Origin of the sequence: Tolypothrix sp. FACHB-123 (assembly GCF_014697075.1) — a bacterium.
Taxonomy (GTDB): domain Bacteria; phylum Cyanobacteriota; class Cyanobacteriia; order Cyanobacteriales; family Nostocaceae; genus Aulosira.
The window spans coordinates 115,344-230,686 of the sequence record NZ_JACJRE010000003.1 but is presented as its reverse complement, the minus strand read 5'-3'; the positions used below and the strand labels follow the sequence as shown (position 1 = coordinate 230,686).

The window sequence follows — 115,343 nt, the reverse complement described above, 5'->3', positions numbered from 1 at the left end:
AAGATAGTTTCGTTTTCAGGGACTTGTAAAGTATGACTCTCGCCTTGATGGATAACTTCAACGGTGTATGTTTTGGACATATACAAAAGGAATGTAACTTAACTTACAAAGGAAATATTTTATCTGATGAATAGACACACAACCAAGTCGAGAAATGCTAATTCAGAAATTATTTTCAAATAGCATTTATTGGCAAAAGTAGCTATACAGTGATAATTATAAGTCCTGGCCAGACCAAAAACTTCAAGTAGGGAGACTTATTAGCAGTTGATACTGTCGATAAAGACTTGTAAGCTTGAAATCTCCTGAAATATAGGCAGTGATTATAAACACTAAAACCATCTGTGGCGAATATTTGGAGTGTAAAATGTTGGAATCATATCGTCAACACGTTGTTGAAAGAGCAGAATTAGGAATTCCCCCTTTACCGCTAGATGCAAAACAAACCTCAGAATTGTGCGAATTACTGAAGAATCCGCCTCAAGGGGAAGAAGATACATTATTGCATTTATTGCGCGATCGCGTACCCCCTGGAGTTGATGCAGCTGCTTATGTGAAAGCTGGGTTTTTGACTGCGATCGCTAAAGGTGAAACTAAAAGCCCTTTAATTTCGGGTATCCAAGCGGTAGAATTACTGGGAACAATGGTAGGTGGCTACAATGTGCAATCTTTAATTGAATTGCTGCAAACTCCCACCGTGTCTGTCTCAGAATCTTCCGAAACCCCCTTGGTGATGGGGGGACAAGGAAAGGAACCCATCGCCGCCTATGCCGCTAATGCTTTAAGTAAAATTTTGTTGGTGTATGATGCTTTCCATGATGTTTTGGAACTATCAAAAACCAATCCCTTTGCTAAGCGCGTAATTGATTCATGGGCGGAAGCTGAGTGGTTTACTGTTCGTCCCCAACTCCCCAAAGCAATTACCGTGACAGTCTTCAAAGTTCCAGGGGAAACCAACACCGATGATTTATCCCCCGCCCAAAGTGCTACCACTCGCCCGGATATTCCCTTACACGCCTTAGTGATGTTAGAGTCACGGCAACCGGGAAGCTTAAAAACCATTGCCGAGTTAAAGCAAAAAGGACATCCTGTAGCTTATGTTGGGGATGTAGTTGGTACAGGTTCATCGCGGAAATCTGCTATTAACTCTGTATTGTGGCACATGGGAAATGATATTCCCTTTGTTCCCAACAAGCGCGCTGGGGGATATATTTTAGGAAGTGCGATCGCGCCTATCTTCTTTAATACAGCTGAAGATGCTGGTGCTTTGCCAATTCAGTGTGATGTCACTAAGTTAGAAACCGGTGATGTGATTACCATCCATCCCTACAAAGGCGAAATCACCAACGAAGCCGGCGAAGTTATTTCCACCTTCACCCTCAAACCCGATACAATTCTCGATGAAGTTCGTGCAGGTGGACGCATTCCGCTGTTAATTGGGCGTACCCTCACCGACAAAACTCGCCTTGCACTTGGTTTAGAACCTAGCACCTTATTCATCCGTCCCCAAGCACCAGAAGATACAGGTAAAGGCTACACCCTCGCCCAGAAAATGGTAGGGAAAGCCTGCGGATTACCCGGTGTACGCCCCGGTACATCTTGCGAACCGATCATGACTACCGTTGGTTCCCAAGATACCACAGGCCCCATGACCCGCGACGAGTTAAAAGAACTAGCTTGTCTCGGTTTCAGTGCTGATTTAGTGATGCAGAGTTTCTGTCACACCGCAGCTTATCCCAAACCAGTGGATATCAAAACCCATCACGACTTACCAGACTTTTTCGCCCAACGTGCTGGGGTTGCTTTACGTCCTGGTGATGGTATCATTCACTCTTGGTTAAACCGGATGCTATTACCCGACACCGTCGGTACAGGTGGCGACTCTCACACCCGCTTCCCCTTAGGTATTTCCTTCCCCGCAGGTTCTGGGTTAGTAGCCTTTGCTGCGGCTTTGGGTGTCATGCCTTTGGATATGCCAGAGTCAGTTTTGGTAAGATTCAAAGGAGAATTACAACCAGGAATTACCCTCAGAGATATTGTTAACGCTATTCCCTACGTCGCTATTCAAAAAGGATTGTTAACAGTAGAGAAAGAGAACAAGAAAAACGTCTTCTCTGGGCGAATTTTAGAAATGGAAGGCTTACCCGATTTAAAAGTTGAACAAGCCTTTGAATTAACAGATGCATCCGCAGAACGTTCCTGTGCAGGTTGCACAATTAAATTGAGTACAGAAACAATTTCCGAATATCTGCGTTCTAACATTGCGCTGTTAAAGAACATGGTAGCCAGAGGCTATCACGATGAGCGTACTATCATGCGTCGTGTCGCCAAAATGGAAGAATGGTTAGCCAATCCTGTATTGCTTGAAGCCGATGCAGATGCAGAATATGCCGAAATCATTGAAATTGATTTGAACGAAATCAAAGAACCAATTGTTGCCGCTCCCAATGACCCCGATAATGTGAAATTATTATCGGAAGTTGCTAACGATCCAGTACAAGAAGTATTCGTTGGTTCTTGTATGACAAATATCGGTCATTATCGGGCAACAGCGAAAGTTTTAGAAGGCGCAGGTGAAGTAAAAACACGTCTGTGGATAGCACCACCAACCCGCATGGACGAAAATCAATTAAAAGAAGAAGGTGTATATAGCATTTTTGGTGCTGCGGGTGCGAGAACAGAAATGCCAGGATGCAGTTTATGCATGGGTAATCAAGCGCGAGTTGCTGATGGCACAACTGTATTTTCTACCTCTACCCGCAACTTTAATAATCGCATGGGTAAAGGTGCCAGAGTGTATTTAGGTTCCGCAGAATTAGCCGCAGTTTGTGCATTGTTAGGACGCATTCCCACAGTACAAGAATACTTGGATATTGTGGCGAAAAAGATTAATCCTTTTGCTGATAATTTGTATCGTTATTTGAACTTCGATCAAATCGTCGGCTTTGAGGATGAAGGGCGAGTGATTACTAAGGAGCAGCAAGCTTTATTGGTATAGTGTAATTAGGGTGGGCTTCTTAGCTCACCTTTGCTGTAATTAAAAGGTTAAATTATGTGCAGTATCAAATAGAATTTAAACCCAAAGCGATTAAAGATTTGGCTAAACTTTCTACCGATAGTAGAGAACGGATAATTTCTAAAATCGAAGCAATGCAAGATAATTTGCAAGGCGATGTCAAACACTTAACTAACTTTACTCCAGAATACCGATTACGAGTTGGTGATTATCGAGTTTTGTTTGAAATTGAAGAACAAACTATAATGATTTATAGGGTTAAACATCATAGTAAGGCTTATGAGTAAGAGGATAGGCTAAAAATGATTGAATTACATCCTGAATTTATCTCAAAAAATGGGCAAAAGGAATTTGCTGTTCTGCCCTACGAAGAATTCTTGCAAATTCAAGAATTGTTAGAAGATTTAGAAGATTTAAGAGATTTACGAGAAGCAAAACAGGAAGAAAAAGACAGCCATTCTGTGTCTTTAGATGAAGTAAAAAAGATGTTAATCTCTTGAGGATGAAGGGCAAGTCATTTTTTGGAAGAAATACCCTGTATTGAAAAGATTTTAGGTACGCCTACAGCTATGAGCTAGTAATAATTGCTTTAACCTAATTATGAGCTTATAAGAAGAGGGATATATATGGGTGCAGGAGAAATGTCTCCTGCTTATGTTTTGAGGATTTTTCGGCAATTTGGTTTTAGTGATGAGGAAATTGAGTACTTATTAAAGTAAATAAAATAATTATCTGATGAGCGATCGCACTCTCACATCACAAAATGCGATCGCAAAATCAGTATTTCCCGATAAATTGCTATATTCGTTTGGCAATGCTTCGCAATCTAACTAACTTCCTGTTTCGCGTCACAGCAGGGTTAGCCAAGAAGACAAGTCAGGCGATCGCAACCTTACAAGTACATACTTTCATGGTGAATGATCCTAGTCCAGCAACCAGAACCTAGAGATCTTTTGTCTAAAAATAAAGATCATAACTTGTATATATTGACGTTTATCACTATTCATGCATATAGAGTTTGATATGCATTAAATAAAATTTGTCAAGCTTTTTATTAAAACCTATAAAAAGTTAGCAATAGTTCAATTAAAGACTTGATAAAAACAACTCTTATTTATTTCACTATAGCAAGATACGAACATTTATATATTTACCCTTTTAATCTCCGTTGACATACTGATAACAATAGTTCAAGTTATTAGGGTACAGAAAAAAATTACCGAATTTAGTCTGATAAATAATCAATTAGTATCTAGAGTTTTCCAAAAAAAAGCAGTCCATATAACTATTAGTAGACTCGTTTCTACATCAATATATTCCTGAAGAATTTCCGGCTGCTTTTGAAGCGTACTGCGAGCAATATGCCTCTCTCAAATTGAATAGTTTCCGACAAACTTTCAGATACTTCTTAGTAGTCAGATTCAGCTCTTTTTAGGTTGCTGCAATGTCTATTCAAGAAAGCTATAACAACCATAATTTTTTTTGAGCAAGCATCTCCAGTCTCAAAATTCACCTTTTGTAAATGATTAATTCTATGGCAACCTTCAATACTCTGACAAAGTTTTCCCTTGCGATTACTGCCACCACCGCATTAGGATTTTTGGCTCCATCAGCTAATGCTTTATCCCTAACAGCCTCTTCTTCTGGTACCTGGAGTAATCCAGTTGGTGGAACTAACGTCAAATATCAGGACGTTACAACAGAGATAATACAAACAACAACTAGACAATTAATAGAAGAAGCTAAAAAGGATCAAAGATTCAAAACTCAAAAAACTATTGAAATAGTTGAGGAAATTACAAAAATTGAAACAAATGCAAAAGATGTAAACACAGGTAAGACATATACAACATATACAACAAGTAAACAGACTATAGTTCCAGAGACCCTTATTGGAAAATCAACAAGGATCAATAATAGCGACAATAAAAAAAATAAAGAAGATCTACCAAGAACCATACTCAATGAATTTCCAGTCAATTCAACACTTATTTCCAAAGATACAGAGAACCAAGTACGTTGGGGAGAGGGAAAAAATGGTCAGAGTGGATTAGGATTTGAAGGAGTTAGTGGACTAAATTTAGATCTGAATGAAGTATTTGAAATTGGGACTCTGACACACTATAACAACGTGATCAATGCGGGAACAGCTGCCTCAAAAGTAAATCTTGGACTTAATTTAAACTTTACCGATATTGCATCACAGACTTTCAACTTTAGCTTTAATATTGACGAAACGCTCAACTCCAGCCCATCATGCGCTTATGGGAAAAACAGTCATGGCTGCTCTGATAAAATTACCTTCTCTACTCCAAAGAACGTAAACACCTTCAGTATTGCCGATGTAGAGTATACCTTGCAGATAGTAGGATTTAGTCAATCTCCCAATGGCACCCCTGTAAAAGATTTCATCTCCGAAGAAGGTAAAAGTAACTCAGCTTCCCTTTACGCTAGAATTACCACTGCTCCACCTAAGAGAGTACCTGAGTCTAGTTCTGGGTTAGGTTTAGTTGCTTTTGGTGCTTTAGCTGCTGGTTCTATGCTCAATCAAAGACAAAGATTAAAAGCCACAGCAAAGGTATAGCTTAATACATTTTACTTATTGCCAACCTCTGATGATTACTGCTGTTTTTTCCTTGGGAAGAGACAGCAATTTTTTATTTTGAGCTTCGGAGCTAATACCAATTTAATATGAAGCTGCATAGAAAAGAGCTTCTAAAATAAAGTTATAAGAGGAGATAGACATTACCTGCTTAAATGTTAATTGCTCGAACAATTGTTGTATGCGATCGCGTAAATCTTGCAAAGAAGGAAAAAGCTCATTATGAAGTGATTTTTTGAGAAACTGCCAAAGCCTTTCAATTGGATTAAGTTCAGGAGAATGAGGTGCTTGCAATAGGGGAATAATATTTTCAGGCCAATTGATTGCACAACTTACATGAGCAGGAGCTTGGTCAATTTGTAAAATTGCATAGTCTGAACCTAATTGCTGTGATAGGCAGTCTAAAAATTGTTGAAAATAGTTACCGTTGAGTTTGGGGTAAACTTGAGTGGAAATGTTGTCCTGTTAATGGTTCAATTGCACCATAAATCCAAAAATTTTCCCTCTGCCATTTCACGGATACAGTTGGCTTGACTCCAGAAGCCGTAATTACTTTTCCTGTGAGAGTTTTTAATCCTACCCTCGTTTCATCCTGACACAGGTAATGAACGTTTTTTCCTGACGCTAGATGTTCCTCTAAGCAATTGAGAATAATTCCGAGTTTTTTTTTAAACTCAGATACCAACTTTTCATCCTGCTTATGGCTTTGAGGACGTGGTACTTTTAGTTTTGCCCCTAATCGATATCGAACCCATGCATAAACTGTTGCATACTCGATATCAAGACCTTGCTCAAGCTTTAGCCACTCGACTATTGCACCATAGCTACTAAAACCTTTTCCTGTTTTTAACTCCTCCTCAAGTGCTGCGATCGCTGCTGAGTGAATTTTCCGTTTTGCTCCTGGCGCTTTTTTGATTGACAATAATTCATCTAGCCCACCCGATCTATACTTTTGCAACCACCTTGTCACAGTTGAGGTATCTTTCGCCAAGCGTTCTCCAATTTCTTGCTGCTCCTTAACCTGCTCGCTTTTTATCCACCACAACATTTGTAGTTTTTCTTTCTGACTCCCTAAGTTAGCTGTTTGTAGACGTTTTTTAAGTTCTTCTTCGCTTTCTGCGATTTCAATCTTAAAAGGGCGGCTCATGGTTATTTTAATTTATCGAGTTTGTTTCCTCTATTATATGCAGCTTCATATTAAATTGGTATAAGTTTTCTTAAAACTTAGAAGATTGCGCGCAATTTTCAACCAGTTTACATCCGTATAGATTAGTATAAAATATACTATTTGCTCTGTACCTGAAGTGACTATGAAAGATCTCGCAGGAGGATTAAAATTTGTCGAACAATTAGTTTATGTCAAGACAGGAAAGTCTCTAACGGATATTCAAACCGCTGTCTTGCAAGAATCTTGGGATGGTCAAAGAAAGACTTATAATCAAATTGCTGAAGAATTCCAATATTCTGCAAGTTATATTAAACAAACTGTAGCCCCGCAATTATGGAGACTACTCTCAGACGTTCTAGGGGAAAAAGTCAATAAAACTAATCTTCGAGCCGTTGTAGAAAGGCGGCAAGCAAATCAAAGCTCTACTAGATGTCAAAAACTAATTGCAAGATTGAGAAAGCGACTTGAGCCTTATTATGGCGGGCAGATGCAGTTGATCGCTACGCAAAAGATTGTAGATGCTTCATTAACACAATTAAAAACAGCAACTCATCAAAAAATAGTCGATTTAGAAATACCAAAAGGTTATGTACCTTTAAATTCTACCTTTTATATTGAGCGAGTTCCTAATGAACAGCGATGTTATCAAGAGATAATCAATCCAGGCTCTCTGATTCAGATTAAAGCACCCAAACAGATGGGCAAAACCTCTTTTATGGTTCGGATTCTTGCTCATGCATCTATAGTAGGCTACCAAACTGTCAGCTTAAATTTTTTACAAGCAGATAAAAAAATTTTGACTGATATCAATAAATTATTGCGCTGGATGTGTGCCAATATTACTCACAAACTTAAACTTAAAAACAGGTTAGATGATTACTGGGATGAGGATTTAGGTAGTAAAGCCAACTGTACAATTTATTTACAAGAGTATTTACTATTACAAATCGAAAATCCTCTAGTATTGGCTTTAGATGAAGTCAACCAAATTTTTGATTATCCAGAAATTGCTCAAGACTTCTTATCTCTATTGCGTTCTTGGCATGAGGAAGCTAAAGATAGTGATATATGGAAAAAACTCCGAATATTAGTTAGTAACTCTACAGAAGTTTATATTCCATTAACTATTCATCAATCCCCGTTTCAGGTAGGCTTGTCAGTGCAATTATCCTCATTTAGCTGGGAGCAAGTCCAAGATTTAGCCCAGCGTCATCAACTCAATATCTCAATAGGCGATTTAGCCGAACTCATGTGGCTGGTAGGCGGTCATCCTTATTTACTACGTGTGGCTTTTTACCATCTAGCACACCAAGATTTAACTTGGGAACAACTGATACAAACCGCAGCTTCTGATACAGGAATTTATAGTGAATATCTCCATCAACACTTATGGTATTTACAACAGCATTCAGAACTAGCCACAGCTTTTAAGCAAGTACTAAAAGCAAAAGCACCAATAGAGCTAGAGCAAGTACAGGCTTTTAAGTTACATAGTATGGGGCTGGTGAATATGCGAAATAATCAAGTGATGATAAGTTGTAATTTATATCAGCAATATTTTGGTAGATAGCTATTTTATCAGAATAGATTTTTTTAATTAAAAGGATTAGGCATAACATTTTTTGTCCCTAAATTAAAATTATGCGATACATGAAGTTTTTCAAGGCGACCCAGGCAAGAAAGTAAGAACTTTAAATGCTCAAAGAGAGCGATATAAATATAAAAAAATCTATGCGTTTCAGAAGAAATTCAACCGAGACGCACAGATTAATTTTGTGATTTATGAATTACCAACAAATTTAAAATATTAAAAAATGTAGGTAATTAGCTAAACTGCACCGCTGTTTTTATTAAATAAAATCAATATAGTTTTGATAATAAGCTTCAGATCGTACAGTAGACTCCAATTCTTTTGATACTGCAAATCCAAGCTAATTACATCTTCAAAACTACGTACTTTTGACCTGCCATTTACTTGCCATTCACCTGTCATCCCAGGTTTAACATCTAAACGTTGCCATTCTGGTACTTCATAGCGTTCTACTTCATCAGGTGTAGGGGGTCGAGTACCAACTAAACTCATATCACCTTGAAGAACGTTCCAAAATTGTGGCAATTCGTCGAGACTAGTTCGCCGTAAAAATCGTCCTACTTTTGTCACTCTAGGATCGCTTTCATTTTTAAAAAAAGCACCTTGTACTTGATTTTGTACTTGGGATTTTTTAGCTTCTGCATCCACACACATGGAGCGGAATTTCCAAATTTCAAAACGCTTTCCCATCCAACCACAACGGGTTTGGCTAAAGAAAATGGGGCCGGGATCGTCGATTGTAATAGCAACCGCAATGGGAATCAGCAAAATTCCTGTAATTACTAAACCTACCAATGCTCCCAAAATATCGATCAACCGTTTCATCCAAGATGCTACAGAAGGATGAGTAGTGGGTAACTGTTCAACCTTACGCGTAGAAGATACCTGAGCATTTGGATGATTATGTTGTTCTGTTTGCGGTAAAATATCCGAGGATTCAATAGAAAAAACTCGATCCAATCCTGTGAGGTTGAGGACTGCCATTACCGGAGGAGTTACATTACATAGTATAAATAATACTTGTTTTTCCTTGGCGGTTTTGAAATTACTGACCAGGGCACCTAAACCACTACTATCCATAAAAGTAGTTTGGTGAAAGTCAATAGTGATTTGCTTGATTTGTGCATTTTCCTGGATTAACTCTTGGCAAGTTTGCTTGAATTCTACGCCTTCAAGCACAGTCAATCTGGTAGGTACCTGCACTATTGCTATTTCATTTAAATAAGTAACGAGAAAATCGACCTCTTTAGGTTGGCTAGTCATGAAGCTCTGCACTTTAGTTGTCGTGTAAATGTAAGCTGCCAAACATTAATGTTTTCCTCATGTAATTACCTATCCTCATCTGCAATTAGTAGGAATCAGGACTAATTGTGAGTGAATTGGTAGAGACTGTAGATTGCCTGCGAAGATTCACAATAGAACAAGAGACTTAAAAACACTTGCTGTTGTGAATACACGGCACGATCGCCTTGCTATCATCCCATGACTTCTAAAACTACGGTTAATCCTACTGCACGTCTGATAGAGGTCTTTTCTGCTATTCAAGGGGAAGGACTCAATGTCGGGACAAGGCAGATTTTTATTCGCTTTGCTTTTTGTGATTTACGCTGTCACTTTTGCGATAGCGCCCATACTTGGAATGCACCAGACACATGTAAGATAGAGCAAACCCCAGGCTTACGGGATTTTGAAGTGCATTCTAATCCTGTTTCCCTACCCACTTTATTAAAATGGGTTGAACGGCAAAATCTTCCTTCTCTACACGATAGCATTAGCTTAACTGGGGGCGAACCCCTGCTACATGCTCCTTTTTTGGCTTCATTTCTACCCCAAGTGCGATCGCTCACTAATCTGCCCATATATCTGGAGACCGGAGGTCATCGCCCAGAACAGTTAGCCACGATCCTGCCCTACTTAGATTCCATAGGCATGGATTTTAAGCTACCTAGTGTTAGTGGTGAAAGCTATTGGCAAGAACACGCTCAATGCCTTAAATTAAGTTATGACTCACATTTAAATGTTTTTGTCAAGATAATTGTTTCCCAAAACACAGAGCCAAACGAATTAGAGCGTTCAGCTTTATTAGTGGCAGATGTGAGTCCTGAGATCCCGGTTTTTTTACAACCTGTCACACCTTTAGCTGACTTTGAAAAATTGGCAAAAAAACCTATACTAGCCCCTTATCCTGAACAGGTTTTGAAGTGGCAAGCTCTAATGAAAAAGTTTGTGCAGCACGTCCGTGTTGTGCCGCAAACTCATAAATTGTTGAATCAATTGTAAAAGGGCATGGGGCATTGGGCATTTGTCACCCTCATTCCCCTTTCCTGCTCCCTAGTTGTTTGTGTAACTAAGGAGCGGGTGAAACCACAGATTAAAATCCACCTTCATCTACAGGTCTAGATTTAGTTTTTGCTTTATTAGCACTGCGTTTGAGGGCAGAAAGTCGTGCTTCATATTTTGAGCGCTGGCGCTTGCTAGCGGTGCTGTCAATCAAGGTTTTTAAAGCACTACCCAAACTTTTGTAAGCATTAGGGAGACTGTAACCAAAGCGCGTTGCCAGTGCGATCGCTTTTTCATCAGCATCAACCAATTCTTTTAGTTGCTTTTCACCGTTATTTTTTTGGTATAAACGCCAACCGGAAACACCGCAAAGTGCTAATGCTAAAACTAGTAACAATCCATCCTGTACCCACAACTCACCAACAGCACCACCTAAACCGATAGCTAATGCTGCCATTTCCCAACCATCTTTGGGAATTGTGTCATTTTGAATGCGGGCGACTTCGTGCCAAAACAGCAGATTACGCTGATCCATAGCCAGACTATCCCATTTCACCAAGTCAATTTGAATTTCTACTTGGTCTTTACCAATTTCTTCGCTACGGATCAGGGGTGGATTGACCTCAGTTGTGCCTTCAACAGTGACCCAGCTCTGCAATTCTGGCGGTAGTAAGCCTTTTAAACGCCGAAGTTCACTCATTTCTGCTTTGGCAGAGGAGGTTGCATAGGATGTCATAAAATCCAGCCCTAGAAAATTCAGTATATAGTGAGGGTATCACTTTGGAGTATAGCTATTTCAGTGATAATCCGCCTCACTCGCTGGGAAAACTTCCCCGCTTTTTCCTGGCTTCCATTGCTTTTTCGAGGATTTCTAGCAATCCTGGAGCCTCTTCTTGAATACTCAGTAAAAGTCTTTCACCAAGTTCTATATTGCCTGGGTCTTGACCTGTTTCCATGACCTCTTTCAGCCGTGGCATGGCAATGCTATCAACAATTTGAATTAATCCGCTTAAACAACGGTTAAATTGTTTCTCTGTGAGGATTGAGTCTTCTAGGGGAAACTCGATAATCGCACGGATTTCGCCATCAGATGGGTCATACTCCCATTGCAGCATTTTGGTTTCCCAAGAAATCGCCAACATGGTTTGTAGAATAGCTCCCTTATGAGGATGCTCTTGAACTCCTGCCAGAACTTGAGGCGCAAACACCCGAAAAAACTTGCCTTCCTCATCCAATTGCACAACTATCAGGAAGTCTTCTAGGTTATCAGCTTCCACACCTGTGATAATCCGATCTTCTTCGTCATCAACACGATAGTCCCAACCAAGGTTGTCTAAGTATTTAGCAATCTGTTTCAGATGAGCTCCCATAATAGCCTCATAAGGAACGGTGGAGCAGCTGTTACCAAACCTAGTTTAACCTGCTAGTGACAGATTCCTAAGTTAGTACAGTTACTTTTGCTTTCCTAAAAGTATGCAATCCACCTTTTATTTATTAGCTAATTGATGCTGAGTAGAAGTACAACTTTATAGCTTTTTAGACATAGTTAAATAATTATTTTTTTTATATCAAAAGCCACTTAATACTGCTTTTGATGAGTTTAAATTTTAGATTTTTTATCAAAAAATATTTTTGTATTAGCTAAATTTTTAATACAGGATACCAAAAAGTTTTATATTACAAACATCTACTTGGTTTAACCAAAAAATTGTAGTAGTAAACACATTTTATCATGTAAATGTCCACAAATTTTATGGGTAAATCGACTTTAATTTTAGCGATCGCACCTCTCATCTTTGCCATCAGTGCTTGTGGTGGCGGCTCAGAAAATCCAAAAGACACAACTAGTAGCCAAACAGCACCAACAGTTAAAAATCGCTGGGATACGGTAAAAAACCGTGGTCAGTTAATTTGTGGTGTTAGTGGCGAAGTTCCGGGGTTTAGTTTTGTCGGAACTGATGGAAAATACAGCGGAATTGACGTTGATGTCTGTCGCGCTGTAGCAGCAGCTTTATTTGACAACCCAGATGCAGTGGAATTTCGCAATCTCAGCGCTAAAGAACGGTTTACAGCTTTACAAACTGGGGAAGTAGATATTCTCAGCCGCAACACCACATGGACGCTGAGTCGCACAACCTCAGTTGGTTTGGAATTTGCACCTGTGGTTTTTTATGATGGTCAAGCGATTATGGTACGCAAAAGTAGCGGTGTAAAATCCTTGGCTGAATTGAAAGATAAGGCTATCTGCGTGCAAACTGGAACGACTACTGAACAAAACTTAGCCGACCAAATGCGCAAACGGGGTATTACTTACAAACCTGTGGTGTTTGAGGATGTAAACATTACCTTTGCGACCTATGCACAAGGACGTTGTGACGGAATTACAGCCGATCGCTCTGCGTTAGTGGCGCGGCGATCGCTTCTACCCAAACCAGAAGACAATGTAATTCTAGATGAAGCCATTTCTTCCGAACCATTAGCACCAGCAGTCGCAAAAGGTGATACTAAATGGGCGGATACTGTCAAGTGGGTAGTTTATTCCTTAGTTAAAGCCGAAGAATTAGGGATTAATTCTCAAAATCTGGGACAATTTGCCACTACTAGCGATCCAGATATCAAAAGATTTTTAGGAACAGAAGGTAACCTCGGTGAGAGTCTTGGGTTAACCAACGACTTTGCAGCCAGAATCATCAAGCATGTTGGTAACTATAGCGAAGTTTACGATCGCAATCTCGGTTCCAAGACCAAACTCAATCTAGCCCGTGGTCAAAATCAACTGTGGTCAAAAGGCGGATTACTCTATTCTCCACCCTTCCGTTGATGAGATAAGAGCATAGATGAAGCATAAAAGACAACTGACCACTGATAACTGACCACTAACCAATGACAAATTTCAAATTATTGTGGCGCGATCGCCGCTTTTGGCGGATTTCAGGACAGTTTATCACTGTATTTTTAACAGCAGTTCTAGTCACAATACTGTGGAGCAACCTGAACCGCAATTTACAGCAACTAGGTATTCAGTTTGGTTTTAATTTTCTTAAACAGCAAGCATCTTTTGATATTGGTGAAACTCTAATTACCTATAAACCAACTGACACCTATAGTCGCGCCTTGTGGGTAGGATTGATTAACTCATTACGAATAGCAATTATCGGTATTTTTCTCACAACAATTGTAGGAGTCAGTGCAGGAATTGCTCGACTCTCTGATAACTGGCTAGTCAGGAATATTAGCCTAGTTTACGTAGAAATTTTCCGCAATACTCCTTTACTACTGCAATTACTATTTTGGTACTTTGCGGTTTTCCTTGGTTTTCCCAAAGTGGAAAATAAAATTTCTCTCTGGGGATTAATTTATCTGAGTCAAAATGGTGCAGAATTTCCTTGGTTTACTTTATCTCCAGAGTTTTCTGCTTTACTACTGGGTTTAACTTTCTATACAGGTGCATTTATTGCCGAAATTGTCCGTGCGGGAATTCAATCAGTATCTAAAGGACAATGGGAAGCTGCGCGATCGCTTGGTTTAAAACCAGGGTTAGTCATGCGGTTGGTGGTTTTTCCCCAAGCCTTGCGGGTAATCATCCCACCCCTAAGCAGCCAATATCTTAACTTAACCAAAAATTCCAGTTTAGCGATCGCCATTGGCTACCCCGATATTTATTTTGTCGCCTCCACCACCTTTAACCAAACCGGGCGGGCGGTAGAAGTTATGTTACTGATTATGCTTACCTATCTCACCCTCAGTTTGAGTATTTCCGTAGTTATGAATTTATTCAACCGCATGGTACAAATTCAAGAGAGATAACTGACAAATGACAAATTACCAATGACAAATTACCAATGACAAATTCTCAATTATTGTGGCTGCGTAAAAATCTTTTTAATACTTGGTACAACAGCTTACTAACTATTATCTGTATAACCTTCCTAATTTGGTTAGCCAAAAGCATTATTATTTGGACAACTACCCAAGCACAATGGGCAGTAGTTCAAGTTAATTTACGTTTATTTTTAGTAGGTAGATTTCCCCAATCTTTATATTGGCGAATTTGGATTGTGTTGACGATCACCTCGACTTTAACTGCAATAACATGGGGTGTTTTTTCTAGTAAATATAATTTGACCAAGCTGAAAATTGCAGTTTCTACTTTCATTATTACTGGGATTTTAATGGTTTTGCCAGGGTATTTGATATCCCGACTTTGGTTGCTATTAATTGCTATTTTTTTAGCTGTCGGATTCGGAGTAGGCAGAAAATTTCCTAAAATAATATCACCTTGGCTTTCCTTAACATGGTTATTATCTTTTAGTCTAATTCTCTGGTTAATTGGTGGTGGATTAGGCTGGCAATCTGTATCTACAAATTCGTGGAATGGTTTGCTACTTACTTTGTTAATGGCAGCAGTTAGTATTGTTCTTTCCTTCCCTATTGGAGTTTTATTAGCTTTAGGACGTACTAGCAATTTACCAATCATTCGTTGGTTTTCTATTCTCTATATTGAAATAATTAGAGGATTACCCTTGATTGGAATTTTGTTCCTAGCCCAGGTAATGGTGCCATTATTTTTACCAGTTGATTTACGTTTAGATCGAGTAGTGCGCGCAATTACTGGACTCGTTTTATTTAGCGCTGCTTATATGGCAGAAAACGTGCGTGGTGGATTACAGGCTGTCTCCCGCGGACAAGTAGAAGCAGCAAAAGCACTAGGATTTAATTCTCTATTAGTAATTATATTAATTGTATTACCACAAGCTTTACGTGCTGTAATCCCAGCAATAGTTGGTCAATTTATCGGGTTATTTAAGGATACATCCCTTTTATCTTTAGTAGGATTAGTAGAACTTACGGGAATTTCTCGTTCAATTTTGGCACAACCTCAGTTTATTGGCAGATATGCAGAAGTGTATCTCTTTATTGGCTCGATTTATTGGGTATTTTGTTACTCGATGTCTCTAGCTTCTCGGAGGTTAGAAAAAAAACTAAGTCAATAGTCAGTGATAATTAATTATTGAAAGCGAATGATTATGGCAGAATTAAATCCAATTATTGTTGCAGAAGATGTTCATAAATGGTATGGACAATTTCACGTTTTACAAGGTGTGAGCTTGACAGTAAATCGTGGAGAAGTCGTTGTATTAATGGGGCCTTCTGGTTCAGGGAAATCTACTTTTATCCGCACATTTAATGCTTTAGAAGAATATCAAAAAGGCAGAATTACTATAGATGGTATTATCCTCAGCAATGATTTGCGCAATATCGACGCAATTCGCAAAGAAGTGGGAATGGTATTTCAACAATTTAATTTATTTCCCCATTTAACAGTACTGGACAATATTACTTTAGCTCCCATTTGGGTGCGTCGGTGGACGAAGGCGAAAGCACAGGAGTTGGCGATGCAGCTGCTAGAAAGAGTGGGAATTTTAGAACAAGCACATAAATATCCGGGACAGTTATCTGGCGGACAGCAACAGCGGGTAGCGATCGCCCGTGCTTTAGCTATGCAACCTAAAATTATGCTATTTGATGAACCTACCTCAGCTTTAGATCCCGAAATGGTGAGAGAAGTTTTAGATGTCATGCGCAGTCTGGCTCGTGACGGTATGACAATGGTTGTAGTAACTCATGAAGTCGGATTTGCCCGTGAAGTTGCTGATAGGGTAATCCTTATGGATAGTGGTTCCCTCATTGAGTCAGGGACACCAGACTCATTTTTCAACAAACCTCAACAAGAGCGAACTCGCAAGTTTTTATCCCAAATTCTCTAATTCTCGATATTTAATATGAGAAACTTACTCTTTTGTCATGTAAATTTCAAGAAAAGAAAAATATTCTACTTAAGTAATATCACCTTCAATTAAGCATAATTATCGATTCGATTAATTACCGTTTGATTAACTTCTACTTAAGTAGGTTTTGTTTAAATTTACTTAATCTTCAAGAAAAAATCAATGACAGACAAACAGACTAAAGGGAGAATGAATTAGGGTGTGTCAGAAGTTCAAAAAATCTTGGGAATAAATATTGTTTTTCAATAAAAAACCAGATAACTCTGACTAATTTGTTATGCGGATTTTGATTTACTCCTACAACTACTATCCAGAACCTATTGGTATTGCCCCGCTAATGACGGAATTGGCAGAGGGACTGGTGAAACGGGGACATCAGGTGCGTGTTGTTACAGCTATGCCCAACTACCCTGAACGTCAAATCTACTTAAAATATCGGGGTAAGCTGTATCTTACAGAATACAAAAATGGAGTGGAAATTCAGCGCAGTTTTGTTTGGATTCGTCCAGAGCCAAACCTGCTCGATCGGATATTGTTAGATGCTAGTTTTGTCGTCACCAGTTTTGTACCTGCGCTGTTGGGCTGGCGACCAGATGTAATTATTTCCACGTCACCATCATTACCTGTTTGCTTACCTGCTTCTCTTTTAGGGTGGTTATATAACTGTCCTGTGATTTTAAATCTGCAAGATATTTTACCAGAAGCAGCTATTCACTTAGGCATACTCAAAAACAAATTATTAATCAAGCTGTTTACGCATTTAGAGAAGTTTGCTTATCACAGCGCTACTAAAATTAGCGTGATTGCTGATGGATTTGTCGAAAATTTACTCCATAAAGGTGTACCATCTCACAAAATTGTCCAAATTCCTAACTGGGTTGATGTGAATTTTATTCGTCCTTTACCCAAAGAAAATAATCAATTCCGCGCTACACATAATCTTCAAGACAAATTTGTCGTTCTCTATTCGGGAAATATTGCTCTCACCCAAGGCTTAGAAACAGTTGTGAAAGCTGCTGCTATGTTACGACATATTCCTGAGATTGTTTTTGCGATCGCTGGGGAAGCTAAAGGATTACACAGACTGCAACAAGAATGTCTCAATTATGGTGCAGATAATGTTTTACTACTGCCTTTTCAGCCGCGAGAAAAGTTACCACAGATGTTAGCCGCTGCGGATGTTGGTTTAGTGGTGCAAAAGAAAAATGTTATATCTTTCAATATGCCTTCAAAAATTCAAGTACTACTTGCTAGTGGGCGGGCATTAATTGCCTCTGTACCTGAAAATGGTACGGCCGCTAGAGCTATTAAGCAAAGTGGTGGTGGCTTTGTAGTTCCTCCAGAAAATCATCAAGCTTTGGCAAATGCAATTTTGGATTTGTACAACAATCCAGAAAAAGTTAAAAATTTTGGTTATAAAAGTCGTCAATATGCTGTTGAACAATATGCATTTGAGCAAGCTTTAAATAACTATGAATCCTTATGTGAATCTCTCCAGGTAGACGATCCAGTAATTAACTCATCAAAAATATCGAACCAAGAAGTTTAAGGTTGCAATATTAGCATGTAGCGGTAGTAATTATCAGGGCAAAAACTGGTTATCTGGTGATATCTACATTGAGGTTGTCAATAGTCCATAGTCAATTGACTATGGACTATTGACAACTTTTACTTTTATTGATTTTGCCCGTTCCTTTGTACTTAGTATAATTTCCTTACGCTGTATTCTTCTGAGAAAAGAACTTGGAGCAGCTATGTAGTTTTTGATGTAACACAAATTGTATTATATAATTTAATTTACAACTAATTACTTGTAGCATTAGCTCGCTTAGCAACTAACCATCTTGAGTCTGAGCAAAATTATCACAAGGTATATAGCCCATGTATTTGTTGCCTGGCTTGGTTTATAGACCTTTAGCTAACTCAGCAAAACATGGCTGCTGATTGATTTTCAAATCCAAACATACCTTTTTTTTGTTAGTATGCAAAAAAACAATTTAAACAACTACAAGTTTATTGGTTGTGGAAAATTGTAAAAAAATGTAACAAAAGGCATAAAGCACCTGAGGTTTAATGTCTGAATTTTTCCAAGGAGACTTCCCTATACAATCCGTATCTTTGAAAAAGAGTGCGATCGCTAGCCCACAGTCCGAAACCGACGAAGCGAGAAAATTAGCAATAGCCGTGGCCGAAGCTGGATCAGACCGCAAAGCTGGGGAAATTTTATTGCTAAGAGTAGGAGATGTATCATACTTAGCAGATTATTTTGTGGTGATGACGGGCTATTCTCGAGTCCAAGTGAGAGCGATCGCTGAAGCTATAGAAGACAAAGTAGGAACTGACTTGCAACGACACCCTTTGCGGACTGCGGGTAAAGCTGAAGGGAGTTGGGTATTGCACGATTATGGCGAAGTGATTGTCCACATCATGATGCCCAAGGAGCGGGAGTTTTATAATTTAGAAGCATTCTGGTCTCATGCTGAACGTTTAGAACTTCCAATAGCCGATGACGGTGGAGGTAAGCCAACATGATAAGATCCTCGGTTTCTAATTGCCCAGTTCCGACTGAACAACAACCACTCAATGAGTACGAACAATTAAGAACATCTTGGCTATTTCGTGATTGTGCCCTAAATTGGCGGGAACATATCACGAAAATGCTCATGCTTTGGAGTTTATCCTGGATACTAGCGGGCCCGGTAGCCGCAGCCAGTTTTCCACCACATAAGCAGATTGGCCAATTTATTCTTTGTGGTGCAGCAGGTGCAAGTATTGGCATAATTCTCCTCCTAGTACGTTTGTACTTAGGATGGTATTATGTGAGCGATCGCCTAATGAGCCGCACAGTATTTTATGAAGAGTCTGGATGGTATGACGGTCAAACTTGGATCAAACCAGAGGAAATATTAAACCGCGATCGCTTAATTGCCACCTACGAAATTAAACCCATTCTCCGTCGCTTGCAACTGACTTTTGCTGGCTTGGCAGGAATGTTTGTTGTTGGTAGTATAGTTTGGCATTTGTTATAACTCGTCACTAGTCAACAGTCAATAGTCAATAGTCAGCAGTCACAAGACAACTGACAACTGACAATTGACAAACTGACAACTGACAAATAACAAACAAATCATAAAAAATAACAATAAGAGATAAATTTTAGCCCATGACAATGGGAAAACGAACTCAAGCCGCAGCCTTGGAAGTCAGGTTGCTCCGGGAAGGAATTATTGAATCGAGGCATATAGTCCAAGCTGTTGTCTGCGACGAACGGGGACGGGTTTTATCTGTTGCGGGGAATGCGGAAACTGCTGCATTTGTCCGTTCGGCACTTAAACCATTTCAAGCCCTTGCAGTCACATCTACAGGTACCCTAGAACGTTACGACCTCAGCGATCGCGACTTAGCGATTATCACTAGTTCCCACAAAGCTAGCATAGAGCAAGTCAGACAGGTATTTAATATCCTATGGCGGGCAGATCTTGACCCCAGTAGCCTCCAATGTCCGATTCCCGAAGGCAAGCGGAGTCCTCTAGAATACAATTGCTCAGGGAAACATGCGGGAATGTTAGCCGTCTGTCAGCAACGTCACTGGCCTTTGAATAATTACTTAGAACGCAAACACCCAGTTCAACAGCTAATTCTTAGTAAAGTAGCAGAATTGCTGCGAATGCCATCTGAGGAATTTATCGGGGTTCATGATGACTGTGGCGCACCCACTTACTTGATGCAACTCGGACAGATGGGTTCGCTTTATGCCTTGCTAGCCTCCGGGAAAACTTTAGATATGGAGCGGATTGTCCGGGCGATGACCCATCACCCAACAATGGTAGCGGGAGACGGGGAATTTGATACGGAACTCATGCGCTTAACTCCTGGGGAATTGGTAAGTAAAGCTGGTGCAGAAGGTGTACAGTGCATTGGGCGATTGGGGGAAGGCATGGGATTGGCAATTAAAGTTATGGATGGAGCCAAGCGGGCAAAATACGCAGTTGCTATTCACTTGCTTCAGCAGATGGGCTGGATTACTCCCAGCGTTGCTGAAAGCCTAGCTGAGAAGTTCATGATTTTAGGAAAATACAAGCGTTTAGAAGTTGTTGGAGAATTATCGCTTTTATAGTTGCCAAAATCTAAACTTTAGGTTTATACTAAAGAGGTGAAGAAGCGACGCGGGATAGAGCAGCCTGGTAGCTCGTCGGGCTCATAACCCGAAGGTCAGTGGTTCAAATCCACTTCCCGCCACCAAATAAAAAAGAAATGAATCCCTGCAAGCAGCAAGTTTGCAGGGATTTGTTTTATTCTGGAGTAGAAGCCGCCAATTAATTTTGGATTTTAGATTGCGGATTTGGGATTGACCCCGACAACACTTCAACAAGCTCACTTACCCATAACTACTTAGCTTAGGTATTTTAATTTTTAATTTTGGAGCTTTTCGCCGCAGGGTTAGGCCATAAACCGGAATAATTTTTAATCTAAAATCTAAAATCTAAAATCTAAAATTGGCATAGTCAAAAAAGTGCGGAGAGTAACGGTTGTGAAGTTACAACGACCAATTTTAGTGGGAGGATTGGGACTGTCCTTTTCTCTGTGGATGTTAGATAGTTGGCACGATTCTATAGTGCAAGTTAGCGAGTTTGGTTTATTGAGTGCTTTAGCAATTGGTGGGGGATTGTGGTTATTCCAAAAAAATCGCCCGCAAGCTAGCGTGGAGCAATTTGATATTAAGCTTGTAGAAAGAGCCGATGTAGAAAATGCGATCGCTCAAGCTGAAGTCGTAATTAACCAACTGGTACATGAATCAGAAAATCATCCAGCTATAGGGTACCTACGAGAACAAGTTAACCAATTACTCTTAGATTTAGATCGCCAAGAAATTAAACTAGCTGTTACTGGTGGTAAATCGGTGGGTAAAACCACCTTGATAGAAGTTTTAAAGTCTAACTGGCAAGCAACAATCAAGCAGAAATTTAGCTTCTATGAGACAGCACCATTATTTATCAAAGCTAGCGATAATTCAGAAACCGATGTTGTCACAGAAGTAGAGACATCTGATTTTGTTCTGTTTCTCACCAACGGTGACTTAACAGATTCGGAATTTCAGACTTTACAGCAGCTAAAAGCAGCCAATCAACCTGTAATGTTGGTTTTCAACAAGCAAGACCAATATTTACCAGATGAACGTGCTAGTATCTTGCTGTCATTACAACAACGGATACAAGGAAATTTAGTTGCAACAGCTGCGTCTCCCCTGGCTATCAAAGTCAGGAAGCATGAGACTGACGGTTCTGTACAAGAGTGGTTAGAACAACCAGCAGCAGATATCCAGCAGTTAACACAGCAACTCAGCGAAATTGTGACTCAGCAAGCTCAGAAGTTAGTTTGGGCGACAACATGGAGAAAAGCTAAGTTACTCAAAGCTGAGGCGAAAAACTGGGTAAATGGAGTCAGACGCGATCGCGCTACCCCAACTATAGAACAATATCAGTGGATAGCTGCGGCTGCGGCTTTTGCTAACCCAGTCCCCGCACTTGATGTTTTAGCCACTGCGGCGATTAATGCCCAAATGGTAATGGATTTGGGTAATATTTATCAGCAGAAATTCTCTTTGGAACAGGCGCAAACTGTAGCTGGAACAATGGGAAGTTTGATGCTGAAACTGGGTTTAGTCGAACTTTCCACAAAAGCTGTGAGTACTGTACTCAAAAGTAACGCCGTCACCTTTGTTGCTGGTGGTGTAGTACAGGGAGTCAGCGCAGCTTATCTCACCAGAGTAGCTGGGTTAAGTTTAGTAGAGTATTTCCAACAACAAGAAATAGCTTTAGATTCGGGTAATAACTTGAATTTAGAGAAATTGCGGCAAACTTTACAAAATGTCTTCCAGCAAAATCAGCAGATGGCTTTTCTGCAAGGTTTTGTTAAGCAAGGTGTTAAGCGTTTGTTACCGGAAGTTGCTGTTGAGAAGGCTGTCGGATAATTTCACGCAAAGGCGCAAAGTTATTCTGAGCGTCTTTGCGTGCAAACTATGTTTACTAATTATTAAATATTTGCGGCATTGTATAGCGATCGCTTTTTGGCACAGGTAAACATTTATCTGTGTCTATTTACATTTAAACTAAATATCAATGCATTAGCAAAAATTAGCTATGAAATGAGTCTTAAACCTTGCATATTCTCTTTCTTTGCTGGTTCAGGTTTCCTCGATTTAGGTTTTGAAACTAGCAGTTTTAATATTGTTTATGTCAATGAAATATTTCTCCCATTCATGGCAGCATATCGCTATTCACGGCAAATTCTCAACTTACCGTTGCCTGAATATGGATATTATCAGGGAGAAGACGCAGATGTAAGTAAACTTTTAGAAGAACTACCAGCTAAACGACTGAGAGAATTAGTCCAAGATTGTCGTAAATCTTATAATATTATTGGCTTTATTGGCGGCCCTCCTTGTCCAGATTTTTCAATTGGCGGTAAAAATAAAGGTCATTTGGGAGATAATGGTAAACTTTCTGCTGCTTATATTGAATTAATTTGTCGTCATTTACCAGATTTCTTTTTATTTGAGAATGTTAAAGGTTTATGGCGCACAAAAAAACATCGTTTATTTTTTGAATCTTTAAAGCTACAATTACAAAATGCAGGTTATATATTAACGGAACGCCTAATTAATGCTATTGAATACGGTGTACCACAGGATAGAGAAAGAATTATCCTGGTTGGCTTCAGAAATAGCTTAATTCAGGAAATATTTAATGATAATGTACTACTTACAGATGTATTTCCTTGGGAGAATTACATTTTATATCCGCAAGAGAAAGTTTTTGCTTATCCTTGGCGAAAATGTGAACCATTTCAAGAAAATTCTCTAATTAATTGTCCGGAAAATATTCCTCAAGAACTTACCGTTGAATACTGGTTCATAAAAAATAATGTATTGCAACACCCCAACGCTAGACATTATTTTCAACCAAGAGGAGGAATAACAAAATTTGCTTCAGTTGCTGAGGGAGATGATTCTAAAAAATCTTTTAAACGTCTGCACAGATGGCGCTACTCACCCACGGCTTGTTATGGCAATAATGAAGTACATTTACATCCCTACAAAGTGAGAAGAATTTCTGTAGCTGAAGCTTTAGCGATTCAATCTTTACCTGCAAATTTCGCCCTTCCAGAGGATATGTCACTCACAAATATGTTTAAAACTATTGGTAATGGTGTGCCATATTTAGCATCAAAAGCCTTAGCGCAAACTATTCTTGATTTTTTAACAGCTAGTAGTTCATCGTCAAGTTTTGATCGCTAAAGTCCTGACTACGACTTATAACCATTAATCTCTTCTCTAATCCCTCGCCCCTAGGGCGTGTTTTCAAACTACAAAAGTAGGTTGCTTGAGGTGAAAGCAACACAACGAAGCGAGGTAAATGTTGGGTTTCGTTCCTCAACCCAACCTACATTGAAGTCTAATTTAGGGTTTGAAAACAGTCCCTAGCCCCAAGCTAAAATGCTATAACTACGTAGGTAATTTCAGGCTACTTGTAAAGCCCTCATCTAAAACCTATACAGTAGCCTGTTTTTCGGGATAAACTCGTAATAAATGTGGTTTAATATATATATAAGAAATGTTTTAATTTTTTATAAAGATTAATAATCAATAATTGGCAAAAGGCACGATGGCAGCAGACTATCCAGACATTGATATTGCGCCATTTATCGATCATGCCCTGTTAACGCCAACGGCTACTCCAGAGCAGGTTGAGCAATGGTGTGAAGAAGCAGATAGATTTCATTTTGCGGCGGTTTGCTTGCACCCTACCTATGTTAAGCAAGCCGCAGAACTCCTTCATGGTAAAAATCCCAAAGTCTGTACAGTCATCGGCTTTCCGACTGGGGCGACTACTTCAGTTGTTAAGCTTTATGAAGCCCAAGAAGCAGTGGAAAATGGAGCCACTGAACTTGATGTAGTCATCAACTTGGGTTGGTTAAAAGCTGGTAAAACTGAAGACGTTCACCGAGAAATTGCGGAGATTTGTGAAGAAACTGGGCAAACAGTGAAGGTAATTTTAGAAACCAATCTGTTAACAGATGCGGAAAAAAAAATAGCAGCAGAAATAGTTATGGAAGCAGGGGCTGCATTCTTAAAAACCAGTACAGGCTGGAATGGGGGTGCAACTGTTTCCGATGTACGTCTGTTGAAGGAGATTGCCCGCGAAAGGGTAGGAATTAAGGCCTCAGGCGGTATTCGCACCGTTAATCAAGCCATAGAATTAATCTTGGCAGGTGCTACTAGATTGGGTACCTCTCGTGGTGTTGATTTAATCCGCCAGCGCGATAACCTGGAAAAGGTCGAATAGTCATTTGTTGTTTTGTCGTTAGTCTTTTGTACTCAACTAATGACTAATGACTATGGCTGATGACTAAATGACTATGGCTAATGACTAATGACTAGAACTTATCAAGTAACGGGAATTAATCTAAAAACCCAGGCGCTAGGCGAATCAGATAAAATAGTAACAATTTTGACACCTGAGTTCGGTTTAATCCGAGCTGTTGCCCCTGGGGCACGCAAGCACAATTCTAGCCTGGGTGGTAGGAGTGGGATGTTTGTCGTCAATGAACTACTGATTGCCAAAGGGCGATCGCTTGATAAAATTACACAAGCACAAACAGTAAAAACCTATCCAGGGTTGACAAAAGATTTAGGTAAATTAGCTGCTAGTCAATATCTAGCAGAAATTGTCCTCTGTCAAGCTTTGAGCGAACAACCCCAAGCAGAACTTTATGAGTTGCTCAACGAACATCTCAATCGTTTGGAAACTTTGTCTCAGAACGAAGCAGGTGTTCTCGCACATCTAGCTCATGGAGTATTTCACCTTTTAGCTTTGGCAGGGTTGACACCACAGGTGCAAGTTTGTGCTTTGACGCAACGTCAGCTAGTACCAAATTTTACAGACCCCCACTGGCAAGTTGGATTTAGTATTGCTGCTGGGGGAATAGTTGGTTTGGCGACTTGGGAAGAGTTGCGAAAAGAAAAACAACGGGAGAGACAAATTAATTCTTCAGGGAAACCTCCCACAACTCCAACCTCCAGTTCTACCTACCAAACAGTTGTACATCAGCAAGAGCTACCAGTAATTTCTCAGCGTTTAAATGCCAGAGAACTTTATCTACTCCAGCAGCTGTCACAACCAGAGATAATGCATATAAATGCCGCTAAAGATGACGGCTGGTTATCTGTTGAGCAAATCCTGCGCCAGTATGCTCAGTATCATTTAGGTCGTCAAATTCGCTCCGCCACTTTAATCGATTCTTACTTTGCTGCCAACCATGATGCAACCGTCTGATTTGGATACAAAAATCCTACCTTTGTCACCGAGTTACGCCAAAAAACAGAATAGAGCATCAGATTCTACAGCACCCAGCCACTTGAGTGCTGTTCCCAAGCCTCGGCCGAGTCAAATCCACAACCAGGATATCTCCCCGCAGGAAATTTCCCAAAACAATAAAAATTGGCTGTCAGAAAAATCAACACCTGATGTCATTAGTGAAGAAGATACATCAGCCAAAACTGAGGTGAATGGACAAGCACCAATCACCCCTGCACAAGAGCCGCCTGATGTCAATGGTAATGATTCAGGTAAAGATGAAACATCAGATAATCTTCCCCAAAAGGGGTTTTTACCCGTATTAAAAAACCCGAATTTCCTAGCACTTTGGGGCGGTCAAGTTTTTTGCCAGCTAGCAGATAAAGTTTATCTGGTACTGATGATTGCCTTGATCAATACCCAGTTTCAAGCGAGTCATCAAAGCATTAGTGGTTGGGTATCCGCTTTAATGATGGCGTTTACCATTCCCGCCGTGCTATTTGGTTCCTTAGCTGGTGTATTTGTAGATCGTTGGTCAAAAAAGACGGTGCTAGTAGCCACGAATGTTTGGCGAGGGATTTTGGTGTTAGTGATTCCCTTGCTTTTATGGTTTACCCATGAGTGGAAGCCAGTGGGAGTTTTACCAGTCGGATTTTTGATCATCTTAGGTGTGACTTTTTTAGTTTCCACCCTGACACAGTTTTTTGCCCCAGCCGAACAAACAGCTATTCCCTTAGTAGTGGAAGAACAGCATTTACTTTCGGCTAATTCCCTCTACACCACAACCATGATGGCCTCGGTGATTGTGGGTTTTGCTGTTGGAGAACCACTATTAGCGATCGCGGATCAGCTTTGGTTACAAATAGGTGGTAATGGTGGATTAGGTAAGGAAATTTTAGTTGGTGGAAGTTATGCGATCGCCGGCATAATTTTGAGTTTCTTGGTAACTAAAGAAAAACCCCACGACGCTGAAACTGAATTTCCCCATGTTTTTGCTGACTTACGCGATGGATTGCGTTATCTCAAAGACAATCATCGTGTGCGTAGCGCTTTAGTGCAATTAATCATATTATTTTCTATCTTTGCTGCCTTAACTGTTTTAGCTGTACGGATGGCAGAAATAATTCCTAACATGAAAGCCTCGCAATTTGGCTTTTTATTAGCAGCTGGTGGCGTCGGGATTGCTGGAGGAGCGACAATACTCGGTCAGTTTGGTCAACGCTTCTCTTATACTGCCTTAAGTCTTTGTGGTTGTTTGGGTATGGCAGCAGCACTGATTGGTTTATCTATATTTACAACCAATCTCTGGATTGTACTTTTGTTAGTAGCAATGTTGGGTGTTTTTGGCGCACTTGTTGGCATTCCTATGCAAACCACAATCCAAACCGAAACCCCACCAGAAATGCGGGGTAAAGTTTTTGGTCTGCAAAATAATGTCATTAATATTGCCCTTTCATTACCTTTAGCATTAGCTGGGGTTGCAGAAACCTTTATCGGCTTACAAGCTGTATTTTTAGCATTAGCTGTAATCGTCTTTTTTGGAGGTATCTTTACCTGGTATAACGCTCATCGGTAGCTATTAATCATTAATTTGAGAACCTTAATCATTTACTGTTAGCTGAAGTTTTTGTGATAGACTGAACTCAGCCATAAATTACCATAGGCATAACTAGGGAGCATTGTGAATCCTGGCTCAAAAGGTTTCATTAACTCATATCTATTAACAAATTCTCCATAGCATAACTAAAGCGATAAATAGACATTGTTGCTGTTGGGAAGTGCAAACATCAAAGCTAAAGATTTAGACCTTTGTTGAGTTTGAATGTTATCTTTATTCCATTCCGAATTTACAAATTGAATCAAGCTGAAAATTTGCCTATTTGAACCGGAGAAAATTATGAGGTTTGATGACTGCTAACCAGTCAGTGATAACAACAAGATAAAAGCGAAAGCATAAAGGAAAAATAACTAAATACTAAACCCGCTCTTCCTATAACTAAATAAAGAATGCGTATAGCCTGGATTGGAAAAAAATCACCATTTTGTGGCAATGTCACTTATAGTCGAGAAATTACAAATGCCTTGCTAGATCGAGGGCATGAAGTTAGCTTTCTCCACTTTGCCCAAGAAGAATCTGAACCTGATAACTGGCCGAAATTTCAAGAAGTTTCCTTACCCTTCCTTTACAAGTCTCAGGTTTACACAATTCCCACGTTTAAGGCAACCAAAGTATTAACTGAGTCGTTGCGGGAAATTAAACCAGATATCGTCCACGCTTCCTTGACTTTATCTCCCCTGGACTTTATTCTTCCAGAAATTTGCGAGCAATTGAATTTGCCCCTCATCGCTACTTTCCACACACCATTTGCAGGTAAAGGGGCAAAACTGATCTCCGGAACTCAACTTTTGGCCTATCAGCTATACGCACCTTTTTTGGTGAACTACGATCGCGTGATTGTATTTTCCCAAATTCAGCGAGATTTATTAGGGCGGATGGGCGTGCGGGAAGAAAAAGTTGCTGTGATTCCCAACGGAGTTGATACCAGTAAATATGCTCCCGGAAGTTCTCAAGTCAAAGCAGAATTTCAAGCCGAACGCTTATTTGTCTATCAAGGAAGGATAGCACCAGAGAAAAACGTCGAACCCCTGCTGCGTGCTTGGAAGCAGTCGGAAATGGAACCAGATAGCAAGCTGCTAATTGTTGGTGATGGCCCTTTGAAATCTTCTTTACAGCCGTTTTATGGTGCAGAAGAAGGGATTATTTGGCTAGGATTTATTGCTGATGAACACCGCCGCATCGAGATTTTACAGGGAGCGGATGTATTTATTTTGCCTTCGCTGGTAGAGGGGCTATCTTTATCACTGTTAGAAGCAATGGCTTGTGGTTTGGCTTGTTTAGCTACAGATGTGGGTGCTGATGGGGAAGTATTGGAAAAAGGCGCGGGTGTAGTTTTAAATACTAAGACAGTGCGATCGCAATTAAAAACCTTGTTGCCACTATTCCAAGATCATCCTGAGTTAACAACTGTATTGGGACAGAAAGCCAGAAAGCGTGTATTGGAACGCTATACCCTCACTGATAATATTACTCAGTTGGAACAATTGTATCGCGAAGTTCTACTACAGCGACCTTTACCTCTAACTCATAGATTGTAAGTAAGGGTGCTGATATAAATTTTGGTTAGCTGCACTGCATCTGAGATTATGGAAAAGTGCAGCTATACTAATTTTTAGATTGCTTAATTTAAACCCAACTTTCTAAAGAAAACTCTCTTACTTGTCGCATTCGCTCAAAATCACTGTCACAAGAAACAATAATTAGTGAATGGCGTATAGCTGTTGCCGCTATCCAAAGGTCATTTTCGCTCATACCAATGGTATGTAGTTTAGTTGTTTTACGTTTATTTTTTTCTTTTGCACCGTATTGCTTAATAATTTCTGATTTAAAATCACCGTATATTTCTGTTGTTTCTTTGTCGATTCCATATAGGTTAATACGTCGCAGAAATAAATTTATTTTGATTAGATTAGCAGCTTTTTCTTGGGAATTTTGCGCCATAAAACGCAACTCCCCAGCTACAATAACACTCGTTGCTAATTGTACTTGACCAAGGGAACGCAAGTGATTTGCAACGCTAGGTAAACCTTCCATGAGGAAGGAACAGTGATTAGTGTCAAGTAGATACACAATTAAAATTCCAGAGGCATACGATTTTCATGAACTAGTTGCAGACATTCTCTGATGTCTGAACCTTCCCAACTTCCCACAAATTCTAATAAATCTTCGGCAGTAGAACCTGTTAAAGTATGCTCTGGTACAAGTGTTTGAATGGGTTGATTATCTGAAGATATGCTAACTTCTTGGCGTTTGGCTTGCAAAAATTGAATAAAGTCTAAAATTTCCTGCAATAAAGGTTCAGGTAATTTATCTAATTCTTGGGTAATCTGTTCTTTAATGGTCATTTTCCATATTGGCGCGGATAATTTACTATTTTATCGTCAGGGTATCGTACTTATAGCCGCCTGAGAAAGGGGTTGTTTTCAATTTTGTTTTCTTACACACTACAGGATCTAGAAACAGCAAAGCTGGAAGATGAATTGATGGAGGTAATTTGTAATGCCGAAGAAGAAATCACTGATTCTTGAAGCCGTTCATGAAACAGCTACGGGGCTGCATAAGGCTGGATTGATGGATCAGACTACATTGCGTGAATTTGACAGCCTGTGCTTGTCTCCAATTGAACCGCTAGAACCTGAGCAAATTAAGCAAATACGCGAATCCTCTCATGTCAGTCAAGCAGTATTTCCAGCAATTTTAAATATTAGTCCATCAACAGTTCAAAAGTGGGAAATTGGTCAGAAGCGTCCTAGTGGAACTGCTCTGAAGCTGCTGCACCTAGTTAAGAAACGGGGATTATTGTTTCAAAAGTGCTTAATGGTCAGCAAGAAATGAGTAAAGCTCAAGCTCAAGCTTTAGGCGAATTCTTTAGGGTTGATTGTGGTTTGTTTATTTGATTTATAAAGTACTGTAAAAGTGCGATCGCGCTAACTTAAAAATTTATCAAAAAGAGTCGAAAAACACCAACAAAGGAATTAGATATAGCGTTAAAACGCAAGGGAAATTTGGACGTATAATTAATTGTGCTAAATTGGCACAGTGAACTCTACTACTTAACTGAAAAGGTACGAATACTTGCTTCAAAGATTGGTAATCGTTTTTCAAATTCATCTGCCCCAGTTGAAAAAATGACACTCCAAATAGTCCTGCCATCTTTAATGAAATAATATATTTGTTTTCCGCTTATACCGAATGATGTTTCTGTGATTATCCGTCCTACTTGATAATCTTCAACCAAGCCAGTTTTCATATCCAATATACGAATTTGAGCAGGAAGTTGCTTGCTCTCCTCTTGTAAGTAAGTTTCTAAATTAGTCGCAAAATTTACTTGTTCTTTGGAGACAATTACATTAGTTACTAAGCCTGAGTCACTATTGTTCGAGTCAAAAGCCCAAATTGGAAAAGCTAAGGGATTTTGTTGCATTTGTTGAACAAATTGCTGAACTTCTGGATTGTGACTACCTAACTTGTTAATTGATTTATATAAATCTTTATCTTCCCAACTTGGAGGCAACCATAATTCTGCCCCGCCACCTTGAGACTTCTTCCAACCAGATGGAACACTTGGGGGTATATTTTCCTCGGGAATAGAAGGCTGTTGACTAGTAGAATCAGTATTTGCTGGCTCAGAATTATTTGTCGATTCCGCAGAATTGCTTGCTTGTATTTCAGTTTGTTTTGAAGTCACAACTGGCTGACTCGGATGAGAATCAAATAACTTATAAATTTCTCTACCACCAAATTTAACTAAAAAAAGTATAGCGAAAGCAATTACTCCACCTATGAATTGGGCAGTCTTACTAGAGAATATCTTCGTTTCAGTTTTTGAAGATTGAATTTCAGTAGTTACTGACGTTTGAACTTGCCTACTTTGTTTAGGCTTTTCTATTTCGGTAGGTGGTAATTGTGATGCTGGTAAAGAAGGGGAATATGGCTGTACAGTTGAACTAATTTCTGATAGACACCTCAAAATCATCTGAGCATTCTGAGGACGCTTTCCAGGAAATGCTTCCATCAGATAATCAATCAAACCAGCTACCTGTTTAGATATTTGTGAGGCGCTATCTCGCCACATTAACTTACCAGTTCGTGGATTTTCAGAAAATTGATCTGGAGATTTACCAGTAAGTAAATAAACAAATGTGCGACCAAGAGCGAAGAAGTCTGATTGTGGTACGGCTTTACCATTAGCTTGTTCTAGTGGTGTATAGCCTGGTGAAATAATTCCTGTTATATTCTGCCCTGCTGCTTTTTGATAATAGGTTTGTGTAACTTCTCTTGCTGTACCAAAGTCAATTAAAGCCAGATTTCCATCTGCTTTTAGCATAATATTTGGTGGCTTAATATCTCTATGAAAAAAGTTATGCTGATGCACTTCATATAAAATATTTGTTAACTGAGTGAGCCATAAAAGTGCTAAATTTTCATCAATGGGACGATTATTTCGTTGTTCCATGTATTGGTGCAAATCCAACCCCTCAATTTTCTCCATTACCAAGCAATGCAGTGGCGCTTGGCTATTTTTAGGAAAGAAGGTAAAGTACCCATCTCCCTTCGGAATTCCTGGGTGATTCAAATGGCTTAATACTTGTGCCTCTTGCTGAAACAGCGATACTGCTTTGGCATCATCCATCAGCATCAGAACTTTTAAAACTTTGAGGGTGTTGCTGTCGTTGACTTCAAATGTCTTGGCAAAACCACCAGCGCCTAATTGACGAGTCACTCGATACCTTCCTTCCAAGAGCAATTCTGAGCCACAAGCTTGACAAAACAGTATATTTTCAGAATTTTGGGGTTTTGGGCATTGAGTATTGATGCAGAGAGTCATAGTGTTTTTTAAAACACAGTTTGCTCTGATAGTCTAGCCTTCCGGAGATATTCACGTCACCAGTAAAAATTAGTAGGAATCACTGTGTCGAAATGGGAAAACTGTATTCTAAAAAATTTAATAACCTCGACCGAGCAATAACAGTGAACAACACTGGCTAAAGTAAGCCTTGCTCAATATAGCTTTGGAGTGAGTTGCAAAATTTTACATATTACGTTTTTCTTACCTGTTAAAACTTAAGCGACTATGAAGACCATCCCAAACTAGTTGGCTGTTCATAAACCCGTTTCAAGGTATTCACATCTCTAGCAGAAATCGGCGGTGGTTGGCGAACTTGAGAAAAGTATAAAGCATCAGTTTGTAACGGACTATGACCCCAAATTCCCAAGGCGTGGCCGAGTTCGTGACGCGCTGCGGCTAGGACATAATTACCAGTCTGGCTAGGGCTTAATAATATAGTGAAGCGATGCAATAAAATTTTGTTGTTGGTATATAACTCGTAAGTAGTTAATGCTGAACGCGCACGGGGAATTTTATCGGTAGGAGAAATTTGCAGAGGTGGCGCTTTTCGCAAAATTTTAATATCTGCAACCTCTGGTTTTTCTACTATTAATAAAGGTAAATAAGCATTCCACTCTTGCACAGCCTGTAAGATGCTGTTAACCCAAGCTTGCGCTTGCTGGCTGTTAATTGTTGTTGGCGTTTCTATGTAAACTTTAATAGGAAACTGCGACCAAACTAGATAACCAACTTGAGTGGGTGTAATTTCTCCAAAATAATTGCCACTGTTGGTTTTATCTTGCCATTGGGCTAAGGTTGGCGGTAAAGGATGGGGTTTTAGTGAAGGAAATGAGGCGGTAGCAGGAAGATGAGTAAAAATAACTAGCAGCCCCGTACCTATGGCTAAGGTAAGAACTGCTAGTAACTGTTGTAGAAATAAATTTTTCCGGGGGTTGGGTGTTGGGTATTGGATTTTTTGCCCCATGTCCCTATTCCCTATGGTTACTTAGGTAGCCAGCCGGCGCTTAAAACTACTGTTAAACCGAGAAAAATTACTGTTAATGCCCAAGTAATTCGGTTTAAGGTGTTTTCTGCACTTTTGGTGCTGCTAAATAGTTGAGCTTGTCCGCCAATGGCTCCAATACCATCTCCTTTGGGACTATGCAGCAACACTAAGACGATTAAACCAACGGCGGAAAGTGCCCAAATTCCTTGAACAATATTAGAAACTGTCATGGTAGCAATCTTAATAGATAGTCAATTTCAAAACAAAAGTGTCAGGGTGAAGCTAACAGTTAAATGTTAACTGTTATCTTGTTTACAAACCTACTTGGGCAGGAGTACGACTGCGTTGCACATCATATCCGGCTGGGACTACTAGCGATCGCCCTGTCATTTCTGATGGCTGAGGTAGTTGTAAAATCTCGAGAATAGTTGGTGCAATGTCGGCTAGCTTGCCATCGCTTCGCAGTTCGACGTTTGTACCATGTCCAGGGATTTTGACTTTTTCTCCTTCCAACAGAATTAAAGGTACAGGGTTGGTGGTGTGGGCTGTCCAAGGATTACCCGCATCATCTAGCATGTACTCAGCATTACCGTGATCGGCAGTAATAATTGTGGTTCCCCCGATTTTAGTAATGCTAGCAAGTAGGCGACCCAAACAGCGATCAACTTTTTCAATTGCTTCTATCGTAGCTTCTATCTGACCCGTGTGCCCGACCATGTCTGGGTTGGCATAGTTAATGACAACTAACGAGTAGATACATTTTTCAATCGCGGCGATCGCTACATCTGTAACTGCTTCTGCTGACATCGCTGGGGCTTTGTCGTAAGTTGCTACCATTGGACTGCTTACGAGTTCCCGATCTTCGCCTGCAAAAGGTTCTTCTAGACCGCCATTGAAAAAGTAGGTAACGTGGGCGTATTTTTCTGTTTCTGCGGTGCGGAACTGCTTTAAACCCTGATTAGCAATAACTTCTCCCAAAATATTGGTGAGATTTTGCGGCTCAAAGGCGATCGCTACTTTTAAATCTGGATCGTACTGAGTAAAAGTAGCAAAGGCTAGGGGTTGAATCAGCTGTCTTTCAAAGCCTGTAAATTCTGGGCTAACAAAAGCTTGAGTGAGTTGTCTAGCGCGATCGGGGCGGAAGTTGAAGAAAATGACTCCATCCCCGGCTGCAATTGCGCCAGAAGCAATGCGTGTGGGGTTGATGAACTCGTCTGTGACTCCGGCGGCGTAGGATGCTTTTAAGATTTCTACAGCTTGGCGATTGTCAGTCACCTCATCTTGGGTCATTACGTCATAAGCACGTTTAACCCGATCCCAACGATGATCGCGATCCATCGCGTAGTAGCGACCGCTCAGGGTGACTATCTGCCCAATACCTATGCGGTCTATATATTCTTGCAATTGCCCAATTGCTTTGATACCTTCGGTCGGTGTGGTGTCACGACCATCGGTAATGGCGTGGATACAAACTTGGGAAACTTGCCGATCCTTAGCTAACTCTAGTAGACCTGCTACGTGGGTGAGATGGGAATGTACGCCACCCTCGGAACACAGACCGACTATATGCAGCTTGCCATTGCGATCGCGCACTTCCTGGCAAATTTTGACAAGTGCTGGGTTGAGCTTGATAGAACCGTCTTCCACCGCATCGGAGATGCGTACCAATTCTTGCGGTACTACCCGTCCAGCGCCAATGTTCAAATGACCAACTTCCGAGTTGCCCATTTGTCCATCTGGCAACCCTACGGCTTTTCCTGAGGTGCGGATGAGGGTGTGTGGATAAGCTGCCCATAAGCTATCCATGACTGGAGTTTTCGCATTAACAATCGCGTTTCCACGCTTCTCCTCGCAGTAGCCCCATCCGTCTAAAATGACTAGCACCACAGGAGCAACAGGTGCTTTGGTCATAGTAAAATTGCCCTTTACTTTTTGTAATACCCGAATGATACCACTGCTAATCACCACTGCAAGAGGATTTCTGCTTATTAACTTCTTTTATGAAAAGTTTCAGTATTTTTTAGATTTTTTTTAACTTTAGTAACTTTTGCGTATTATTTGTGATAATTGTGTGGGGCTAATTATCCCAAAAAAGCTTTTGTGTACCGTCAGTAGTTAATCTCTAACTTGGGTTTTACCACAGATGTTGCAGCTTGAGTGGTATTTCTGCAAATGTGTATTAATTCCTGGTTAATAAATCTTTAAATCGTAGTAGTGCGTAATGCTTAAATTTAGGTATTAATCCTTGTCAACCAAGGAATTTTAGCATCACGCACCCGATTTAAATTTTACGGCGACGACCTGCTTATTTACGCTTTGTTGAAGCTTTAGCGGCTTTAGCGGCTTTCTTAGCAGCCTTTTCAGCTGCGATCGCCTCTAACTTGGCTTGTTCTTTTTCTTCAGCAATTTTATCCAGATAGTAATGATAATCGCCTAAGTAGACGCGGAATTCACCATCGCGAATTTCCACAATTTTATTCGCTACTTGGGAGATAAAATAACGGTCGTGAGAGACAACAATCGCCGTACCATCGTAATTTTGCAGTGCTTCTTCCAACATTTCTTTTGCTGGAATATCTAAATGGTTTGTCGGCTCATCTAATATGAGTAAGTTCGCCGGACGTAAGAGCATTTTTGCTAAAGCTAGACGCGCTTTTTCGCCGCCACTTAATGCACCAACTTGTTTAAATACTGTGTCTCCAGTAAATAAGAAACGTCCTAAAAGTGTACGCACTTCTTCATTTTTCCAGTCAGGAACTTCATCGTGAATTGTTTCCATGACTGTTTTTTGTAAATCCAAAGCTTCTGCTTGATTTTGCTCAAAGTAACCAGGAATTACATTGTGATCGCCTAATTTTACAGTACCTTCTGTGGGTGGCTCCATACCCATAATTACCCGCAATAGGGTAGATTTACCTGCACCATTGGGGCCTAAGAAAGCAATGCGATCGCCTTTTTCAATAAAGAGATTCGCACCCAAAAACAAGATTTTATCATCATAGATATGAGTCAAATCTTTAATATTCACCACTTCTCTACCGCTACGAGGTGCATCGGGGAAGCGGAAATGCAGAGTTCTTACCCCTGCTGTTGGTGCTTCAATGCGCTCAATTTTTTCTAGTTGTTTTTCGCGGCTTTTAGCTTGGGTACTGCGGGTAGCACTAGCGCGGAATCTATCAACAAATGTTTGTTGTTTTTCGATTTCTTTCTGCTGGCGTTCGTAAGCACTTAATTGTGCTGATTCATTTTCCGCTTTTTGTAGCAAGTATGCAGAATAATTACCCAGGTAACTAGTAGAAACACCGCGTTCAGTTTCGACAATTTGATTACAGAGACGGTCAAGAAACTCTCGGTCATGGGAAACTATGACCATTGGCGTTGTCAGACTTCTGAGGTAATTTTCTAACCATTCAATAGTTTCTAAGTCTAAATGGTTAGTCGGTTCGTCCAGTAGCAATAAATCGGGTTTTTGCAACAGAATTTTACCCAAACTCATCCGCATCTGCCAACCACCAGAGAAGGCGCTAACGAGGCGATCGCCATCTTCTTGTTCAAATCCCATTTCTGGTAAGATTTTCCCGATGCGTGATTCTAAACCGTAGCCGTCTAAGGCTTCAAATTGACGCTGTAATTTGTCTAATTTGTGGATTAATTTATCCAGTTCCTCTGGAGTCGCAGTTTCCATCTCTCTTGTCACTTCAGCGATGGAAAGCTGTACTTGATTCGCTTCTTTAAATACAGTCCAAAATTCTTCTCTGACAGTCCGACTGGGGTCAACTTCAAATTCTTGGTTCAGGTAAGCTATATGTAAACTCGCCGGACGAATAATTTCGCCTGATGTGGGTTCCATTTCCCCAGATATAATTTTTAGCTGGGTAGATTTACCTGCACCATTGACACCGACTAAGCCGATGCGATCGCCTGGTTTGACTTCCCAGTTGATGTCCTTAAGAACTTCACCTGTAGGGTAAATTTTACTAATATGTTCTAGTCGCAGCATCAAGTTTCTCTCAGGTAGGGGATGGGTAGTTGGGGGATGAAGAGCTATTGCCGTGTCAATCTTAACAAAATTTAATTAATATTTCGTCAGGGAAATTTTCCGCAATGATAAAAAAAGAGTCTGAGATTGTCACGCTCACATCTAATTAAGTTATATATACCTAATTACAGCCACCAATTTCGACATTTGCCTACCCTATTATTCAAATTCTGCTGCTATTCTTCGCTACTTGTGGAATTAGAAGCCTGTTGTTGTACTATCTGGCTGACTTCCTCTACACTCAATTCCAAAGCTTGAGCTATTTGCTCTACAGTCAACCCAGCAGACAACATCGGTATTATTGCTTTTAACTTACCAGTCCGTTCACCTTCTTCCTTGCCTTCCTGAAAAGCTTCTTGATAAAATCTAGTTTGTTTTAACTCGCTCAAGCTAAACATTGCTTCAATTTCCTCCCGACTCATATTGGGGAATTTATAAACCAAAATAGTCTCTATTAATTGTAATAATTGTTGCTGTAATTGAGAGTTTGTCTCTTGTCTAGTTCTGGCGATCAACTCCCTTGCTTGGTTAATAGCTATATCTTTGTCTTCAATTACTAATTTAACAGTAGCTATGCCAATTGGTAATGTTGCATTATCACCTAATTCATCGAGATAAATTCTTCTCACCCTTTGACTATCAAAAAATTCCCGATAGTGTTTTATATCTCCTGTATCCACATTCCTGTTCGGATATAAAACTACAGCATTCCAATCATGTTGGGGTTTATTCTGACGCAGGTATAAACATATTTCTGCTATCAGTCTTGAGTAAATTTCGTCATCTTGTTGAAATTGCACTTCAACGAAGTAAATCGGTTTATCAATGGTTTCTACAGGTAAAAATACACCATCAATCCGAAATGAAGTTTGTTTAATTTCAACGGATGCAAACTGATAATTGTTGGCTTCGTCAGGATGATTGCTAATCAGTTCAAAGAAAATACTCGGTATTTCTTGAAATAGCCGATAAAATATAATGTCAGTTTTCACAATATTCTACCACTATGATATATATAGGACTTACGCATAAATCCTCTCAAACTTTTATTCCTCTGTGTACTCTGCGTCCTCTGCGGTTTAATTTTCCTTAACTTGTGCCTAAGTCCTAATAAAAAATACTTTGATTTATTCTTTTGAACCATCCCGCACTTCTAGTAACTGTTCTTTTGTAATACCTAGTATCCTGGAAAGTGGTGCTAATAAATTATCTTCAATAGCTTCACCAGCATAAATATTATTGAGTTCATCTGGTGAAAGTTTAAATGTATCGCAGAATTTAGCAAACTCCTGACTACTCAAATCCAGCGCCTTTTGTCTTTCAGTTAATAAAAGCGCGATCGCTCTCGTTCCGTACTTGGGACGCTTACTCATTTTGATATATTTTTTGATCAAATTGCTTACTTCTTTGCTATCACCATTAGTTTCTTTAACTAAATCAATACAAGCCAATTTCAGTGCTTTTTTTAAAACTTCGTCCTCATTTAAAAACTTAATCATCTCATGAGCATATTCTTTTTTGAAAAACCCAGCTAAATCACCTTTATAATACACTGGTACAAAAGCATCGTTTGATTCTACTTGCCAAGCTGAAGGTTCATTAGGTAGTGACATAAATACACCTCAAAAAAATAAAATTTTTTCACATTATCTCAATTAATTCCAGAGGTTTCCACACCCAATGCTTGCTTACTTTTCTCTCCACCAGTGCTATCTTATGCACAACAAATAAAAAGCAAGACTTTGATAAAATTTGTATTTATTATTATTTATTTGTAATAAAAATTAATATTTGCGTATATTCATGTCAATAAAATTACAAGTTTACTTGTAAACAGAAGCGCGATCGCTCAAAAACATTCAACTAACTATTCAACTAGCTTTAACTTCATCTACCGCAGCTTCCGCAGCTGCTGCTAATCTATCCATTACTACTCTCCCAATAATGGCGACTTCGCTTAACGGCATAGATTTGATGTACTTGACAATCTGATTTACATCGGATGATTCTGACACTGGCTTAACACCAAGGTAGTTAAGCAATTCCTCCATCGTATAGCCTGCTCTCGCTGCAATGTTGGCTAAATTTTGTGTATCTGGAATCGACTCGCCTTTTTCCCACAATTGCACCGCAGTAGCCGAAACGCCCAGAAGTTTACCAAAAGCTCTTTGACTCATCGAGCCACGAGCCATTTTCACGACTTCAATCAGTTTCTTTCTAGCTTCTAAATCCACTGCTGTAGTATTTTTCCCCGGAATTGACTAGTTTACTTTCTCGCCGATAAATAAATATTTAATTTAGGCATTTAGGCATTTAGGCATTTACAAGTTTACTTGCCAATGGTAAATTAAATGTAGGCTTTACAATTACAAGTTTAAATATAAGTCTATCTAGATTAAGGATACTCATCCATTTTATCGCGGAAATTCGTTACAGACAGCAAGCTGTCAAATTAGGGGAAAAAGGTGCATCATGTTTCGCAAGCCGCGCAAAATTAACTCCTATCGCCGCAAAGGTCAAAGCCTGATTAGGGCTAATAAAATTAAACCAGAACAATGGTTTATTTCTCATCCTGAGGCGAAAGCAGCTTTAAACGCCAAAGGCTACAAAGTGAAGCAAATCAAGAAAATCCATTCCCTGAAGCATCAAGTTTGTATTTCCTATTGGGATGAAAAAGGTAATATTTGCAGCAGCTTTTTCATCTACCGAATTTTTCAGCGTTGGCAACAGGAAGTAGAAAAATTAATTGATACCTGTCAAACACTGAGTGATTGGAAAATATTAAATCATATTCTGAAGCATGAATTTCTTTACTATCAATATTTTCAGGAAATGGTAAAGGCAATTTCTACTGCATTAGAAAACCGCTTATCGGTGTTAAAAGTAACATTACAACAAGCGGTTGAAGATAAATTATTGAACGAACAATTAGCTTGTAGCACCAGAAGCCGCTAACTCTGCCAAACGTTCCTGCTGGTCTTGAGAGATACAAGATTGTATAACTGACTCTAAATCGCCTTCCAATACAGGGTTAAGAGAATAGTTTTGTCCCAGACGGTGATCGGTAACGCGGTTGTCTTTATAATTGTAGGTGCGAATTTTTTCCGATCGCGATCCTGTACCAACTTGCGATCGCCGCATGGAAGTTACAGCTTCTTGTTGTTCCCGTAACTTCATTTCGTACAGTTTCGCCCGCAAAATTTGCATCGCCCGTTCTTTGTTTTGCAACTGGCTGCGTTCTTCTGTACAGAAAATCCGAATTCCAGTAGGTTTGTGCATCAAGTCAACAGCAGTTTCCACTTTGTTGACGTTTTGTCCACCAGCACCACCAGAACGAGCCGTAGTCATTTCAATATCCTTGGGGTCAATGTGGATTTCCACATCATCCACTTCTGGCATGATGGCAATTGTAGCTGTGGAAGTATGAACTCTTCCCCCGGCTTCCGTTGCAGGTACACGCTGGACGCGATGTACTCCCGCTTCAAACTTCAGCTTGCTGTAAACACTCTCACCCTGAATTTCCAGGATCACTTCTTTAAAACCGCCCATTTCCCCTAGTGACTCGCTCACTAGTTTCACTCTCCAACCCTGTCCGTCAGCGTAGCGAGAGTACATCCGCAGCAAATCACCTGCCCAAATACTTGCTTCATCGCCGCCCGTACCAGCCCGAATTTCCAACATGATGTTTTTATCATCGTTGGGATCGCGGGGTAGCAACAAGATTTTTAAGCGGTTTTCTAAATATTCTATTTTTTGTTCTAGTTCGTCTACTTCCAAAGCCGCCATTTCTTGCAGCTCTGGGTCACTCGCCGATTCTTTGTAAACCTGACGCGCTCCGATCAAATCTTCTTGAGCTACTTTCCAAGTGTCATAGGTATTAACTACCTCTTCTAAAGAAGAACGAGATTTAGCAATTTGTTGAAACTCGTCAGGATTTCTCGCGGTATCGGGATCACCAAGACGACGAGTTAATTCATTAAAAGTTTGTTCAACAGATTTTAGTTTGTCCAGCAGGTATGATTCAGCCATGATGAGTGCGATCGCTCCTTAAAATAACAAATTGGCTCAAGCATTAAATGACAATCGACCCAGCTGATTGCAGGGTCGTCGTTAACCGCAGAGCCAACCCGCTACTTTTTGTCTGTGTCGCCTGAGGTTTGAGTGCTGCTCATACCGTACTTGCGCAGGAAGCGTTCTACTCGACCCTCAGTATCGATAATCTTCTGAGTGCCGGTGTAAAAAGGATGGTTTCCAGACCAAACATCTACGTGCAGTTCTGGCTTAGTAGAGCCAACAGTCATCACTACTTGACCGTTGCAGTAAACTTTCGCATCTGGATACCACTTGGGATGAATATCAGGTTTAGCCATTTTTCCTTTTGTGGTCAATCTATATAAATTATAACTTTCAGATGATGGCAGGGACTAGAGACTAGGGGCTATAGGCTAGATAATTAAAAATGCCCAATGCCCAATGCCCAATGCCCTAACGTTTTGAGTACTGAGGTGCTTTGCGAGCTTTGTGTAAACCGTATTTCTTCCGTTCTTTAGCTCTAGGATCGCGGGTTAGGTAACCTTCTGTTTTTAAAGGCGAACGGTTGTCTGGATCTAGTTGGCATAAAGCACGAGCTACACCCAAACGAATAGAATCAGCTTGTCCGGTCAAACCACCACCTTCAGCTTTCACCAAAATGTCATATTCACTCTCTAGTCCCAAGGTTTCTAGAGGGCCTTTGATGACACCTAAGTAGTTGGCGTTGAACTGGAAGTACAAGTTACCATCTTTACCGTTAACAATCAGTTGACCGCTACCGGGAACGAGGCGGACTCTTGCTACTGCTGACTTACGGCGGCCAGTACCCCAGTATACGGCACGACCGCTAGTAGTTTCTGCTACTGCTACCATTAACTTTCTGCTCCAGGAATTGTATTAACTTTGAGTTCTTTGGGTTGTTGTGCTGCATGGGGGTGAGTGGGGCCAGCATAAACTTTCAGCTTGGTGAACAGCTGCTTACCCAGGCTATTTTTAGGTAACATCCCTTTCACAGCGTGTTCGACAATTCTTTCTGGTAAACGCTGTTGCAGCTTGGCAAAGGTTTCTGTCTTCATCCCACCAGGACGACCGGAATGACGACGGTAGAGTTTTTGGGTACGTTTTTTACCTGTAACTGCTACCTTATCGGCATTGATCACGATCACAAAATCACCTGTATCTAGGTGGGGAGTATATTCAGCTTTCTTTTTGCCTCTCAAAACCATAGCGATTTCAGTAGCGAGGCGGCCGAGGCGTTGGTCTGTAGCATCTACTACGTACCACTCACGCTCAAGAGAATCTTGAGAAGGAAGGTATGTTTTAGTCATTTGTAATTTGTCCCTTGTCATTTTTAGTTGTCAGTTGTCAGTTGTCAGTTGTCAGTTGTCATGAAGCTAGTGCTTATTGACTCTTGACTTTTAACTATTGACTCTTGACTAAAAACAAATTTTGGCAGATTGTCATACCAAACATCATATGAAAAAGGGAAATCTGGATAGCCGACTCGCAACAAGCACAAACCTTGGGGAGGTGCGGCATATTTCACTTCTTCTCGTCGTTCAGCTTTCCACAATTCAGTAAAGTTAGCTAGGGTGCGCTGTCCAGTACCTACTTGTACCAGCATCCCTACTAAAAGCCGAACCATGCCATACAAAAATCCATCTGCCTGGATTTCAATATGGATTAATGACCCGTTACGATGACATTCTGCTGCTTGTACTTCTACCCAAGAATGCGATCGCTTTGAGCCTGCACGATGAAAAGCAGCTAGATGATGCTTTCCCAGCAGGGGTTTCAGGGCAGCTTTGATTAAGGTTTCATCTAGGGGTGCATAATAATAATGCCAACTGAAGGGTCGCACAAACAAGTTCGGCTGATCTTCAGTGTATATCGTGTAGCGATACCGTCGATAGGCTGCACTAAAACGAGCGTGCCAACGGTGACCTACACCTGCTGAAGCCCTGATTAATATATCATTGGGCAAATAGCTATTAAGGACTGCTGCCCACTTATGGGGTGGAATTAAACCCGTAGCTTCAAAATGGGCGACTTGGGCGGCGGCGTGAACTCCCGCATCGGTTCTGCCTGCACCATGTAGTGTTACATGATACCCAAGAATTTTCGCGATCGCTGTTTCGATCTCTTCTTGAACTGTGCGCTGTTGCTTTTGCCGTTGCCAGCCATGAAAATGAGTGCCCAAGTATTGGATTACTAGGGCTACTCGATGAGTTTCTCTTGGCTGGTGGCTTTCTAACATACAGATTTGTTTTGTCAATTGTCAGTTGTCAGTTGTTAGTTGCAAATAACCAATGACTAATGACCAATGACTTAAACTAGTTCAACAATAGCCATCTCAGCATTATCGCCCCGACGAGGTATTGTATGCAGGATGCGGGTGTAACCGCCTTGACGATTGGCATACCGAGTGGAAGCTTGCTCAAATAGAGCATGAACTAGTTGTTTATCGTAGATGTAGCCCAAAGCTTGCCGACGAGCTGCTAAGGAGCCATCTTTAGCTAAGGTAATCATTTTATCTACTTCAGCTCGTAGCACTTTAGCTCGAACTAAAGTAGTGGTAATTCGTCCATGACGGACTAGTTCAGTGGTCAGCGCCCGTAACAAAGCACGACGCTGGTCTGCTGGTTTACCAAGTTTCTTGACCCGACAACGGTGACGCATAATAATGCAATATCAATTACTAACGTACTAACGGTTTTGATTTAGCTGTGTTTAGAGCTTCTTTCTTGGGGTAGGGTAATGCCTAAGCGTCGCTGTAAGGCTTCAACTACTTCTTCCGCTGACTTCTGACCAAAGTTTTTAATTTCTAACAGGTCTTCTTGGGTATAATCCAGCAAGTCGGCTACAGAGTTAACTTGTGCGCGCTTGAGACAGTTGTATGCCCTGACAGAAAGCTGTAATTCTTCGATGGGAATTTGGGCGGTAGGATCGTCGGGAATATCTGAACCTGTATCGGTGGGTTCTAGTGAAATATCTTTTAGTGGGTTAAATAAATCTACCAGAATGCCCGCAGCCGATGATAGTGCTTCTTGGGGAGAGATACTACCATTAGTCCAAACTTCCAATAGCAATCGGTCTTTGGTAATTGAGCCGTCCCCACGGGCTTCTTCGACGCTATAGTTGACTTTGCGTACTGGCATAAACACCGAGTCGATTTGCAAGAAGTCCAAAGATGTGGCTTCTTCCCGTCCTCGTTCTACGGTGCGATAACCTTTACCTCTCTCGATCCGAAATTCCATTTCTAGTTTGCCGCCTTCAGCTAAGGTGGCTACATATTGGGTGGGATCGATGATTTCTACTTCACTTGGCAAATCAAAATGTGCCGCCGTAACGGTTGCAGGTCCATTAACGAGTAACCGCCCTATTTGCGGTTGAGAGGAATAACTTTTGAGAATGACTTCCTTCATTTTCATGAGGATTTCCAGCACATCTTCCCGCACACCTGGAACTGTGGCGAACTCGTGTGAAACACCTGCAATCCTTACTGCTGTAACTGCTGTCCCCTCTAGATTGGACAGTAAAACCCGCCTTAAGGCGTTACCTACTGTCGTTCCTTGACCGCGTTCTAGAGGTTCCAAGACAAATTTACTGTAATGGCTTCGACTTTCCTCAGTTGTAGACTCTACACATTCAATTTGAAACTGCGCCACGGAGTTGCCTCCCTCTGTTTAAGGTGCTGCTAGTAGGCAAATCGCTTGCCTCCCGAATTTAGTTCTTGCCCTGAAGCTTACTCTAGGTATGCCAATCTGCCAACTGCAAATGTCGCTAATTGCACTCCTAATTCAGCTTTTGGGCGATAATATTTAGTTTTTGGGTGTTCCGAAATTTATCAAGCTGCCTTTTTCTAGGATTCGCTTGTTTTTTGGTTACCCAAGCCGTCTGAAGTCCAAAGCCACAATCTTGCCACAGCAGTTTGCTTTTGTTTGGTTCAAGCAGGCATTACAGGTGACTTTTCCGTGCTCGAACTTCTTGCTTTCACCGCCCTACAGGTTGGTTTTAAACTCGGCGGCGCTTGGGTGGACGGCAACCGTTATGAGGAATCGGAGTGATATCCCGAATCAATGTAATTTCCAGTCCTGCACCTTGGAGTGCGCGAATAGCAGTTTCTCTACCTGCGCCAGGGCCACTTACCATGACCTCAATTTGACGCATTCCTTGATCAATGGCTCGACGTGCAGCACTTTCAGCAGCGGTTTGTGCAGCAAAGGGAGTTCCTTTTTTTGCACCTTTAAAACCGCTAGAACCAGCACTTGCCCAAGAAATTACATCGCCGTTTTGATCGGTAATGGTGACAATGCTATTGTTGAAAGTAGACTGGATGTAAGCCATACCATTGGGTACGTTGCGTTTCTGCTTCTTGCTCCCAGATTTTTTTGTTGGTTGTCGCGCCATAGTTGTGTAGTGGATGTAAGGTAAACCTTGCTCGGATGAGCAAGCATGAACATATTATTTATTTGCCTGGTGCTTTCTTCTTCCCAGCCACTGTCTGCCTTCTACCGCGACGGGTTCTAGCATTGGTGCGAGTTCTTTGTCCTCTAACTGGTAAGCCCATGCGATGACGACGGCCTCTGTAAGCACCAATGTCAATTAGGCGCTTAATGTTCATCGCTTCCCAGCGGCGCAAGTCACCTTCGACTTGGTAATTGCTTTCAATTTCGCCTCGTAGGGCAGCAATATCAGCATCACTGAGTTCTTTGACGCGGGTGTCTGGGTTAACACCTGTAGTCGCTAAAATTTCTTGCGACCGAGATAAACCAATTCCGTAAATATAGGTGAGACCAATTTCGACACGCTTGTCGCGTGGAAGGTCTACTCCGGCAATACGTGCCACAATGAATTTCTCCCTCTTGTTCAGGCAATTGCTGTAATAAAAATGCGATTAAGCGCATTTTGGGCTTTGTCTGGCGTTTTTGTGTCGCATTTAGTTCTGATTCAGAATCAGAACACTAGCCTTGACGTTGCTTATGCTTGGGGTTAACACAAATCACCATAACGCGACCACGGCGTTTGATCACGTTACACTTTTCGCAAATCTTCTTGACTGAGGCTCGGACTTTCATGCCTTTTGTAATTAACTCCAAATAGTGAATTATAGCATTTTTACAGAAATTAGTCAGTTAAATGACTAGGGAACACCCAAAAAAGGGATTATATGGTAATATTCTCTACATAACCTTACTTCTTGCGCAGTCGATAGGTAATTCTACCCTTTGTCAAGTCGTAGGGAGTTAACTCCACTTTGACGCGATCGCCAGGTAAAATCTTGATATAATTCCGGCGGATTTTGCCGGAAATATGTGCCAGGACATTAAAACCATTATCCAAGTCAACGCGAAACATCGCATTGGGTAATGACTCGGTAACCGTCCCTTCCATTTCAATCAAATCTTGTTTAGACAACTTGTTTTTTCCTCAACTCAACATTCTCCTGTTCTATTGCTTGAGCTTCATTTGCAAGAGAACATACTTTACGAAATATATCAACAGTTTCTTAATATATCTTATCTAAAGTTGCTATCTGCCTTGCACAGCTAGACAGCAAAGAATTTTATGTGGGCGCTTAATTGGGGATATGGGAGAAATTTCACATTGGGATTTCTCCCTGCTACCCCTTATATATTTTGCTTGCTTAAGACGCTATTACCTTTTGCAGAGCGGTGGTGACTTCTTCTGGGGACTGATTACCATTGACGGTGAGTAGCTTTTGGCGATCGCCGTAATAATCAATCAAAGGTGCAGTTTCTGAGCGATATACTTCTAGACGACGCCGAATAACTTCTTCGCTGTCATCCTTTCTTCCCCTGGCGAGTAACCTAGCAACCACTACATCATCGGGGACATCAAGGTTAACAACCTTTTCACCACCCTGATTGGTTGTTTCCAGCAGTTCTGCTAAAAAAGCTGCTTGTGTTACTTTACGGGGAAAGCCATCGAGAATCCAACCAGATTCAGCATCAGATTGCTCTAGGCGCTCCTGTACCAATTCCTGTACTAGCTGATCGGGAACTAACTCGCCGCTATCAACATAACTTTGAGCTTTAACTCCCAATGGGGTTTGGTCTTTCATCGCTTGTCTTAAGATATCACCCGTAGAAATATGGGGAATCTGCAAGTGTTCAGCCAATTTTTGAGATTGTGTTCCTTTACCAGCTCCAGGTGGCCCCAAGAAGATTAATCGCGTCACTATTGTTTCACCATTCCTTCATAGCGCTGAGATATTACGTAAGTTTGGACTTGCTTTGCTGTGTCAATTGCCACACCAACCAGGATTAATAAAGATGTAGCTCCTAATCCCTTAAAGGTTGGTACTCCTAAAGCACTTTCCACTGCTGTAGGGATAATCGCTACAAAGCCCAAAAAGATTGCACCTAAAAAAGTCAGTCGATTAATTACCCGCTCGATGTACTCACTAGTTGCTTTACCAGGGCGAATTCCGGGAATACTTGAACCCATTTTCTTCAAGTTCTGGGCTACATCTACCGGATTGACAATCAACGAAGAATAGAAATAGCTGAAGAACACAATAGAAATTAAGTAAACCAAAGCATAAGCCCAAGCCTGAGATCCACCGGGACTGAGGTAAGTGTTAACAATCCTCGCTAAATCTGGATTTTTAGTAAAATTCGCGATTAGCAGTGGCAAACTCAGGATAGCTGCGGCAAAAATAATTGGCATCACGCCACCAGAGTTGAGTCGCAGAGGTAGGTAGCTCCGTTGTTCAGCCAAAACTCGCCGCCCCACTTGACGCCGTGCGGAAATAATCGGGATGCGCCGAATGCCTTCCTGCACAAATACAATACCAACAATTGTCGCTAGGAAGACCAACACCAACACAATTACCCGACCGACAATTTCCCGACCGCCAACTTGTACCAAGTCGATGGTATCACCCAAAGATTTTGGTAGGGACGCCACAATATTGACAAAAATCAACAATGATGCTCCATTACCAATACCTCTTTCAGTAATCAGTTCCGATGCCCACATTACGAACATTGAACCAGCAGTCAGAGCGATCGCAGTTTCTGCTACAAATAAGGGGCCTGGCTGTAAGGCAAACTGTTGCAGGAAAAAAGCTGAAAAAGCCGTACTTTGAATAATCGCCCAACCTAAAGACACATAGCGTGTAATTTGCGAAATCTTCCGTCGCCCAGCTTCACCTTCATCTTTCTGTAACTTTTCTAAAGATGGGATAGCAGCCGTGAGTAATTGGATAATAATGGACGCATTAATGAAGGGTAAAATCCCTAAAGCAAAAACGCCCAATGTCGAAAATCCTCGCCCAGAAAATATATCCAATAAACCGAATATGGCATTATTGTTCTGGAGTTGTCTGGCAAACTCAACTCTATTAATACCTGGTACAGGCAGAAAGATGCCCAGGCGAACCAAAATTAAAATACCGACAGTTACAAGCAGCCTACCTCTCAGTCCAGCTGCTTGAGCCATCTGCATAAAAGTTTCTTGAGCCGTTGGGGCTTTGTCTCGACTGATCATAGAGTGCTACCTTTATCGTGAACCAGGCGCTGGAAGCGAGTTGGCTAGCATTTTAAGTGCGCTATTGGGCTTCACTCTGTAACTTCGCAACTTCCTCCAGCTGCCTCAATTTTGCTACGAGCTTGGCCCGTGAAAGCCGCTGCTTTGACTGTGAGCGGAACGCTCAGTTCGCCATTACCCAAAATTTTCAATGGGCCTTTGACAGCAGTCAGGATACCTGCTGCTTTTAAGGATTCCAAAGTTACTTCTGTATTGGCAGGCAGAGAAGCTAGCTTATCTACATTAATCGTAGTGTAAATTTTCCGATTAACTTGGGGAAAACCTTTCAACTTGGGTAAGCGGCGGTACAATGGCTGCTGACCACCTTCAAAACCTGGGCGAGTACCGCTACCAGAACGGGATTTTTGACCCCGCATCCCTAAACCAGCACTGGCACCTTGTCCGGCAGAAATACCTCTACCTACACGCTTACGGCGTTTTTTTGAGCCTTTTTGAGGCTTAACATCGTTGAGTCTCATGATGTAAATAGTAATTTTTTACACAAATACTCTGAAAAATTCGCTCTACTAAACAATGTAGAGATTTTCAATAGGAACACCCCGGTCTTCAGCGACTTCATTTAAGGTACGCAGTGTAGATAAGGCGTTGACTGCGGCTCTGGCATTGTTGAGTGGATTGTTAGAGCCGAGTTGCTTAGCTAAGACGTTACGCACTCCGGCTAATTCCAATACAGTCCGCACAGCACCACCAGCAATTACCCCAGTACCGGGTGCGGCTGGGCGCATAATTACCTTAGCTCCACCACCCACACCATCAATGGGATGGGGAATAGAATTAGATTTGGTAATGGGGATGTCAATGAGATGCTTTTTACCGTCGGCTACGCCTTTTTTCACCGCGCCAATTACATCTGAGGCTTTGCCTACACCAACACCAACTTGACCGCGTTCGTTACCGACGACGACGATCGCGCGGAAGCTGAGTTTTTTACCACCTTTGACGACTTTACTCACCCGGCGGATTTGAATGACTCGCTCTTGCCAGTTGGTTTCTTCTTTTTTTGCGCGGTTTGCTTTACGACGACCAGTTGCCATAATTAAATGCTCTCTGTTAGTCAATTGTCAGTTGTCAGTTGTCAGTTGTCAGTTGTCAGTTGTTGTTGAACAAATGACTAATGACTGCGACAAATGACTTTAGAAATCTAAACCAGCTTCACGAGCTGCATCAGCCAGGGCTTGGATGCGACCGTGGTAGAGGTTACCACCGCGATCGAAGACGACTTTGGTGATGCCTTTTTCTAGCGATCGCGCTGCTATAAGTTTGCCAACTTGGACTGATGCATCGCGGTTAGCACCTGAGGCTAAACTCGATTTCAAGCCTGGTTCTACAGTTGAAGCTGAAACCAAAGTATGATGCTGAGTATCATCAATTACTTGAGCGTAAATGTGCTCGTTGGAGCGAAACACAGCTAGGCGTGGACGTTCTGGAGAGCCTTGAACTTTACCACGAATACGTCTATGGCGACGTGTTTTTGATTCTCTACGAGTAAGTTTCATGTTTACTTCTTACCACTCTTACCAGTCTTACCAGCTTTACGTCTGACCACTTCACCGGCGTAGCGAATACCCTTACCTTTATAAGGTTCTGGTTTACGAACGGCACGAATTTTCGCTGCTGTGTTGCCTACGATTTCTTTGTCATAGCCACTGACTATGACGTTAGTTGTACCTTCCACAGCAAATTGAATACCATCGGGTGGTTCAATTTGTACCTGATGGCTGTAACCCATGTTTAAAACTAGGTTACGACCTTGGACTTGGGCCCGGTAACCCACACCTTGGATTTCTAAACGGCGCTGAAAACCAACAGACACGCCCTCAACCATGTTGGCTACTAAGGTACGGCTCAAACCGTGCATTTGTCTGGCGGTACGAGAATCATCCCGACGGTTCACCAGTAATGTTTCGCCTTCTTGAGAGACTGTCACTTGAGTGGGTAACTCACGAGAAAGTTCTCCTTTGGGCCCTTTGACGACAACTTTTGTGCCATCAATCGCCACTTGCACTTTGGCGGGAATAGTAATTGGACGTTTACCAATACGAGACATGACTTTATTTGTCCTTTGTCAGTTGTCAGTTGTCAGTTGTCAGTTGTCAGTTGTCAATGAAGATTGACCATTAACTATTGACTGTTGACTATTGACTATTAATTACCAGACATAGCACAGTACTTCGCCACCCAGGTTCTGACGCCGCGCTTCGCGGTCAGTCATAATTCCACTGGATGTTGAAATAATGGCAATGCCGATACCACCGAGTACTCTGGGTAAATCTTTGCGATTAGAGTAAACGCGCAAACCAGGCTTACTTACGCGCTTGAGGGCAGTAATTAGTGGTTGACGATTTTTACCCTTATATTTCAGGGAAATCACCAAGTTACGTTTTACGCCTTCGCCTGATTCTTCAAATTCAGCAATAAAGCCTTCATCTCGTAGTACTTTCGCAATACTACGGGTGAGTTTTGTCGCAGGCACTAGTGTAGTTTGATGCCTCGCCAAATTGGCATTGCGGATGCGCGTCAGCATATCTGCAATTGTGTCGTTAGCCGCCATCGTTCCCTCTTTAGATGAACTTATTGATCGCGAAAAGGCATACCCAATTCTTTCAGTAGGGCGCGACCTTCTTCGTCGTTTTTCGCTGTGGTAATGATGGAAATATCTAGACCACGGATTTGATCGATGCTGTCGTACTCGACTTCTGGAAAAATTAGCTGTTCTCTAACACCTAAAGTGTAGTTACCACGGCCATCAAAGCTTTTGGGGCTAACGCCGCGAAAATCTCTAATTCTAGGTAGGGACAGACTAATCAGTCGGTCAAGGAAGGCATACATTCTCTCGCCTCTCAAGGTGACCATGATACCAACAGGCATACCTTGACGAATTTTGAAGCCCGCGATCGCTTTTTTCGCTCTGGTTACTACTGGTTTTTGACCAGTAATCACTGCAATTTCATTGAGAGACGCTTCTAATGCTTTTGCATTCTGAGCCGCTTCCCCTAAACCTCGGTTTACAGTAACTTTCACCAACTTTGGTACTTGATGAACGTTAGTATACTGAAACTGATTGGTCAGTTTGGGAACGATTGTCTCTTGGTATAAGGTTTTAAGTCTTGTTGTCGCCATAGTTTTTTTCCTGTTTATCCCTGGGCTTGGTCAGGGAACCTCGAAGTTTAGATTTTAGTTTTTACCCTAAAATCGTCCCTTGGCGGATGATTATTTATCTAAAATCTCGCCAGTTTTCTTGAGCTTCCGCACTTTTTTACCTTCAGCAGTGAAGGTGTAGCACACGCGACTGGCGACATTTTGCTTAGTCGAGTAAAGCATCACATTGGAGCTGTGAATCGGGAATTCTTGGGTAACTATTCTTCCTGATTCGCCCTCTTGCTGAGGCTTTACGTGCTTAGTTTTAATATTGACGCCTTTGACAATAACTTTACTCAGTTGAGGCAGTGCTTTGATCACTTCACCAACTTTTCCTTTGTCCTTACCGGCAATCACTTGTACAGTATCACCAGTTTTGACGTGCATTTTATGAAACACCTTGGGTTGTGGCTGTTTTACCATTACAGCACCTCCGGAGCCAATGAAACGATTTTGGTGAAGTTTTTATCGCGCAGTTCCCGTGCTACCGGGCCAAATACCCGTGTGCCTCTGGGGTTACCATCTTTGTTGATGATCACTGCGGCATTATCATCAAAGCGAATGCTCATACCGCTATCTCTGTTTATACTTTTGCGAGTGCGGACAATTACTGCCTCGACCACATCTGACTTTTTCACAGCCATGTTGGGTTGAGCATCTTTGACAACGGCAATAATTTTATCACCCACGCCACCATAACGACGGTTGCCAGCGCCTAATACGCGGATGCACATTAGCTTCCGGGCACCACTATTATCTGCGACATTCAGGTAAGTCTGGGGTTGAATCACAATTTGTCTCCCTTGTTAAGTTGTTAATTTGATAACAACTATTAAGTTGTAGCTTTGGCGTTGAGAATTTCTGTGACTTGCCAGCGCTTGGTTTTACTCAGGGGTCTAGTTTCCTGAATGCGAACGCGATCGCCCACTTTGCACTGATTGTCCTCATCATGAGCTTTATAGCGCCGGGTTTGAACTACAATTTTGCCGTACTTGGGGTGAGGAGCGCGGTTTTCTACGGCTACTACTACCGTTTTTTGCATTTTATCGCTCACTACCAAGCCAACTCGTTCTTTGACTGCCATAATCTCCTACTTTTGTTCTTGAGACTGTTGACTTGCTGCCCGTTTGCGTTCTCCTTCAACCGTTAGCAGTTGTGCTAGGCGATGTCGGGCATGTTTAAACTGATGGGGCTTGTCTAATTGTCTGGTCGCTTTTTGCAAGCGCAATTGAAATAGTTGTCTTTTAACAGCAACAATTTCCTCAGCCAGTTTCTCGTCAGTTAATTCTCTAGCTTCTGAAATCTTGGGAAGAGGCATAACCTACTCCTGCTCCTCTATTTGGGGGCGGACAATAAATTTGGTTTTAATTGGCAGCTTGTATGCAGCCAAGCGCATGGCTTCGCGGGCGATTTCTTCAGAAACACCAGCGATTTCAAACAAAATCCGCCCTGGCTTAACTACAGCTACCCAAAATTCTGGGTTACCTTTACCAGAACCCATCCGGGTTTCCGCAGGACGCATGGTTACAGGTTTATCAGGGAAAATCCGAATCCAAATTTGTCCACCCCGACGAATGTAACGGGTCATGGCTCGACGGGAAGCCTCGATTTGCCTTGAGGTAATCCAAGCTGGTTCTTGAGCTTGGAGTGCAAAATCGCCAAAGTTCAGGGTACTACCACGGTGGGCTAGACCCTCCATCCGTCCGCGTTGTTGTTTGCGGAATTTAGTTCTTCTAGGACTTAACATGGTTTGTTAGTTGTCAGTTGTGAGTCAGTGCGGTCTTGGGGGTGTCCCCCATGAGCAACTGACGAACCTGAAAGGTCAGTTGTCAGTTGTCAGTTGCCAGTGTCAGGTGTCAGCTGTTTCTCACTACTGACTATTGACTACTGACCATTGACTATCCTTCATTTGAGCGGTCTTCAAATTGTTGGCGACGGCGTTGTTGTTGACGGCGACGAGGTTCGCGTTCACGTTCACGAGTTGTGGGTGTGGGCTGTGTTTCTTCTTGTCCAGGGATGATTTCGCCCTTAAAGACCCACACTTTAATGCCCAGAATCCCATAAACGGTTTTGGCTGTGCAGTAAGAGTAATCAATGTCAGCCCTTAAGGTATGTAAGGGTACTCTACCTTCACGAGTCCATTCTGTACGGGCAATTTCTGCACCGTTTAGCCGACCGCTAACTTGGACTTTAATACCTTGCACGCCAGCACGTTGGGCACGTTGAATAGCTTGGCGGACTACGCGACGGAAAGATACGCGGCGTTCCAATTGTTGAGCGATATATTCGGCAATCAAGTAAGCATCAGCATCGACTCTTTGAACTTCGACTACGTTGATGCGAATTTGGCGATTGCTACCCAACAGTTCTTGGAGTCCGGTACGTAAGGATTCGATACCTTGACCACCACGACCGACAACTACACCAGGTCTAGCTGTGCGGACTTCTAAGTCGATTTGGTCGGCTTTGCGCTCAATCCGGACTTCTGAGATGCCAGCGTTGTTTTGCGCCAGTCTACCCAGCTTTTGTTCTATATATTGACGGAGTTTGTGGTCTTCTTGGAGCAGTTCTGGATATTTGTCAGGAACGGCAAACCAGCGAGATTGGTGTTCTTGTGTAATACCCAGCCGAAAACCAACTGGATGAATCTTTTGTCCCACAAATGCTTCCTCTAAAATTTCTTACTTTACGCAATTTTTCGTGTCTATTAGACCCCGCCCTTAAGGGTGGGGTCTTAATCAGCAGCAGCGCCAGCGCCTACAGCTACAGTGATATGACACGTTGGCTTGCGAATTTGGTAAGCTCGACCCTGCGCTCTGGGTTGGAATCGTTTGAGTACTGGGCCTTGGTCGGCGTATGCCTGGGTGATTATTAGCTGAGCGCGATCTAAACCAGCATTATGCTCGGCATTAGCGGCAGCACTTCTGAGAACCTTTAAAATAGGATCGCAGGCGCGATAGGGCATAAATTCCAGGATAATCAGCGCTTCTCGGTACGATTTGCCCCGAATTTGATCGAGCACACGACGCACTTTAAAGGGAGAAATGCGGATGAAACGAGCGATCGCTTTGACTTCAGTAGTATCAGTAGCCATATTTTTTTCCTTTTGTCAAGAGTCAAGTTTGATTACTTGGGACTCTTAACTATCTCCCTGATTTTTTGTCACTTTTGCCATGACCCCTGTAGGTACGTGTAGGGGCAAATTCTCCCAACTTGTGTCCCACCATTTGCTCATTGACAAACACAGGAACATGTTGGCGTCCGTTATGGACGGCTATGGTATGACCTACCATCAGGGGTAAAATTGTCGATGCTCTCGACCAAGTTTTAATAACTTGTTTTTCGTTTTTGGCGTTCAGCTTTTCAATTTTGCTGAGCAAGTGATCGGCTACGAAAGGACCTTTTTTTAGAGAACGACCCATAGTGCTATTTTGGTTTTAGGATTTCGGATTTTGGATGCGTGAATCTCGGATTTTGGATGACTAGGTATCTTAAATCAAGCTTTGAAAGTTTTGAATGCTCATTAGTTAAACCCAATCGAAAATCCAAAATCTAAAATCTAAAATTCTAGGATTCACGCCCACCGCGTCCGCGTTTAGAAGATTTACGGCGACGGCGCACAATGAATTTACTGCTAGCTTTCTTGGGTTTGCGTGTTTTTGCACCCAAAGTAGGTTTACCCCAAGGAGTAACAGGCCCAGATCTCCCAATCGGCGCTCTACCTTCACCACCACCGTGGGGATGGTCTACTGGGTTCATGACGCTACCTCTAACTTTGGGACGGCGTCCTTTCCAGCGATTGCGTCCAGCTTTACCTGCACTTAAGTTTCTGGCGTCGGTGTTACCTACTTGTCCAATAGTGGCGTAGCATTCGCGGCGAATTAAGCGAACTTCTCCAGAAGGTAGCTTGAGGGTAACGTAATTGCCTTCTTTGGCGACAACTTGGGCTGTAGCACCAGCCGCACGCACAATTTGACCACCTTTACCAGGTGTCATTTCGACATTATGTACGCTGGTACCCAAGGGAATATTCGCTAGGGGTAAAGCGTTCCCATCTTCAATAGGAGATTCGGGTCCAGCAATAATTTTAGTGCCAACTTTTAAGCCGTTGGGCTGAAGAATGTACCGCTTTTCCCCATCTTCATATTGCACCAAGGCAATCCGCGCGTTGCGGTTGGGATCGTATTCAATTGCTGTAACTGTAGCAGCAATATTTCGTTTATCTCTTTTAAAGTCGATAATCCGATAAAGCCTTTTATGTCCGCCACCCCGACGACGGCTGGTAATCCGGCCTAGGTTGTTCCGTCCTTTAGCACGATGCACGTACTTAGTCAGGGATTTTTCTGGCTCGGTTTTGGTGATTTCCGCAAAGTCAGAGATTGTAACTTGGCGAGTACTAGGGGTATAGGGGCGATAAGAACGAGTACCCATCTTTGTTTTAGACCTCTGGGAATAGAACTTGTCTAACCTTCTCTACATCCCCAGATGCGATAGTAACAACCGCTTTTTTATATTGGGGCTTGTAACCAATAAATTTACCCACGCGCTTCTTTTTTCTGGGTGGGTTAGAAGTATTGACTTTGACAACCTTGACCTGAAATAAGTCTTCGATCGCAGCTTTAATTTCTGGTTTGGTAGCCTTGGGAGTGACTTCAAATGTATATTTGTTTAACTCCATCAGGATTGTCGCCTTTTCTGTAACAATGGGGCGACGAATTAAGTCAGCTAGGTTGCGGGGGTCGAAGTTAGGCACTGTAGACCTCCTGAATTTTTGCAAGGGCTGATGCTGTAACGACAATTTTGTCAGCGTGCAGTAAATCGAAAACGTTTAACTGATCTGCTGCAATTAGCTTTAAATTTTCGACGTTGCGGGCGGATAAATTCACGTTTTCCGCAATGTCAGACAAAATTAATAGTGTCTTATCTTCTGGTGCAGCTCCCCAACGCGCTAGTGCTGCTACTAATTCTTTCGTTTTGGGGCGGGATAGCTGTTCGCTAAATTCTTCTACTACAATCAAATCGTCCACACGGCTCACAAATGCTGTGCGCAGTGCTAGACGCCGCTCTTTGCGGTTCATTTTTAATTCATAATCTCTGGGTTTGGGGCCAAAGATTACACCACCGCCACGCCACAGGGGTGAACGAATTGACCCGGCACGGGCACGACCTGTACCTTTTTGCCGCCAAGGTTTGCGGCCACCACCTCTAACTTCAGAGCGGGTTTTTGTACTAGCGGTTCCTTGCCGAGCATTGGTCTGTTGTCTTACCAAGGCTCTGTGGACAATATGGGCCGCTGTTTCTTCTTTGGCAACCCGCAAATCAAACGAAGTCTCTCCGACTTGTTCTCCTTGCCAATTTTTTACTTTAGTCTCAACCATGTTTGTCACTTGTCCTCTCTTACAAAGTTCTGATCGCCGGAAACCGGCGCTCCGACTTTGCGCCTTGTCATTTGTCTTTTGTCATTTGTCTTTGCTCACTTGTCTTTAGCCAATGACTAATGACTAATGACTAACAACTAAATGACTCTTGACTACTTACCAACTTTCTTGGCAGGTACGATACTTACCAGCGCACCTGGTTTACCGGGAATAGCTCCCTTGATTAGCAGTAAATTGCGCTCTACATCGACTCGTACTACAGTCAATTTGCGGATTGTGACGCGGCTACCACCTAAACGTCCTGCCATCCGTTTTCCGGGATAAACACGACCTGGGGTGGTACCAGCACCAATGGAACCGGGTGCTCTATGGTTTTTGGAACCATGTGACATGGGCCCGCGACCAAAGTTGTTGCGCTTTTGGTTGCCTGCAAAACCGCGACCGATACTTGTACCGATTACATCTACAATTTGACCTGCACTAAAAATATCTGCTTTAATTTCTTGACCTAAAGCATAATCGCTGGCAGTATCTGTGTGATACTCGTTCAAATGACGCAAAGCTGGGGCAGATGATTTTGCTAAGTGCCCTAACAGCGGTTTGTTCAGCGCCTTGGGTTTAACTTCACCAAAACCAACTTGAATGGCAGCATAACCATCAGTTTGTTTTGTTTTTACTTGGGTAACAGTGCATGGGCCCGCTTGGACGACAGTAACAGGAATTGCTACTCCTGCTTCGTCAAATATTTGGGTCATGCCCAGCTTGGTGCCGAGAATACCTACAGACACAGTAACTGGTTCTCCTTATCTACTTGCTAACCTTGGCATCGGACTCTAAAAGACAGGCTTTTTGTCCACCGATAAATTTAGAGCCGTGTTGAAGGCTCCAATTTTTCCGGGACACAAAAAACTATGTCCTTACTGTTTGGTGAATCCGTTTACTTTCACTCACCAGTTCACCAGAACAGCCATAAGCGCCTTCTTAAAAAGAAGGGTTAACTTCTGGAATCAAGGCAAGGCTTGAGGGCTTTGCACTTTGTGCAGCAATGCTTTCATCCAAGCAATTGCTTAGGCACTTTCTGGAGGCAGGCGCTAAAACCGGGCTTGCCGACATTTAGCGACAGCCGTGCTGTAGTTGGACTTAAGCAGCTTCTTGCCACCCAGTATCCGTTAACTAAGGCTGATGTAATGCGACCAAACCAACACTACTGCTTAGTTTCTACTCCGACTAAAATACCTTAAACTATTGTTCAAGGTTTTGCCTACTTTTTCAGGACTACAGGAGTGAATGTAGTCTGGAACTTAGGGTTGGCTTGAATCTTCCAGCCATAAGTTCTATATTTGACCCGAAAGCTTTTTTAGTTTACCAGTCTCCGATCGCTCTACGCTAGCTTTTTCCAAATTTGGAATCAAGTCATTAACCCTTGATGCTCACACTAGCTTAGAATGCCAATAAGAGGGCAGCCTAATTTGCGTATTTGGTCACAATCTAACAATATAAATGATTTATTTAGATTTGTCTATAAAATTTTTGGGCACTGGGCATTGGGCATGGGGAAGACGAGAATAGGAATAATGATCTTTTCTCTTTTTTCTTTTGCTGGTGCTGTCTAGAGGGAGCAAATTGGTGATGAAGCGATATTGCCGGATGGATTGACAGCAAGCAAACCTAATCTAGATCATAAATTAATTGTTGAACCTAATTGAGCGGTTCACGATAAATAATAGAGATATCTAAAGTGAGATAGAACGAAATATCTATGGCACTACTTACCACTGGCAACGCTTTTATTCGCGAACTAGAAAAAGTTGGTTCTCTTGGTGTTTATGTACCTCCAGAAGGGGGTTATGAAGGTCGGTATCGCCGCCGACTGCGAGCAACCGGCTACGAAACGCTCCATATTACTGCTAAGGGGCTAGGGGATTTGGCTGCCTATCTCACCGGAGTTCATGGAGTCAGACCACCTCATTTGGGTAAAAAAAGTACTGGTAGTGGTGCGGCAGTAGGGAATGTATACTATTTGCCACCTCTGATTGGTTCCCATCTAGAACAGTTACCACCAAAGTCTAAAGGGCTGGTGTTGTGGATTATTGAGGGGCATATTCTTTCCAATCAGGAACTTGATTACCTCACTGCTTTACCACGCTTAGAACCAAAAGTCAAGGTGGTAATTGAAAGAGGAGGCGATCGCGCTTTTCGTTGGACACCTCTGGAAAAAACGCTTTTGGCTGGTTAGTAATGGGCATTGGGCATTGGGCATTGGGCATTGGGTATTGGTCAAGGTTAATTACTCTGGAAGTTAACTATTGACTGTGGACTTTGGACTATTGCCTATGCCTGATTAACAACTGACGACTGACAACTGACAACTGACTATTGATTCAATTCCATCAGCATTTCTATAATGCTGATGCGAAAACCACAAGATGCAAATAATTTGCGTGCAGCTTCGTTGATGGCTGCGGTGTCTAATCTGATTTGCTTCACCCCCATTTGCTCGAAGCTTTCCACAGCTTGCATCACCATTTGTTTTGCTACTCCTTTTTGGCGATATTCTGGCTCAACCCAAATATCATGAATAAAGGCATATTCTTGTAACCGATAAATTGGGATTTCGCGTTCAACTGTCGCTACTAAAAACGCTACCAAATTCTCTTCATCTTCAGTTACTAGAAAGACGCTGGTATCACTATTTGCTAAACGCCCCAACCAGTTTTGATAACGCTGTTCTGGATTGGGCAGAAATCCATATTTCGCAGAGTCCCAAGCATCATGCAAAGCACAAATCTTTGCAACCATAGGTAAAACGTTAGGGACATCGGTTGGTGTCGCACTGCGGATTTGCATCAGCTTCTGGGTTGGGATGGATGATGATGTTTGAATTGTAGCGAATGGATACGCAAGATTAATTTGTATAAAGTTCTTAGCCGATTTCCTCCCTTGAAGAATCGAATTTGTAACAAAAACTGTAACAACGCCATTATTTACCCATTTCACCGTCTAGATTGAGGAAAAATCTGCGAGTAATCCCGGAGTAAACGGGTAATGGTGTTAAATGATATCCGAGATTATCAAATTCTGTTTTTGTCGTTGTTCCTAGTTTTGGGAATCGGTACAAGAGACTGGACGCTGCGTCCGGAGTTGATTGGAGTAGCGATCGCCACTTGTCTATTAACCCAATGGATTTTTTCGTCGGTAATTAGCCAAGAACACAAGCTGAATCTTCGTAGCGCCCTAATTACTTCATTAGGACTCAGCTTACTGTTGCGGGCGGATCATTGGACAACAATGGCTTTAGCCGCAGCAAGTGCGATCGCAAGTAAGTTTCTCTTTCAAGTCGGAAATAAACATTTCTTCAATCCGGCGAACTTTGGCATTATTACCGCCTTATTACTCACCTCTGACGCTTGGGTTTCTCCCGGACAGTGGGGTGAGGACTGGTGGTATGGGCTGTTATTTGTGGGGACTGGGGGGATGATTTTGCAGCGCGTTGGTCGTTGGGACACTACAGCCGCCTTTTTGGGTTCCTACGCCATGCTAGAGGCGATTCGTAATTTCTGGCTGGGGTGGACTTGGGATGTTTATTTGCATCGGTTGATGAGTGGATCTTTGCTGTTATTTGCCCTATTTATGGTCACCGATCCTCGGTCAATTCCTAATGCCAGAATCGGACGTATATTGTGGGCAGTCTGCATTGCTATCTTCACTTTTATACTGCGGAATTACTTCTTTATTTCCAGCGCAGTTTTCTGGGCACTTTTTATTCTAGCCCCATTAACAATTCTATTCGATGCCTTTTTCTCCGCTCCAGAATATTCCTGGCTAAGTAAAGAAAATAACATCACCCTTGAAAGTTCTGCCGATTCTAGCCCCCAGCCTCTAGTCCCTAGTCCCTAGCCCCTAATTCCTTGAACAAAATCGAGAAATAAAATGAAACCTTTAAAATTCTTCATCCCCATAGTGATGGCGTTGGTAGCTGTGCTGTGCTTTGCGCCTACAGCATGGGCATTTTGCGGATTTTATGTGTCTAAAGCTGATGCCAAATTATATAACAAAGCTTCTCAAGTAGTAATTGCGCGAGATGGCGATCGCACTGTGCTGACAATGGCTAACGATTTTCAAGGCGAAGTCAAAGATTTTGCGATCGTTGTCCCTGTACCAACTGTCTTGCAAAAAGAGCAAGTTCGCGTTGCTGAACCCAAGATTATTGAACGTCTTGATGCTTTTAGCGCACCGCGTTTGGTAGAGTATTTCGACTCAGATCCCTGCGCCCAACTTTATGAGTATGACAAACCTCAAGCGGTACCTGCACCAGCAGCCAGAAGTCAAGAAGCTGGTAGGAGAGGGGGTACTGACAATTTGGGGGTCACTGTCGAGGCGCGTTTCAATGTTGGCGAATATGACATTGTAATTCTCAGCGCTAAAGAATCGGGCGGATTGGAAACCTGGCTGCATCAAAATGGTTACAAAATTCCTAAAGGTGCGAAAGATTTACTCAAGCCTTATATCCGTTCGGCGATGAAATTCTTTGTTGCTAAAGTCAACCTCGATAAATTTGAAGATTCTGGCTATCAGTTTCTGCGCCCGCTACAAATTTCTTATAAATCGCCAAGATTCATGTTACCCATCCGCTTAGGTATGGTTAACGCTGTTAGTGAGCAGGATGTAATAGTGTATATCCTATCGCCCAAAGGACAAACAGAAACTACCAATTACCGCACAGTAAAAATCCCTTCTGATGCTAATATTCCCCTGTATGTCAAAGAGGAATTTGGCGAATTTTATAAGTCCATGTTCCAAACAGCTTATAACAAAGAAGACCGCAAAGTTGCTTTCTTAGAATACGCCTGGGATATGAGCAGTTGCGATCCTTGTTCTGCTGAACCTTTATCGCGAGAAGAACTCAAGCAAGCTGGTGTATTTTGGTTAGATGGCGATTCTGGTAATGGAGTTCCCGCACCTCGTCGTGGTGTCCGTCCTCCTGTTTTTAACAGTAATGTTTTCATCAGTCGCTTGCATATTCGCTATACCCGCAATAAGTTTCCTGAAGATCCGATGTTTCAAGAAACTTCCAATCGCGAATCTTTCCAGGGACGTTACATTTTACAACATCCGTTTTTAGGTGAGATCAAATGTCCCGCAGGAAGAGAATATAGACAGTCTTTACCTAAACGCTTTGAACAAGAAGCCCAAACTTTAGCCAAGCTAACCAACTGGAATATTCAAGACATTCGTCGCAAGATGAAGTTGACTGTTGGCGACATTACAAATTCTTGGTGGGAACAATTCTTTTCTTGGTTGGGTTTATAGATATATAACAGTCAACTAATTTAACAGAGTCCACATAATTTCAACGCTTTTGCAAGACGTGGGGAAAGTTTATCTAACAAACTCTCTACGTCTTTCCTCTAAGTATTTATTAAAATCCTCATTTCCCTTATGAACCATCAAAATTAATATCACGACAAAGGGTAATTCTTTAGTACATTGTTATACGCCATACTGTGCTATTCTTGCTTTTTAAACCCAGATTGGTATGCTTGAATTTGATGAACAGCTACGCGAATTAGTTGCCCAAGCCTGTAAAAATCCACCCGGAAGCCTACAGCGTCAGAAGTTGCTCACCCAAATCATTCGCCTGACTGCAAACAAACTCTGGAAGGAAACTACTTCCTATTATCAAGACGCACTCCAACAAACTTGGTTATATTTTTGTCGTAACATTTGTGAAGCTAACACAGGACAAGCTTACGATCCTACTTATGGAAGTGTTGTAACTTGGTTAAACGCATATTTAAAACGCCGATTACAAGACTTTTATCTCAACCACAAACGAGAACAAATCATTAAGCTTCCCTTAAGAGTACTCCAGTCTGGTTCTGGCGATCGCAGTGAGATAATTGATCCTGTAGAAAACCTAGCTGCTACCCCTGAAGCACCGCCAATTTTAGAAAATGTCAGGATGTGGGTAGACGCAGATACTACTGGAGAACTGCGGGATACTTATGTGAAAGGTCGTCCTGATGTCAATTGTCAGATATTAATTTTGAAACGCCTACCTCCTGAAGCTAGTTGGAAGGAATTATCTGAGGAATTTGGGTTACCTATCCCGACTTTAAGCAGCTTTTATCAACGTCAATGTTTACCTAAATTACGTAAATTTGCTGAGTTTGAAGGTTATTTATAAGTTAATTAAAGGTAGGCAATCGCTGATTTTTATTTCTCTATGAAATACCTAATTTTGTGCCATTACCAAAAGACAATACTTTGCTGCTAACTGTATCAAAATATGTCTCTATTTGAGCAATAAATCTACCTCTAAGGACTTCTATAATCTGCGTTTAATTTTGCTAGCGTGGTGATATAGGTTGCTCATTCTCAGCAATTAGTTAGCTAGGCGAAAAGGATTTTAATATGGCGAATTTAAAACTTCGTCGCCCGGAAAATGTTAACGGCGATTTTTATGTAGATAATACTTGTATAGATTGTGATACTTGTCGCTGGATGGCTCCTGAGGTATTTCGTAGTATTCACGAACAGTCAGCAGTTTATCAGCAACCAAAAAATTCCACTGAAAGATTAGCCGCACTACAAGCACTTTTATCTTGTCCGACTAATTCTATTGGTACAGTTGAAAAACCGGAAGATATCAAAATTGCACAAGAAAATCTGCCAATATCAGTAGCAGAAAATGTTTATCATTGTGGCTATCATTCAGAAAAATCTTACGCTGCTGCTAGCTATTTTATTCAACATCCAGAAGGTAATATTTTAGTTGATTCTCCCAGGTTTACAGCGCCTTTAGTCCAGCGTTTAGAGGAGATGGGGGGAATTGCTTATATGTATTTAACCCACAGAGATGATATTGCAGATCATCAAAAGTTTGCTGAACATTTTCAGTGTCAACGTATTCTTCATCTTGATGATATTGCTGCGGGTACTCGCAATGTAGAAATACAACTGACTGGTTTGGAACAATTTGCTTTGACTACGGATGTATTAATTATCCCAGTTCCCGGTCATTCCCCAGGTCATACTGTTCTGCTTTATAAAAATAAGTTTCTCTTTACTGGCGACCATCTTGCTTGGTCAAAAGACTTACAACAATTGGTTGCGTTTCGCAATTTCTGTTGGTATTCCTGGACAGAACAGATTAAATCAATGACTAAGTTAGCTAATTACTCATTTGAGTGGGTACTACCAGGTCATGGACGGAGATTTCATGCTGATGCTGATACCATGCACCAACAGATGGAAAAGTGTATTGAATGGATGAAAGCTGTTTGAATATCTTGCCTTCAATTACTAGGGTGGTGTTATCGAGTCTACAATTAATGATTGATGAGATATATAAAGCCGTCCTGGCTTTACCTTACCGATGTAGTTAGAACAAAGCTTGCTTGAAGAGAGAGGGCTAAAGTTCTGACTATAAAAATATTAATCTCTGGATAAAAATTGAAAAAGGAGAGCCACTTGGGCAGCTCTCCAGATCATCAGGGTGCATCTATATATCAGATTATAGCACATTTGCAGTGAGGGGCAAGACCCCTTAATCAGAAAATATGAAAAAAATGATTAATCTTATTTTGCGGTTGTATTGCAAATAAAAAAGAGAGCTACTCAGGCAGCTCTCCAAATCATCAGGGTGCATCTACTTAGCAGATCATATCATTTTACGCATGAGGGTCAATACCCATCATTCCGTGATGTTTGTGCAAAGATATGATGAAGTTTTATGAAAGCTTTAAAAAAGAGAGAGCTACTTGGGCAGCTCTCCAGATCATCAGGGTGCATCTATGTATCAGATTATAGCATGTTTGCCCTGAGGGGCAAGACCCCCTATTAAAAAATTCGGGATATTTTTGTCTAAGTTGCTGGAGTTAAGAAAAAGAAGAGCTATTGAAAAAGCTTTCCAGACCATCATGGTGTATTCAATTAACAGAGTATAGCACTTTGGGATTGAGGGGTATAACCCATCTTTGCACTTGATTTTGGTAAATTATCTATAAAGTAAAAATCCCCTAGTGGTTAACCAAGGGATGAGTGAAAAATCATGGATGAAATCGGGGTTAAGAATTGAGTTTCTTTTCTACCAATTCATTTGTCAGCTTGGGATCGGCGCGTTTTTCGGTTTTTTTCAGGACTTGTCCAACAAAGAAGCCTTTGAGGTTGGTGTTACCGTTGCGATATTTTTCGAGTTCTTTGGGATTGGCGGCGATGACTTCATCGACGATTGGTTCTAAAATAGCAGGATCGCTGATGAGTTCTTGTCCGGCGAAAGCTTTTTCAGGAGACACGCCTTTGAGCAAATCTGGTAACTTTTGCTTGGCTTGGGCGTTACTGATTTTACCTTGTTCAATGCGTACAATCACATCAGCTAAATTTTGGGGAGTTAAACCGATTTCGCTGATGGTGAGTTTTTGCTTGTTGAGGTAAGCTGCAATATCTTGGGTAATCCAGTTAGCAGCTGCTTTGGGACTTGCGCCAGCTGCGATCGCGGCTTCAAAATAGTTAGCAACAGGCTTATCTTCTGTCAAAACTCCAGTATCGTAGGCAGAAAGCCCTAATTCACTTTCGTAACGATGGCGTTTTTGTGCGGGGAGTTCGGGAAGTTCGCTGCGCCAATTTTCTAATTGTTCTGTTGAAACTTCTATAGGTGCTAAATCAGGTTCGGGGAAATAGCGGTAATCGCTAGAACCTTCTTTTGTCCGCATACTAATTGTACGTTGCGAACCTTCTTCCCAGAGTCGAGTTTCTTGGATAATGCGATCGCCTGCTTCTGTGGCTGCGATTTGGCGTTCAATCTCATATTCAATCGCCTTTTGGATGGCGTTGAATGAGTTCATGTTTTTAATTTCTACTTTTGTGCCAAATTCTTTTTGTCCTACGGGACGAATGGAGATGTTGACATCGCAACGTAAAGATCCTTCTTGCATGTTGCCATCGCTAACACCAAGATAGCGTAAAACGCGGCGTAATTCTTGGGCATAAGCAGCAGCTTCTTGTCCAGAACGCAGATCTGGTTCGGAAACTATTTCAACTAATGGTACACCTGCGCGATTGTAATCTACCAGAGAATAACTAGAGCCGGAAAGCCTTTCGCTACCTGCGTGTACTAATTTACCTGCATCTTCTTCCATGTGCAATCGGGTAATTCCAATGCGTTTGCGTGTAGGATTGCCATCAGCATCTACCAATTCAATTTCTAACCAACCATGTTCGGCGATTGGTAAGTCATATTGTGATATTTGGTAATTTTTAGGTAAATCTGGATAAAAATACTGTTTACGGTCAAATTTGCTATATTTAGCGATTTGACAATTGAGTGCCAAACCTGCTTTTACGGCATACTCGAGTACTTTTTCGTTGAGAACTGGTAATACTCCAGGTAAACCCATACATACTGGATCGATGTTAGTATTGGGGTCACCACCGAATGCTGTCGAACTGGTAGAAAAAATCTTGGTATTTGTACTCAGCTGACAATGGGTTTCCAGACCAATAATCGCTTCGTATTCAGTTTTTACAGTTGTAGCAGAAGTCATAAAATCAAAAATCGGGCATAATCCTTCCTTAAGGGTACTATTGTAGCTGCCCTAGAAGTTGCGTTGCAGTTTTAATTAGTGTTGATTGCTGAGTTTGTGAGATAGGGATTGCCGACTAGATGGATATGCGATCGCGGTTATGGGGCGCGTCAAAATCAATCAACGGCCCTTTTGGTACAATCCTTGTGGGGTTTACCTTAGGATGACTGCGATAATAATGCCGTTTGATATGGTCTAAATTACAAGTTTCTTTGACACCCGGCACTTGGTAAAGTTCTTTGAGATAATTCCACAGATTAGGATACTCAACAATTCGCCGGATATTGCATTTGAAATGGACGTAATAAACAGGATCGAAGCGAAACAAGGTAGTAAACATACACCAATCTGCTTCAGTAATTTGATTACCGCAGAGATAGCGTTGTTGATCTAAAACTTGTTCCCAATGATCTAGTGCAGCAAATAATTCTGTGACAGCTTCATCATAAGCCGATTGACTCGTAGCAAATCCTGCTCGATAAACACCGTTATTAATGGGTTTGTAAATTGCGTCAATTGTTTCGTCAACTACTTGTTGTAATTCGGTGGGATAGAAATTAACATCTGCTTTCGCAAAATCATTAAATTCTGTATCCAACATCCGAATAATTTCGCGGGATTCATTATTCACAATTGTCTGTTGTTGAATATCCCATAAAACGGGGACGGTCACCCGTCCACTGTAGTGAGAATCAGCTTTGAGATAAATTTGCCAAAGATATTGAGTACCGTTAACTTTATCGGGAATTGCGCCCGGTTCATCGCTAAATTCCCAACTATTTTGGTCAATTTCTGCCCCAACTACTGATAATCCAATAACATCTGTCAGCCCTTTTAACTGACGCATAATTGCAGTCCGACAAGCCCAAGGACAAGCCCAGGAAATATACAGATGATAGCGTCCAGGTTCAGCTTTAAATCCACTAGAGCCATCAGCTGTAATCTTATGGCGAAAGGTGGTCGAGGGACGAATAAATCTCCCTTGAGAATCTTCTTGATCCCGTTCTGATATCCACTTTCCATCTTTGAGGATTCCCAAACCCATAATTATCTCCTTGGTTAGTTGTCAGTTTTCAGTTGTCATTGATTAATCTGTAGGGTAATTAATTTTGAATTTTGAATTTTGCATTCCCCAAAGGGGCAGACTATTAACTATTCAGCATTGAGAATTTTTGGCACTTTGAAAAACTCTCCTTCCTGTTCCGGCGCACCTTGGAGGATGGCTTCACGGTCAGGATAGGGTTGTAATTCATCTTTGCGGGTGACATTGCTGACATCTATCGCCCTGGTTGTGGGCTGAACATCACTTACATCTAGTTCATTTAATTGCTCAATGTAATCGAGAATACTTCCTAGTTGAGTGGTGAATTGTTCTTCTTCTTCTGGTTGTAATTCTAAACGAGCAAGCAGGGCTACTTTATGGACTAGTTCGCGGTCAATCATTGTTTGTTAGTAGTTAGTGGTCAGTAGTCAATGGTCAGTAATCAATTTACAACTAACAACACTTCGGCAGAGCTTCAGTGCATCGCTGACAACTGACCACTGACTAATTAGCTAAAAGAATACGTCAATTTGCATTCTGCCAGTGGTTTTTAACCAGTTTTGGGCTTCAATATAGTTATTGGGAGCCATGCGAATTGCTCTGACCCAGTAATCGGCGGCTTGGTCAAACATAGCTTCACCACCGTCATGATCCCCGGCTTCTTTGAGTTTTTCGCCTTTGTAGTGATAAATCACGGCGATGTTGTTTAAAGCTTGGGGTAAACGGGGGTTTAATTCAATTGCCTGGTGGTACAGTTCTAAAGCTTTGTCATGGTCGCCATTACTGGCATAGATTAATCCCATATTGTAGAGGATATAGCCGCGATCGTTAGGATCTTCCTCTAGTGTCAGGGCTTCTTGGTAATATTCTAAGGCTTCAGCGTATTCGCCTTCTGCCTGGGCTGACATGCCATCGCGGTAATAAACAAACGCTTCTTTAGCTTTTTTGTTGGTTGGCAGGATCTTGAGAATGATATCTGCCATGACTGTAAAAGATTTGTCAATAAAGTTATCGTTTTTCTGGGTTCTTGGCATATTTGCCTCTGTGGGGTTGCAGCTATTGGCTTAAAAGATGCCCAAAGGGGAGTTTGTTTAACCGTGGTTATTTTGTGGGCGTAGGCGGAACTTCCTTATTGTCCCTCTTTAGTCAAACGGATGAAAGGGGAGAGCCGCAAATTATATGGATTTGGTAAATTAGCGATCGCTATATCGCTATAGTTAATACTTAATTCTACTGATTTATCAGGCATTGTTGTCGCTGATTGGCAGAATGCACTCTGGGGTATTATGCTGAGGTTTGTTTACCAAAGTGCTAACTGGATAGCTCGTCATGGCTGCTGCTGGATAAGCACGCAACAGCGGCTGTAAAACTTCCGGCTTTTGCTGTTGGGGATCTAACCACAGATTGTAATCCTCCTGCGCCAAAATCACTGGCATCCGGTCGTGAATTGGTTGCAGCACTTCATTGGCAGCTGTGGTCAAAATTGTACAAGAGGTTATTTCCTCTCCTGAAGGAGATTGCCATTTCTCCCACAATCCAGCAAAGGCAAATGGCTGACCATTTTCAAATCGAAAATAAAATGGTTGCTTTTTGCCCTGTTTTTGATGCCATTCATAAAAGCCATCAGCCAAAACTAAGCAGCGTCTATGCTTAAAAGCTGAACGGAAAGAAGGTTTTTCTGCCGCAGTTTCTGCTCTAGCATTAATCAGTTTTGCACCTATTCCTGGGTCTTTCGCCCATGAGGGGATTAACCCCCAACGTAACTGTTGAAATTGGCGCTTGTCACTTTCAGATTTTTGGACAACCGTTGCCACCATTTGTGTAGGTGCAATATTATATTGCGCCGCCAAGTTGGGAACTGCTTCTAAATCAAAAGCTTGAGCTAAGGCTGCTGCTGTCTGGGTTAAGGTGAATCTTCCACACATATTTTTATTTGTGACCACAGATTAAAATCAAACATCTAAAATAATGATAAATAATTAATATTTTTTTTATTTCTTCAGATAATTCTACTTCTCAGTCAGATACTGAATATAAATCAGAAAATATCCGGTTTTTGGAAAATCATTTGGTAAGATATTGTATTTTGAACCCCCCATTCTGCACATATTCCCTATTATATTTTTGGCATGGAAATATTACGGCTGTACGATTTTTTACCTTCAGGTAATGGCTACAAGATACGTCTTCTATTGACACAAATGGGAATGCCATTTGAGAGAATAGAAGTTGATATAACCAAAGGCGAGACTCGAACACCCGAATTTTTGAGTAAAAATTCTCACGGTAAAATTCCCCTTTTGGAGATTGAACCTGGGAAATACTTAGCAGAATCAAATGCCATATTGGTATATTTAAGTGAAGGTACAGAGTTTCTACCTTATGACAGATTTCTGAGAGCACAAGTAATGCAATGGTTATTTTTTGAACAATCTAGCCACGAACCTTTTATTGCGACATCGAGATTTTTAATCTCTATTTTAGGTAAGTCCCAAGAGTATCAAGAAGCTATCAAACAAAGACGCGAACCAGGTTATGCTGCATTAAAAGTGATGGAAAAACACTTAAGCTCGCATACATTTTTTGTCGGAGAGCGGTATACTATTGCTGATATTGCTTTGTTTGCTTATACCCATGTTGCGGATGAAGGTGGATTTGATTTGACAGAATTTTCGGCTATTCAAGCTTGGATAGAACGGGTCAAATCTCAATCAGGATATATAAGTATTAACCAAGAATGACCGCATGATTATTACCAAAAGTTATTAGTTAATAGTTATCAGCTTTACCCTGATAGCTGTTAACTAACTAATAGTTAATGAAGTTAATATTAAATATTAGTGTCAATTTCTACCACCTTTTGTCGAGAAGTCGCACCAAGTTTTATCCTGATATGAGATTTAGGTACATTAAATTTTTCTGCTAGTAGTTTAATTAACTCTTCATTAGCTTTGCCATCTACTGGTGGGGATTTTAAATTTACATTTAGACTACCGTCGGTTTGCTCTTCAATCTTTTGCTGTTTAGAATTAGGTTTTACTTTAACTTTTTTCTGCATTGTTGATGATTTTGAAGTAATTTAGGCATAACTAACCTACAGCATAACTCAACTGATAGTAGGTAATAGCAATTAAGCATTTACCTGTTCATGTACCGTCGATTAGTTCCCATATTGAGAGATATCAAAGTTATCAGGGGTGTGTATATACGTAATGGCACGAAACATTAAATACAGAGAAAAATTTGTGATTTTGTAATACTTGCATAGTTTGTATATTGAAAAAAAGCCCATCGCAAGTATGATGGGCAGAAATCAGACGATAAATATTAATTGCTGATGACAGGGGCGGATTTTTTCGGCTGATTTTAGGTTTCATCAAACCAAGTTAAGGTGGGCATTGCTCACAATATTGAGTGTATTTAAATACAAACATGCAAATGCTTATTACGGATATCTTTTACTACCAGCGCCTACTACACCGATTTTATGGCGATAGGAGAGTTCGGCTCCAAACCAGCCAGAAATACTAGTTAAAGTACCCACAACTAGTGAGATGACAAGTCCCCAAGGTAAGATACGTGATTCAACATTACCTAGACGGATGAGAAAGTTGACGAGTGTTAAGACGAGGATAGAGACGTTAAGAATCAAATGCGCCCAGCCAGCTTGACGCTTGCGGACTCGTTCAATTTTCGTAAAGTCGCTGAGTCCGGTTAAGGCGGCGATCGCACCTCCGGCTAATCCTAAGCCAATTAACCACATCGAAGCCCTAGCCCAGAAGAAATCTTTGGTTAACCAATAGCCAAAGTCGCTTCCCAACGCAGCAGCTAAAAAGGCGATGGGGAAAATCACAGTTAAAGGGTGGAGGGGATGACCGGCGATCGCAACTGTACTGGGTACGCCGCTATCATTATATTCGCGATCGTCACTTTCAATAATTGGGGGAATATTCGGAAATGGTGTCGAGGTTGTTTGTGTATTCTCTGTAGTTTCCATTCTTGTATTACCTTACTTTACAACTTTACTTCTCAGTGGAAGGGATTTGCTCAACATAAGCTTGAGCTTGAAGAATTAGTTTGCCTGGTTCTACATTTAAACTCTTAACTTGTAAGGTCATTCCTTCCAAGTCAAAGTTGCTTAAATTCAGAAGTTCACTGGTTTGATTGACCAAAGCTTTTGTGAGTTCTGGCGATATTTCCTCACCTTGACCATATTCAACATTTTCTAAAGAAACAGTTTTTCCATTTCCACTAATACGGGGTACTGCTTCAAAAGCAACTTGGTGATTTTCACCGGGTTCTCCTAGAATAATGTTGGCATTAATGGCAACTTTTCCCTCACCAGGTAGGCGAAAATCTACTTTTTTGGGGTTAATTTTTGTCGCTTTACCATTAACTTGGATTTGCTGATTTTGTAGTTGAAAACGAACATAATCAGAATTAAAGGCACGGTTAATATCGGCTTCAGTTAACACAACTCTCGCACTGCCAACAGTCGGCTTTGTCAGTTCAATTTTGCCAAATGCAACACTCAAAGGATTAATGGCGACGCTTTGGATTTGCATATCCATTTCCTCCACTCGGAGGTCTTTTTGCATCACCATACCTTCTCCTTCAATGGAGACTGAATCTACCTGTCCCTGAACCAATTTGAGCGGATCAGTTTTGATGTTAACATCTAAATTTTCTACTTCATCTAATTGACTAGATAAACCTACTTCTGCTGCTTTATTTAGGGCTTGCTCTCCTAGTCCAGGACTTTCCGGCATTATTAATTAATCTCCTATTTGACCTCGCCAATTTTAAATTTTGGATTGTTTTTTTGATTAAAATTAAGACTGCTTATTTGCAATCCTAATTTCAATCTACAATCTAAAATTCCTATCAATCACAAATCACTGGCTTTAAAAGCCAAAATTATTTGACCATCTGTGAGACAATCTAGAAAATCCGCAATAAAAATTTATCTATCTAGCGGTGGACTAAAAATTTAGTTCCTCTCTATCTAAAAGTAGAAGTATTAATTTATGAGTAACTTTTTTGCGTTTTCTACCTGAAGTTACTCAGGTAATCACTCAAAAGAAAGAGGGAAGGATTCTCAGCAATATGCAAACTTGATATTAGTGACAAATAATAATACTTTCCTGAGGAGAACTGAAGAATGGTAGTTAGTTTAGATGATACTAAACGTAATGCAATTGCTGTTAAATTGGCAGATATAAAAGCTCTGCAACAGTTAGTTCTAGATAATGAACAACAACTTTTACAGCAAGGTCTTGATGCTGAAGTTTCCGATCGCATCCGGGATTTCATCAAAGACGATCAAAAAAACTTGGGTATTTTAGAAACTGTCATCGGTCAGTATGGTATCCAAGCTAAACCCAGACAAACAGTCCAACAATTTATTGATAGAGCTCGCCAATTGTTCCAAGGTTCCGAACTCAGCTTGTATGAGAAGGTGTCTCAGCATGAATTGCTGAAGCATCAAATAGTCATGAGTGGCTTGATTGTTCACAAGGCTGCGCAAAAAGTTGGTGCTGACGTGATGTTGGCAATTGGGCCTTTGAATGCGATTAACTTTGAAAACCGCGCTCACCAAGAGCAGCTCAAAGGTATTCTGGAAATCTTGGGCGTTCGCGAACTCACTGGACAAGAAGCAGACCAAGGTATTTGGGCAAGAGTTCAAGATGCTTTGGCCGCAGTTAGTGGTGTAGTTGGTAGTGCAGTTACCCAAGGTAGTGATAAAAAGGATATGAATATCCAGGATGTCATTCGTTTGGATCACAACAAGGTAAATACTCTGTTCACTGAACTGCTGCAAAGCAACGATCCGCAAAAAATCCAAGAGTACTTCGGGCAAATTTACAAGGATTTAACAGCTCACGCTGAAGCTGAAGAGGAAGTTGTTTATCCCAGAGTGCGTGCTTTCTACGGTCAGAATGACACCCAAGAACTGTTTGATGAACAAGCCGAAATGAAGCGGATGTTAGAACAAATTCAGGGTATTAGTCCCTCTTCACAGCAGTTCAAGGATAGAGTTAAACAGCTGATGGATGCAGTTGGCGATCATATCCGTCAAGAAGAAAGCACAATGTTTGCAGCTATTCGCAATAACTTGAGCAGCGAACAAACTGAGCAATGGGCTACTGATTTCAAAGCTGCTAAGAAGAGAATTCAAGAAAGACTTGGCGTTGTCAGCGAAGCCAATGTGTAATCGGTGATTAGATTTTCTCTAGAGGTTAGTAAAGGTTAGTTAGAGTTGTACACTCCCAGCATTTAGATGTTGGGAGTTTTTATTTATAAATTTTTGTAGACTTCATCATCGTTTCGCTTCCCTACTCTAAACACATCGACTAATTGAGTCTCGTCATCGATAGTGTAAAGAATCCTGAATTCACCAGACTCCACACGATAACCACCCTCATAACCTTTGAGAGATTTATAGTCTTGCGGCCTAGGATTACCTTGGAGCGATAAGATTTTTGATACTACCTGCTTAAACTGTTTAGCCTGTAACTCCAGCAAATCTTTTTCTGCTGTCTTGGCAATCCTCAATGTATAACGCTCACTCATCACCGTGCTTGGCAATGATTGCTTCTATGGTGGTAAATCCTTCATTTTGATTGATGGCACGACTTAGGGTAGCTGAGTCCAGGGCATCTTCAATCGCTTCCAACAATTTGAGATCTTCAAGATTGATAATTGCGACAACAGCTTTACCATGACGCTCAATCAAAATACGTTCTTTGCCGTATTCAGCACGATTAATTAACTCTGGTAAATTAGCACGAGCTTCAGTTGCACTAACAACATCCATAATATTTGGCTATTTTGTACAAATTAATCATATTGTACAAAATCTTCCATTGATTCAGCACTACTCACAAGGTTTTATAGGTTGCTTCAACTTGATTACCTTAGTTGAAGCAAAACAGGAATCAGCAATTAAATCAAGTTTGACTATTGTGCCAGTATTTATACGCAGCATATGCCATTGTGACGACACCGGTGATAATGGCAGTTTCATCAACCTCAAATTCGGGGTGGTGTAATGGGTGGTTGATAATTCTTTCTTTGTAGCCTACACCTAAGCGAAACATAGAACCGGGGGCGTGTTCTAAATAAACAGAAAAATCTTCTGCGCCCAGGGAGGGTTCAGGTAAGACTTGGACGCGATCGCTACTCCAAGCTTCTTCTCCGACTGATTGTAATAATTGAGTTAGGGCATAATCATTTTGTACACTGGGTACGCCCTGGTGATAATTGACTTGATAACGAGCGCCATAGGAATGGCAAACACTAGCGACAATGTTTTCAATCCAGTTGGGGAGTTGGGCGCGGGTTTCGGGATGAAGCGATCGCACTGTTCCCAACAACCGGACTTTATCTGCAATCACATTCGGCGCTCTGCCACCGTTAATTTGCCCTATGGTCAATACTACAGGACGTAGAGGATTTTGTGTCCGGCTAATTGCTTGCTGTAGAGCCGTTATTACTTGGGAGGCAATCCAAATTGCATCAACTGCTTCATGGGGACGTGCACCATGTCCAGATTCACCAATAATCAAAATTTCTAAATCATCTGCTGCTGCTGTCAATGCGCCATAACGCACGCCAATTGACCCTGCGGGGATGGAAGGAAAAACATGTACCCCTAATATCGCTGAGACATTTTTCATCGCCCCATCTTCTACCATCCAACTAGCCCCTTGAGCAATTTCCTCTGCTGGCTGAAATAAAAATCGGATTCGACCACTCAACTCTTCTGCCATTTGGGATAGTATCATTGCTGTTCCTAACCCGACTGTAGTGTGGACATCGTGACCGCAAGCGTGCATTACACCTTCAGCGCGAGATGCATATTCTAAACCAGTGCGTTCTTGAATTGGCAAAGCATCCATATCAGTGCGAATTGCCAATAAACGCTCATCACTGCTATTAACACGCAGTTCTCCAATGACACCGGTTTTACCAATACCTTCCTGCACATGCAGACCGCTGGAAGACAACACACCTGCGACAAAGGCAGATGTTTGGTATTCTTGACCGCTGAGTTCTGGGTGCGCATGGATATGGCGACGGATTTCAATCAGACGAGGTGCTAACTTTTTGGCTAAGTCTTTGATCTGGTTCAGCATGAATTGATCGCAATTGACAGCTTTTTTCCCATGATAAAGAATTGGGAATTGGGCATGGGGGAGACACTGCATTGGTGTTAGCGTAGCGTAAAGCCTTCTCCTGTCGGAGATGCTACGCGCTAAGCGTTGGCGCAGCCTCTTGTAGAGAAGCTATGCCTACTCCCTACCCTCCTTCTATTTCTTTGGATTCACTTCTGTTTGTGTACCTTCTTGTAATGACCAGCCATAGGGTTTGTCTGAAGTGACCACACCATTAGCCAAGGTTGTCAACCGGAAATTCGCCCCCCGGAAATTGGTGAACAGTAATGTCGCACCTTTAAGGTTAGCCGCTTCTAAATTAGCGCTAATAAAGCCAGCATAAGAGAGATTGGCATTTTCTAATGATGCTGATTTTAAATTTGCACCAGTGAAAGAGACACCAGTCAGATTGGCAGAAGTGAGAATAGCAGTTTCTAAGTCAGCCCCAGTAAGATCGCCATATGTGAGGTTCACTTGCGATAAATTGGCTGCTCTCAAGTTAGCTCCGCGTAAGTTGGCTCCAGTTAAGGCAACTTGAGTCAGGTCTGCACCACTTAAATCGCACCGGGGACAACTTTTTGTTGCTTTCAATTGCTCTAAATCTTGCGGATTGAAGGCGAAGGCTTGTCCTGCTAGCCCAAAAAAAGCTAACAGGGTGAGGGTAGCAGTAATCTTGAGTTTCATATTTTTTAAGGATATTTACAAAGATGACATGTAATTACAGTTCTAGTTGAATACCTATTCTCTCGTTAGATACCGAAAGGTCAACCTGTGGTTCACACCCCAAGAGAGGCGGATTTTTGGGATTACAATCAAGTAAACGTTCGTAGACAAGGTATAACAACTATATTTATTGTCATACATAAGATATCCGAATTTTTCGGTAAATAACAGGTAATGAAGCGACAATGAAGAAGTTATAAAATTCTTATAAATTCGGGTGATTATACTACCCAAAATCAAATTTAGGGATTAGAATCGTGTCGTAACGAACTATACTGAACCTTTTATAGACTACCACATATGCGATCCCCTTAGCTCGACGATTGGAAGCAGCTAGGGGGATTTTAAATTTTGGGGCTTTGTTTAATGACAAGGAGAACAAGGCAGACAAAGAGAAATAATCAATGCCCAATGCCCAATGCCCAATGCCCAATGCCCAATGCCCAATGCCCAATATTTAACGCCAGCCTAAGAAGCGCAAACCAGGTACGATTAAGTAATAAGTGACTCCTAACCAGAAGCTCATCAAGATGCCTTCCAAGGCAAAGAAAATGCTAGGTATTAATACTTCATACCATTGGGGCGGGCTAGAAAATTGGAAGATAGTTGGCACAATGTTTAAGCGAATTGCCGCAGCAAATAACAGTGCAGTGCCTAAAGAAGCAATGACAGCATAAACTATACGATGGCTACGCAGTCCTAAGCTCAAGGTAAGCAAGAAAACTGCGAAGACAATTGAGATAACTAATCCTTCATTACTGTTTGTGGGTATGGTTAGTTGCAAAATTAACCAGGCTAAACTGTAACTGATTGTACCCATGAGCGATACTACTAAAAACCTTCGCCGCTGGGCAAAACCGCCTGCTACTGTTAGTCCCCATGCGGTTCCGAGTCCGGCGATCGCAAATACTAAAACTTCGGCTAGCGATACTGTTTGGTTATCGGGAAACAGCCCTGGTAGCTGAGTTAAAATCTGTTGGGCGATGCGATCGCCTAAAATTGTCCGATAAGCTAAAAAGAACCCAGCAATTGTACCGAGAACTGCACCAGTTCCCGTCAGTATCATTGCCCACATAGTGATTAAACAAGCGAGAAGGAACTGACCAATTGTTTTGAAAATTAATACTGTAGTTTTACTTACAGCACGGGTAAATTTGCTGACAATGTTATCTACTGCTTCGACTAGCAGCGTCCACCTGAGTGATGCTTGCTGAAGAGTATTTTGAAGAAAAACTGATAACCCTTGGGGTGAGGAGACTTGAGTGATTTTGGTTAAGCGTCTTTGAATGATTTTGGCATTTAAAGGACGCGATCGCACATCTTCCTGTACCATGTCATCTATTAAATCTGCCAATCTGGAGTTAACATTTACCCGATTGCGCCATTGCAATAACCCAGTTTGCGGATCTTCCAATTCTGGCGGATATTTACCTGTGAGTAATTCAATCATTGTCCGCCCCAAGGCATAAAAATCCGCACTTGGCCCCACATTACCGCCGATAACTTGTTCTGGTGGGCTATAACCGGAAGAAAATAACCGCGTAGAACTGGATTGCGATCGCACTTTCGCCGGACTAAATTGTTTTGCGCCGCCAAAATCAATCAATACTAGCTGATTTCCCCCATTTCCTTGGCCAGTTATTGGTTTAGTTGCTGCTGGGGAACGTAACATTAAATTAGAAGGTTTAATATCCCGATGGAGAATCTGGCGTTTGTGCAATTCCTGTAAAATTTGTACAGTTTGAGTCAACCAATTTACTACCAGATTTTCTGGACAGCCTTGAGGATAAGTTTTTAGTACTTCCTCTAAAGTCTGACCATTTATTTTTTCCATCACCAAACAATGCAGTTGGCGTGGTTGGGGATTAGATAAATTTAGTAAAAAATATCCATCAGCCTCTACTCTAGGGACACCTGGATGGCGTAAACTACTTAAAACATCAGCTTCTTGTCTAAACAAGTCCAGCGCCTTGGCTGAACTTTCCACCAAAACCTTCAATACCTTTTCTGTTCGGGTTTTTTCATCCCAAACTGTATAAATTTGGGCAAATCCTCCCGCACCTAAAGGCTGGATTGGTACATAACGATCTAACAACTGTAACGGCGCGCCACAGTTGTTGCAAAATTTGTTTCCCCAAGGTTGAGGATAGGGACGTTGGCAATCTGGATTTATGCAGTGAACCGCACTCTGAGTGTTGTGAAACACAACCGCTAACATACAAAGGCTGACTCGATTTTAGCGTTTATTGTAGTTTGTAGTTAGAACTTGCCACAGATTGCACTCAACCAGCTTTGAGAAATGCCTATCTGTTCGTCGGAGACGTTGGCGAAGCCATCGGAGGAAATCTCTGCTCAGACTTTTCGCTGCGCCTCTGCGGTTAAATAAATGATTTATCAACCGCAGAGTGCGCAGAGAGGAAAGCCGAGATTTTTTCAGGAATTACGAATTACACTGTCCGTCCCAAATTAAGGGGAAAGCATAATCGGAAAATGAAGATAAATCCTGACTATCGCTGCGGCTTTCTTGATCCAAAACTTTGACAACTTTGTTATATATATCTTCTGCTTGTTGCAATGAATCACCGATGCTAGTTAATCCCAATTTGCCAAATTGAGAAAGACAACCCATGAGATGAAATACTGTACCTGTCTCAGTGCAACTATCAAAGTGCAATCTATGGTGGGCAATAATATCCATTAAATCGTTGGGTAATAATCCTTGATAGCGGTCTTTTTGTAAGTTATCGGTGGCGATGTAGTATTTCGGACGACCTTGTTGACTGTAAAATAATCCTGTAGATAGGTCATACCGCCCATTAGTTAATAATTTTAGGGTCATGAATGGGTGAGTAGTACCGCCTTTACGCAGGTTAATTTCAATCGCCTGAATATCCCAATGGCCATTTTCTTGCTCTACGGCGATAAAATCTACACCAAATCTTTCTAAAGCTCCTTTTTCTGCCAGTTTTTTGCCAACTTTTAAGCCTAAGTGCTGCAATTCCAAGCGGTAGCTGTCATCTGCGGGAAAGCGACAACCGAGATAAATTTGACCGTCGGGGCCTCCTAAAATTTGGTCGTGGGTGGAGAGAATTTCGATTTCGCCTGTGGGTGTAATGCGTCCTTGGACACTAGGCGATCGCTTATTTTCTCCTTCCACAAAAGCCTCGACAATGGCTCCTAATTCACCGATGCGCCCGGAAAAGTTAGCCCAAGTTTCTTGGGATGCTTGAAAGCGCATAGTTACAAAGCGATCGCTAATTGCGGCGACTCGGTTAGCACTAGGAGCTTTTCCTGGTGCTACATTCATAATCGGTCGTAAATCTAGCAAGGCGTTTCCCTCACCGGAAATTCCTTCATTGAGTTTGACTACCATTCTTTGTAATGTCGGTTGGCGTTCCCACAAATCGCTAGCAGCTTGTGCTAAATCTTGAGCATTCCATAGCCTTTGACTACCATCTGGATGGGGTACGCCGCTTTCTGCAAATATCTGGCGACTACCACTTTTTGATCCCCAAATTTGCAAATCTGGCGCAGCTGCATATAGAGGTACACCCAATCTTAACGATAATTCTGCTTCCAAAGATGTGGAGTTGTAGCAAACCATAAAGGCTTGTTCGTGTCGCAATGCTTGACGAATTCTCTCTAGCAAACGCGGACGTTCTAAAATTTTTTGACTCAGGGGTTTGAGCGAAGAATCATAAGTAGAAAGTAACAGTAACCGATTGCGAGCGTGGGAAAAAGGAATTCCTGGTAACAGTTGCAGATAGTAATCAATAATACTTGGATGCAGCGGCATTGATGTTACATAAATTAACCGAGTCCGGGGGTTTCGCAACCGCATCAAAGAAAATAATAATCGTTCTTCATAATGTTCGCAGCCTTCTACTTTTTGTAGTTCCCGCTGGTCAATACTCAAGGAAGGAATAATTAAAATATCCGCCTCGCTGTTGTCAAACAGTTCAATAGTTTTCCAGCGTTCGCGCAAAGTTGATTGCAGACGACGAAACTTATCAACTCCATCTAGCTCTGACACATTTACTGTTAACATAACCCCTTTCCTGTCTTGATTACAAGACTATATTATTAATATCTTACATCTTGACGATTGCCGATAATACAAATAAAAATAACTAAAAAAGTTGAAAATTTGAAATCATGACAACGGCTGATTTTTCTTTTATATTTCTTAATTTATCTGTATATTTCTTATGAATATACCAGCCGTCTGATTATCTTATGTCCTTCTCATTGCCGATGAAAAATAATCACTAATATTGCATCAATCTTACAAACGAGTCTTCAAGCAGATTGGTGATTATAGTTAAGGTATTTATTTAACATAATTAAGCTTTGTTAATATCCTCACTGGGAGGTATTTTGAAAACAATGGGATTAACTATTCATTATCAATTGAGTTTAAATAATGCAACTCTTAGCCAAGCGAGAGAAAAAGCGATCGCTTTATGAGGTTGTCAATAGTCACATCACTTCGATTTGAATTCAAAATTTTCTGCGCCTAGCGACGTGACTATTCCCCGCATCTCCATTCAAACTTTAATCGCTGCTTCCGAATTAACAGTTATGCAAGCATGAATTAAAGGTAACAATGGCCCTAATTGTTCTTGTCCGTTGACTGCTAAATCGCTATGACATAAGTAGACTTTCTCGGATACGCGGGAAAGTAAATCGGTTAAAATCCTTTGCAATCTTTGCTCTTCGGCTGATTTTTCATCTTCTGCTGTCCAAGGCGCACCTAATCTTCCTTGTAAAAAGAACGGTGCGCCATATAATGTAGCTGCACCACCTTTCGCCCAAAGTGGGGAACTAGCATCTAACCAAAAATGCCAACGATGAAATCTCCGGCTAGAACGGTATTGAAAGATGGTAGCTAATGTGACAGCTTTCCTGGCGGGGCCGATGGGGCGTAAAGGATAGGGGTTGGCGGTAATTGTACCCCGGCGCAGCAGTTGGATAAATTCGGCAATGGTGGATTCAACAGGGCTGAGTGCAGGTAATTTACTCTGGCTTTGTTGCAATCTGGTGTTAATTTCCCAGTAATGTTGGGCGGTTTCTAATAATTCCCGCAAGGCTGCTAGTTGATCGTAAGGCGGGTTATTGTCTTTACAAAGAAAGTCTTGAATTGCTAGGTATAGCAGGGAAATTGGGCTAGGAATTAATCGCTGTTCTTGTTGCGATCGCTGTTTTTCAATCCACTGTAATATCTCGTTATATGCGGTAGTCGCTGCATAGCCAATGCGATCCCAACGTTCAAAGGTGGTGACTGGTAGCAAATTTGGGCGTTCTGGGTGCGGTTCAAAGCAGTAATCAGCGATTAAGCCAGCGCGTACCGGATCGATGTCTGTGCTGAGTTCAGAGGAATCGGCTGGTTTTTGTCTGCGACTTAATACCACCAGCATCTCGGCTACAGCATCTCGGTCTACTAAGCGTCCTAAACCAGGATAAACTAGAGCCAGCATGGTAAGTAATGCCCTAATTGCCGGCGAACTAATTAAGGGGCGTTGATCGTTGAGGGGTTCTACGGGGATATTTTGTTTGTTGAGGATTTCGATTAAGGTATAACGAGCGATCGCATCTAAACCAGGTGCAATGATAGCTACTTCTTGTGGTTCTACTTCCCCCGATTTAATCGCCTTGATCATGATCTCGGCAGTTTGTCGCAATAATTCGGCACGGGAAGTAGTTTCAATTGACTGTACTGTTTCTGGTAAGCTCAACATTACCATTGGTTGGGTGGCTAATTCTAGCATTTGGCTTGCCAAGTTAATGGCTAAGGATTCTCTAGGCGGGCCGATTAAGCTTTCTACCTGACAACGGTTAGCTAATCCTTGTAAGTATTCGGGATCTGCGCCTAATCCCAAACGAATTCCACCTTCAGGATTGTAACTAAACGCGCCCACAGCACCTTGATTTAACAAGAACTCAAATAAGTTGCGGGCGATCGCGGGATAATCATCCACATCATCGGCTAATACTGCTTGATAACGTTTAGCTAAATGCTGTTGATAATGTTCATTAGGTAACAGATGGTGATTGTACAGTTCGGTAATAATGCCATAGGTGAGCAATCCTCGGTTTAAGCACCAATCGCGCCAATCTAGCAGCAAGGATGCGAGAAATTCCGGCTCTAAATTAATTGGGTTATCTGCCAATCCCCTTGCTAAAATTTCGGATATGCGATCGCATTTTTCACCGCTGTATGCTGCTAATTGCAATAAATCCAGAATCCGCCGCACCAGTCGATACTCACTCATTCCCGCCAATTTTAAAATTTCTGCGTCTAAATGCGATCGCCACAATTTAGTCGCTAGTTCCTGTTCGGTTTCTGGGCGTAACCTCACCGGAAATTGGGCGTTTAGCTGTAACGACTGAATCAGTAACGGCCAAAATAAAATCACTTCATCCTGAAAGAATCCTAAAGGTGTCTTCGCCCTTACCGGAAATTTACCAGATGTATCGGTAACAATTCTATCTCCCAATTCTCTGCGGTTATCATCATTAGCAGCTAATAGCAAAACTCCCGGTTCTGTCTGTCTAATTTCCCAGCTTTTCTGTACAAGGTTGCCTTTTTTTTTATTTTTGTGGTTAGTATAAAATGAGTCAATAGCCTGATGATGATTTTGTAACCAGTTGCATAACTGCTGAACTAAACGAGCAGTCTTACCACTACGGCTACCACCAACAATCCAAACCGAATCTAAAGCCACAAACCCTCTCCTTGTAGATTTGTTAGTATACTTCGTGCGTTAATTTAAGGTTAAGAATCACCAAATCATGCTGGATGATTGCCAACGATGAAAAACTCTGTTTTTGGTCAAAAAATTTACTCGTTTTTATTAGGGCTTTACCGATGGTACTTACGCACCCCAGAACGTTCCCTAGATGAAGCTTACAACGCAGCCTTAAAGATTAAAGAATTAGAAGATAAGCATTTTAATGGTAATAAAATAGACCCTAATTTAACACTGTACAGTAGCAATGTCATGGATTATTTCCAGGCAGATCTAAAGCAGCAATTAAAAATTGCCAAGATGCGACTTACAGAGTTTAAAAGTAGTCGTTGGTTTTTAAACGAAGTTAATCAAAAAGCTGCTCATGAAGCAGGTGTAGTATATCCAGAACTTTCATTAATTTTAGAAAAACTGAGATTCATCGACCAGGTTATCTCAAAATATAACTTTAATGAACTTAAACCAAACTCTTTAGCTATAGTCGATCAAACTCCTAATTCCCAAACTAATTTAACAATTAATCAACCAGTAACACCCAAACTAACGAATAACGTAGCGCCAAAGCCTCAGGGGAAAGCGAATACAACAGGCATATTACCAAGGTCAATTTTAAGTACTATTAGTCGGCTACAGGTTGAATTAGACCCTAATTCTGAACAAGATGTAGTTCAAAATTTTCGCCAAGCTCAACGCCGAACCATTATCTCTATTAGGTTTCTTTTATTATTAGTTATTGTACCACTTTTAACTCACCAATTAGCAAAAGCATTGATCGTGGGGCCGCTAGTTGAAAAATTTAGAGATTCGGAAACAGTGCAAATTTTTCTCAATCCGGAAATGGAAGAAGAAGCATTGGTAGAGTTAGAAAGATTTGAAGAGAAAATCAAATTTCAAAGTCTGATTAGCAACGCACCACCTCTATCGACTGAGGAAATAGAAATCCAGATACAGGAGAAAGCTAACGAGATTGCAGAGGAATTTCGGGAAGAAAGCGCCAATGCAATTAAAAATGTTTTCTCGGATATATTTTCTGTCGGTGCTTTTATTTGGCTGTTGTTAGTTAGCAAGCCTTCAATCACTATTATCAAAGAATTTTTTGATAATATAGTCTATGGCTTGAGTGATAGCGCTAAAGCATTTATTATCATTTTGTTTACAGATGTATTTGTCGGATTTCACTCTCCGCATGGTTGGGAAGTAATTTTAGAAGGCTTATCGCGCCATTGGGGATTACCAGCAAATCGAGATTTTATCTTTTTATTTATTGCCACTTTTCCCGTGATTTTAGATACAATTTTCAAATACTGGATTTTCCGCTATTTAAACCGAATTTCACCTTCGGCGGTGGCAACATATCATAATATGAATGAGTAAAGGGGCATTGGGCATTGGGCATGGGGCATTGATAATAAGATTTTTATATGCTGCTTCCTGTTTATCCTCTGTCCCTTACTCATTGAGTAGAGTTAAATGATTACTATTAAATGAAATTTAAGTTTATTTATTTCCTTAGTTTACCTGTTGTAATTTTAATCTTATTAGTCAGAATTCCTTTTGTGGGATATCGACAATTAAGTGCACCAGAATGTCAACTTAAAAAGTGGCATTTACCAGGATTATTAACTAAGAATGCTAGACAAAAAACACCAGCACTAATAGCGCGATCGCCTGTTACTTGTTGTCTAGAGGATGGCTCTTGTGTTGATGAGGCGATATATCAAGGGGAAAATGGTAAAATCGGGGATAAAAAGGCGCTGTTAACTTCTATCGATCGCAGTTTACGCTATCTGCAAACTGCTAGAGCAGATGCGGCTTATAAAAAGTATCAAATACCAGGAATTACACGCTATCGCGTTTACAAAAGTTTGCTGCGCTTTCGTCAATTGTTACTCACAACTAAATCTGCAACCGAACTACATCAGGCGATCGCTAAAGAATTTGTCTATTATCAGTCAATTGGTAGAGATAGCAAAGGTTCTGTGTTATTCACAGCCTATTACGAACCACTGTACACTGCAAGTCGCGTACCCACAGCAGAATACCGTTATCCGGTTTACAAAGCACCTCCCGATTTGGCTTCCTGGAGTTTACCCCACCCGACGCGCTTAGAATTAGAAGGTGCAGATGGTTTACAAGGTTCCAAGGGGAAATTACGAGGATTAGAATTATTTTGGTTTCGCGATCGCCTCGAACCATACATGGTACAAATTCAAGGTTCAGCAAAACTGCAATTAACTGATGGTACAAAAACCAGCATTGGTTACGCAGGTAATATCGCCTATAACTACAAAAGCATAGGTAGAGAATTGGCGAATGATGGAAAATTACCCTTAGAGGGGATGACTATGCCCATAATTCTCGATTATTTTCAAAAGTATCCCCAAGAATTAAATGTATATATTCCTCGCGATCCCAGCTTTGTCTTTTTTCAAGAAACAAAAGGCGCGCCAGCACAAGGTTCAATCGGACAACCAATCACCGCAGAACGTTCAATTGCTACAGATAAATCTTTAATGCCTCCCGGTGCTTTAGCATTAATTAGAGCTGATTTTCCTTTTCCTGATGATACAGGTAAATTAGAGCATCGAGTCGTCAGTCGTTACGTACTCGATCAAGATGCAGGCGGTGCAATTAAAGGTGCTGGGAGGGTTGATTACTTTTTAGGTACGGGTAAATTAGCAGGCGATCGCGCTGGTGTCACAGTCGGTAATGGACAATTATTTTATTTACTACTGAAACCACAAAAATAAATTTTTATCCTGATTCTCTGATGGGTAATATCTCGATAAATTTGCATACTAAGTATTATTTCAAAATTCATATAATTATCACAATAAGTATTTATTGCTAATTTATTTATTCTCCTAATTTTGGAACCAAATAAATAATTTCGCGTCATACCAATTTAAATGCATTTGCAGAATCGCTCACATAAAATGAGATGTATTTAACTAAATGCGTTCATTTTGCTGATGGCATTCATTATTTTATTACTTTATATTAGGGGTTAAAAGTGCTAAAAATTTTGGTAGATGCAGATTTAATTTTAGAAGCTTTAATGAATCGCCATAACTGTGTTGAAGATGTTGGTAAATTATTAGATATAATTCATCCTTTAATTCATGTATATATTACAGATGTTGGCTGGCAGAAAATCTATAACTATATTAGTTGTTTACAAAATCCGAAAGTTGCTAAATTAGTAGTTAATTGTTTACAAGAAAAAATCGAAATTTGCCCAATTGACAATCGAATTTTACAACAGGCAAGGGCATCAACTCTTAAAGATTTTGAATCTGCTGTTGAATTAGCTTGTGTCAGTCATCGTCACCTACATGCAATTGTTACTCACAAACGCGAAAATTTTGCCGATGCTCCCAATAAGTTTTGCATTTGGTCAACAGCAGATTTATGGGTAAGAGCCAATTTAGAACTTAAATATACATCTACCGAAAAGTTAATTCAGTAATAAAAATTGCTAATCTGTTAATATTCATTTTTGATGCAAGTGTATATAATTAGCCTGCTTATGCAGGTTTTTTTATTCAGTCCCAGGCTTCTAACTAGCAGGCTGCAATATCTGATCTTACAGAGAATTGGTATAACCTGATTAAGGTAGCATTGACAAAAAATAGGTGAAAACTAACCGACTGACACAACAAATCGAATTTATTATTGAAATCGATAGCCTGAAGCAAGTGTTGCGCCAAACGCTCCTCACCGATGGATCGCGTCAAGAAAACAGTGCAGAACACTCTTGGCATTTAGCAATTATGGCTATGACATTAGCAGAATATGCTCCCGCAGAAGTTGATATCTTCCGCGCCATGAAAATGCTATTAATTCATGATTTGGTAGAAATTGATGCAGGTGATACCTTCTGCTATGATGTGCAAGCTAATTACAATAAAGCAGAGAAAGAATTACAAGCAGCAGCGCGGCTATTTGGAATTTTACCCACTGATATAGGTAACGAATTGCGTTTACTTTGGGATGAGTTTGAAGCGGGAATCACACCCACTGCTAAGTTTGCCGCAGCTTTAGATCGCATACAACCTCTACTACACAATCAGCAAACCCAAGGTGGTACTTGGCGCATTCATGGTATTACACGGGATCAAGTTATGAAACGAGTAGCACCCGTAGAAACAGGCGCACCAGAACTTTGGCCGTTTGTACTGCAATTAATTGATGATTGTGTAGCAGCAGGGTATTTGCAAATGGGTATAGGGCATAGGGTGTAGGGCATTGGGCATTGGGCATGGGTATAATTTATTTGCTTTCCCTAGCCCCTAGTCCCTAGCCTCTAGCCCCTAAAATCTCCTCCCACTCTAACTGAGTTAGGGGTTCTACAATTAATTCGATGTCAAAACAATAACTAGCAGCAGCCATTAAAGCTGTCATAATTACCTCCACATTTAAACTTGGAGGTAATTGCACTTGCGTCCAAGATTCTGCACCAAATATTTGGGTAAACAGTTCTGCATCCTGATGTAAGCGGATAGAACCATGTTGTAAAATTACCCCACCACGCCGCAGTTGAGCGCTACCAATGAGTTTAGCACCATTAGGTAAGATTAAATCTGCGCCTGTAGCTGTACCAAAACAGTTAGGGTTGTGAATATAACCGCGTCCAGCCGTACCGTATTGTAATTCTACGCCGAGCGATCGCCAACCTTGAATCAAAAACTCGCAAATTTTTTGGTATGCTTGCAGGCGATCGCCATTGAATCCCGATATAACCACAGCATAAGTTAAATCGCCTTGGTGTAAAACTGCTCTCCCACCAGTAGGGCGACGTACCACATCCAGTTTTCCACCTTGCCAAATTAGATTATCCCAAAATTGGGGATATTCGCGTTGATGATAACCCAGAGAAATAGCAGCTGGCGACCAAGTGTAAAATCGTAGCGTCGGGGGATGTTTTCCAGACTGGTGCTGTGCTAATAACCAGGAATCAATGGCCATTTGCACGTTACCAGCAGCTTTGAGCAAAGGAATTAGTCGCCAAACCTGCTTGCTATACATCAGAATTCTTCAAAGCGCAGTAAATTCAGATTGTAAAGCTTCGTCGTTATTATCCGCGAGCGTGGCGGCAATCGTAATTAATCGCGAAACTTCGCCAGGAGAGATTTCTGCTAAGGTGCGAGTAGAAATCACGACTACTTGGTTTTCAATAATTCCAAACCGAGCTTCCAGAGTGCTGGTACAGTTTAACTCTAATAAATGCCGTAATAATCTAGGTTCATCTTTCACAGGTAACTTCAGCACCGCAGACCAAACCGTTATGGTATCTTCATCACTAGTACCACTGAGCTGAACAAAGACTTCCACACTGCCGTATTTAAACTTCCAGAGATAATTACCATCTGGGTTACGGCTAACCATTGCGCTGTCATCTTGTTCCAAACTATCGATGACATTTTCAATTACTTCTATGTGGTTGATTGTCGCCGTTTCCACAATCAAATCGTTAACTTCGTAGCTGGTTAAGGTTTCTGGGTAGCTTGTCATACAGATTTTTTCCTGAAAATGGTTACTGTGTTATTTCCACCTACTTTATAACGCCAAAATCAGCTATTTAGAGCTTCCTAAAGTGATAGTCTGGTTTTCAGCCAGATCAAATTTGACTAGAGACACCTAGAAAAAGCGAGTCTATGTCCTCCATTTCCCAAACTGTGCAAAATCGCGATATTCGTCAGTTAGGTATTAATCCCAATCACTGGTATGTAGTTGCTCGCAGTAGTGAAGTCACAAATAAACCTATTGGTGTGGTACTTTGGCAACAGGCGATCGCACTTTATCGAGATAATCAGGGCACAGTCCACGCTTTAGAAGACCGTTGCCCCCATCGCCAAGTTAAACTCAGTCATGGGCAGGTTGTTGGTAGTGACTTAGAATGTGCCTATCATGGATGGCGGTTTGACTCATCTGGTGAATGTGCAGCCGTTCCCTACCTAGCAGAGAATCAAAAACTACCCAGTTGTAAAATTCGTTCCTACCCAGTCAAAGAACAAGACGGTTTTATCTGGTTGTTTCTGGGAGATAAAACACCAACAATAGAACCTCTGGGTTTACCAGAGTGGGATCATCTTAATTATATTGCCACCGTTTCAATTATTAATTGTCACGCTCATTATTCTTATTTAATTGAAAACCTGATGGATATGTATCACGGTCATTTACATCAGGATTTACAAGCTTGGGCAGAAGCAGCTTTACAAGATATCGATGAAGATAATCATTGCGTAGAAGCCCATTATACAGCCCAAAGTTATTACAAAATAGATAAAATTTGGTCTATCTCACAATTATTTTTTCCTGCTTTGCGTCGCTTACATCCTGAACCCTTAGATGTAAGTTATATTTATCCCCACTGGGCGTCAAAATTGGGACAAGATTTTAGAATCTACTGCTTACTTTGTCCCATAAATGAAACCCAAACCAAAGCTTATTTAGTACATTTCACATCATTAAATGCTTTTTGGCGGTTGCACAAATTACCAATTTGGTTTCGCCGTTTTGTTAAAAATAGCTTATTTGGTGCAGCCCAAAAACTACTTGATGGTTTAGTAGTTCAAGATGTCAAAATGATTGAAGAAGAACAGCAAGCCTATTTACAAAATCCCGATAGACGCAACTATGAATTAAATCGGGCTTTAGTCAGCGTGCAAAGACTGATGCGCACTCAGGTTGAGGATAATTCATAGGGATTTGCTTGCTAATACCCAACTATACAAATATTCTACCCTCAATGCCCAATGCCCAATGCCCCATTTTAAGATTAATTATTATTTTCCGATATCAGATTGGCTTGTACTGTTTAATTAGAGGCAAAATAGTTACTAGTATCCCCCAAATTTCAGTATGAGCTATTGCCTCAATCCCAATTGCCAAAACCCCACTTTTAACCCAGTGGATACAAAATTTTGCCTAATTTGCGGTACTAGTCTCCTATTGGATAATCGCTACCGAGCGACTGAGTTACTGGGTGCTGGCGGAATGGGGCGAAATTTCTTAGCGATGGACGAACGTACCCCATCGAAAAAGCGCTGTGTAATTAAGCAGTTCTTCCCAGCAGTTCAGATTGTCAATAACCCAACTGCATATCAAAAAGCAGTGGAACTATTTAACCGGGAAGCCGCAACCTTAGATACACTGGGGGATAATTTCAGTAAAATTCCGCGACTGTTAGCAAATATCGAACAAGACAAACGTTTGTATTTTGTGCAGGAATTTATCGACGGACAGAATTTGCTTCAAGAGTTGCAACAACAGGGAATTTATACTGAAACGCAAATTGTGCAACTCTTGACAGAATTGCTACCTACTCTGAAGTTCATCCATGAGCGCGGTGTAATTCACCGAGATATTAAACCAGAGAATATCATGCGTCGCCGCGATCGCGAACTGATATTGATTGACTTTGGTATCTCTAAAGAACTTAGCGGTACTGTCATGTCTATTGGTACCACTGTGGGAACTGTAGGATATGCGCCACCAGAACAAATGACCTATGGTGAATCCTATGCTGCGAGTGATATTTATGCTTTAGGTGCAACTTGTATTCATCTGCTCACTGGTACTTTTCCCAATTTACTTTACAATCCTCAACAGCAACGCTGGACATGGCGAGATGTGATGGCTGCTCAAGGAAAAACGGTGAGTCATCAACTAGGGCAGATTTTAGATAAAATGCTGCAACAAGATATTCGCCAACGCTATCAAACAGTAGATGCAGTTTTAACAGATTTACAAGTAAATCCCACCATCACAGTAACCACACCATTCAATATAGAAACCCCGCCCTCATCACCAAAAATTAATTACAAGTTAATAACTGGAATCGGGATTTTGATTACTCTAGTGCTAGGTTTTATCGGCTATAAGTTATTGCAATTTTCTACCCAGCCACAGTTAAGAAATACTCCCGCATTAGAAACTTCAAATTCTCCTGCTTCTGGCTCATTCGCTTCAGCATCCCAATACTATCAGCGTGGTAATGAACTACGACAACAAGGAAATAATCAAGCAGCGTTAGAACAATATAATAAAGCAATTGAACTTAACCCTAGATATATTGCTGCTTACAACAATCGAGGTAATGTACGCGATGATTTAGGTGATAAACAAGGCGCTATAGAAGACTACAATAAATCAATTGAAATTAACCCTAAATATGCTCTCGCGTACTACAATCGAGCCAGAATTCGCAGTGACTTAGGTGAAAAACAAAATGCTTTACAAGATTATAATCAATCAATTGAACTTGACCCAAACTATGCTTTTGCCTACTACGGTCGGGGTATTATTCATAATGATTTAGGTGACAAAAAAAGCGCTATACAAGACTATAATAAAGCCATAGAGCTTAACCCTAAATATCCTTCTTCTTATTATGCACGGGGTAATGTGCGCGATGATTTAGGTGATAAAAAAGGCGCTATACAAGACTATAATCAAGCAATAAAGCTTAACCCTAAATATACTTTTGCTTATTATACTAGAGGTAATGTTCGCAATGACTTAGGCGAAAAAGAAAGCGCTCTCCAAGATTACAATAAAGCAATTGAACTTAACCCGAAATATGTGGATGCGTACAACAATCGGGGTATAGTTCGTGAAGACTTAGGAGACAAACAAGGCGCATTAACAGACTATAATACAGCGATTAGGCTTGATTCTAAATATCCTAATGCCTACTACAATCGAGCTAATCTTCATAAAAATTCAGGCGACAAACAAAATGCTATTAAAGATTACAACTTAGCGGCTAGCCTCTATCAAGCACAGGGAAATACTAAATATTATCAATACTCTCTCGATAATATCAAAAAATTATCACAGTAAATTAAGTGAGTCTGTAATCGCATTAAATGAGATTACGAAAAGTCAATCGACTTGCAACCCTTAACCAATCAAAAATGACAAATGACAGCCCTCTTCTATCGGAAACACTACCCGTAGCTTGCTTCCCCAAAGGGGTACACCAGTTGTCTTTAATTGCGCCACCTGACTTAAATTATGTTGTTGAGCATTTAATAATAGCACCTACTAGAATTAAGTAGGTGCTATATGTTTCATATAATTCCAGGGATAAATAATATCTAACTAGACTCCCTGGGGGTTACTAATAATTAATTCAAAATCTAAGGTTCTATGCAGCGCTGCTGCGGTTCAACAAATTCCACAAGAATACGGCGATAATCGCGCCAATAACCGCAACTATGACACCAGGAATGCTGAGACTTGAAGCGGCTAAAGCCAACCTTCCCGTAGTAAAGAATACAGCCAGACTACCGCCAATAAATGCACCGATAACTCCCAGTATTATGGTTCCGAGGATTCCACCACCTTGATGACCGGGATAAATAGCTTTTGCGATCGCACCAGCGATGAGTCCTAAAAGCAGCCAAGCAATAATGTTCATTGTTTTGTTGTGATTGAGTAATGTTTGTTCACCAACAATCAAACATTAACAATTTTCCTATGAGTAACTAATCTGCCATTAGCGTTATTTATACATATATCTAAAGAGCCAGAAAATTTATTCTCTATCTCTACTATATCTTTTGATATACGTCTTAAATTTAATGGAGACAAATTTTAAGAAAAAGCTCCTAGTAGGTCTAAGACTAGGGGCTTATAAAATTATTGCTTGGTAATAGTAGTATATGTATTTATGGCTACGCCTCTCCTCTACTTTAAGAATTAAGCTCTAGTATTTCTAAAGTATTGTTAACCTAACGAACTCATCAACATTCACTAAATATATCTTGATATGTAAAATCTCGTGCTAATATTTTCAAGCATTTCCCATACATTTAAATGTAGATTATTTTTCTACCGTTGGAGAGATGTTAATGGATTTTATAGTCATAACAATTTACTTTAGTTAGCGTTTAATTTTGGCTAAATAACATTCACCGATACGGTCAATTTTTTATAAAACAAAGCGAGGTAATTGTAATTAACAAAACACTGATACGCTAGTCAGTAAGCAGAGTAAAAGCAACTATCGAGATTTTTGTTTAATAGATACTAGAAAGCTAATAGATGCAAAAAATAGGAGATTTGAATCTGAATTTTTACCTAATATATTAATTCTAGGATTTAAAAATGGCTAAATTTCAGACCAAAATATTCTTTCTCTAATTGAAGCAGAGAATCGCTAAGTTAAAAAGCTTTTTACAACAGCAGAAAACGCCGATACAGAGCAATTATATGAATGCTTTAACGCCATTTATAAAGTATTGACATTACACGCTAAAACGGAAGAAATAGTATTCTATCCAGCCATGTGGCAATATGAAGAGACTGAACAATATATTGAAGAAGCTGAAGCTGAACACGAAGAGGCAAAATTCTTTTAGAAGAAATTAAGTCACTCAAACCCAGTGATACAGAGTTTAAAACAAAAATTAAACAGCTGAAAAAAGCAGTGCAACACCATGTACAAGAGGAAGAAAGTGAAATTTTTCCGGCTATATCTGAATGTATGAGTGACACAGAATTAAAGGATTTGGGTAAGGAATTTCAAACCACTAAAGCTAAATTAGAGGCAGAAGTGGTAGCAGCTATGACAACTTAGAATAGACCTAAAGTTTATTTTTGGGGAAATTCTGCCTATAATCGTATTAATTTAACATCAGGCACAGACAATTTCTCTCGAACAAGTGAGCTGCTGGAAACAAGACTGTTATGCTTTGAAGCCACAGCAGCGCTAAGATTTCCCGTATTTATTGGTCATTAGCGACTAGAATTTTCATTAAAGCTAAATTAATAGCTCAACAATTTGCTAAACTCCAACTTCTGGAGAACAAATAGCACATTGGAAATGGGGAGGAATTGGCAAAGTGGCTCAAGAGGGACGTGTAAGCAATATAGAACAAATTGATTCTAGGGACTTTTCCTGGTTGTTCTGGTTTACTTTGCCACTCTACCCCTTTGGTAGTCGTCGGACAATCCGCAAAGAAATTGTTAAGGATACAATCTGGACTTTTGACCAAATACAAGGCATCTTCTATGTGGTTGTGCCCATTCGGATGACTGTGGTAAAGCTAGAAGCTGGGGGACTTCTAGTATACGCGCCTGTTGCACCTACCGCAGAATGTATCCGTTTAGTAAATGAGTTGGTTGCAGAACATGGAGAAGTTCAGTATATTATTCTGCCAACTATCTCTGGATTAGAACATAAAGTGTTTGTCGGCCCCTTTGCGAGATGCTTTCCGCAAGCACAGGTGTTTGTTGCTCCCAGTCAGTGGAGTTTTCCTTTAAATTTACCGTTGAGTTGGCTAGGATTACCTGCAAAAACAACGCAAATACTGCCAGCAGATAGCCAAAAAACACCCTTTGCTGATGAGTTTGATTATGCCATTCTCGGCCCAATTAATTTAGGCCCAGGAAAATTTGCGGAGGTGGCATTCTTCCACAAGCGATCGCATACTCTGTTACTTACAGATACCATACTATCTGTACCCGAAGAACCACCTGCGATCGTTCAATTAGATCCCTATCCTTTACTCTTTCATGCTAAGGAGAATGCAGGTGATATTGTTGTAGATAATCAAGCTAACCGTCGTAAAGGTTGGCAGCGGATATCGTTATTTGCTTTATACTTTCAACCAAGCGTGCTGGACGTAATTAGCTTAGCTCAAACATTGCGCAATGCTATTACCGCCCCAGAACGTTCTAAAAAAGCTTATTTTGGTTTATATCCCTTTAAATGGCAGTCTGATTGGCAACGCTCATTTGCTGCTTTACGCGGTGATGGTAGGTTATTTGTAGCACCTATATTACAGACACTGATTCTCAACCGCGCCCCCCAAGAAACGATTAATTGGGCGAATAAAGTCGCCAGTTGGGATTTCCACTGGATTATCCCTTGTCACTTTGATTCACCAATTAAAGCTGAACCATATCAGTTTCGCCAAGCATTTGCTTTCTTAGAACAGCAACCAGCTGTCAGTGCAGGCTTATTTAACAGTAATAGTTACCCTTTACCCCAAGAAGATTTTAAAGCGCTTCAAGAAATTGACATCAATCTCAATAAGTTTAAAATCGTTCCTCCACCCCAGGATAAAGTGTAGAGACAATTCTCAGCTTTTCGCTGATATTTCTCTGACTCCGCCACCGAAAATGATGAGCAGTAAATTATTTCTGAGTCAGGATTGGGGAAATTTCTAGTCAATGTTGTAGATAGCCTAATATTGTCCTGTAACCTACTTCAGGACAAGCTATTAGCTTTTGGTAATATCCACCAAATGTCTCTAGGATATTTCTTGCAGGAAATCACCTTAAATCTAGGATTTATCAAGTAATGAAGTGCTTAGTATATGTCATGTTTATCTGACATGTTGACCTATCACTTATAAAAGTGAACAAAATAAGACTTTTGAATATATTGAATAAATTGGGATAAATGTGATTTTCTATAAATTAAACAAATAACTCATTTTTTTAGTAGCCGATCCGATCTGAAATGCCTATAATATCTGGAATTTGTTGTCTACGGCTCAGCCTGTCAAAATATTCCCAGTTGCTCATGAGCCAGTTATTTCAAAAAATTAATAATTATTTAATTTTATGATAGCTAGGTGGCTTCTGGAGTGTGAATTCATTGACATGTAGTGAGTATATATGGAGCGAAATTTGCAGATAATTATTCTGATGTAACGCAGTTAAACCATATATATATATTCGTAAAATTTCTCATATTAATATCCAACAACATGAGTTATTAATAAAATCTATCTATAGAGTGATGAAAACAGGAACATTTATATTAGCAATCGAATCAATTTTTCCTGTTAAGACTGCATGGAAGTAGAACAACAGACACAACAGCGCTTTGCGCATCGAAGTCCTATAAATAGGATTTCATCCTAACTCTAACTAGCCGCAAAATTTAGGTATGTATACTCATGGGAAACTTATCCGTTCACAATTCTCACAACAATCAGGCACTGAATGAAGCTACAGACTGGAACGTTATTGAAACCGAATTCGATCCCGCACAACTACACCATAAAGAAACTGTCTTTAGCCTGAGTAATGGTTACTTGGGAACGCGGGGTAGTTTTGAAGAAGGATATCCTCAAGATTCCGCCGCTACACTTATACATGGTTTATATGACAAAGTAGCGATCGCCTATACTGAACTAGTGAATTGTCCGAGCTGGTTGCCATTAACTATTAAAGTGGCAGGCGATCGCTTTACTATGGACAGTGGCGAAATTATCTACTACGAACGGCGGCTTGACTTACGTTTAGGCATACTCAGCCGCGATGTCCGTTGGCGTTCTCCCCAAGGACATACATTAGATTTCCACTTTGAGCGCTTCGCTAGTTTAGCAGATCAGCATGTATTAGCAATTCGCACTCAAGTTACATCCTTAGACTTTGAAGGTGAAGTTTCTTTTGAAACTAGTTTCGATCCCACACCCCAAACTCAAGGTGTACCACATTGGAAAACCCTGAATCAAGGTGGTGTAGATCGGATTATCTGGCTGTACAACCAAACTATCCATTCCGAAATTCAGTTAGGGATGGCAGCTAAATTGGTAGTGGAAGGTGAAAATGCACCACCAATTAATTTAGAAAATGCTGATACTGCTCCCACCCTCAGCACAACTTTCCAAGTCGTACCTGGAAAAAGTGTGAGTGTCGAAAAAATTATTACCCTATTCACCTCACGAGAAATCGAAATTCCCATCGCCGCAGCGCTGCAAAGATTAGCCGACGAACCGCGTTACTCAACGTTGCTAGCCGCTCACATTGCTGCTTGGGAACAAGTATGGCAAGACAGTGACATTATTATAGAAGGCGATCGCCAAGCACAGTTAAGCGTCCGTTACAACTTATTTCAATTATTAGCTGTAGCACCACGTCACGATGACCGTGTGAGTATTCCGCCCAAAACCCTCTCCGGTTTTGCTTATCGCGGACATATATTTTGGGATACAGAAATTTTTATACTTCCCTTCCTGACCTTAACTCAACCAGCTTTAGCCCGTAACTTGCTCACCTATCGCTACCACACCTTACCAGGAGCTAGGCGCAAAGCCCAAGAAGCCGGCTATCAAGGAGCCATGTTTGCTTGGGAAAGCGCTGATACTGGTGATGAAGTTACACCCCGTTGGGTTCCCCATGCTAGCGGTAACGGCGAACTAGTGAGAATTTGGTGCGGTGATATTGAAGTCCATATCAACACCGATGTTGCTTATGCTGCTTGGCATTATTGGCAAACTACAGGTGATGACGATTGGATGCGGGATTATGGTGCAGAAATTATTTTAGATACCGCAGTTTTCTGGCAAAGTCGCGTGATTTGGAATGCAGAGCGGCAAACCTACGATATTTTAGACGTAATTGGCCCTGATGAAAACCATGATCGCGTCAATAATAATGCCTTCACCAATTTAATGGTACAGTGGCACTTACAATCAGCTTTGGCGCTTTGGGACTGGCTCAAGCAAGCCTACCCCGAAAAATCTAGTCAATTAGCCCAACAACTGCAATTAACCATAGAGCGCCTGCATCAATGGACAGAAATTCAAGAACTTCTATATGTAAATCAAGACGAAGTTACTGGTTTAATTGAGCAGTTTGAAGGCTTTTTCCAGCTAGAAGATGTAAATCTGGCAGATTACGAACCCCGCACTCAATCTTTACAAGGTTTATTGGGAATTGAGGCGACAAATCAAAAGCAGATTCTCAAACAGCCAGATGTATTAATGCTGCTGTATTTACTTCGAGAGCGTTACGACTACAAAACCTTAGCGATTAACTGGGATTATTACAGCAAACGCACCGACCATAGCTATGGTTCTTCTCTGGGCCCGGCTATCCATGCTATCTTAGCCTGCGATTTGAACCAACCCACCCACGCTTATACACATTTTCTCCGTTCAGCCTTGGTAGACTTAGAAGATGTAAGGCGTAATGCAGCCGAAGGAATTCACGCCGCCAGTGCTGGAGGTGTATGGCAAGCCGTGGTATTTGGGTTTGGCGGCATTCGGATGACAAAATTAGGCCCTGTCGCCTGTCCTAATTTGCCTCCAACCTGGGAACGTTTGAAATTCCGGCTGCAATGGCGCAACGAGTGGTATGACTTCGATTTGCGACAAAAAACAGACATGGAAATTGACAATCCACCAGCAGATGTGAATCTGCAACCCGCACATCCCCAAATTAAAGGTGTCATCTTTGACTTAGATGGAGTGTTAACCGATACATCTGAGTTGCACTATTTAGGCTGGAAGCGAGTAGCCGACGAAGAAGGCATTCCTTTTAATCGAGAAGCCAACGACGCGATTAGAGGATTACCCAGACGAGAAACCCTAATGCAAATTTTAGGCGATCGCACCGCCACAGAAGCGCAAATTCAAGACATGATGGAGCGCAAAAACGGCTACTTCCTCGAATTAATCGAGAAAATTACCGCAGATGATTTACTACCTGGAGTCGCCAATCTCTTGCAAGAACTGCGAGATGCCGGAATTAAAGTCGCTTTAGGTTCATCTAGTAAAAATGCTCAGACAGTAATTCAGCGTCTAGGCATTAAAGATAAATTTGATGCCATAGCCGATGGTTACAGCGTCTCCCAACCCAAACCCGCACCAGATTTATTCTTATTTGCAGCGCAACAAATTAGCATTTCTCCATCACAGTGCGTTGTGGTAGAAGATGCCATAGCCGGGATAGAAGGAGCTAGAGCCGCTGGAATGTGGTCTGTAGGACTAGGGCCAGTTGAGCGATTAGGTAAAGCTAATGTCGTACTACCCAGTTTAGACAGAGTAACTTGGTCAGACTTACACCAACGCATAGCCAACAGCGAAAAACCAGCTGTCTTAGTAGAAGCTAGCGTTTAAAAATTCACTTTTCTCCAATTTTCCCAATCATCCCACTCTGTATATCAGGGTGGGATTTCTTAATTGTTGGGAAGGACGACAAGGGGGACAAGGAAGCAGAGGAGAAATAACTTATGCCCAATGCCCAATGCCCAATATTAACAAATGTAACAATATTGCCATCAAAACGTTTTACTGTCTTGACAAGCTAGAAGGGAGCCGATAACGTAATATACATACCCGGGTAAGGCCGTTAAAGAAATATGCAAACGCAAACTAAGCAAAAGGTTACTTTGTATTTATCACCTGAACTGCACAGAAGGCTGAAAATTCGTTCAGCAGTTGATTCTGAACCTATGTCAGATCTTGCAGAACGCGCGCTGTTTTTCTACTTATCTAATTCAGAATTAGTAGAAGAAGTAGAAGCTTCTGTATATGGCAGAACTCATAGAGTATATTCCTGCCCCGAATGTGCGAGTTCGTTAGTTCTAAGAGAAGGAGAACTGATTACCTTAAATAATCAACCTGGGGTAATTGGTCAAGAAGATATTTCCATTGATGAAATGGATAAAGAAAAAACCCATCTTCTGGGTGAGGAAGAATTAGTTCCTTGTTAGTTATGAATTATGAAGAATTAAATTCATAATTCTGTTTTCATCACCAGCAAAACGATGTCTGTACTGTACTAAGGTCTCAAGTAGGTCGATGTATGAAAGAAGAGCTCAATATTCTAATTCAAGCTCAATACCCTTTAATCTACCTTGTGACCTCCGAGGAAGAGCGGGCTGAGCAGGCAATTTCCACCATCGCCCAGTTATTAAAGCCCCAACGCCGAGTATTTGTTTGGACAGTAACTCACGGCATCGTGGAGTATGGTCAACCTCGGAATGTCACCCAACACAACACTGTTTCTCCAGAAGCAGCAATTGAGTGGATTATCCGGCATAAAGAACCTGGTTTATTTATACTTAAAGATTTACATCCATTTATAGATGCACCTGCGACAACTAGATCGTTACGTGATGCGATCGCTAATTTTAAACTTTCGTCGCACGGTTCGCCAAAAAACATTATTTTAATGTCGCCGGTTCAACAAGTACCAATTGAACTGGAAAAAGAAGTTGTAGTTCTCGACTTTCAACTACCAGATATGGCTGAGTTAAATAAAGTATTAACTCACCATTTAGATCAAAATCGTGGGCGGAGGTTGACAACCGAAGCTAGAGAAAAACTTCTGAGAGCCGCCTTGGGTTTAACTAAAGATGAGGCAGAAAAAGTCTATCGCAAGGCACAGGTAACTACAGGGCGGTTGACGGAAGATGAAGTAGATATAGTTTTATCTGAGAAAAAGCAGCTAATCAGGCGCAATGGTATCTTAGAATACATCGAAGAAGATGAAACTATTGATGCTGTAGGCGGCTTAGAAGAATTGAAAAAGTGGCTCAAACAACGCTCTAACGCCTTTACAGAAAAAGCGAGAGAGTATGGGCTACCCCAACCAAAAGGGATGTTAATTCTGGGAGTTCCAGGTTGTGGTAAATCGCTGATAGCGAAAACTACTTCTCGTCTTTGGGGGTTACCAATTTTACGCCTAGATATGGGTAGAGTTTACGACGGCTCAATGGTGGGTCGAAGTGAAGCCAATCTACGTAATGCCCTGAAAACAGCGGAATCAATTTCTCCGACAATATTATTCATCGATGAATTAGATAAATCTTTTGCTGGTAGTGCTGGTTCTGGCGATTCAGACGGCGGTACTTCCAGTCGGATTTTCGGCTCTTTCCTCACCTGGATGCAAGAAAAGAAATCTCCTGTATTCGTAATGGCAACTGCTAACAGAGTAGAGCGTTTGCCGGGAGAATTCTTAAGGAAAGGTCGTTTTGATGAAATATTCTTTGTGGATCTGCCCACTCCCGAAGAACGTCAGGATATCTTTAACATTCACCTGACGAAGCGTCGTGAAGACATCTCACGATTTGATTTAGGACAACTAGCGAAGATGTCCGATGGCTTTTCTGGGGCAGAAATTGAACAAGCGATTGTGGCGGCGATGTATGAAGCTTTCGCCCAAGAGCGCGAGTTCACCCAACTAGATATTATTGCTGCACTGAAGGCGACTTTACCGCTGTCTCGTACGATGCAAGAACAGGTCACAGCTTTAAGAGACTGGGCCAGACAGCGCGCCAGACCCGCAGCATCCTCCGTTGCTGAATATCAGCGAATGGAGTTCTAAAAGCTTTCCCCTGCTAATCCCAGGGGGAAAGGCTAGCAGTAAATGCTAGCAGTGCTCGAAAAAAGCCGCTTTTAATTTAAGCGCGGCTTCCCCAAAAACAAACCGTTGTCGTTCTTTCTCAATCTTCTCTTTTGGAGGAAACCCAAATGTCTCACTTTAGCACTCTGCGCACCAAGATCACCGATGCAGAAATCCTCAAAGCATCCTTGCGCGACCTAGGTATCAGCGTGAAGACTGAAGCTGATGTCCGTGGTTATAACGGTCAGCGTGTACGTTCTGACATCGTTGCTGTATTGGAAGGCGAATACGACCTAGGTTGGTCTCGCAACAGTGATGGTTCTTTTGACCTCATTGCTGATCTGTGGGGCGTTGCTAAAAAACATAATCAAACTGAGTTGATCAACTCCATCAACCAAAAATATGCAGTTAACAAGACCTTAGCTGAAGTAAAACAGCGCGGTTTACAAAACGCCAATGTGAAATTGGTATTGCAATAGTAATTTCTCTGCGCGTTCCCAAAGCTGCACGGGCTAACCAAGTAATTAGCGGTTAGCCCGCTTTTTTTAGGGTTAGTTAATTCATAGTCTTTTGTCAAACCGTCAACTTTCAGCACGAATTCCCCTGACTCATTAAGTACAGGGGATTTTTGTATGTTTTTTACAGTATGCAGACAAAAATTTTCTGGTTTATTGTCGGAATATTGCTCTGGTCAAGCTTTGGAGCCTTAATTGCTGGTTGGGGAGCCATGATAGTCAGCTATACCTGGGTTCTCTCAGTTGCTGCTTATGGGGCTGTTATTGGAGCTATGTCAGGATTTATTATTACCTCGCTGGGGCTATTAATTTCCGCCAGAGTGCGATCGCAAGATGTGATACTGTGGGTGCTACTTGGGTCTATTGTTGGTGCAACTATTGGATTTATCAGTACGATTGTCTTTGGTGGCTACCCTAAAAGAACTCAAGCTGATTTAAGTTTTCTGACTTTAGCTCCGACAGGTTTGCTAATAGGCGCAGTTGTCGGAATTATTGTGGCTGTAGGAATCTGGAAATCTCGTCATACATAGTTAATTAACTGTCAGCTTGTTTTGTTTAACAACGTGCAGAACGCGGAAGCATAAATTTTTCTTTTTCGGCGGCAAATTTACCGCGCACCATTAAAACGGTTTCCTCAATAACACCGGGAAATGCTTGCACATTGTCTGCATTGAGAAGTTCTGGACTAAAGTAAATCGCTACCTCTTCAATGAATTGAGGTATTCTCACTAGGATTTCTGACAACGGATGTATCTGTGTGCTGACCATATCAAACAGATGCAGTTGAGTATCTTCTATTTCCATACAGGCGATCGCATCTAAATCTTCTGCATAATATAAAGGACGGCTTCCTTCATTCACAAAGAACACGGCTTTTTCGTGGACTACCCCGACTATATTAGAGACTGGTACTCGTGTTTCTAACAGTCTGTGCAGCAATGCTAAATCTTCGTTAGCTGTCAAATCTAATTGTCTCCAGCCATCTGTGCTACCTGTGGAACTGCATTTAACTTTAAAGATATGTTCTTCGACAACACGAAAGCCAAAAGGTAGATAAAATTCTGGGTGTGATGTTGACAATACAAGAGTTTCATAAAGCTTATCGCAATATTCCAGTACTTCATTCATGACGGCGCGGTAATAACCTTTTCTGCGAAACTCTGGACGGGTAGCGACTGCATGAATTCCGCCAACAGTGACTCTTTTTCCCATGATGTAGAGGGGAATTTCTACTACTCCCACATGGCTAATCGCTATATCCTCATGAAAGCGAATAAAAGGAGTGGAAGCAGCTTCCCAGGATGCACCTAGTTTTCTTCCACATTCAGCTAAACTGCTGATTCCGGGAAATGTGATTTCTAACAAGTCAAAAAGCTTACCGCTGATAGCAGGGTCTACTGCAAAGGATTGTTGAAAGCGATCGCAGTTCATAGTGCCAATTTTACTACGGGAATAATAAAATTATAAGCCTCGCCACTTCCATGCAGAGATGAGTAAAATATTGGATATTTTTCTCCAAAAATATACTTAGTTAAAATCTGGTTTTGTGTATAAACCAAACCCGCAAACTCTGCACGGGCAATAATCCCATGATTTCATTTCTTCGCCAACATTTAGGGAAATTGAGGTTGCTGATTCTCTTAGGAATCAGTAGTCTAGCTACTACATCAACTAATTATGCACAGGCTCAAATTGTCCCAGATAATACATTGGGTGCAGAAAGTACAAAGCTGACACCAAATACTAACATTCAAGGATTACCAACAACCTTAATAGAAGGTGGTGCGACTAGAGGCTTTAACTTGTTTCAGAGTTTTTTACAATTTAATGTTGCTGAAGGACAACGAGTATATTTTGCTAATCCTGTAGGGATTGAAAATATCTTCACGCGCGTCACTGGTAGTGATATCTCCAAGATTTTCGGGACTTTGGGAGTAGATGGAAGAGCAAATTTATATTTTCTCAATCCCAATGGGATAATATTTGGTGCTAACGCCCGTTTAGATGTGACTGGCTCATTTTTGGCAACTACAGCTAATAGTTTTGTCTTTGATAATGGATTGAAATTTAGCGCTACCAATCCTGAAGCAGCGCCACTACTTACAGTTACCTTACTTCCGGGGTTGCAATTTGCGGCTAATTCATCGGGGATGATTCGCAATCGCGGGAATTTAAGCGTCGGGCAAGATTTGAGCTTAATTGCTGATAATCTCGATTTACAAGGCCAATTACAAGCTAATAGAGATTTAACCCTAATTGCTCAAGATACAGTTAATGTCAGAGATACAGTTAGCAATCCTGTAATTGTTGCAGCAGGAGAAAAGTTAACTCTCCAAGGGAATCAGAGTATAGATATATTCGCCTTGAATCACCCTGAAAGTGGTTTATTTTCTGGTGCAGATATGGTTTTACGCAGTCCTAATACTATAGCTGGAGATGCTAGCTATTGGACTGGTGGCAATTTTCGGATTGAAAAATTAGATGGTAATTTGGGCAATCTGTTTAGCCCTGATAACTCAATTATACGTGCTAGTGGTGATGTTAATTTTAATAGTTACCAAGGCGCTTCTCTGCATATTTTTGCTGGTGGTGCAGTGAATATTGATAGTATTAAAATCATCGGTGCAGATAAAAGTAACCCTGCGAACTCAATCGGAGAAAATGTACCCCTAGCCATCAGTCTCCCCAACGGGACAAATTCTGTGGCTATTAATGGTGGAAAGGAACCAACATTAGATATTCGCGCGGGAACTACTGCATTTACATCTCCCAGTCTGACACCAAATCCGATTCCTGGTGTGATGGGAATAGTTAAAACTAATGCCCCAAGTTCCAGTGCCAACATTAATATTGGCAGTATTACCAATCTCAATTATTCACCAACTGGTGAACCAATAAAAGGCAAGATTCTGTTAACTAATCAGTACGCAGCTAATGAATTACCTGGTAATATTACAACAAATTTGATTCAAACTTTTGGGGATGTCACCATTGATTCGCGAGGTGACATTAATAGTAATGGCGTAATTGATATTTCTTTTGGACTTGATAGTAATAATAATATTCAATTGCTTGCCAATCAAAATATTAATGTTATTGGCAGTTTACTGTCTGATTTAGAAAATATAGTTCATGGCGATGGTGGTAATATTACCCTTATTAGTAAAAATGGCGGTATCGATACAAGATTTGCAAACATAATTTCTATAACCCCTCAGGGAGTGGCAGGAGATGTAACTATAGAAGCTTCTGGCGATATTTATATAGGTAATATAGAAGCATCTAGTAATTTTAATAATCTAGATAGTAATTATCCAGGTAAGTTATTTAGCACCATCAATATTAAATCTATCAATGGTTCTGTATATTTAAATGACTCACATTTAGATACTACAAATGTTGGTTTAGGCTATGCTGGAGATATCAGTATTAGTGCGTTACAAGAAGTTAGAGTTGCGAATGACAGTATTATTTCTAGTATCGGTAATATTGGTCAAATTTATCTTGGTAAATCAGACTATGTTGATTTATCTCCGCAAATAGTAAATATTGTTGATTCTCGCTTAAATACTGATAATCCTGGTGAGCAAGGTAGTGCTGGAAATATTAGCATTACATCTGTGAAAGATATAGCTATTGCCAATAGTAAAATCTATAGCAATGCACCTATGAGTGCGAGTAGAGCCAATGCTGGAAGTATTTTTATTGAATCTCTAGGTTCACTTTCTTTAACTAATAGTCAAATTGTTAGTGATGTTCTAGGTGGTACGGGTAATGCTGGAAGTCTGAGGCTGGATGCTGGTGCAATATCTCTGCAAGGAACTACTCTAAAAACAGATAATAACGGACTAGGAGATGGGGGAAGTATAGAAATACATGCCAGCAAACAAGATATTTTGATTAAGAACAGTCAAGCCAATAGCGAAAGTAATAGCTTAGATAATAATATTTCTGATCCTTACCTTTTACCTGGTTATATTCACATTGCAGCTAACCAAGGTTCGGTAATATTGGAAGAAACTAGATTGAATACAACAAATACTGCTGGTGGTTACGCTGGATATATATTTGTTAATGCCTTAAATGAGATTCTCCTCAATAGGAATTCTGGTAAAGAGGGCACAGTTCAGAAGGGAATTATTAGCAATGGGAATTCAGGTAACATCTTTATTGGATATTCTCCTGATGGTGAATCACTTATACCTAAAAAAGTAACGCTTGACAACACTTTCTTAACTACTAGTAACTTGGTGCAAGGTACTAATCAAGAAAATATTCTAACTAAGAATGCGGGCAATATAACAGTGCAATCTTTGGGAGAATTTTCTCTCACTAGCAGTAATTTAGAAACTACAACTTATGGTTTGGGTACTGGAGGAAGTATTAGCATTGATGCTAACTCATTATCTTTGAGTAACAAGAGTTCTCTCTTAGCTAATACGCTAGGTACTGGGAAAGCTGGGAGCGTAACTGTAAATACAAATGGTGGCGCAGTCTCGCTTTCAGAAAGTAGTATTAATACTGGTAGTGACGATCTAATCGCTAAAGTCACACAAGATAAATCATATCAAGCGGGACAGGGTGGTGGCGGTGATATTACTATTAATGCTGCGGCTTTATTTTTAAGCAATAATTCAATTTTAAATGCTAATACTTTTGGAGCAAAAAACAGCGGCAATATTTATATCGCAGTAGATAAAACAGTATCTTTTGCTGATAGTTCTATTATTAATGCTAGTACGTATCTTCAGGGAAATGCTGGGGATGTTAATATTAAAGCTCAAGAAATTTATTTTAGTAATGAGTCTTCGATTCAAGCAGAGACTTTTGGGAGTGGCAAAGCTGGTAATATTGATATCACTGCTCAAATATTGTCTTTAAATCAGACATCAAGAATTGATGCCCAAACTTTTGGAAGTGGCAATGCAGGTAATGTAAATATTAAAACTCAGTCCCTTGCTTTAAGTGATGGAGCAAGAATCAATGGTAATACTTATGGTAGCGGGAATGGGGGAACTATTAATATTAATCCGCTGGATTTTATCGAAAAATCTGCTGCTGTTGTGACTCTATCTGGTGCATCATTTCTGAATGGATTTTCTACTGGATTTTTTGTCAATACTGAAAGCAAACAAGCAGATGCTGGCGCAGGTGGCAATATTACTATTACAACTGGTAATTTAACTATAAAAGATGGTGCAGTTTTAAGCGCACCTTCTAAAAGTAGCGGTAGCGGTGGGAATATTGAAATTAATGTTAATAATCTGGAAATTACAGGTGGTGGGCAAATTCTGACTAATGCTTATAGCAGCGGACAAGCTGGTAGTATTAAAATTAATGCTACTAATAATGTGGCGATCGCAGGTCAGGATTTCAGCTATACTCAACGACTTGAGGAACTGACACAAATAATTGAGGTAATTAAAGATACTTACGATTTCGTTTTACCAACAAGCGATCGCGAAATTAGAGGTATACTCGGCCCCATCAATCAATATAGCGGGCTATTCGCTAACACAGAAGCCAACTCTACAGGCGATGGCGGTACGATTAACATCGACCCGATTCAAGTCACCCTCAAAGACGAAGCGAAAATCTCTGTTGATAGTCAGGGTACAGGTGTTGCAGGTAGTATTAGCATTACAGCTAATCGTCTGACGCTGGATAATCGTGCCGCAATTAGTGCAGATACCGATAGCGGTCAAGGTGGTAGCATTACACTGAATTTGCAAGATTTACTGCTATTTCGCCGTCAAAGCGTCATCTCTACCACAGCAGGGAAACAAGGTGCGGGTGGCGATGGTGGTGCGATCGCAATTAATCTAAATACTAATAATGGCTTTATTGTCTCTCCACCTGCGGAAAATAATGATATCTCTGCCAATGCTTTCTCTGGTAGTGGTGGTGCTATTGAAATCAACGCCAAAGGGGTAATTGGTTTAGCAACCTTAACCAGATTGGAACTGGAAGAGAAATTAGGTACAACCGACCCAGAAAAGCTTGACCCCCAATATCTGCAAACCAATGATATTACGGCGATTTCGCAAACTGACCCCCAATTAAATGGTATCGTCAGTATTAATTCTCCAGAGATTGACCCCAGTAAAAGTATTATCTCACTCCCCACAAATGCAACCGACCCCTCACAGCAAATCGCCCAAAGTTGTGGGGCTGGAAATCAAAAAATAGCGAGTACATTTACTGATACTGGGCGTGGTGGATTACCGCCTAAGCCTGATGAATTTCTCAGTAGTGATACGGTGTGGGAAGATGTTCGTCTGCGTGCTAATTCTCCACAGCCAAGGCTATCTACTGAGGCGGTAAAACCCACAGCTAGTCAGGAAAAGACTGTGTTAACTCTTCCTGCAACTGGTTGGGTATTCAACAACAAAGGCGAAGTTACCCTGATTTCTCAAACACCCCAATCTTCTGTTGCTGGATTCAATTCCTCTAACTGTGCGGCTAAATAGAAAGCACAAGAGTCAGTCAAGATTTACACAAAAGTTCCTAAGACTCCTCTCTGTGTACTCTGCGTTCTCTGCGGTTTTTGTAAACATTTATTAATTGTCCAAGTGCTACTTGTAGCGGTTTTAACTTTCATCGCATACAACTTGTGTATAGTCCCTTACTTATACCGCAATTAGGTTCAGTAAGGACTACAACCTTTAGTCGAAATCAGTTTTTTTAAGGAACCGCCAAGACGCCAAGGATACAGAGAGAAGAATTAGAAGGAAGAAAAGGCAAAGCAATGCCTAACTGAATTGTATTTAATGAAATACGCATAATATCTGAAAAACATGAATCTTCTCAATTGAGAAGCACTATATATGTATGCATCACAGAAAAAACACATTAAAAATCACAGCAATTGGCTGATATTGATACTTTTACTCTTTAATTTTTTTATCCCTAAATCGTTAGCACAAACTCCTACCAACCCACCGATACAAGATATCAACCGTCAAATTGAACAACCGACTACGCCCACTCCTACATTACCCAAACTACCGAATTTAGAGGAGTTATTTCCAACTTCACCTATTACTAATCCGCCGATTGAGGAAAATGTTCCGCCAGATTTAGCGGGAAAAATTCAGGTAACTAAATTTGAGGTGGTGGGTAGTACTGTCTTTAGTCAAGAAGAATTAGATAAAATTCTCCAGGAATTTATCAATAAACCTATCACTTTTCCTCAACTATTAGAAGCAGCAGATAAAATTACCGAACTTTATACTCAAGGTTGTCAACCAGAAAATAAAAATACAGATTTACCCTGTTATGTGAATTCAGGTGCATATATTCCAGCCAAGCAAACTTTTAAAGTTGAGGGTGATGTAGTTAAAATTCAAGTTTTGGAAGGTAGTCTAGAAACTATTGAAATTCGCGGTACAAATAGGCTAAATCCTGATTATGTGAGAAGTCGTCTAGCTTTAGCTACAGGTAAGCCTTTGAATTTAAAAAAGTTAATGCAAGCTTTGCAGTTATTACAATTAGATCCATTAATCAAAAATATCTCTGCTGAATTGGGTAATGGGGTAAATCCGGGTGCGAGTATTTTATCTGTGCAAGTTGCGGAAGCAAAAACATTTACAGTGCAGGTTAGTCTAGATAATAAACGTACACCGGGTATTGGGAGTTTAGAACGACAAATTCAACTTAATCAAGCTAATCTGTTGGGTTTGGGTGATGGCTTAAGTGTGGGTTATACAAATACTGATGGTAGTAATAGTGTAGATGTCAGCTATAGATTACCCGTCAATCCTCGGAATGGAACTGTGCAATTTAACTATAGTTATGCAGCGAGTAATGTAATTGAAAAACCTTTCAATGTTTTAGATATTGAAGGAACTTCTCAAGAATATGGTATTAGTTTTCGCCAACCTTTAGTGGAAACGCCAACGACAGAATTTGCAGTTGGGGTAAGTGCGAGTCATCGAGATAGTGATGTTGGTTTTTTGCAAGCACAAATAGGCGAAAGACTTCCGTTTCCTTCTGCTGGTGCGAGTGCAGATGGAACCACAAAAGTAACTATTTTGCGATTATTTCAAGAATGGACTCAGCGCAGTAGCCAACAAGTATTAGCAGCGCGATCGCAATTTAGTTTCGGAATAGATGCATTAGGTGCGACAATCAATCAAGATGCGCCAGATGGTCAATTTTTTACCTGGCGAGGACAGGCGCAATGGGTAAGATTACTAGCGCCAGAAACTTTATTTTTATTGCGTACAGATTTACAAATAGCTAATAGACCTCTCTTAGCTTCTGAGCAAATTGGCTTAGGAGGACAAGCAACAATTCGCGGTTATCGTCAAGACCAAATATTAGCAGATAATGGCTTTTTAGCAACGGCAGAATTTCGTTATCCAGTATTAAGAGTTCCTCAAGTGAATGGGTTATTACAAATTACGCCATTTTTTGATTTTGGCACAGCTTGGAATATTTCTCAACCGGGAAGAACTAATCTTAATCCCGATACTCTAGCTTCTACAGGAATCGGACTTTTATGGCAACAAAATAATTTAACAGCGCGTTTTGATTGGGGTATTCCTCTGGGTATCGATATTCCTAATAAAAATACTTGGCAGGAAAATGGACTCTATTTTTCTGTGATTTATACACAGGCTTTTTAGTCAACAATCAACAATCAACAATCAATAATATTTATGTCTTTAATCTTACTTTTAAGTAGCTTATTTATCAATTCATCGCCTAATCTGATTCAGCCAATTTCACCTATATTTACAGTCATTAACAATCGGGTTTCAGAGGAGCAAGCTAGCAATGGTCAGGATTTGCTAGATCGAGCTTTGATATCATATCAACAAGAACAATATGCACCAGCTTTAAAAATGTTTCAACAAGCTGATGTGGCATTTCAAACATCTGGAGATAAACTGAACCAAGCATTAGCATTAAATTACTTGTCTTTGACTTATCAGCAGTTAGGACAGTTAGCTGATGCACAACAGGCGACTGAGGAAAGTTTACAACTATTGAAAAATAAAAATGATAGTAAAGATTATTTGTCAATACTTGCTCAAACTTTAAATACTCAAGGTCAATTACAATTAGCAAAGGGGGAAACAGAAAAAGCTTTAACTAGTTGGCAAGAAGCCAGCAATACTTATAGTAAAATTGGAGATGAAATCGGCAAGCTTGGCAGTAAAATTAACCAGGCGCAAGCATTACAAACATTAGGACTTTACCGTCGCGCTACTAATACCTTAGAAGAAATTAAGCTGAATTTAGATAAACAAGCAGACTCGCTTTTAAAAGTTACTGGTTTGCTGAGTCTGGGCAATACTTTACGTGTAGTGGGGCATGTTGATAAATCTCGAAATATATTAACAGAAGGCTGTCAAATTCAAGGGAAATTATTACAATTAGAAACAGTTTGTAATCCTACCTTGTCAGCGAGTTTAAACAATACCAATATAGGAAAACCAAACCCCGAACAAGAAAAGCTAGCAGAAATTTTATTAAGTTTAGGAAATACAGCGCAAGCACAGCAAGATATTGAAGCTGCAATCCAGTTTTATCAACGTTCTGCAAGTATTTCTCAGAAGCAGACTACACAATTACAAGCACAATTAAATCAACTACGGCTGGTATTACAATCTGGGGGAGATAAGTTTGCATCTACTCAAGGTTTATCTCAGGAAATTATCTCGCAAATTGCTAATTTATCAGCAAAAATAGAGAATTTACCTGCAAGTCGCAGTAATATTTATGCGCGGATTAATTTTGCCCAAATGCTGCTAAAGTTAGGCAAAACAGGATTTTTAACTAAAGATGTAATTGCTCAAAATAATTGTACATCTGCTGATTCTTTGTGTAATGCTGCTAAAATTGTGGCTACAGGTTTTCAGCAAGCGGAAACTTTAGCAGATGTGCGATCGCAAGCTTACGCTTTAGGTACATTGGGGAGTTTATACGAATACACTCAGCAATGGACGGAAGCGCGAACGTTGACCCAGCAAGCGCTAAAATTAGCAGAAGGAATTCAAGCTAGAGATATTGCTTACCGTTGGCAATGGCAATTAGGACGAATCCTCAGTGCTACAGGTAATCCTGAAGAAAATCAACAAGGTGCGATCGCTGCTTACGATCGCGCAGTCAAGAGTTTAAAATCTATACGTCGTGATTTAGTCACCGTCAATCGCGATGCGCAATTTTCTTTTCGCGATGAGGTAGAACCAGTATATCGTGAGTATGTAAGCTTACTCTTACCAAAAACAGGCGAACCGAGTGCAGAGAATTTAGATAAAGCTAGAAAAGTTATTGAATCTTTACAGTTAGCAGAACTCGATAACTTTTTCCGTTCAGCTTGTTTAGATACTAAACCCGTGGAAATTGATGAAATCGATACCCAGAAACAAACTGCGGTAATTTACCCGGTACTGTTGAGCGATCGCTTATCGATTATTCTCTCATTACCACACCAGCAAAAAAATAAATCTCTGAAATTATATACAGTTATTCTCGCCAAACAAGAATTTCAAGCACAAGTTAAAGAACTTCAGCAAGAAATATTCTTGAAAAGTCCGCGAGAATTCCTCAAAACCTCAAAGCAAATGTATGAATGGTTAATTCGCCCCATTGAAGCCGATTTAGCAAATAGTAGGGTAAAAAATATTGTTTTTGTTTTAGATGGTAACTTACAAAGTATACCAATTTCTGCACTTTACGACCAACGAAAAAAGCAATATTTGATTCAAAAATCTTATAACATTGCTATTACCCCAGGTTTAGAATTATTACCCCCGCAATCTGTTAGCCAAAATCGCTTACAAGCATTAATTGGTGGACTGAGTGAAGCCCGTGATACTTTCCCCGCTATCCCTGGAGTCAAAGATGAACTTGAGCAAATCAAAGATGTATTAGCAACTAGAGGAAACTTCATCAATGAAAATTTCACCCAGCAAAACATAGAAGATGCAGTTAAGTCATTTCCTGGGGGAATATTACACCTAGCAACACATGGTAAATTTAGTTCTAAAGCTGAAGATACTTTTATTTTGACCTGGAATCAAAGATTAAATGTAAATGATTTTAGTTCTGTTCTCAAAACTCGTGAATCTAAGCAACAAGCAGCTATAGATTTACTGGTTCTCAGTGCTTGCGAAACCGCAGCCGGCGATAGTCGCGCCGCTTTAGGAATAGCCGGAATTGCTGTACAATCGGGGGCGCGCAGCACATTAGCGACGCTGTGGACTGTTAACGATGAAGCGACTGCGGCGCTAATGATTGAATTTTATAAACAGATAGCGCAAAACCAAAAAAAAGCTGAAGCTTTGCGGAATGCGCAACTTATTCTACTATCAGGAAAATTAAATCCTGTGTTTAAACATCCATATTACTGGGCACCTTTTGTATTAGTCGGTAATTGGCAATAAAGTGCTTATTTAGCCATCTTCAATGATTGATGAAATATAACATATAGGGTTGTTGACTGTTAACTGTTGACAGTAAAAAGTTAAGGATAATTGTAGGTTGGGTTGAACGAAGTGAAACCCAACAAACTCCCGAAAATGTTGGGTTACCCTACGAGAAGTCGCTCTGCGTCTACGTTCCTCAACCCAACCTACACAGTTTCCGTTTTTCGGCGCTAACACCAAGCGTATTGATAATTAAATAGGTAAATTACGAATTACGAATTACGAATTACGAATTAGTAATTATTATGAGATACTTCCACAAGTATAAATGTAAAAAACACATTTTATGGTAAATAGTCCTCTATTTTCAGACATCCAAAATCATTGGGCAAAAGCATCTATTTTAGCTGCATCCCAAAGAAATATCTTAAGAGGTTATCCTGATGAGACTTTTCGCCCTAATGCACCTGTTAATCGTGCGGAGTTTGCAGCAATAATTGCTACAGCGTTACCCAAACAGCCAGTATCGCGTCCCCCGATTACCTTTACTGATGTACCGGCTAGTCATTGGGCGGCTAAAGCGATCGCTCAAGCATATCAGACAAACTTCCTCTCTGGCTATCCCAATGGACTTTTTAAACCCACCGAAATCATGCTGCGGGTGCAAGCCTTCGCAGCAGTAGCTTCTGGGTTAAAATATCAAGCTACAGCCGATCCAGCGAGTATTTTAAAGAAAAATTACGATGATTTTGCCCAAATTCCCAATTATGCGATAAATGCGATCGCAGCTGCAACAGAAAAAGCGATCGTTGTTAACTACCCCGACATCCGACGCTTACAGCCCAATCAAAACATTACCAGAGGCGAAATCGCCGCCTTAGTTTGTCGAATTTTGGGGATTCAGACTGTACCTTACAATTACATCCCTGGTATAGAATTATTCGTAATTCCACCAAAATTTGATGCAGCTGATACTTTTACAGCAGAATTGGCACGAGTGCAAATCAATAATCAGTGGGGTTATATCGATAAAACCGGAAAATATATCATTCCCCCAGAATTTGATGAAGCCCATCCTTTTGCAGCAGGATTGGTATTAGTTAAAGACAATATTATTAAATCAAGCATCACCTAATTCATGGAAATTCGTGGTATTTGGATTACAACAACAGCTAGCCAAGTCTTAAATTCTCGACAAAATATTGCTGAAGCAATGGACTTTCTCGCTGACACAGGATTCAACGTAGTATTTCCTGTTGTTTGGAATAATGGCGAAACCATTTATCCCAGTAAAGTCATGGGAGAAAATTTTGGGGTAGAAATTAACCAAAGATTTAAAGGTAGAGATCCCTTAGCAGAATTAATCGTTGAGGCGAAACGAGTTAATATTGCTGTGATTCCTTGGTTTGAATATGGTTTTGCTAGTTCATACCAAAAACCAAATGATACCATCCTCACCAAAAAACCAGAATGGGCGGCGATTGATGCTACTAAAAAAACAGTTGTTAAAAATGGCTTTACTTGGCTAAATGCTTTTGATAGTCAAGTCCAAGAATTTTTATTAAATTTATTTCTTGAAGTCGTTAAAAACTATGAAATAGCTGGAATTCAAGGAGACGATCGCTTTCCCGCTTTACCTAGTGAAGCAGGTTATGATGATAAAACAATTGCTCGTTAT

Annotated in this window: 116 protein-coding genes and 1 tRNA gene (2 of these 117 cut by a window edge); 50 read left to right on the top strand and 67 right to left on the bottom strand. The window is 40.9% G+C overall.

Features of this window, described 5'->3' with window-relative positions; genetic code table 11:
- Positions 1 to 80, bottom strand: partial view of a 2Fe-2S iron-sulfur cluster-binding protein gene (locus H6G41_RS03595; protein ID WP_190743667.1) — the 5' portion only. 238 nt of this gene lie to the left of the window's left edge; the window shows 80 of its 318 coding nt (coding positions 1-80); its start codon is at positions 78 to 80; the stop codon falls past the left edge of the window.
- Positions 81 to 367: 287 nt separating this feature from the next.
- Between H6G41_RS03595 and acnB the strand changes: the two genes are divergently transcribed.
- The 5 genes from acnB to H6G41_RS03575 all read left to right on the top strand — a co-directional run bounded on the left by acnB (position 368) and on the right by H6G41_RS03575 (position 5,600).
- The gene (acnB, locus tag H6G41_RS03590) at positions 368 to 2,998 is read left to right on the top strand and encodes a bifunctional aconitate hydratase 2/2-methylisocitrate dehydratase (RefSeq protein ID WP_190743665.1); all 2,631 of its coding nucleotides are present in this window, start codon (positions 368 to 370) and stop codon (positions 2,996 to 2,998) included.
- 56 nt (positions 2,999 to 3,054) lie between these two features.
- Positions 3,055 to 3,303 (top strand): type II toxin-antitoxin system RelE/ParE family toxin, encoded by a 249-nt coding sequence (locus H6G41_RS03585; protein WP_190743663.1) that lies wholly within the window; start codon positions 3,055 to 3,057, stop codon positions 3,301 to 3,303.
- Between the two features lie 15 nt (positions 3,304 to 3,318).
- Entirely contained in the window at positions 3,319 to 3,516 is a 198-nt protein-coding gene (locus tag H6G41_RS03580) for a type II toxin-antitoxin system Phd/YefM family antitoxin (protein ID WP_190743661.1), read from the top strand.
- A 314-nt stretch (positions 3,517 to 3,830) separates the two neighbouring features.
- Positions 3,831 to 3,962: a hypothetical protein gene (locus H6G41_RS35645; protein WP_277878014.1), complete on the top strand. Its 132-nt coding sequence runs from the start codon at positions 3,831 to 3,833 to the stop codon at positions 3,960 to 3,962.
- A gap of 576 nt (positions 3,963 to 4,538) precedes the next feature.
- Positions 4,539 to 5,600, top strand: a complete 1,062-nt coding sequence (locus H6G41_RS03575; RefSeq protein WP_206756938.1) for a THxN family PEP-CTERM protein — start codon at positions 4,539 to 4,541, stop codon at positions 5,598 to 5,600.
- A gap of 102 nt (positions 5,601 to 5,702) precedes the next feature.
- On the opposite strand, the gene H6G41_RS36155 is transcribed toward H6G41_RS03575, so the two are convergent.
- Positions 5,703 to 6,074 (bottom strand): transposase, encoded by a 372-nt coding sequence (locus H6G41_RS36155; RefSeq protein ID WP_190743757.1) that lies wholly within the window; start codon positions 6,072 to 6,074, stop codon positions 5,703 to 5,705.
- On the bottom strand, positions 6,040 to 6,765 hold the full coding sequence (locus H6G41_RS03565) for an IS630 family transposase (RefSeq protein ID WP_190743657.1): 726 nt from the start codon (positions 6,763 to 6,765) through the stop codon (positions 6,040 to 6,042). Before H6G41_RS03565 ends, H6G41_RS36155 begins: the two co-directional genes overlap by 35 nt.
- Before the next feature lie 163 nt (positions 6,766 to 6,928).
- Between H6G41_RS03565 and H6G41_RS03560 the strand changes: the two genes are divergently transcribed.
- On the top strand, positions 6,929 to 8,356 hold the full coding sequence (locus H6G41_RS03560; protein ID WP_190743655.1) for an AAA-like domain-containing protein: 1,428 nt from the start codon (positions 6,929 to 6,931) through the stop codon (positions 8,354 to 8,356).
- A 258-nt stretch (positions 8,357 to 8,614) separates the two neighbouring features.
- Here H6G41_RS03560 and H6G41_RS03555 read toward each other — a convergent pair whose 3' ends face one another.
- Entirely contained in the window at positions 8,615 to 9,640 is a 1,026-nt protein-coding gene (locus H6G41_RS03555; RefSeq protein ID WP_190743653.1) for an anti-sigma factor antagonist, read from the bottom strand.
- A 219-nt stretch (positions 9,641 to 9,859) separates the two neighbouring features.
- On the opposite strand from H6G41_RS03555, the gene H6G41_RS03550 reads away from it, so the two are divergent.
- The gene (locus H6G41_RS03550) at positions 9,860 to 10,657 is read left to right on the top strand and encodes a 7-carboxy-7-deazaguanine synthase QueE (RefSeq protein WP_190743651.1); all 798 of its coding nucleotides are present in this window, start codon (positions 9,860 to 9,862) and stop codon (positions 10,655 to 10,657) included.
- Positions 10,658 to 10,748: 91 nt separating this feature from the next.
- Here H6G41_RS03550 and H6G41_RS03545 read toward each other — a convergent pair whose 3' ends face one another.
- Both H6G41_RS03545 and H6G41_RS03540 read right to left on the bottom strand, forming a co-directional pair.
- A complete protein-coding gene (locus tag H6G41_RS03545) occupies positions 10,749 to 11,393 on the bottom strand; it encodes a DUF3318 domain-containing protein (protein WP_190743649.1) in 645 nt (214 codons plus the stop codon).
- A gap of 76 nt (positions 11,394 to 11,469) precedes the next feature.
- Positions 11,470 to 12,027, bottom strand: coding sequence for a hypothetical protein (locus H6G41_RS03540; protein WP_190743647.1), 558 nt, complete (start codon positions 12,025 to 12,027; stop codon positions 11,470 to 11,472).
- A 383-nt stretch (positions 12,028 to 12,410) separates the two neighbouring features.
- Here H6G41_RS03540 and H6G41_RS03535 point away from each other — a divergent pair, with 383 nt between their 5' ends.
- The 15 genes from H6G41_RS03535 to H6G41_RS03465 all read left to right on the top strand — a co-directional run bounded on the left by H6G41_RS03535 (position 12,411) and on the right by H6G41_RS03465 (position 28,958).
- On the top strand, positions 12,411 to 13,478 hold the full coding sequence (locus H6G41_RS03535) for an amino acid ABC transporter substrate-binding protein (RefSeq protein ID WP_190743645.1): 1,068 nt from the start codon (positions 12,411 to 12,413) through the stop codon (positions 13,476 to 13,478).
- 62 nt (positions 13,479 to 13,540) lie between these two features.
- Positions 13,541 to 14,464: an amino acid ABC transporter permease gene (locus tag H6G41_RS03530; RefSeq protein ID WP_190743643.1), complete on the top strand. Its 924-nt coding sequence runs from the start codon at positions 13,541 to 13,543 to the stop codon at positions 14,462 to 14,464.
- A gap of 35 nt (positions 14,465 to 14,499) precedes the next feature.
- Positions 14,500 to 15,651, top strand: coding sequence for an amino acid ABC transporter permease (locus H6G41_RS03525; protein WP_190743641.1), 1,152 nt, complete (start codon positions 14,500 to 14,502; stop codon positions 15,649 to 15,651).
- A gap of 33 nt (positions 15,652 to 15,684) precedes the next feature.
- On the top strand, positions 15,685 to 16,425 hold the full coding sequence (locus H6G41_RS03520) for an amino acid ABC transporter ATP-binding protein (protein ID WP_190743639.1): 741 nt from the start codon (positions 15,685 to 15,687) through the stop codon (positions 16,423 to 16,425).
- A gap of 298 nt (positions 16,426 to 16,723) precedes the next feature.
- On the top strand, positions 16,724 to 17,995 hold the full coding sequence (locus H6G41_RS03515) for a glycosyltransferase family 4 protein (RefSeq protein ID WP_190743637.1): 1,272 nt from the start codon (positions 16,724 to 16,726) through the stop codon (positions 17,993 to 17,995).
- Between the two features lie 524 nt (positions 17,996 to 18,519).
- Positions 18,520 to 18,978, top strand: a complete 459-nt coding sequence (gene rsfS, locus H6G41_RS03510; protein WP_190743635.1) for a ribosome silencing factor — start codon at positions 18,520 to 18,522, stop codon at positions 18,976 to 18,978.
- A complete protein-coding gene (locus H6G41_RS03505; RefSeq protein ID WP_190743633.1) occupies positions 18,975 to 19,475 on the top strand; it encodes a CGLD27 family protein in 501 nt (166 codons plus the stop codon). The genes rsfS and H6G41_RS03505 overlap by 4 nt, the downstream gene beginning before the upstream one ends.
- Before the next feature lie 134 nt (positions 19,476 to 19,609).
- Positions 19,610 to 20,563, top strand: a complete 954-nt coding sequence (locus H6G41_RS03500; protein ID WP_190743631.1) for an asparaginase — start codon at positions 19,610 to 19,612, stop codon at positions 20,561 to 20,563.
- A gap of 48 nt (positions 20,564 to 20,611) precedes the next feature.
- Positions 20,612 to 20,688 (top strand) — tRNA-Met (locus H6G41_RS03495).
- A 346-nt stretch (positions 20,689 to 21,034) separates the two neighbouring features.
- A complete protein-coding gene (locus tag H6G41_RS03490; RefSeq protein WP_190743755.1) occupies positions 21,035 to 22,417 on the top strand; it encodes a YcjF family protein in 1,383 nt (460 codons plus the stop codon).
- Positions 22,418 to 22,591: 174 nt separating this feature from the next.
- The gene (locus H6G41_RS03485) at positions 22,592 to 23,743 is read left to right on the top strand and encodes a DNA cytosine methyltransferase (protein ID WP_190743629.1); all 1,152 of its coding nucleotides are present in this window, start codon (positions 22,592 to 22,594) and stop codon (positions 23,741 to 23,743) included.
- Positions 23,744 to 24,110: 367 nt separating this feature from the next.
- A complete protein-coding gene (deoC, locus tag H6G41_RS03480; RefSeq protein WP_190743627.1) occupies positions 24,111 to 24,791 on the top strand; it encodes a deoxyribose-phosphate aldolase in 681 nt (226 codons plus the stop codon).
- A gap of 87 nt (positions 24,792 to 24,878) precedes the next feature.
- Positions 24,879 to 25,781, top strand: coding sequence for a DNA repair protein RecO (gene recO / locus H6G41_RS03475; protein ID WP_190743626.1), 903 nt, complete (start codon positions 24,879 to 24,881; stop codon positions 25,779 to 25,781).
- Entirely contained in the window at positions 25,768 to 27,378 is a 1,611-nt protein-coding gene (locus tag H6G41_RS03470; RefSeq protein ID WP_190743753.1) for an MFS transporter, read from the top strand. Before recO ends, H6G41_RS03470 begins: the two co-directional genes overlap by 14 nt.
- Before the next feature lie 431 nt (positions 27,379 to 27,809).
- Complete coding sequence (locus H6G41_RS03465) at positions 27,810 to 28,958, top strand: glycosyltransferase family 4 protein (RefSeq protein ID WP_190743624.1); 1,149 nt, start codon at positions 27,810 to 27,812, stop codon at positions 28,956 to 28,958.
- Between the two features lie 88 nt (positions 28,959 to 29,046).
- On the opposite strand, the gene H6G41_RS03460 is transcribed toward H6G41_RS03465, so the two are convergent.
- Together H6G41_RS03460 and H6G41_RS03455 are read right to left on the bottom strand one after the other, a co-directional pair.
- Positions 29,047 to 29,490 (bottom strand): PIN domain-containing protein, encoded by a 444-nt coding sequence (locus H6G41_RS03460; RefSeq protein ID WP_190743622.1) that lies wholly within the window; start codon positions 29,488 to 29,490, stop codon positions 29,047 to 29,049.
- Positions 29,491 to 29,492: 2 nt separating this feature from the next.
- A complete protein-coding gene (locus H6G41_RS03455; protein ID WP_190743620.1) occupies positions 29,493 to 29,765 on the bottom strand; it encodes a DUF2281 domain-containing protein in 273 nt (90 codons plus the stop codon).
- 154 nt (positions 29,766 to 29,919) lie between these two features.
- On the opposite strand from H6G41_RS03455, the gene H6G41_RS03450 reads away from it, so the two are divergent.
- Positions 29,920 to 30,255: a DNA-binding transcriptional regulator gene (locus H6G41_RS03450; protein ID WP_190743618.1), complete on the top strand. Its 336-nt coding sequence runs from the start codon at positions 29,920 to 29,922 to the stop codon at positions 30,253 to 30,255.
- Positions 30,256 to 30,469: 214 nt separating this feature from the next.
- Here H6G41_RS03450 and H6G41_RS03445 read toward each other — a convergent pair whose 3' ends face one another.
- The 8 genes from H6G41_RS03445 to H6G41_RS03410 all read right to left on the bottom strand — a co-directional run bounded on the left by H6G41_RS03445 (position 30,470) and on the right by H6G41_RS03410 (position 39,527).
- Positions 30,470 to 32,248 carry a serine/threonine-protein kinase gene (locus H6G41_RS03445; protein ID WP_190743615.1) on the bottom strand — a complete coding sequence of 593 codons (1,779 nt, stop codon included), beginning with the start codon at positions 32,246 to 32,248 and terminating at the stop codon, positions 30,470 to 30,472.
- Between the two features lie 244 nt (positions 32,249 to 32,492).
- The gene (locus H6G41_RS03440) at positions 32,493 to 33,233 is read right to left on the bottom strand and encodes a peptidase (RefSeq protein ID WP_190743613.1); all 741 of its coding nucleotides are present in this window, start codon (positions 33,231 to 33,233) and stop codon (positions 32,493 to 32,495) included.
- A gap of 17 nt (positions 33,234 to 33,250) precedes the next feature.
- Complete coding sequence (gene secG, locus H6G41_RS03435) at positions 33,251 to 33,484, bottom strand: preprotein translocase subunit SecG (protein WP_086762869.1); 234 nt, start codon at positions 33,482 to 33,484, stop codon at positions 33,251 to 33,253.
- Between the two features lie 82 nt (positions 33,485 to 33,566).
- Complete coding sequence (gene gpmI / locus H6G41_RS03430) at positions 33,567 to 35,165, bottom strand: 2,3-bisphosphoglycerate-independent phosphoglycerate mutase (RefSeq protein ID WP_190633256.1); 1,599 nt, start codon at positions 35,163 to 35,165, stop codon at positions 33,567 to 33,569.
- Between the two features lie 394 nt (positions 35,166 to 35,559).
- On the bottom strand, positions 35,560 to 37,254 hold the full coding sequence (locus H6G41_RS03425; protein WP_190743611.1) for an ABC-F family ATP-binding cassette domain-containing protein: 1,695 nt from the start codon (positions 37,252 to 37,254) through the stop codon (positions 35,560 to 35,562).
- A 215-nt stretch (positions 37,255 to 37,469) separates the two neighbouring features.
- Complete coding sequence (locus tag H6G41_RS03420) at positions 37,470 to 38,285, bottom strand: Rpn family recombination-promoting nuclease/putative transposase (RefSeq protein ID WP_190743609.1); 816 nt, start codon at positions 38,283 to 38,285, stop codon at positions 37,470 to 37,472.
- A gap of 135 nt (positions 38,286 to 38,420) precedes the next feature.
- Entirely contained in the window at positions 38,421 to 38,906 is a 486-nt protein-coding gene (locus H6G41_RS03415) for a hypothetical protein (protein WP_190743608.1), read from the bottom strand.
- Positions 38,907 to 39,164: 258 nt separating this feature from the next.
- The gene (locus H6G41_RS03410) at positions 39,165 to 39,527 is read right to left on the bottom strand and encodes a helix-turn-helix domain-containing protein (RefSeq protein ID WP_096643323.1); all 363 of its coding nucleotides are present in this window, start codon (positions 39,525 to 39,527) and stop codon (positions 39,165 to 39,167) included.
- A 238-nt stretch (positions 39,528 to 39,765) separates the two neighbouring features.
- Here H6G41_RS03410 and H6G41_RS03405 point away from each other — a divergent pair, with 238 nt between their 5' ends.
- A complete protein-coding gene (locus H6G41_RS03405) occupies positions 39,766 to 40,248 on the top strand; it encodes a hypothetical protein (RefSeq protein WP_190743607.1) in 483 nt (160 codons plus the stop codon).
- Here the strand turns inward: H6G41_RS03405 and prfA are convergent.
- From prfA to rplC, 31 genes are all read right to left on the bottom strand, one after another.
- Complete coding sequence (prfA, locus tag H6G41_RS03400) at positions 40,222 to 41,322, bottom strand: peptide chain release factor 1 (protein WP_190743606.1); 1,101 nt, start codon at positions 41,320 to 41,322, stop codon at positions 40,222 to 40,224. The two genes, H6G41_RS03405 and prfA, sit on opposite strands and share 27 nt — an antisense overlap.
- A 101-nt stretch (positions 41,323 to 41,423) precedes the next feature.
- A complete protein-coding gene (rpmE, locus tag H6G41_RS03395) occupies positions 41,424 to 41,663 on the bottom strand; it encodes a 50S ribosomal protein L31 (RefSeq protein WP_190743605.1) in 240 nt (79 codons plus the stop codon).
- A gap of 115 nt (positions 41,664 to 41,778) precedes the next feature.
- A complete protein-coding gene (gene rpsI / locus H6G41_RS03390) occupies positions 41,779 to 42,198 on the bottom strand; it encodes a 30S ribosomal protein S9 (protein WP_190539943.1) in 420 nt (139 codons plus the stop codon).
- A complete protein-coding gene (gene rplM / locus H6G41_RS03385; protein WP_190743604.1) occupies positions 42,198 to 42,653 on the bottom strand; it encodes a 50S ribosomal protein L13 in 456 nt (151 codons plus the stop codon). Before rplM ends, rpsI begins: the two co-directional genes overlap by 1 nt.
- A gap of 44 nt (positions 42,654 to 42,697) precedes the next feature.
- Positions 42,698 to 43,582 carry a tRNA pseudouridine(38-40) synthase TruA gene (truA, locus tag H6G41_RS03380; RefSeq protein ID WP_190743751.1) on the bottom strand — a complete coding sequence of 295 codons (885 nt, stop codon included), beginning with the start codon at positions 43,580 to 43,582 and terminating at the stop codon, positions 42,698 to 42,700.
- A gap of 71 nt (positions 43,583 to 43,653) precedes the next feature.
- Positions 43,654 to 44,004, bottom strand: coding sequence for a 50S ribosomal protein L17 (gene rplQ / locus H6G41_RS03375; protein ID WP_190743603.1), 351 nt, complete (start codon positions 44,002 to 44,004; stop codon positions 43,654 to 43,656).
- Between the two features lie 41 nt (positions 44,005 to 44,045).
- Entirely contained in the window at positions 44,046 to 44,993 is a 948-nt protein-coding gene (locus H6G41_RS03370; protein ID WP_190743600.1) for a DNA-directed RNA polymerase subunit alpha, read from the bottom strand.
- A gap of 346 nt (positions 44,994 to 45,339) precedes the next feature.
- Positions 45,340 to 45,735 carry a 30S ribosomal protein S11 gene (rpsK, locus tag H6G41_RS03365; RefSeq protein WP_010998331.1) on the bottom strand — a complete coding sequence of 132 codons (396 nt, stop codon included), beginning with the start codon at positions 45,733 to 45,735 and terminating at the stop codon, positions 45,340 to 45,342.
- Between the two features lie 58 nt (positions 45,736 to 45,793).
- Positions 45,794 to 46,174: a 30S ribosomal protein S13 gene (gene rpsM / locus H6G41_RS03360; protein WP_190743598.1), complete on the bottom strand. Its 381-nt coding sequence runs from the start codon at positions 46,172 to 46,174 to the stop codon at positions 45,794 to 45,796.
- A gap of 115 nt (positions 46,175 to 46,289) precedes the next feature.
- Positions 46,290 to 46,403 (bottom strand): 50S ribosomal protein L36, encoded by a 114-nt coding sequence (gene rpmJ / locus H6G41_RS03355; protein WP_015129703.1) that lies wholly within the window; start codon positions 46,401 to 46,403, stop codon positions 46,290 to 46,292.
- Between the two features lie 115 nt (positions 46,404 to 46,518).
- The gene (infA, locus tag H6G41_RS03350) at positions 46,519 to 46,743 is read right to left on the bottom strand and encodes a translation initiation factor IF-1 (protein WP_006276978.1); all 225 of its coding nucleotides are present in this window, start codon (positions 46,741 to 46,743) and stop codon (positions 46,519 to 46,521) included.
- Positions 46,744 to 46,972: 229 nt separating this feature from the next.
- A complete protein-coding gene (locus H6G41_RS03345) occupies positions 46,973 to 47,527 on the bottom strand; it encodes an adenylate kinase (protein WP_190743595.1) in 555 nt (184 codons plus the stop codon).
- A complete protein-coding gene (gene secY / locus H6G41_RS03340) occupies positions 47,527 to 48,840 on the bottom strand; it encodes a preprotein translocase subunit SecY (protein WP_190743593.1) in 1,314 nt (437 codons plus the stop codon). The genes H6G41_RS03345 and secY overlap by 1 nt, the downstream gene beginning before the upstream one ends.
- A gap of 71 nt (positions 48,841 to 48,911) precedes the next feature.
- Positions 48,912 to 49,358, bottom strand: a complete 447-nt coding sequence (gene rplO, locus H6G41_RS03335) for a 50S ribosomal protein L15 (RefSeq protein ID WP_190743591.1) — start codon at positions 49,356 to 49,358, stop codon at positions 48,912 to 48,914.
- Positions 49,359 to 49,406: 48 nt separating this feature from the next.
- Positions 49,407 to 49,934 carry a 30S ribosomal protein S5 gene (gene rpsE, locus H6G41_RS03330; protein WP_096643310.1) on the bottom strand — a complete coding sequence of 176 codons (528 nt, stop codon included), beginning with the start codon at positions 49,932 to 49,934 and terminating at the stop codon, positions 49,407 to 49,409.
- Between the two features lie 99 nt (positions 49,935 to 50,033).
- The gene (gene rplR, locus H6G41_RS03325) at positions 50,034 to 50,396 is read right to left on the bottom strand and encodes a 50S ribosomal protein L18 (RefSeq protein ID WP_190539936.1); all 363 of its coding nucleotides are present in this window, start codon (positions 50,394 to 50,396) and stop codon (positions 50,034 to 50,036) included.
- A gap of 2 nt (positions 50,397 to 50,398) precedes the next feature.
- The gene (gene rplF, locus H6G41_RS03320) at positions 50,399 to 50,947 is read right to left on the bottom strand and encodes a 50S ribosomal protein L6 (protein WP_190743589.1); all 549 of its coding nucleotides are present in this window, start codon (positions 50,945 to 50,947) and stop codon (positions 50,399 to 50,401) included.
- Positions 50,948 to 51,049: 102 nt separating this feature from the next.
- Positions 51,050 to 51,451 (bottom strand): 30S ribosomal protein S8, encoded by a 402-nt coding sequence (rpsH, locus tag H6G41_RS03315; RefSeq protein ID WP_167726716.1) that lies wholly within the window; start codon positions 51,449 to 51,451, stop codon positions 51,050 to 51,052.
- A gap of 20 nt (positions 51,452 to 51,471) precedes the next feature.
- Positions 51,472 to 52,020, bottom strand: a complete 549-nt coding sequence (rplE, locus tag H6G41_RS03310; protein ID WP_190743587.1) for a 50S ribosomal protein L5 — start codon at positions 52,018 to 52,020, stop codon at positions 51,472 to 51,474.
- A gap of 90 nt (positions 52,021 to 52,110) precedes the next feature.
- Complete coding sequence (rplX, locus tag H6G41_RS03305; RefSeq protein WP_242037789.1) at positions 52,111 to 52,461, bottom strand: 50S ribosomal protein L24; 351 nt, start codon at positions 52,459 to 52,461, stop codon at positions 52,111 to 52,113.
- Positions 52,461 to 52,829, bottom strand: a complete 369-nt coding sequence (rplN, locus tag H6G41_RS03300; protein ID WP_015129713.1) for a 50S ribosomal protein L14 — start codon at positions 52,827 to 52,829, stop codon at positions 52,461 to 52,463. Before rplN ends, rplX begins: the two co-directional genes overlap by 1 nt.
- 41 nt (positions 52,830 to 52,870) lie before the next feature.
- Positions 52,871 to 53,122: a 30S ribosomal protein S17 gene (gene rpsQ / locus H6G41_RS03295; RefSeq protein WP_045870365.1), complete on the bottom strand. Its 252-nt coding sequence runs from the start codon at positions 53,120 to 53,122 to the stop codon at positions 52,871 to 52,873.
- Between the two features lie 6 nt (positions 53,123 to 53,128).
- Positions 53,129 to 53,356: a 50S ribosomal protein L29 gene (rpmC, locus tag H6G41_RS03290; protein ID WP_045870366.1), complete on the bottom strand. Its 228-nt coding sequence runs from the start codon at positions 53,354 to 53,356 to the stop codon at positions 53,129 to 53,131.
- 3 nt (positions 53,357 to 53,359) lie between these two features.
- Positions 53,360 to 53,785, bottom strand: a complete 426-nt coding sequence (rplP, locus tag H6G41_RS03285) for a 50S ribosomal protein L16 (RefSeq protein ID WP_190743585.1) — start codon at positions 53,783 to 53,785, stop codon at positions 53,360 to 53,362.
- A gap of 151 nt (positions 53,786 to 53,936) precedes the next feature.
- A complete protein-coding gene (rpsC, locus tag H6G41_RS03280; protein ID WP_190743583.1) occupies positions 53,937 to 54,698 on the bottom strand; it encodes a 30S ribosomal protein S3 in 762 nt (253 codons plus the stop codon).
- A gap of 74 nt (positions 54,699 to 54,772) precedes the next feature.
- A complete protein-coding gene (gene rplV, locus H6G41_RS03275) occupies positions 54,773 to 55,132 on the bottom strand; it encodes a 50S ribosomal protein L22 (protein ID WP_190743581.1) in 360 nt (119 codons plus the stop codon).
- A 49-nt stretch (positions 55,133 to 55,181) separates the two neighbouring features.
- The gene (gene rpsS / locus H6G41_RS03270; RefSeq protein WP_045870370.1) at positions 55,182 to 55,460 is read right to left on the bottom strand and encodes a 30S ribosomal protein S19; all 279 of its coding nucleotides are present in this window, start codon (positions 55,458 to 55,460) and stop codon (positions 55,182 to 55,184) included.
- A 145-nt stretch (positions 55,461 to 55,605) separates the two neighbouring features.
- Complete coding sequence (gene rplB, locus H6G41_RS03265; protein WP_190743579.1) at positions 55,606 to 56,469, bottom strand: 50S ribosomal protein L2; 864 nt, start codon at positions 56,467 to 56,469, stop codon at positions 55,606 to 55,608.
- Positions 56,470 to 56,476: 7 nt separating this feature from the next.
- Positions 56,477 to 56,791 (bottom strand): 50S ribosomal protein L23, encoded by a 315-nt coding sequence (locus H6G41_RS03260; RefSeq protein WP_190743577.1) that lies wholly within the window; start codon positions 56,789 to 56,791, stop codon positions 56,477 to 56,479.
- Positions 56,784 to 57,416, bottom strand: coding sequence for a 50S ribosomal protein L4 (rplD, locus tag H6G41_RS03255; RefSeq protein WP_190743574.1), 633 nt, complete (start codon positions 57,414 to 57,416; stop codon positions 56,784 to 56,786). Before rplD ends, H6G41_RS03260 begins: the two co-directional genes overlap by 8 nt.
- Before the next feature lie 152 nt (positions 57,417 to 57,568).
- Complete coding sequence (gene rplC, locus H6G41_RS03250) at positions 57,569 to 58,204, bottom strand: 50S ribosomal protein L3 (RefSeq protein WP_190743572.1); 636 nt, start codon at positions 58,202 to 58,204, stop codon at positions 57,569 to 57,571.
- 971 nt (positions 58,205 to 59,175) lie between these two features.
- Here rplC and H6G41_RS03245 point away from each other — a divergent pair.
- The gene (locus H6G41_RS03245; RefSeq protein ID WP_190743571.1) at positions 59,176 to 59,652 is read left to right on the top strand and encodes an NAD(P)H-quinone oxidoreductase subunit N; all 477 of its coding nucleotides are present in this window, start codon (positions 59,176 to 59,178) and stop codon (positions 59,650 to 59,652) included.
- Between the two features lie 137 nt (positions 59,653 to 59,789).
- On the opposite strand, the gene H6G41_RS03240 is transcribed toward H6G41_RS03245, so the two are convergent.
- A complete protein-coding gene (locus H6G41_RS03240; RefSeq protein WP_190743569.1) occupies positions 59,790 to 60,263 on the bottom strand; it encodes a GNAT family N-acetyltransferase in 474 nt (157 codons plus the stop codon).
- Positions 60,264 to 60,461: 198 nt separating this feature from the next.
- Here H6G41_RS03240 and H6G41_RS03235 point away from each other — a divergent pair, with 198 nt between their 5' ends.
- From H6G41_RS03235 to H6G41_RS03220, 4 genes are all read left to right on the top strand, one after another.
- Positions 60,462 to 61,313 carry an RnfABCDGE type electron transport complex subunit D gene (locus tag H6G41_RS03235; protein WP_190743567.1) on the top strand — a complete coding sequence of 284 codons (852 nt, stop codon included), beginning with the start codon at positions 60,462 to 60,464 and terminating at the stop codon, positions 61,311 to 61,313.
- Positions 61,314 to 61,346: 33 nt separating this feature from the next.
- Entirely contained in the window at positions 61,347 to 62,726 is a 1,380-nt protein-coding gene (locus H6G41_RS03230) for a DUF2330 domain-containing protein (protein ID WP_190743565.1), read from the top strand.
- Positions 62,727 to 62,952: 226 nt separating this feature from the next.
- Entirely contained in the window at positions 62,953 to 63,603 is a 651-nt protein-coding gene (locus tag H6G41_RS03225) for a sigma-70 family RNA polymerase sigma factor (protein ID WP_190743563.1), read from the top strand.
- A 227-nt stretch (positions 63,604 to 63,830) separates the two neighbouring features.
- Entirely contained in the window at positions 63,831 to 64,703 is an 873-nt protein-coding gene (locus tag H6G41_RS03220; RefSeq protein ID WP_190743562.1) for an MBL fold metallo-hydrolase, read from the top strand.
- A gap of 782 nt (positions 64,704 to 65,485) precedes the next feature.
- Here H6G41_RS03220 and gatB read toward each other — a convergent pair.
- The 5 genes from gatB to H6G41_RS03195 all read right to left on the bottom strand — a co-directional run bounded on the left by gatB (position 65,486) and on the right by H6G41_RS03195 (position 69,967).
- Positions 65,486 to 66,961 carry an Asp-tRNA(Asn)/Glu-tRNA(Gln) amidotransferase subunit GatB gene (gene gatB / locus H6G41_RS03215; RefSeq protein ID WP_190743560.1) on the bottom strand — a complete coding sequence of 492 codons (1,476 nt, stop codon included), beginning with the start codon at positions 66,959 to 66,961 and terminating at the stop codon, positions 65,486 to 65,488.
- A 115-nt stretch (positions 66,962 to 67,076) separates the two neighbouring features.
- The gene (locus tag H6G41_RS03210; protein WP_190743558.1) at positions 67,077 to 68,045 is read right to left on the bottom strand and encodes a glutathione S-transferase family protein; all 969 of its coding nucleotides are present in this window, start codon (positions 68,043 to 68,045) and stop codon (positions 67,077 to 67,079) included.
- A gap of 107 nt (positions 68,046 to 68,152) precedes the next feature.
- Positions 68,153 to 68,443: an Asp-tRNA(Asn)/Glu-tRNA(Gln) amidotransferase subunit GatC gene (gatC, locus tag H6G41_RS03205; RefSeq protein WP_190743557.1), complete on the bottom strand. Its 291-nt coding sequence runs from the start codon at positions 68,441 to 68,443 to the stop codon at positions 68,153 to 68,155.
- Between the two features lie 111 nt (positions 68,444 to 68,554).
- The gene (locus tag H6G41_RS03200) at positions 68,555 to 69,076 is read right to left on the bottom strand and encodes a photosystem I assembly protein Ycf3 (RefSeq protein ID WP_190743555.1); all 522 of its coding nucleotides are present in this window, start codon (positions 69,074 to 69,076) and stop codon (positions 68,555 to 68,557) included.
- 207 nt (positions 69,077 to 69,283) lie between these two features.
- Positions 69,284 to 69,967: an SOS response-associated peptidase gene (locus tag H6G41_RS03195; RefSeq protein WP_190743749.1), complete on the bottom strand. Its 684-nt coding sequence runs from the start codon at positions 69,965 to 69,967 to the stop codon at positions 69,284 to 69,286.
- A gap of 204 nt (positions 69,968 to 70,171) precedes the next feature.
- Between H6G41_RS03195 and H6G41_RS03190 the strand changes: the two genes are divergently transcribed.
- The gene (locus H6G41_RS03190; protein WP_190743553.1) at positions 70,172 to 70,783 is read left to right on the top strand and encodes a glutathione S-transferase family protein; all 612 of its coding nucleotides are present in this window, start codon (positions 70,172 to 70,174) and stop codon (positions 70,781 to 70,783) included.
- Positions 70,784 to 70,872: 89 nt separating this feature from the next.
- Here H6G41_RS03190 and H6G41_RS03185 read toward each other — a convergent pair whose 3' ends face one another.
- The 3 genes from H6G41_RS03185 to H6G41_RS03175 all read right to left on the bottom strand — a co-directional run bounded on the left by H6G41_RS03185 (position 70,873) and on the right by H6G41_RS03175 (position 72,811).
- Positions 70,873 to 71,100, bottom strand: coding sequence for a DUF167 domain-containing protein (locus H6G41_RS03185; protein WP_190743551.1), 228 nt, complete (start codon positions 71,098 to 71,100; stop codon positions 70,873 to 70,875).
- Positions 71,101 to 71,487: 387 nt separating this feature from the next.
- Positions 71,488 to 72,039, bottom strand: coding sequence for a DUF2231 domain-containing protein (locus H6G41_RS03180; protein WP_190743549.1), 552 nt, complete (start codon positions 72,037 to 72,039; stop codon positions 71,488 to 71,490).
- Positions 72,040 to 72,064: 25 nt separating this feature from the next.
- Entirely contained in the window at positions 72,065 to 72,811 is a 747-nt protein-coding gene (locus H6G41_RS03175) for a DUF2993 domain-containing protein (protein ID WP_190743547.1), read from the bottom strand.
- A gap of 392 nt (positions 72,812 to 73,203) precedes the next feature.
- Between H6G41_RS03175 and H6G41_RS03170 the strand changes: the two genes are divergently transcribed.
- Positions 73,204 to 74,256 carry a hemerythrin domain-containing protein gene (locus H6G41_RS03170; RefSeq protein WP_190743545.1) on the top strand — a complete coding sequence of 351 codons (1,053 nt, stop codon included), beginning with the start codon at positions 73,204 to 73,206 and terminating at the stop codon, positions 74,254 to 74,256.
- An 83-nt stretch (positions 74,257 to 74,339) separates the two neighbouring features.
- On the opposite strand, the gene H6G41_RS03165 is transcribed toward H6G41_RS03170, so the two are convergent.
- The 7 genes from H6G41_RS03165 to H6G41_RS03135 form a co-directional block, all read right to left on the bottom strand.
- Positions 74,340 to 74,615, bottom strand: coding sequence for a type II toxin-antitoxin system RelE/ParE family toxin (locus tag H6G41_RS03165; protein ID WP_190743542.1), 276 nt, complete (start codon positions 74,613 to 74,615; stop codon positions 74,340 to 74,342).
- On the bottom strand, positions 74,608 to 74,859 hold the full coding sequence (locus H6G41_RS03160; protein WP_190743540.1) for a type II toxin-antitoxin system Phd/YefM family antitoxin: 252 nt from the start codon (positions 74,857 to 74,859) through the stop codon (positions 74,608 to 74,610). Before H6G41_RS03160 ends, H6G41_RS03165 begins: the two co-directional genes overlap by 8 nt.
- A gap of 133 nt (positions 74,860 to 74,992) precedes the next feature.
- The gene (locus tag H6G41_RS03155; RefSeq protein WP_190743538.1) at positions 74,993 to 76,180 is read right to left on the bottom strand and encodes a M20 family metallopeptidase; all 1,188 of its coding nucleotides are present in this window, start codon (positions 76,178 to 76,180) and stop codon (positions 74,993 to 74,995) included.
- Positions 76,181 to 76,354: 174 nt separating this feature from the next.
- A complete protein-coding gene (locus H6G41_RS03150) occupies positions 76,355 to 76,882 on the bottom strand; it encodes a pentapeptide repeat-containing protein (protein WP_190743537.1) in 528 nt (175 codons plus the stop codon).
- A gap of 496 nt (positions 76,883 to 77,378) precedes the next feature.
- Positions 77,379 to 79,139 (bottom strand): protein kinase, encoded by a 1,761-nt coding sequence (locus H6G41_RS03145; protein WP_190743535.1) that lies wholly within the window; start codon positions 79,137 to 79,139, stop codon positions 77,379 to 77,381.
- A 222-nt stretch (positions 79,140 to 79,361) separates the two neighbouring features.
- Positions 79,362 to 80,969, bottom strand: coding sequence for a peptide ligase PGM1-related protein (locus H6G41_RS03140; RefSeq protein ID WP_190743533.1), 1,608 nt, complete (start codon positions 80,967 to 80,969; stop codon positions 79,362 to 79,364).
- 499 nt (positions 80,970 to 81,468) lie between these two features.
- Positions 81,469 to 83,646, bottom strand: coding sequence for a recombinase family protein (locus H6G41_RS03135; RefSeq protein ID WP_190743531.1), 2,178 nt, complete (start codon positions 83,644 to 83,646; stop codon positions 81,469 to 81,471).
- An 87-nt stretch (positions 83,647 to 83,733) separates the two neighbouring features.
- Here H6G41_RS03135 and H6G41_RS03130 point away from each other — a divergent pair, with 87 nt between their 5' ends.
- The 4 genes from H6G41_RS03130 to H6G41_RS03115 all read left to right on the top strand — a co-directional run bounded on the left by H6G41_RS03130 (position 83,734) and on the right by H6G41_RS03115 (position 87,914).
- A complete protein-coding gene (locus tag H6G41_RS03130) occupies positions 83,734 to 85,044 on the top strand; it encodes a proton extrusion protein PcxA (protein ID WP_374939407.1) in 1,311 nt (436 codons plus the stop codon).
- 110 nt (positions 85,045 to 85,154) lie between these two features.
- Entirely contained in the window at positions 85,155 to 86,420 is a 1,266-nt protein-coding gene (locus tag H6G41_RS03125; RefSeq protein ID WP_190743527.1) for a murein transglycosylase A, read from the top strand.
- Between the two features lie 263 nt (positions 86,421 to 86,683).
- On the top strand, positions 86,684 to 87,139 hold the full coding sequence (locus H6G41_RS03120) for a PIN domain-containing protein (protein ID WP_190743525.1): 456 nt from the start codon (positions 86,684 to 86,686) through the stop codon (positions 87,137 to 87,139).
- Between the two features lie 166 nt (positions 87,140 to 87,305).
- Entirely contained in the window at positions 87,306 to 87,914 is a 609-nt protein-coding gene (locus tag H6G41_RS03115) for an HD domain-containing protein (RefSeq protein WP_190743523.1), read from the top strand.
- Positions 87,915 to 87,969: 55 nt separating this feature from the next.
- Here H6G41_RS03115 and H6G41_RS03110 read toward each other — a convergent pair whose 3' ends face one another.
- Complete coding sequence (locus H6G41_RS03110; RefSeq protein ID WP_190743521.1) at positions 87,970 to 88,698, bottom strand: biotin/lipoate A/B protein ligase family protein; 729 nt, start codon at positions 88,696 to 88,698, stop codon at positions 87,970 to 87,972.
- Between the two features lie 9 nt (positions 88,699 to 88,707).
- Entirely contained in the window at positions 88,708 to 89,184 is a 477-nt protein-coding gene (locus H6G41_RS03105; RefSeq protein WP_190743519.1) for a YbjN domain-containing protein, read from the bottom strand.
- Between the two features lie 143 nt (positions 89,185 to 89,327).
- On the opposite strand from H6G41_RS03105, the gene H6G41_RS03100 reads away from it, so the two are divergent.
- Together H6G41_RS03100 and H6G41_RS03095 are read left to right on the top strand one after the other, a co-directional pair.
- Positions 89,328 to 90,380: an aromatic ring-hydroxylating dioxygenase subunit alpha gene (locus tag H6G41_RS03100; protein WP_190743517.1), complete on the top strand. Its 1,053-nt coding sequence runs from the start codon at positions 89,328 to 89,330 to the stop codon at positions 90,378 to 90,380.
- A 157-nt stretch (positions 90,381 to 90,537) separates the two neighbouring features.
- The gene (locus H6G41_RS03095; protein ID WP_199316011.1) at positions 90,538 to 92,520 is read left to right on the top strand and encodes a tetratricopeptide repeat protein; all 1,983 of its coding nucleotides are present in this window, start codon (positions 90,538 to 90,540) and stop codon (positions 92,518 to 92,520) included.
- Positions 92,521 to 92,827: 307 nt separating this feature from the next.
- On the opposite strand, the gene H6G41_RS03090 is transcribed toward H6G41_RS03095, so the two are convergent.
- Positions 92,828 to 93,100 (bottom strand): GlsB/YeaQ/YmgE family stress response membrane protein, encoded by a 273-nt coding sequence (locus H6G41_RS03090; RefSeq protein WP_190743512.1) that lies wholly within the window; start codon positions 93,098 to 93,100, stop codon positions 92,828 to 92,830.
- 823 nt (positions 93,101 to 93,923) lie between these two features.
- Between H6G41_RS03090 and H6G41_RS36150 the strand changes: the two genes are divergently transcribed.
- The 8 genes from H6G41_RS36150 to H6G41_RS03055 all read left to right on the top strand — a co-directional run bounded on the left by H6G41_RS36150 (position 93,924) and on the right by H6G41_RS03055 (position 102,817).
- Positions 93,924 to 94,043 carry a hypothetical protein gene (locus H6G41_RS36150; protein ID WP_374939406.1) on the top strand — a complete coding sequence of 40 codons (120 nt, stop codon included), beginning with the start codon at positions 93,924 to 93,926 and terminating at the stop codon, positions 94,041 to 94,043.
- A 68-nt stretch (positions 94,044 to 94,111) separates the two neighbouring features.
- Entirely contained in the window at positions 94,112 to 94,261 is a 150-nt protein-coding gene (locus tag H6G41_RS34560; RefSeq protein WP_199316010.1) for a hypothetical protein, read from the top strand.
- A 265-nt stretch (positions 94,262 to 94,526) separates the two neighbouring features.
- A complete protein-coding gene (locus H6G41_RS03080; RefSeq protein ID WP_190743510.1) occupies positions 94,527 to 95,759 on the top strand; it encodes a DUF4336 domain-containing protein in 1,233 nt (410 codons plus the stop codon).
- Between the two features lie 834 nt (positions 95,760 to 96,593).
- Positions 96,594 to 99,542 carry a beta-phosphoglucomutase gene (gene pgmB, locus H6G41_RS03075; protein ID WP_190743508.1) on the top strand — a complete coding sequence of 983 codons (2,949 nt, stop codon included), beginning with the start codon at positions 96,594 to 96,596 and terminating at the stop codon, positions 99,540 to 99,542.
- 242 nt (positions 99,543 to 99,784) lie between these two features.
- Positions 99,785 to 100,138, top strand: coding sequence for a hypothetical protein (locus H6G41_RS03070; RefSeq protein WP_190743506.1), 354 nt, complete (start codon positions 99,785 to 99,787; stop codon positions 100,136 to 100,138).
- A gap of 92 nt (positions 100,139 to 100,230) precedes the next feature.
- Positions 100,231 to 101,754: an AAA family ATPase gene (locus tag H6G41_RS03065; RefSeq protein WP_190539867.1), complete on the top strand. Its 1,524-nt coding sequence runs from the start codon at positions 100,231 to 100,233 to the stop codon at positions 101,752 to 101,754.
- Between the two features lie 146 nt (positions 101,755 to 101,900).
- Positions 101,901 to 102,251 carry a DUF1257 domain-containing protein gene (locus H6G41_RS03060; protein WP_015136553.1) on the top strand — a complete coding sequence of 117 codons (351 nt, stop codon included), beginning with the start codon at positions 101,901 to 101,903 and terminating at the stop codon, positions 102,249 to 102,251.
- Positions 102,252 to 102,418: 167 nt separating this feature from the next.
- Positions 102,419 to 102,817 carry a hypothetical protein gene (locus H6G41_RS03055; protein WP_190743504.1) on the top strand — a complete coding sequence of 133 codons (399 nt, stop codon included), beginning with the start codon at positions 102,419 to 102,421 and terminating at the stop codon, positions 102,815 to 102,817.
- A gap of 25 nt (positions 102,818 to 102,842) precedes the next feature.
- Here the strand turns inward: H6G41_RS03055 and H6G41_RS03050 are convergent, their stop codons facing one another.
- On the bottom strand, positions 102,843 to 103,718 hold the full coding sequence (locus tag H6G41_RS03050; RefSeq protein WP_190743502.1) for a GNAT family N-acetyltransferase: 876 nt from the start codon (positions 103,716 to 103,718) through the stop codon (positions 102,843 to 102,845).
- Between the two features lie 158 nt (positions 103,719 to 103,876).
- Between H6G41_RS03050 and H6G41_RS03045 the strand changes: the two genes are divergently transcribed.
- The 5 genes from H6G41_RS03045 to H6G41_RS03030 form a co-directional block, all read left to right on the top strand.
- Positions 103,877 to 108,757: a filamentous hemagglutinin N-terminal domain-containing protein gene (locus H6G41_RS03045; protein ID WP_190743500.1), complete on the top strand. Its 4,881-nt coding sequence runs from the start codon at positions 103,877 to 103,879 to the stop codon at positions 108,755 to 108,757.
- 357 nt (positions 108,758 to 109,114) lie between these two features.
- Positions 109,115 to 110,917: a ShlB/FhaC/HecB family hemolysin secretion/activation protein gene (locus H6G41_RS03040; RefSeq protein ID WP_190743498.1), complete on the top strand. Its 1,803-nt coding sequence runs from the start codon at positions 109,115 to 109,117 to the stop codon at positions 110,915 to 110,917.
- A gap of 33 nt (positions 110,918 to 110,950) precedes the next feature.
- Positions 110,951 to 113,683: a CHAT domain-containing protein gene (locus H6G41_RS03035; RefSeq protein ID WP_190743496.1), complete on the top strand. Its 2,733-nt coding sequence runs from the start codon at positions 110,951 to 110,953 to the stop codon at positions 113,681 to 113,683.
- Between the two features lie 328 nt (positions 113,684 to 114,011).
- Complete coding sequence (locus tag H6G41_RS34555; protein WP_199316009.1) at positions 114,012 to 114,800, top strand: S-layer homology domain-containing protein; 789 nt, start codon at positions 114,012 to 114,014, stop codon at positions 114,798 to 114,800.
- A 3-nt stretch (positions 114,801 to 114,803) separates the two neighbouring features.
- A protein-coding gene (locus H6G41_RS03030) for a WG repeat-containing protein (RefSeq protein WP_199316008.1) crosses the window boundary here: on the top strand, positions 114,804 to 115,343 show its 5' end (the start). It continues 1,320 nt past the right edge of the window; only the first 540 of its 1,860 coding nucleotides appear in the window; it begins with the start codon at positions 114,804 to 114,806; its stop codon lies beyond the right edge, outside the window.

Coding starts and splice junctions, on each gene's coding strand:
- rplQ (WP_190743603.1), bottom strand. CDS start 44,004: ATGCGTCACCGTTGTCGGGTCAAGAAACTTGGTAAACCAGCAGACCAG.
- H6G41_RS03575 (WP_206756938.1), top strand. CDS start 4,539: ATGATTAATTCTATGGCAACCTTCAATACTCTGACAAAGTTTTCCCTT.
- rpsE (WP_096643310.1), bottom strand. CDS start 49,934: ATGGCAACTGGTCGTCGTAAAGCAAACCGCGCAAAAAAAGAAGAAACC.
- H6G41_RS03240 (WP_190743569.1), bottom strand. CDS start 60,263: ATGCAAATCCGCAGTGCGACACCAACCGATGTCCCTAACGTTTTACCT.
- H6G41_RS03185 (WP_190743551.1), bottom strand. CDS start 71,100: ATGCAGAAAAAAGTTAAAGTAAAACCTAATTCTAAACAGCAAAAGATT.
- H6G41_RS03530 (WP_190743643.1), top strand. CDS start 13,541: ATGACAAATTTCAAATTATTGTGGCGCGATCGCCGCTTTTGGCGGATT.
- H6G41_RS03190 (WP_190743553.1), top strand. CDS start 70,172: ATGGAAATATTACGGCTGTACGATTTTTTACCTTCAGGTAATGGCTAC.
- H6G41_RS03470 (WP_190743753.1), top strand. CDS start 25,768: ATGCAACCGTCTGATTTGGATACAAAAATCCTACCTTTGTCACCGAGT.
- H6G41_RS03565 (WP_190743657.1), bottom strand. CDS start 6,765: ATGAGCCGCCCTTTTAAGATTGAAATCGCAGAAAGCGAAGAAGAACTT.
- secY (WP_190743593.1), bottom strand. CDS start 48,840: ATGATCAGTCGAGACAAAGCCCCAACGGCTCAAGAAACTTTTATGCAG.
- H6G41_RS03535 (WP_190743645.1), top strand. CDS start 12,411: ATGGGTAAATCGACTTTAATTTTAGCGATCGCACCTCTCATCTTTGCC.
- H6G41_RS03035 (WP_190743496.1), top strand. CDS start 110,951: ATGTCTTTAATCTTACTTTTAAGTAGCTTATTTATCAATTCATCGCCT.
- H6G41_RS03580 (WP_190743661.1), top strand. CDS start 3,319: ATGATTGAATTACATCCTGAATTTATCTCAAAAAATGGGCAAAAGGAA.
- H6G41_RS03425 (WP_190743611.1), bottom strand. CDS start 37,254: ATGCTGCGACTAGAACATATTAGTAAAATTTACCCTACAGGTGAAGTT.
- H6G41_RS03405 (WP_190743607.1), top strand. CDS start 39,766: ATGTTTCGCAAGCCGCGCAAAATTAACTCCTATCGCCGCAAAGGTCAA.
- rsfS (WP_190743635.1), top strand. CDS start 18,520: ATGTCTGAATTTTTCCAAGGAGACTTCCCTATACAATCCGTATCTTTG.
- H6G41_RS03105 (WP_190743519.1), bottom strand. CDS start 89,184: ATGACAAGCTACCCAGAAACCTTAACCAGCTACGAAGTTAACGATTTG.
- H6G41_RS03180 (WP_190743549.1), bottom strand. CDS start 72,039: ATGGAAACTACAGAGAATACACAAACAACCTCGACACCATTTCCGAAT.
- H6G41_RS03500 (WP_190743631.1), top strand. CDS start 19,610: ATGACAATGGGAAAACGAACTCAAGCCGCAGCCTTGGAAGTCAGGTTG.
- H6G41_RS03545 (WP_190743649.1), bottom strand. CDS start 11,393: ATGACATCCTATGCAACCTCCTCTGCCAAAGCAGAAATGAGTGAACTT.
- H6G41_RS03550 (WP_190743651.1), top strand. CDS start 9,860: ATGACTTCTAAAACTACGGTTAATCCTACTGCACGTCTGATAGAGGTC.
- rplD (WP_190743574.1), bottom strand. CDS start 57,416: ATGGTTGAGACTAAAGTAAAAAATTGGCAAGGAGAACAAGTCGGAGAG.
- H6G41_RS03055 (WP_190743504.1), top strand. CDS start 102,419: ATGCAGACAAAAATTTTCTGGTTTATTGTCGGAATATTGCTCTGGTCA.
- rpsH (WP_167726716.1), bottom strand. CDS start 51,451: ATGGCGGCTAACGACACAATTGCAGATATGCTGACGCGCATCCGCAAT.
- H6G41_RS03060 (WP_015136553.1), top strand. CDS start 101,901: ATGTCTCACTTTAGCACTCTGCGCACCAAGATCACCGATGCAGAAATC.
- pgmB (WP_190743508.1), top strand. CDS start 96,594: ATGGGAAACTTATCCGTTCACAATTCTCACAACAATCAGGCACTGAAT.
- H6G41_RS03090 (WP_190743512.1), bottom strand. CDS start 93,100: ATGAACATTATTGCTTGGCTGCTTTTAGGACTCATCGCTGGTGCGATC.
- rpmE (WP_190743605.1), bottom strand. CDS start 41,663: ATGGCTAAACCTGATATTCATCCCAAGTGGTATCCAGATGCGAAAGTT.
- H6G41_RS03100 (WP_190743517.1), top strand. CDS start 89,328: ATGTCCTCCATTTCCCAAACTGTGCAAAATCGCGATATTCGTCAGTTA.
- rplB (WP_190743579.1), bottom strand. CDS start 56,469: ATGGGTACTCGTTCTTATCGCCCCTATACCCCTAGTACTCGCCAAGTT.
- H6G41_RS03525 (WP_190743641.1), top strand. CDS start 14,500: ATGACAAATTCTCAATTATTGTGGCTGCGTAAAAATCTTTTTAATACT.
- rplX (WP_242037789.1), bottom strand. CDS start 52,461: ATGGTAAAACAGCCACAACCCAAGGTGTTTCATAAAATGCACGTCAAA.
- deoC (WP_190743627.1), top strand. CDS start 24,111: ATGGCAGCAGACTATCCAGACATTGATATTGCGCCATTTATCGATCAT.
- secG (WP_086762869.1), bottom strand. CDS start 33,484: ATGACAGTTTCTAATATTGTTCAAGGAATTTGGGCACTTTCCGCCGTT.
- acnB (WP_190743665.1), top strand. CDS start 368: ATGTTGGAATCATATCGTCAACACGTTGTTGAAAGAGCAGAATTAGGA.
- rpsQ (WP_045870365.1), bottom strand. CDS start 53,122: ATGGCAGTCAAAGAACGAGTTGGCTTGGTAGTGAGCGATAAAATGCAA.
- H6G41_RS03200 (WP_190743555.1), bottom strand. CDS start 69,076: ATGCCAAGAACCCAGAAAAACGATAACTTTATTGACAAATCTTTTACA.
- H6G41_RS03490 (WP_190743755.1), top strand. CDS start 21,035: ATGTTAGATAGTTGGCACGATTCTATAGTGCAAGTTAGCGAGTTTGGT.
- H6G41_RS03515 (WP_190743637.1), top strand. CDS start 16,724: ATGCGGATTTTGATTTACTCCTACAACTACTATCCAGAACCTATTGGT.
- H6G41_RS03450 (WP_190743618.1), top strand. CDS start 29,920: ATGCCGAAGAAGAAATCACTGATTCTTGAAGCCGTTCATGAAACAGCT.
- H6G41_RS03210 (WP_190743558.1), bottom strand. CDS start 68,045: ATGGGTTTGGGAATCCTCAAAGATGGAAAGTGGATATCAGAACGGGAT.
- H6G41_RS03560 (WP_190743655.1), top strand. CDS start 6,929: ATGAAAGATCTCGCAGGAGGATTAAAATTTGTCGAACAATTAGTTTAT.
- H6G41_RS03040 (WP_190743498.1), top strand. CDS start 109,115: ATGTATGCATCACAGAAAAAACACATTAAAAATCACAGCAATTGGCTG.
- H6G41_RS03070 (WP_190743506.1), top strand. CDS start 99,785: ATGCAAACGCAAACTAAGCAAAAGGTTACTTTGTATTTATCACCTGAA.
- H6G41_RS03445 (WP_190743615.1), bottom strand. CDS start 32,248: ATGACTCTCTGCATCAATACTCAATGCCCAAAACCCCAAAATTCTGAA.
- rpmJ (WP_015129703.1), bottom strand. CDS start 46,403: ATGAAAGTCCGAGCCTCAGTCAAGAAGATTTGCGAAAAGTGTAACGTG.
- H6G41_RS03145 (WP_190743535.1), bottom strand. CDS start 79,139: ATGTTAGCGGTTGTGTTTCACAACACTCAGAGTGCGGTTCACTGCATA.
- H6G41_RS03140 (WP_190743533.1), bottom strand. CDS start 80,969: ATGTTAACAGTAAATGTGTCAGAGCTAGATGGAGTTGATAAGTTTCGT.
- H6G41_RS03165 (WP_190743542.1), bottom strand. CDS start 74,615: ATGAGTGAGCGTTATACATTGAGGATTGCCAAGACAGCAGAAAAAGAT.
- H6G41_RS03455 (WP_190743620.1), bottom strand. CDS start 29,765: ATGACCATTAAAGAACAGATTACCCAAGAATTAGATAAATTACCTGAA.
- truA (WP_190743751.1), bottom strand. CDS start 43,582: ATGTTAGAAAGCCACCAGCCAAGAGAAACTCATCGAGTAGCCCTAGTA.
- H6G41_RS03125 (WP_190743527.1), top strand. CDS start 85,155: ATGAAATTTAAGTTTATTTATTTCCTTAGTTTACCTGTTGTAATTTTA.
- prfA (WP_190743606.1), bottom strand. CDS start 41,322: ATGGCTGAATCATACCTGCTGGACAAACTAAAATCTGTTGAACAAACT.
- gatC (WP_190743557.1), bottom strand. CDS start 68,443: ATGATTGACCGCGAACTAGTCCATAAAGTAGCCCTGCTTGCTCGTTTA.
- rplE (WP_190743587.1), bottom strand. CDS start 52,020: ATGGCGACAACAAGACTTAAAACCTTATACCAAGAGACAATCGTTCCC.
- H6G41_RS35645 (WP_277878014.1), top strand. CDS start 3,831: ATGCTTCGCAATCTAACTAACTTCCTGTTTCGCGTCACAGCAGGGTTA.
- H6G41_RS03065 (WP_190539867.1), top strand. CDS start 100,231: ATGAAAGAAGAGCTCAATATTCTAATTCAAGCTCAATACCCTTTAATC.
- rpmC (WP_045870366.1), bottom strand. CDS start 53,356: ATGCCTCTTCCCAAGATTTCAGAAGCTAGAGAATTAACTGACGAGAAA.
- H6G41_RS03220 (WP_190743562.1), top strand. CDS start 63,831: ATGGCGAATTTAAAACTTCGTCGCCCGGAAAATGTTAACGGCGATTTT.
- H6G41_RS03520 (WP_190743639.1), top strand. CDS start 15,685: ATGGCAGAATTAAATCCAATTATTGTTGCAGAAGATGTTCATAAATGG.
- rpsS (WP_045870370.1), bottom strand. CDS start 55,460: ATGGGTCGTTCTCTAAAAAAAGGTCCTTTCGTAGCCGATCACTTGCTC.
- gatB (WP_190743560.1), bottom strand. CDS start 66,961: ATGACTTCTGCTACAACTGTAAAAACTGAATACGAAGCGATTATTGGT.
- H6G41_RS34555 (WP_199316009.1), top strand. CDS start 114,012: ATGGTAAATAGTCCTCTATTTTCAGACATCCAAAATCATTGGGCAAAA.
- rplV (WP_190743581.1), bottom strand. CDS start 55,132: ATGGCTACTGATACTACTGAAGTCAAAGCGATCGCTCGTTTCATCCGC.
- H6G41_RS03465 (WP_190743624.1), top strand. CDS start 27,810: ATGCGTATAGCCTGGATTGGAAAAAAATCACCATTTTGTGGCAATGTC.
- rplF (WP_190743589.1), bottom strand. CDS start 50,947: ATGTCTCGTATTGGTAAACGTCCAATTACTATTCCCGCCAAAGTGCAA.
- H6G41_RS03555 (WP_190743653.1), bottom strand. CDS start 9,640: ATGACTAGCCAACCTAAAGAGGTCGATTTTCTCGTTACTTATTTAAAT.
- H6G41_RS03095 (WP_199316011.1), top strand. CDS start 90,538: ATGAGCTATTGCCTCAATCCCAATTGCCAAAACCCCACTTTTAACCCA.
- recO (WP_190743626.1), top strand. CDS start 24,879: ATGACTAGAACTTATCAAGTAACGGGAATTAATCTAAAAACCCAGGCG.
- H6G41_RS03050 (WP_190743502.1), bottom strand. CDS start 103,718: ATGAACTGCGATCGCTTTCAACAATCCTTTGCAGTAGACCCTGCTATC.
- H6G41_RS03130 (WP_374939407.1), top strand. CDS start 83,734: ATGAAAAACTCTGTTTTTGGTCAAAAAATTTACTCGTTTTTATTAGGG.
- H6G41_RS03505 (WP_190743633.1), top strand. CDS start 18,975: ATGATAAGATCCTCGGTTTCTAATTGCCCAGTTCCGACTGAACAACAA.
- rplP (WP_190743585.1), bottom strand. CDS start 53,785: ATGTTAAGTCCTAGAAGAACTAAATTCCGCAAACAACAACGCGGACGG.
- H6G41_RS03540 (WP_190743647.1), bottom strand. CDS start 12,027: ATGGGAGCTCATCTGAAACAGATTGCTAAATACTTAGACAACCTTGGT.
- H6G41_RS03150 (WP_190743537.1), bottom strand. CDS start 76,882: ATGAAACTCAAGATTACTGCTACCCTCACCCTGTTAGCTTTTTTTGGG.
- H6G41_RS03170 (WP_190743545.1), top strand. CDS start 73,204: ATGGTAGTTAGTTTAGATGATACTAAACGTAATGCAATTGCTGTTAAA.
- rpsI (WP_190539943.1), bottom strand. CDS start 42,198: ATGGTAGCAGTAGCAGAAACTACTAGCGGTCGTGCCGTATACTGGGGT.
- H6G41_RS03415 (WP_190743608.1), bottom strand. CDS start 38,906: ATGTCACTACCTAATGAACCTTCAGCTTGGCAAGTAGAATCAAACGAT.
- rplR (WP_190539936.1), bottom strand. CDS start 50,396: ATGAAACTTACTCGTAGAGAATCAAAAACACGTCGCCATAGACGTATT.
- H6G41_RS03225 (WP_190743563.1), top strand. CDS start 62,953: ATGCTTGAATTTGATGAACAGCTACGCGAATTAGTTGCCCAAGCCTGT.
- H6G41_RS03110 (WP_190743521.1), bottom strand. CDS start 88,698: ATGTATAGCAAGCAGGTTTGGCGACTAATTCCTTTGCTCAAAGCTGCT.
- H6G41_RS03235 (WP_190743567.1), top strand. CDS start 60,462: ATGGTGTTAAATGATATCCGAGATTATCAAATTCTGTTTTTGTCGTTG.
- H6G41_RS03175 (WP_190743547.1), bottom strand. CDS start 72,811: ATGCCGGAAAGTCCTGGACTAGGAGAGCAAGCCCTAAATAAAGCAGCA.
- rpsK (WP_010998331.1), bottom strand. CDS start 45,735: ATGGCGCGACAACCAACAAAAAAATCTGGGAGCAAGAAGCAGAAACGC.
- gpmI (WP_190633256.1), bottom strand. CDS start 35,165: ATGACCAAAGCACCTGTTGCTCCTGTGGTGCTAGTCATTTTAGACGGA.
- H6G41_RS03160 (WP_190743540.1), bottom strand. CDS start 74,859: ATGGATGTTGTTAGTGCAACTGAAGCTCGTGCTAATTTACCAGAGTTA.
- H6G41_RS03245 (WP_190743571.1), top strand. CDS start 59,176: ATGGCACTACTTACCACTGGCAACGCTTTTATTCGCGAACTAGAAAAA.
- H6G41_RS03045 (WP_190743500.1), top strand. CDS start 103,877: ATGATTTCATTTCTTCGCCAACATTTAGGGAAATTGAGGTTGCTGATT.
- H6G41_RS03440 (WP_190743613.1), bottom strand. CDS start 33,233: ATGGGGCAAAAAATCCAATACCCAACACCCAACCCCCGGAAAAATTTA.
- rplO (WP_190743591.1), bottom strand. CDS start 49,358: ATGAGACTCAACGATGTTAAGCCTCAAAAAGGCTCAAAAAAACGCCGT.
- H6G41_RS03195 (WP_190743749.1), bottom strand. CDS start 69,967: ATGTGTGGAAGATTCACCTTAACCCAGACAGCAGCAGCCTTAGCTCAA.
- H6G41_RS03485 (WP_190743629.1), top strand. CDS start 22,592: ATGAGTCTTAAACCTTGCATATTCTCTTTCTTTGCTGGTTCAGGTTTC.
- H6G41_RS03230 (WP_190743565.1), top strand. CDS start 61,347: ATGAAACCTTTAAAATTCTTCATCCCCATAGTGATGGCGTTGGTAGCT.
- rplM (WP_190743604.1), bottom strand. CDS start 42,653: ATGACTAAAACATACCTTCCTTCTCAAGATTCTCTTGAGCGTGAGTGG.
- H6G41_RS03155 (WP_190743538.1), bottom strand. CDS start 76,180: ATGCTGAACCAGATCAAAGACTTAGCCAAAAAGTTAGCACCTCGTCTG.